We start from the raw sequence: 115,343 nt of genomic DNA on the forward strand, positions 1-115,343 counted from the left end.
TGGTCTGCACACAGCCACCTGCATCAGTTACGCTAATGGTATAGGTACCTGTTTGGGTAAGACCTGTAAATACATTGCTGGCTTGTGGGCCTAAAACATTGGAACTAGGGTCAGTTAGTTGGTATTCATATCCTCCCCAGCCGTCGGTAGCAGTAATGGTCACAGATCCATCCGCTGAACAAGTCAATGGGCTAACTGCAAAAGTAAAGTCCATCACCGAAGATGGCTCACTCACGGTAACCGTTGCCGTATCACTACAATTGGTAGTATCGTCCGTAACTGTAATAGTATAATCACCGGCAACAAGACCAGTTAAGTTAATTGTATTTGAAGACTGAGCTGCAACTGCTGTAGCCCCGTTAATAGAATAACTATAAGTACTGTTAAAATCACTTACAAAGAAATCTACTGCACCGTCTGCATTTCCTAAACAGGTTATGTTGCTAACTAAACTACCCGACACCAGAATGGGATCTATTGGAGTAATAGTATAAGTTTCTTCATAAGAACACCCTTTACTATCTGTTACTCTAAAAGTATAGGTATCTGGGGCCAAATTATTAAAGGTAGCCGTCTTTCCTGAAATAGTAGTTGCAGCAATAGTAGCTGGTGCGATGATCTCTATGTTTAAAGGATCAAATCCATTTATAGCGGTTACAGTTACATTGGATGTTTGGGTTGGACAATTTGGTGCTGTTGATGAAAAAGTTAAATCGGTAGGCTCATCTAATGGAGCTAGGACTATGGTATTAGTAACAAAAGTACAAAGTGTTGCATCCCTAATAGTAATACTATAACTACCGCTAGTTAGATTAGAGAAAGTTTCTGCCCCTGGACCAGAGACAAAATTTACACCATCTATACTATAGGAGTAGGGCGCAGTACCCCCAGTTACATTCTGAACTTCAATAATCCCGTCTTGTAGACAGGTATAATCCTGCACTAAAACAGCGTCACCAGAAACAGCGTCTACTGGTCCTCCAATAGTAAAAGTTTCTATAAAATCGCAACTGTCATTGCCTTTAGTTTGAGTAAGGGTTACTGTATAATCACCCTGTGGTAAATTTGTAAAAGTACCTGAGGAGTTACTAATTATACTGCCATCTGGATAAGTAAGGGAATAGTCAACCTTATAGCCACCCGTTGTGCCCATGTTAAAAGTAATTGCCCCATCTTCAGCTCCAAAACAAGACTCATTAGTAACTGAAGTTGTGTATTCCACAGCAGGAACCAAATCAATGTTAACGGTATTAGAAAATACGTAACAATTGTTCCTATCCACCACTATAAAGGTATAATCTCCTGGATTTAGAATGTCAAAAATTACACTAGTTTGATATTCACTTGGTGGTATTGCAGTTACATCTGGGTAGGAGATAACCGTATTACCATTATCATCTACATAGGACCAAATAGCATAGGTATGAGGTGTTCTACCCCCATTAGAATCCATTTGAATATTTCCCTCTCTACAACTAATATGTTGGGAAACCCGTGCTGTTAAACTTAAATCAGCCTCATTTAAGACAGTTACTTTTTCTTCCTTGTAACAGCCATCATCGGTACGAACACTAACTATATAATTTCCTGCATTTAAATTGGAAAAAGTAAAATTGTTATTCGGTTGAGCAGTCTCATTATCAAGAAAAGTGCCGTTACCACCGTTACTACCATCATCAATCCTAATTTCATATTCATAATTACCTTCAACATTCAATGCCTGAATGTTTATACTTCCTAGTGTACTACATGTAGTTCCTGTTGCTGTGGTATTTAATTGAAAATCTCGATCTCTAATTCCGATATCGGGGGTAGTGAATTCACAAGACCCATCAATTGGCTCTCCTGTATTGGTATCAAGTTGAGTAACTCCTATTCTATAAGCACCATTTGTGTCGATTTCAAAACTTGGTCCATTATTAGCACTGTAAGGCACTACGATAGTATTATTAGCTATATCATATAATTGATACCCATATCCTAAACCTAAATTGGTAATAGTAATATTTCCTGGCGTTGTACAGATAATATCATTTGAGGTGTACTGTATATCTAGATTGTTTTGAAATACATTAAAGTAGAAACGACTAAAACATCCGCCTTGATAGTTAATTACTAAACGGTATTTCCCTTCTTGGTTAGCCGTAAAATTTTCTCCAGTAGAAACCTGGTTCCAGGTACAGGTAGCATTCTTATTGCCACAATCGTCCCCTGAATCCGTACAGCTGCCTTCTACCAATTTTTCCCAAACCATACTCTGGGCATCGGTGATGTTCACTTCTATTAATTGTGAATCATTTACCCCGCATAGGAAAATTTTAGGTAGGGGACTTCCATCCACGGAGCAACTGACAATTTCCCCTTGAATATCGTTGGTAGGATCTGCATCATTGTTTCTATTGTTAAAGAAGTCTACAATAGGGTTCGTTTGGGTAGTCCCAAAACGCTCAACGGTCATGATTTCCTTAAAACCTTTACAGGGATCGGCAACAATCTTATCTACAATATAGGTCCCTGGATCACGAACAATAAATGTACTAGGGTCATTATCCGGATCTCCGTCTGTAATAAGAGTGTCCGAAGCGTCCAACACCCCATTACCATTTTCATCCTTATACCATTTATAATCGTCAAAACCATCTCCAGCATCTAGAATAACTTGCTCTCCACAAAGTTGTACCGTCCTGGCAAAATTACAATCATCTAAATTATCTAATAAGAAATTGGTAGCACCTGGAGAGGCAAATCCACAACCGTCAAAATCATGAGCAGAAGGATCATCGGTAATAATGTTACTATTCAGTCTTCCTTGATAGGTAGAATAGGCCAAGTTTTGAATTATATTAGAACAGGCGTCTATAAAATCAAAGCAGTTTTCTGCTACGGTTACCTGCATACGAATACTACTTGCTGAATGCCCTTTAACCACTAAATTATTTGGAATACTAAAGATTACCGTTCTTGTAGGTTCATCAAAAGTATAAGTGACCCCGGCTGGTAAGTTAAGGTTGGCCTCATTTAAGGAGACATTGACAGGAAGGATATCTTTTATCGTTAAATTTTCTGCATCATCATTCCCAACATTCTGAAATTCTAATACATAATTCAAGGTTTGTCCTAAATTAACCCCTGCACCTGTAATATCGTTCCCTGCAATATCTTCTACTGTCTTCTTAAGATTTATAATAGGTTCTATAATCTCAACATCAAAAGAGGTAAAGAAAATATCATACTTGTCTTGAGTAGAACTTGCCCGTAAAACGGCTCCAGTTTCACCGTTGGGGATAACCGTTTTAAATTGGTTAGCTATCGGAAATAAATCCACATCCCAACCCAAGGTATTTATTGAGTTAGGATTTCTATCGGTAACAATAGCATCTGCTATGGTTATATTACTATTAAAAAAGTTATTAGCTGGGTTTACGGTATTTCCTAAGGGTGTAAAACTAGCATTACTGTTCGCTTTTATCGAAAGTCCGTCTCCTCCAATTCTATTATCACCCTCAAGAGCCGCAACACCAAGTTGAGCATTTACTGGAAAAGGGTCGGGTAGGGTGGTAAAACCGTTAAAGGGAATGTCTACCGTTTCACCAGATTTTATTCCAGCGTACCCATCAAAAGTAGTAATGAATTTTCCAGGTAAACTTGGATTTTCATATACAACAACCATTTTCCATCCCCCAGAAACCCCACCAGAAACATTATCCCCAGAACTTGCCCTAATATTGGCTGCAAAATATTCCCCATTAGGATCGGCCATTCCACTAACAATAGACGTAATATCCTTATAACAAGCATATGGGCTATAGGAACCAAAATCGGCATCGCCTTCCCCATCAAATAAAATTTCATCAGCCGTTAAGTCTTGATAAGTTCCTCCTGGTGTTCTAAATTTTATCTGATCAAAACCACTTCTATTATCTTCTTTAAAAACTGCAGACCAATATAGTCCGGCATACCTTACCTTAGCACAGCTAATATCAGGTACCGTTAAAATAGCACTACTACTACTAAATGTAGATGGGTCACCATCTACATCTATATATTGCATGTTTAGGTTGTCATTGTATTCCGAAGAGTTGCCCACCTCATTATAGGGGTCATTAGGTGATACTTCTGGATAATGAATAGTTTCCCGAACCCACCGTCCATTTCTCCTCACCCATCTTCTTTCACTATAGGCATCTGCTTGCCTATTGACAATATTATTAGCAATAAAAGTAATATCACCTCTAATTTCATCTGCATACCGAACCTCAAAATCGTTTTTTACTTGAGAAAATGCACTTATAGTGCCCAATAGTAAAAAACAAGTTAAAAACAGATACTTGTAGGATATTGGTTTCATGTGAAAATAGATTTTGGTTAAATACTGGTGACGCACTTTGGTTGGTTTAATGGTTTAAGAAACAAGACTGTTTTTTATCGAGTAGGAAGCTGAAATACAATCAATTCCCAATACAATCCTATTCAAAACAAATATTGACCTTAATAAGGAGGCGATAAATTTATTGTTGTAGAGGTGGGTAATTTTGTTGTGAAACCCATGGATCGTATGGTATGGGATTTCACATTTAACCGATTAAAATTAAAAGGAGGTATAAAATAAAAATTGGGTAGATGATCACTTCCCATTATAGAAGTGATTATACACAACAACACCCTATATACAAAGGATTCTCTATTAACAAAAAATAGAGGAATACACCTTGTTTAGGGCATAAAAATAGAGCTAAGATGTAGAAATCTTTTACCTATAAAATGTATGAGAAAGTTGTTAATGAGTATCCCTAAATACAGTGACCTTATTTAGCTTATCTGGTTAGAGGCCACTTTCATAATCCACACCTTTTCGTTATAGGAATTATCTATTTTAGAATAATAAGATACCAAAGCATTATTCCAAGAATCGTATTTCTTTAAATAAACATACCGATAGTTATTTTTAGGGTTTATAAAATAGCTGGCACTATATCCCTGAGCATTTAATAATTTCACAAACTTATTCGCATTGTGAGCATTGGCGAAAACATTCGCTATTATATAATAGGCATTTCCACCATGCTTTCTGTATTCCTTAGGAGTACTAGTAGTTGTAGCCTCACCGCCTACATTGTCCTTAACCACAACATTTTTTTGTAGTTTATCCACAGCGTATTGGGAAGATGTTCCCTTAAGCTTGTTTACGTTATTCACATAAGCTTTATCCCGATCACTACGGTTATCAACATTCATAATCCACAAATCTTCCTGATAAGATCCATTAAATTTTGACTTATGAGCGGCAAGAGCTTCTTGCCATGTGTCATACCTTTCTAGATATACGTATTTTAGTCCGTTCCTTTTATTTTTAAAATGTGCTGCACTTATTCCATTATTAGCAAGTTGATCTACAAACTGATTCATATAGCGATCGCCTTTGTAAACATTAGCCACCACGTAATAACCATTATCGACCCCCTCTAAGTTTGTAAACTTTTTACTTCTGATATTTTGACGCTTAGCCATCTCGGTAAACTGGTCTTTTTCCACAACATCCTTTTTAGTGTTATTACTTAGATGCCCCTTATTTGCACTTTTTCCGACAGCAGGCTTAGGTTGTAATGCTTCTTTTATTCCAATTGGTTTTTCACTTTTCTCTTGTTGGCTAGTCTGCCGTGCTAAAGCCCCCTTTTCATTATTAGGCAGGTACATCTTCTTAGCTTTTTCTACTAGGTCCGGACGTTTCCCTTGGATCTCATTTTGCACCATTTTCATGACCATTTCAAATCTACGCTCCAAGTCTTTCTGCCGATTAGCTTCCAAAGAGTCTTGCCTAAACATTAGTTCTGCCAATACCTCATTGTTCTCTGCAAGTGCCTTTCTTAATTTTTCCAATTCCTCCTCCTGACCTAGGACTTCCTCTTTAGTATCCACTTCATTTTCTACTAATTCCTCATAATCATCTTGTAACATTACCCTGTCATCAGTAAGGGTAGGGGTAATAGAATAGGCAAAGGATATTTCATGAGTTAGTCCAAAATTATCAAAGTTGTTAGACAAACCCTTTTCCATAGTATAACCTAAAGAAAGTCGTTCATTAATATTAAATCCAATTCCAGCCGAAGCACCGTAAAAATCATCATATCCAGTTTGTACCCAACCAAGTTTTGGTAGATCTAATATTAGACTTCCCCCAAGGACTACTTCGTCCTGACCCACTTTTCTAACTCGGGCTAATGGCATCAAACGTCCCTTCTCAAAAATTCCTTTCTCATTTTCAAACTCATGGGTATATTGTAGGTGACTAGAAAAGGTCTTATCTTGAAATTCACTTACAGATTTGTTCGTTTTTAAATTGTAATCGAACAGGTTCTCTGCAAAAACACCAAAATCAAACTTACCATAAGAGAGATTAAATCCAGGTTGAAAAGACAGTAAATTGGATTCCTGAAGGCCGTTTAAGGAAGGGTCATTGGGATCTAAGGCAGATGCCCTATTTCTATCAAAGCCACTATTGTAATAGGCTAAATTTGCTCCAAATGTAAAATTACTTTTATCACTTAATTTTACCCCATAGGCATAATTTGCCATCACCCCATAATTGGTTATTAAACCCTCTCTTTGGGTATATAGACTTAATCCTATACCATTTCTATCGCTTACCCTACCGCTGTAACTTAAAAAGTAATCTTGATTATTATCATCAAATGATACCGATTGGTTTCTATGGAGTAGATTTATATATGATTTATTCTCCCTTACCGTAGAAAAGGTAGGATTTATAAGAAATCTATTAAACTTTAATAGGTTCTGTGAAGGAACATCATAAGAGATAAACGGACTATCCTCTTGGGCACTTAGAGCAGCAAATCCCAGTAGGAAAAATAGAATATATAAAAAGTTTTTCTTGTACATAGTGCGTTAACGTATTACTGTTATAGTTCCTTTCTTTAAAACTTGTTTCGCATTTTTAATGGTATAATAGAATACCATATTTTGCTTAGGAAACTTCATGCTTGCCTCCGGCCAATTGTTCTGATACTGAAATTGGTTAAGTACTTCTTCCCCTTTGTGATTATAGATAATTACATTAATCTCGGGATCTTTTGTATAGGTATTGGGAAGTATCCATTGGTCATTATATCCATCCCCGTTGGCAGTGACCACATTGGGTACATTAAAAATATCTTGATAGGATACCACAAAGGTTTTACTTACCTTACAATCGTTTACGGATGCAATTAACATATAGGTTCCTTCGGTGGTTAGAGTAATAGAGTTTGTCTCACCCAACAACACATTATTCTCATTAAACCACTGGTAACTATCTGCTCCACTGGCAGAAACTTCTTTAGTGCCCCCTTCTGGGAATACAATTTCATTACCAGAGGGGTTGATTGTAATTAAAGAATCATCAAAAGGTGCAACCACTACTTGGTTAGAAATAAGCTCGCAACCATTTTTTGCTATCGTTAAACGATAAGTTCCAGCTTCGCTAACTATTAACTCCTCTGTTGAAGTTGGCAGAATTATTCCATCCTTAAACCATTGGAAACTTTCCCCACTTAAATCGGTTGTTGTACTAATAATAGCAGTATCCCCAGAACCACAGATAAATGGAGCGGTACTTGTTATGGTAAGGCTCTCATTGGTTAGCAACTGAACTGGAAGGGTATTGGAAACCGAATTAAAACTATCTAAAACAGCGTTTATTTCATAACTGCCATTTTCAACTGTATTGGTTAAACTTAGAGTATTAGAGGTGGCACCTCCTATATTAGCTCCATCCTTGGTCCACTGATAATTAAATGAAGAAATTAAGTCCATTGTCACATTCATTTTAGAACCGTCGGAAAGTACCGCATCTATCTGTGTCACTTCTAAGGCTATACTAGTATTAATACAATTGGTATATTCTGTAGCATAGTCTATGATAAACTCAAAAGCATTAGGATTTACCACATTAGTGGTCTCTGTTACTTTGGTTGCTGTTGTACAGCTGCCTCCACTTAAGGAAACTTCTGCATAATACACCCCTGCTGAATTAGCAATTAGAGTACTTCCTGTTTCTCCGTTTAACGCCACATTGTCTTTATACCATTGATAAGTTACAGGAGAGGCATCTGAAGAAGCACTTAAATTAATGGATCCTCCGGGTAGTACAACCATATTTGCTGGATTATCCCTAGTCACTGTAAAGATACCTGCCTGAGTAATGGAGACTGGTTCGGAGGTTTCAGTACAAATTCCGTTCCCTTGCACTTTTACGGTATATTCTCCTGGAAACTGAGGGTCATTGGTATCTAGTGTATATGTAAAGGCGCCTTGTGTATTTGGCTGAATAACATTTCCATCCTTATACCAAGTATAATAAAGTTCTGGATAGTTCATGTTAGCTTCTAGTGGTGCAACGACCTCGCCAGTACACAATGCTGTTTTAGCAGGTGAATTTATATTGAGTCCCACGCTAGAGCCAACTACAACTTCTATAGATAGGGACTGAGTATTGGAAGATCCCGAACAGGTACTTCCATAATCTAACTCTACAACGTAATATCCTGCTTCGGTAACTTCAATAGAGGGTCCATAGCCAGAGCTGGTATAAGGAGACGTATTTCTGTACCAATTATACCGATAAGTTTCTGCATTCGGAACATTGTAAACTTCTAGCGTAGTTGCTCCTCCATCACACAATTCTACTTTCATCGCTGGGGTAGCGGCGGTATCTCCCACCTCTCTAATTTTAAGCGTATTATTAAAATCGATATAATACATTTCAAATGGGTCTGATACTGGACTTGTCTTTGCGGGATTGGTACTTCTAACTCGGAAACGATAGGCATCTCCTCTAGTAGTTTCTGGAAGTGCAAAACTGAAATCGAAATCGAAACTGGTATTCTTATCGGAAACCCTTGATAGTTCTGTAGCATTTGTAAACACCCCATTTGCATCAGAAAGTTCTAAGATAAATTCATTGTCAGATGCAACTGTAGGCAACCAAGTAAAATTTACAAAATACTCATTAAAACTCTCCGAGCCACAAGCAGCAGTCCACACTGAATTTCCTGATAAATTTGGATTATCAGCAGGAGTTGGCTTGTTTAATGTCTGCGCAGTACTCATGGTCATTCCCAAAGCAAAGAAGCTTAGAATAGACAATACCAATTTATTTAAGAAGTTCAGTTTCATATCTTTTTGTAGTTTAGGCTACTACCAACGTTATTTTTTTTGCCTTTTTCAACTCTATTTAGCAGTCTATTTTGTTGATAACTAGTGGGTAACTTCTCCACTTCAAGCCGTAATCACCTCATTTTCAAAGAAAGGGGATAACAAATATGTCTTATTATTGGAGTTTTTAGAATTTAAAGTTGTAAGGTTCACCAAAAGCGTTGTGAAACACACTTTCTTGTATGGTAGATCTATTTTAAAAGCTACTTTTCAGCGCAATTTCGTTACCTTTGCAGCTCAAAATTTAGACTATGAGTGAAACATCCCGTTCGTTAAATTTTATTGAGCACATCATTGAGGAAGATTTAAGTAAAGGCTTCCCTGAGAATAAGCTTAGATTTAGGTTCCCACCAGAACCAAATGGATATCTACATATAGGGCATGCAAGCTCTATTTGTTTGAATTTTGGCTTGGGTCTTAAATATGAAGCCCCGGTCAACCTAAGGTTCGATGATACCAACCCCAGCAAGGAGGAACAAGAGTATGTAGATGCTATAAAAAGGGACGTAAGTTGGTTAGGATTTGAGTGGGATACCGAATGTTATGCTTCGGACTACTTCCAACAGTTATACGATTGGGCTATTATTTTAATTAAACAAGGTAAAGCCTATGTAGATAGTCAATCTTCAGAAGATATCGCCCTTCAAAAAGGAACACCAACGGAGCCTGGTAAGGCTAGCCCGTTTAGGAATCGTTCCGTAGAAGAAAATCTTCAACTTTTTGAAGATATGAAAGATGGCAAGTTTAAAGAAGGAGAGCACGTACTTAGGGCAAAAATAGATATGGCTTCCTCTAATATGTTAATGAGGGATCCCATTATGTACCGTATTCTACATAAGCCTCACCACAGGACAAATACCGATTGGTGTATTTATCCGATGTACGACTGGACACACGGGGAGAGCGATTATATTGAACAAGTTTCCCATTCTTTTTGTACCATGGAATTTGCCATGCATAGGGAATTGTACGATTGGTTCTTAGACCAAGTTGTAAAAGAGACGAAAGTACGACCCAAACAACGCGAATTTGCAAGACGAAATTTTAGTCACACCGTTGTAAGTAAACGTAAACTATTAAAATTAGTAGAAAGTGGCGTAGTAACAGGATGGAACGATCCAAGGATGCCTACCATTTCCGGACTAAGAAGAAGAGGTTATACTCCAGAGTCTATAAAAGCCTTTGCAAATACAATAGGTATCGCTAAAAGAGATAATGTTGTAGATGTATCACTTTTAGAGTTTCATGTTAGGGAGCATCTAAATAAAATTGCTCCAAGAGTAATGGCTGTACTAAACCCTTTAAAATTGGTAATTACCAATTACCCTGAAGATCAGGAAGAATGGTTAGAAGCAGAAAACAACCCAGAAGACGAGGCAGCTGGATCTAGAAAAGTACCTTTCTCTAAGGAACTATACATTGAACAGGAAGATTTTAGGGAAGAAGCCAATAGAAAATTCTTTAGACTAAAATTAGGCGGAGAAGTACGTTTAAAAAATGGATATATTATAAAAGCGGAATCTTGTACAAAAGATACCAATGGGAATATTATTGAAGTACAATGTACCTATGATCCTAAGAGTAAGAGTGGCAGCGGTACAGAAGAAAGTTTAAGAAAAGTAAAGGGGACCCTTCATTGGGTTTCTGTTAAACATGCCATACAAGCAGAAGTACGATTGTATGACCGTCTCTTTACCGAGGAAACTCCAGATACCCATCAGGAAAAAGATTTTATGGATTTTATAAATCCAGATTCCCTAAAAGTAATTAATGCATTTCTAGAACCAAGTTTAGCTTCTGCCGAGGTTGGCGAAAAATTCCAGTTCCAACGTATGGGATATTTTAATGTTGATAAAGATAGTACACCAGAAAAATTAGTTTTTAATAGAACGGTTGGTTTACGTGATACTTGGGCCAAATTACAGGTAAAAAATTAAAATCGACATCCTTTATTAAAAAAATAATAACAATAGGTATTTTCTATTAAAAACGAAAGCCACAGCTTGTATATGCTGTGGCTTTTTATTTTATACAGGGTTTTACCTATCTCATTTTATTTTAGTGGTTAAACGAGCTTAAAACTCGTTTTTCGATCAAAAAACGGTTTCTTTTCTGTTTACGTCAAAAGTTTATGTGATTACAACCCTTAGGTGTTCCGTTTTTCGTTAATTTTATGAATTCGATGATTGGCTTAAATATTAAGCCAGAAGGATTAGAACGTTCACCTACTATTATTTGGAAATCGTTCTTTTTTATCCTACATTAATTTAATTGAATTACTAACATTTAAATAATTTAAAATTATGGCAAACGATAGTGGAAATACTTTATTGGCACTACTTACTGGTGCAGCTATAGGAGCAGCAGTAGGAATCTTATACGCTCCAGATAAAGGAACTAAAACAAGAAAAAAAATTAAGAAGAAAGCTCAACAGACAGGTGACGATATAAGTACGCGAGTTATGTATGCCAAAGAGGAACTTACCAAAACTGCAGAAGCAAAAAAGGTTGACTTTGAGCAAAAGTTGGAGGATACTATATCCACTATGAGCTATAAGGCAGACGATATCATTTCAGCATTGGAAAAAAAGCTGACAGATTTAAAAAGTAAGAACGCCCAACTCCAAAAATAAAAATATACTAAATGGCTTTGGAGGACTTTAAGGATAACCTATCGGAAGTTGACAGAAACGTACGTGCCTATATAGAAAACACGGAGGAATACTATAAACTCAGAGGGTTTAAGTTAGGAATGCGAGCTATAAGCTCATTAGTGAAACTACTTTTAATAGGTAGTATTGCCTTATTATCCCTGTTTATGTTGTCCTTTGCCCTTGCCTATGGAGTAGGACAATGGCTAAATAATATCTTCCTAGGTTTTTTAATAGTAGGGGGTATATATATACTTTTCGGAATAATATGTTACCTATTCAGAAGTAAATTAGACAAACCTTTATTAAAAAAGTTTTCGGACTATTACTTTGATTAAATTATGAACACAAAACCCGTATTTACCTCCTTTGAGGAAATAGATCATAGATTAAAGATTTTAAAACTACAGCGACAAATAGAGATGGAGCAGATAAAGTTGCATGTAAGAGGTGCAAAGAAGAACATTGTTCCTGTAGCTATGATGGGCGGAGTAGGAAAATGGTCTAAGCGACTATTAATTTCTTTTCTATCTAAAAAGATTCTAAAGAAATTTAGATAGACAAAACTTACACATAAAAAAAACCCTTTTATCCTTATAAGAATCAAGAGATAAAAGGGTTTTTCTTTGCTTTAAATAAAAGTAGGTAAATGTATATTTATAAGGTGTTTATAAGTCGTTTAATAAAGGATAAACCATTTTAAATACCAATAGGTAGTTTATCAATATAACTCGCTTAAATCGGACGATTTAAACTAATAAACGACTTTACCTATAATGTACCCAAACTATTCTCCCTACTTTCCTTTCTCATCGTCTTCTCTTTTTTTCTTCATAGATTCCCCAATCATGTTACTTGCTGTAAAAGAAGCCACCATGTTATTTAACATATCACTTCCGGCCTGGGGGGAATTAGGTAAAAGAATTAGATTAGTATTAGTCTCTTCACCAATAGATTGTAACGTATCGTAATGCTGAGTTACTACAATAAGAGCAGAGGCTTCTTGGGAATTTATTCCCACCTTGTTTAATACCTCTACGGATTCTTCCAAGCCGCGTGCAATTTCTCTTCGCTGATCTGCAATACCCTGCCCTTGTAAACGTTTACTTTCCGCTTCTGCTTTAGCTTTCTCTACAATAAGTATCCTTGCGGCATCACCTTCAAATTGAGCAGCGATTTTTTCCCTTTCGGATGCATTAATCCTATTCATAGCCTCTTTTACCTGGGCATCTGGATCAATATCTGTTACAAGGGTTTTAATGATATCGTACCCATAATCTAACATCGCATCTTGCAATTCAGTTTTAACGGCAATTGCGATATCATCTTTCTTAACAAAGACATCATCTAACTTCATTTTAGGGACTTCGGCACGAACCACGTCAAACACATAAGAGGTAATCTGTTCATGTGGATATTCTAATTGATAAAACGCCTCATATACCTTTTCCCTAATTACCACATATTGAACGGATACTTTAAGTTTCACAAAAACATCGTCTAACGTTTTGGTCTCTACAATAACATCTAATTGCTGAATTTTAAGTCCAACCCGTGCTACAATCTTATCTATTAAGGGAATTTTAAGATGTAAGCCCGAGTTCCTTATACTATGGAATTTTCCAAAGCGCTCTATTATAGCTGAAGTTTGTTGTTTTACGGTAAAAAAGGAAGAAAAAAGAATAATAAATCCGATTACTAACAACGAAATTAAGAAAAATGAATCCATAATATATAATTTTAGTTAATGAAAGCATGATATGTTCGGAAGATACGGCTAGTTTTTTAAATATTTATAATTTAATTCACTAACCGTATCCCCGATATATCTATAAAATTATGGGTACAATTTATTACAATACTGCTATTGCCTTCTTAATTCTTTCGATACTATCTTCTTTTCCTATTAACTCTAATATTTTAAACATATCCGGCCCTTTCATATCCCCAACCGTAATCAATCTCAATGGGGGCATCACTTTTCCAAAAGCTAAACCTTGTTCTCCAATCCATTCCTTTACTTTAGTTTCCACATTTTGAGCAGTAAAATCAGAAATAGTTTCTAACAAGCTTACCAATTGTTTCATAATACTAGGCGTATCTTCTTTCCATTGCTTCTTAACAGCTTTCTCATTATAGCTATCGGGAGCCACAAAGAAAAAGTTTGCTAATTCCCAGAAATCCTGAATAAAAGTAGCTCGCTCCTTAATAAGAGCAACCACCTCTTCTACATAGGGTAGTACCAATCTTTCCTCTGAAATATGAGCTTCCTTGTTTTGTAAAATTGTAGTAAAATCCTTAGCTAGTTCCTTGTTGGAATGCTGTTGCATATAATGATGATTATACCACTTGGTTTTATCCGGGTCAAATCGAGCTCCAGACTTGTTAACTCTACTGATATCAAAGGTAGTAACTAGCTCTTCAAGAGAAAATATTTCCTGTTCTGTCCCGGGATTCCAACCCAATAACGCCAAGAAATTCACCACAGCTTCTGGGAAATATCCAGATTCTTTATAACCAATAGACTCATTCCACGTTAGAGGAAAAACAGGAAATCCTAATTTTTCACCATCACGCTTACTAAGTTTACCTTTACCTACTGGTTTCATAATCAATGGCAAGTGTGCAAACTGCGGAACATCCCATCCAAAAGCTTCATACAACAATTGATGTAAAGCTAAAGAAGGGAGCCATTCTTCACCCCTAATTACATGGGATATATCCATTAGATGGTCGTCCACAATGTTGGCCAAATGATAGGTTGGCATACCATCACTTTTAAATAAAACTTTATCATCTAATACGTTAGAATCAATTTCCATTTTTCCACGTACCAGGTCGTTTAAGTGAATTTTTGTATCAGTAGGAGATTTAAATCGAATCACAAATTCATCCCCAGCTGTAATACGCTTATTAGTCTCCTCTTCACTTAGCACAAGGGAATTGGTTAACTTTAATCGGTTATGATGATTATAAATAAAGGTTTTCCCTTTTGCTTCGTGATCTTTTCTATGTGCATCCAATTCTTCACTTGTATCAAACGCATAATAAGCAGCGCCTTTTTCAAGAAGAATATCTGCATATTTTCTATAAAGTTCCTTTCGTTCACTCTGCCTATAAGGACCATGACCACCATCCTTACCCGGGCCCTCATCATAGGGCATTTTGCACCAGTTAAGTGAATCTATAATATATTCCTCTGCACCCTTAACAAAGCGTTTCTGATCGGTATCTTCAATCCTTAGGATAAAATCTCCATTATGCTTTTTAGCAAAAAGGTAGTTAAATAGGGCGGTACGTACACCACCAATATGTAGGGGCCCAGTTGGACTTGGCGCAAAACGAACGCGTACTCTCTTTGTCATTTTATAAAGTTTAACTGCAAAGATACAAATTGTGAGTATTCCCTCCCTCTGTTATAGCTTCTCTAAGCGGGGGTAGGGGCGTTTTTTTTGTATCTTGGTAATAAAATAGCACACATTGGACAATTACCACAAAATACTGAATCAACTCAATGCTTTCACCACAAAATACTACACGAAACTGTTGATTAACGGGCTGCTATTATTTTTAGCATTAGGACTATTATTTTTCCTATTAATATTAGGAATCGAATATTTTTTCTGGTTAAATTCTACAGGAAGACTACTACTTCTTTTATTATTTATATCTATAGAACTAGTTCTCTTAATTCGATTTATAATAATTCCTCTGATATATATCTTCCGAATAAAAAAAGGGTTAAGCTATAAACAAGCATCCCTATTAATTGGGAAACATTTTAAGGAAATTGATGACAAACTATACAACTTAATAGATCTAGCTGAAAATAGGGATAGGTCCGAACTCTTATTGGCAAGTATAGAACAAAGATCCAAGAACTTAACTGTAATTCCATTTGTAAAGGCTATCAACTTAAATGAAAGCATTAAGTATGCTAAATACATATTAATTCCAATTAGTATTTTCGGGATTATTTGGGTTTTTGGAGATGTAGTTTCTTTCGTTGGATCTTACAAGCGTGTTGTAAATTATGATATGGCTTATGAACCACCAGCACCATTCTCGTTTCATCTACTTACTACAGATTTAAGGGTGTTAGACAAAGAAGCTTTTACAATAAATGTCACTACAGAAGGAAAAATAAAACCAGAAGGTATAACGATATTGGTTGAAGGGAAAGAGTTTATGTTAAAGGAACAAAACGGTATATACCAATATGTTTTTTCTCCTCCTTTAAAAACCACAACGTTTTCGTTCACTGCCAATGGCATTCACTCTAAAACTTACAAATTAAATGTTGTGAATACTCCGACTATTGAAGACTTTGAAATGGAACTAACTTTTCCTGCTTATACTACAAAGTCTATTAACAAAATAAAGGGAACCGGTAATACTACCATTCCTGAAGGAACAAAAATAGAATGGAAAGTTAATGCACTTTATACCGATGAACTAGCTTTCACTACGAAAGATAGTATATACTATTTTAATAAAAACAGTAACGAATTCAATTTAAACCAAAAAGTTTATAAGGATAGTGAATACAGCATAACTGCGTCTAATTTAGCGGTAAAAGATTACGAAAAGCTAAATTATTCCCTTACAGTAATTAAGGATGCTCATCCTACAATTCGCGTAAAACAAGTTTTAGATTCCTTAAATCCTAACATCTCTTATTATAGGGGAGAAGCAACAGACGACTATGCCTTAAGCAAGATCCAATTGGTCTATTATCCATCTAAAGACAACAGCAAGATTAGGCGATTGGAACTTTCCAATCCTAACCAAAATTATCATTCGTTTTATTACACCTTTCCCTCTGGTTTAGATTTAGAAAAAGGAAAAGAGTACACTTTTTATTTTGAAGCATTAGACAATGACGCCATAAATAACTCAAAATCAGCTAAGAGCCAGATATTCACCACTGAAATATTAAAAGAAAACGAGCTTTTAGATAGAAATATTAAGGCCAAAAAGGAACTTCTATCCAATATGGATAGAAATATGGAAAAATTTAAGGAGCAAGAAAAGTCCTTAGAGCAAATAAAGAGGGAACAAAAGGAAAAAGAAAGCTTAAGCTTTAATGATAATAACAAAATTCAGGATTTTCTAAAAAAACAAGAACAGCAAGAGCAATTAATGCAACGTTTTAGAAAGGAGCTAAAAGAAAATTTGCAACAGACCGACAAGGAAGATCAGAAGAACAAACTACTTCAAGAACGATTAGAACGTCAAGAAATAGAAGCTAGAAAAAACGAAAAGCTGTTGGAGGAATTAAAGAAAATTTCCCAAAAAATAACTAAAGAAGAACTAACCAAACGGTTAGAAGAAATGGGAAAAAACCAAAAAAACAGTCAGCGTAACTTAGAACAATTATTAGAACTAACCAAACGGTATTATGTAGAAGAAAAGATAAATCAATTAGGGAACAAACTCAAAGAACTAAGTAAAGAACAAGAGACATTAGCTGAAGAAAACGAACCAAATTTAAACGCGATTGATAAACAAGAATCACTAAATAAAAAATTTGAAGAAATCTCCAAGGAACTAGAGGAAGTCCAAAAAGACAACGAAAGTTTAAAAAAGCCAATGTCATTAGAAATTGACGAGAATAAAACAGAGGCTGTTAAGAAAGACCAAGAAGATGCTTTAGAAGAATTAGAACAAAATAAAGCTGAAAAAGATAGCGAACCCAAGAAAGCAAACAAAGCAAAATCGAAACAAAAATCAGCTGCTCAAAAAATGAAAGAATTAGGCGAACAATTAGCACAATCTGCTGCAAGTTCTAGTCAGTCAGATATCATGGAAGATTCCAGGGTACTTCGTCAAATTTTAGATAATCTACTGCATTTCTCTTTTCAACAGGAGGATTTACACAGCAATTTAGGTGAAATAGATATCACCTCAAACCTATTTAGCGGTACTCTAAAAAGACAACAGGAATTACGGGAGTTATTCAACCATGTAGATGATAGTTTATTTTCTCTTTCCTTAAGACAGATAGAAATATCTGAGATAGTGAATAAGCAGATTACTGAAGTTTACTACAACATAGACAATGCATTAGAAAGCTTAGCTGAAAGTCAGTTTCAAAAAGGGGCTTCAGATCAAAAATATGTATTAACGGCAACCAATGAATTAGCCGCCCTTTTGGCTAGTATTTTAGAAAATATGCAACAGCAAATGCAATCTGGTTCCGGAGGCGGTGGAGGATCCGATGATCAGTTACCTGATATTATTTTAGGACAGCAAGAGTTACAAAAGAAGATGGAAGGCTTAGGAAAGCAGCCCAAGAAGGACGGAAAAGAAGGGGATAATGGTGAAAATGGGAAGGAAGGAGAAAGCTCCCCCGGGGAAAATGGCACCTCAGGTGAAGGAAAAAAAGGCAAGAAGAAAGGAGAAGGAGAAGGAGAAAGTGGTGGAGATGGTAATCAACCTACAGAAGCAGAGTTGCAAGAAATATATGATATCTACAAGGAGCAGCAAAGATTACGGGAACAGCTAGAAAACCAATTAAAGTCCATTCTAAGTAATGAAGAAAGGAAATTAGGGGAAAAGTTAGCTAAACAAATGGAAGAATTTCAAAATCAATTGTTAGAAAATGGAGTTACCCAGGAGACCTTAGATCTAATTAACAATATTAATTACGAATTATTAAAATTAGAAAATGCCTCAATGAAACAGGGCGAAAAAGAAGAAAGAGAAAGTCGCACTGCCGAGGATAAATTCCAAAATCCATTACTAAGCACCCCTGAGGTATTCAAGAAAACTAATAATGATGTCGAGATTTTAAATAGACAAGCCCTACCTTTGCGTCAAACTTATAAGAACAAGGTAAAGGAATATTTTAAAACCGATGATTAACTTTCACTATTTAACGGATTTTCAGATAAGCGATGAAACCGAGTACACCGATTGGATAGATAGAATAATAACTTCTGAGAACGGGGTACAAGGTGAACTTGATTTTATTTTTTGCGATGACGAATATCTACTAAAAATAAATCAAGATTTTTTACAACACGACACCTTTACAGATATAATCACTTTCCCATATGGGGACGATCAAAATATCGCTGGAGATATTTTTATTTCTGTTGATCGTGTTCGCGAAAATGCGAAGATATTTAAAGTAGAATTTGAGACTGAAATGCGTCGAGTTATATCCCATGGCATTCTTCATATGTTAGGTTTTGGCGATAAAACCGACCAAGAATCGGAATTGATGAGAGAAAAGGAAAACGAAAAATTAAAAATGTTCCACGTGGAACACTAGAAGATTATGTTTGATAAAGTATACGATGTAATAGTAGTAGGAGGTGGACACGCTGGCGCTGAAGCTGCGGCAGCTGCAGCTAATCTAGGTTCTAAAACCTTATTAGTAACCATGAGCTTACAGAATATAGCACAGATGTCTTGCAATCCGGCAATGGGCGGAATTGCAAAAGGACAAATTCTGAGAGAAATTGATGCCTTGGGAGGGTATAGCGGAATCGTAACCGACAAAACTGCTATTCAATTTAAGATGCTCAATAAAAGTAAGGGACCTGCCATGTGGAGTCCTAGAGCGCAAAGCGACAGAATGCGCTTCGCAGAGGAATGGAGATTAGCCTTAGAAAACACTACCAATGTAGATTTCTACCAGGAAATGGTCAGTGGCTTATTAATAGAAGGCAACAAAATAGTAGGTGTAAAAACTACTATGGGATTAGAAATAAAATCTAAATCTGTAGTCTTAACCAATGGAACTTTTCTCAATGGATTAATCCACATAGGAGATAAACAAATGGGCGGTGGCAGATCTGGAGAGAAGGCTTCAACCGGAATAACAGAACAACTAGTTGCTTTAGGTTTTGATAGCGGTCGAATGAAAACTGGTACCCCTCCAAGAGTTGATGGAAGATCATTAGATTATTCAGTAATGATACCACAACCCGGAGATTTAAATCCAGAAACCTTTTCCTATTTAGATACAAAACCGCTTACTACTCAAAGGGATTGTCACATGACTCACACCAGTGCTATTGTACATGATCTACTTAGAGAAGGATTCGATAGGTCACCCATGTTTAATGGAAGAATTAAAAGTATTGGTCCTAGATATTGTCCATCTATAGAAGACAAAATAAATAGATTTTCAGACAAAGATAGCCACCAACTTTTTGTAGAACCCGAGGGTTGGAATACGGTAGAGGTATATGTAAACGGATTCTCTACTTCCCTTCCAGAAGATGTACAATTTAAAGCACTACGATCCGTTAAAGGTTTTGAAAAAGTTAAATTCTTTAGACCAGGATACGCTATTGAATACGATTATTTTCCACCTACTCAATTAAAGCACACCTTAGAAACTAAGTTAATAGATAACTTATATTTCGCAGGCCAAATTAATGGTACAACAGGATATGAAGAGGCAGCTTCTCAAGGTTTAATAGCAGGAATAAATGCTCACTTAAAAATCAATGAAAAGGATCCATTTATACTAAAGAGAGATGAAGCATATATCGGTGTACTTATAGATGACTTAATCACTAAAGGAACAGAAGAACCATATAGAATGTTTACATCTAGAGCAGAATATAGAACGCTTCTACGACAAGATAATGCGGATCTAAGACTTACACCGAAAAGTTTCGACATAGGTTTAGCTTCTAAAGAAAGAATGGAAAGAATGGAATTAAAAGAAAAACAATCTAACAACTTCATTCAATTTTTTAAAGAAACCAGTTTTATTCCTGAGGAGGTAAATCCAATTTTAGATCAATTAAATTCCTCCTTAGTTAAACAACCAGGGAAAATGTTTAAAGTTTTTTCTAGACCTAAAGTAACCATGGAACACATGAAAAAATTAGAAATAGTTTCCTCTTATATTGAAGAAAATAATTTAGATAGGGAAGTACTAGAACAAACAGAAATACAGGTTAAATATTCAGGGTATATTGCTAAGGAAAAAAACAACGCCGATAAACTTCAACGTTTAGAGAATATTAAAATTCCTGAGAATTTCGATTACAGCAAGATTAAATCCCTTTCTTTTGAAGCAAGAGAAAAACTAAAATCAATTAAACCCGTAACCATTTCTCAAGCATCAAGAATAAGCGGAGTTTCTCCAAGCGATATAAGTGTCCTTTTAGTTTATATGGGCAGATAGCCTAAATAAAAGGCAACTAAAGCCTTAAAACTGAATAAATAAGTAAAAAAGCAGATGTTCCACGTGGAACATCTGCTTTTTTAATAGGTAATACATTATTATTCAAACAATTACATAAATTACAATATCAATTAACTCATTACATTCCTTACCTTTAATAGAACAACTATACATAGAAACCTAATTTAAAAAATATACCTATCTATTAATTAATTTTAAGGGTTAATGTGAAAGGAGAGGCGAGAAGCATCAGAAAAATAGGGAAGGTAAAAAGTATCATAAATAAGTTTATTCCTTTAAAATTAAACCCCAAAAAAAATACATAAACGGAAAACCATATAAATATTGGGTGTGAATCCTAATGAGAATAATCTAAAAAGAAACTTTAAAAACCATTCCAACGTGTATAAATAAAAAATTAAAATTGAATATAACAGACCCAACATAATTCAATTAAAAACAAGCAGAGAAATACAAAACGGATACAAAATTTTACTTCCACAACAGCCATCCCTTTCCCATAAATTACGAATGCAAAAATAGTTTGAGATGTATCCTTCAAGGAATAAAAGAGGTTTAATAATTTTCTTTCTAGGCAATCCCAAGATAATTCCTTTTAATTTAGATACCATTTAAAGTATCTTCGTAAAATATTAAATTCCCTTTGGAAAAAATGAACTCCAATAATTTGTTTTTAGAATGCAAGGACCATACCGTTAGTAATGAAATTTTTCAATTACATTATCAACCTGAAACGGATATGTTAATTACCCAACCACAGCCAAACGATTTAAATAGATATTACCAAAGCGAAAATTATATTTCACATACCGATTCTAATAGAACGATTTTAGAGAAACTATATCAAGCTGTAAAAACTATTAATTTAAAATCTAAAACCAATCTAATAAAGAGGTACTCTAATCATGGTAAAAATTTATTAGATGTTGGCTCAGGTACTGGTGATTTTTTAATAGCTGCTAAAAATAAAGGGTGGAATACAATAGGAGTAGAGCCCAATGAAAAAGCAAGAAGCAAAGCTAGAGAAAAGGGAGTAGAAGTATTATCTGATTTGGATTTGATTACAGATAAGAAATTTGATACAATTACCTTGTGGCATGTTTTAGAACATCTTCCAAATTTAGAGGAACAGATACAAACCTTAACAAGCCTACTAAGAGAAAATGGTACCCTTATCATTGCAGTTCCAAATTACAAATCATATGATGCTAATCATTATAAAAAGTTTTGGGCGGCATATGATGTTCCAAGACACCTATGGCATTTTTCTAGAAAAAGCATTTCCGTACTATTTTCAAAACATCATTATAAGGTAATTAAAACCAAGCCTATGTTTTTTGATGCATTTTATGTATCCCTGTTATCCGAAAAATATAAATTCAAAAAACAGAATTTTATAAAAGCCATTTTCATCGGAATGTTATCAAATATCAACGGCTGGAAAACAAAAGAGTATTCCTCCCATATTTATGTGCTTAAAAAAGCTTAAAACGTAATTTAAAAGGGTTTGCTGCAGTTTTATCGATATCTACATCCAATTACATTACCATTAACTTAAACATCTCTTAAAACAGCGCTAATAATTTAAGTTTCAATAACAATACTCTATAGATATTTATTTATTCATCATTAATACTTATAGTTATAAAACTATAAAAATCTCCTCTTTGTCAACTAACGTAAAAAAATAATAGACCAGAAATCGTGAATCCAAACCTAATTTTACATTTAATAAAAAAACCTTTTCTATTTTTACAGAAATTATAAAAACTGGAAAATGAAAAAATTAGTTTTGGCTTTGGTATTTTTAGGAGTACTTTCTTGCCAACAAGAAAAAATAGGTTTCGTAGATAACGTAAAATTAATGGATTCCTATAAAGAGAAGTTGGATGTTGAAAACAGATTTAAAACGCGTTCAGAAAGATTTACCAAAAAAAGAGATAGTATCTCACAAGCATTCCAAATAGAAGCTCAAGCTTTTCAAGCAAAAGCTCAAAAATTATCTCAGGCCAAAGCCCAAGAAGAATATGGTGCCTTACAACAACGTAGTCAATTTATTGGTCAGCAATTACAACAAGAAGAGCAGGAACTCCAGAAAAAAAGTCAAACTGAAATGGACAGTCTAGTTTCCAAGGTGAAAAAAGAAATAAAAAAGTATGGCAAAGCGAACGGATATTCATTTATCCTTAGCGGTGGAGAAGGAGGTAGTGTGCTTTATGGAACGGAGGCGCATGACATTACCGACGCCATTATAAAAATATTAAATGATAAATACGAAGAATAAAATTAACTATTCTTTTATTACTTATTAAAGCCTTGGAAAATTTTCCAAGGCTTTTTTATTTCTATTAATTGAGCAAATAATCTAGAATAAGCAAATACAACATAGTGCCTGACAGTGCAATACAATACGTGAGTAAATAAAATCTCAAGTAAAATTCTATACATCAAATAATAATTAAATAATAGGTTACAATAAAAAACTAGTAAATGAAACCAATTCTACAACACCTTTCTACACGTTTAAATTGAGCTTCAAAATAGATATCTAGCAAGCTTCACTAAATAAAAATTAATAGATGTAAGAAAATACTTAAATATATATAAGAAAGATAGTTCAGGAAAATACAATATTCTTCACTTTTATGTTAATTTTTTACAACTTAACGAATAACTTGTCCTGTTCACCGTATTTTTGCCGCCACCCCCGTTAACAAATAATTATAAATTGGTTAATCCTGATGGAATTACATTATGCAGGAAAATATAAAGCCAGGCGTCTATCCATCAGTTATATCATCAAAATCACTACACTATTATATATAAATGAGGGAATAACTCCACCAAACATCTAATGATTATGAAAACAAAAATTACACTACTATTATTAATGAATTTCTTTTTTGTAATTCATTTATCGGCGCAGTGTTCTGGGGCCGATTTTGAGGAAAAAAATGGAATCGCCATTTTAGAAATGGAAACTAGAACGGCAGGAAGTTGGAGGAAAGAATCCGTATCGGGTGCTACAGCTGGTTCTGCTATTGTCTATAGAGGAGCAAACTCTTTTAGTGGACCAAGTAGTTCTGTTATTACGTATAATGTAAAAATTAATTCTCCTGGTACCTACCGATTTATATGGCGAAATAAAATTGCCATTATAGCAAGTTCTAATGCTGCTACAGAACATAACGATTCTTGGCTTAAGATAAATGCCAATAACTTTTATGGACTAAAAGGTAGTCACCGAGTTTATCCAAAGGGATCAGGAAAATCACCTGTACCAAATGGCGCTGGAGGAGGCGGATATTTTAAAATTTTTACCAATATTATTAATTGGAGTTGGTCTACCCAAACTAGTGATCATGATGATCACTACATATATGCTACTTTTAATAACCCAGGAGTATATTCCATTCAGGTTTCAGGAAGGTCTCAAGGACATGCCATTGATAGAATGGTATTGTATAAAGAAAGTAGTTATAGCGCATCACAAGCTCAAAATTTAGCAACCTCTCAAACAAATTGTTCTGGAGGTACAACCACCCCACCAACTACACCACCTACAAATAATGTAGCTCCAACCGTGAGTTTCACTAATATTAATAATAATCAGGTTTTCCCAGTAGGAAGTAGTTTTCCTGTAGGAATAGTTGCAAAAGACACTGATGGAAGCATAACAAAACATCAGATTTATGTAAACGGTAGATTAGTAGATACAGACGGTGCTAACTATACACCGCATCAACTTAGCAACCTTACAGCAGGTAATTATACTGTAAAAGCAACAGTAACCGACAATAGTGGAGCTACAGGTTCTGCAACGGTAAACTTTTCTGTTGGCGGAAGTACAACAACTCCTCCAACAACTCCTCCAACAACACCGCCCACTACACCTCCTTCGGGAAACAATCCACCTTCTGTTTCCATTACGAACATTACAGAGGGACAAAATTTTGCAGTAGGAAGCAGTTTCCCAATACAATTAGCTGCAACTGATTCTGATGGAAGTATAACCAAACATCAGATTTATGTAAACGGTAGATTAGTAGATACAGACGGTTCTAATTATACACCACATCCGCTTCAAAATTTAAGTGCAGGTAATTATACTGTGAAAGCTACCGTAACCGATAATAAAGGGGCAACTACATCTACCACAGTAAACTTTACGGTTGGTGGTACAACCACAACTCCCCCAACAACACCGCCGACAACACCGCCAACAGGAGGAAACATTCCTCCTACAGTTAAAATTTCCACTCTAACTGATGGGCAACAAGTTACACCAGGTAGTACCGTTTCGGTAGGCTTAACAGCAAATGATGTTGATGGCAGTATTACCAAACATCAAATTTTTGTGAATGGAATATTAGTAGATACCGATGGTGCTTATTTTACCCCACATCCAATTGTCGGGATTAAAGCTGGTACCCATAATATTAAAGCAATAGTTACGGATAATAAAGGTGCAACGGCAACAACTACAATAAACATTGTTGCGGGTACAGGGGAACCAACAACTCCAACACCACCTACCACGCCACCAACGAATCCTTCTATAAACTTTGATTTAATTAAAGCGTCTACCAATGCAAAAATTACTTCAATTTCTAATGGTACTACTTTGAATTCTATAAGTGCACAAGGTGTAAACGTTAGAGCAAATACCCCAACAGGTACTAAAAGCGTTGTCTTTAGACTTACAGGTACTCAGTCTAGATATTGGGTAGAGTCCGTTGCTCCTTATGCCTTATTTGGTGATAACGGAGGTAATTACAACTCTCATAACTTTGCAAACGGTACTTATACCTTAACTGCTTCAGCTTATTCAGCTAATAGTGGAACAGGGAGTTTAATTGCAAGTAGTTCAATTTCATTCACCGTAGGTGGAACTTCTTCCTATAGCGCCTTAAGTGCTAGAAGCATTTCTAGACCTGATAGATCTAATAAAACAATTGCATTCCCTAATCCTGTTAGGAGTGATGGAAGAGTATCTCTTAGGCTAGAAGAAGGAAAATCTGGGGATCATACTTACTATGTCACCAATTCCCTTGGTATTCAAATTGATCAAGGTACATTTAAAACTCAGGAATCAAATAATCAGGTAGACTTACAACTCTCAAATGTAGGTAGACAAATTCCAGGGGTGTATTACCTTACTATCGTAAATAAAAACTCTAAGGAAACAATCTCCTTAATAAGAGAATAAAAGATAATTTAGTATAATTTAAAAAAGTCAGTTTCTAAAAAGAAGCTGACTTTTTTTTTGTGCTGACTTTACCAAAAGAATTCCTTGTAATGAACTCAATAAAAAAACGACCAATTCAGTATTGGTAAAAATTGTATGTTTACCAACTAACCACAATTAAGGACTTCATTAATGCAAAATAAAACCGCCATTTTGGTTTTTGCCAACTCTGCTAGGGAAGAAATTAAGCATAAATCTATTCCTAATGGCTATGCATTATTTAACGGATTAACAGCTCATACTTTAAAAACAGTAAAAAAAACAAATTTGCCGTTTTTCCATTGCACCGAGCAAGAACAATGGGGAAATAGTTTTGGAGAGCGCTTCCTAAATGCTATAAAATGGGTTTTTAATCAAGGATACCAAAACATCATCACCATTGGTAACGACACTCCTCAGTTAACCGCTTCTTTAATAATTAACACCCATTTACAACTTACACATAATAGAACAGTATTAGGTCCTTCTAGTGATGGTGGATTTTATCTAATGGGTTTTCATAAATCCTTAATAAAATCAATAGGAGAGAAACAATTTAAAAACCTTCCGTGGAAAAAGGCTAGTTTAAATAAAACATTAAATAACCTACTAAAACTTAAAACTAGGGAAACTGTTAGTCTACCAAATTTACATGATCTAGATACTTTAGCAGATATAAAAAAGTTAATAGAAAAGAAAACAACTCTTCCTAAAAAAATAATTAACCTCCTCAATACGCTTTTTAGAAAAGCTTTTAAAATAAGCGTATTACCTCTTCAACTAACCCAATTATATTTTTTAAAATATTACTTTAATAAGGGTTCACCAATTCAGAATATCTCTTGGATATAGTTCCAATAAAATTAATGCTGCGTTCATAGTTTAACTATTACTATTCCTTTAAGGATTAGGATAGAAAAACCTATCATCAGGCGCATAAAACATTGGGTTTATAATATAATACCTATTACAAAGTAACGTAAGTATAGGAACCTACCAATGGCACATACTAAGAGATCATACCAATTAAATAAATACAGTAAGAAGTACATTAAGGTGATAACCCTATATGGTTTTATCCTAATAACGATATATAACAAGAAATTAAACGACAATAACAATGGCAGATTCATATTACAATCCGGCAGATTTACGAAAGTTTGGAAAGATTACTGAATGGAGTGAGGAATTAGGAACTAAATTCTTTGATTACTATGGAAAGGTATTTGAAGAAGGTGCTCTAAGTGCTAGAGAAAAGTCCCTAATCGCCCTAGCAGTATCCCATGTTGTAAAATGTCCCTATTGTATAGACGCTTATACCAAAGACGGCTTGGAAAAGGGAATTACTAAAGAAGAAATGATGGAAGCCGTACATGTAGGGGCGGCCATAGAAAGTGGAGCAACCTTAGTTCACGGAGTTCAAATGATGAAAAAATACGACAAATTAAGCATGTAGTTTATCACTTATTACTGTATAATAAAGCATTATAGAGAGTTTAATAGATCGGGAAAGAAGCACATGAATAAAGTTAAAATGGCAACAAAATCATTAAAGGCAAGGCATGATGATCTTGCATTGGGAAATAAACAATTGGAAATTCTAAGTGGAGGTCCTTTTAAAGACGGGGAATTGCCCTATTTTAAGGATAAGTTAGCTAAGATTGGAAAATTTCCTTTACGTCCCAACAAATTAGAAATCCTCCAGATTAATGTAGGGTATATGTGCAACCAGGTCTGTGAACACTGCCATGTAGATGCAGGTCCAGATAGAAAGGAAATTATGACCAAAGAAACCATGTTTCTTTGTTTGGAAGTAATTAAAAATACAGGTGCCCATACATTGGACCTTACAGGAGGTGCGCCAGAGATGAATCCTAATTTTAGATGGTTTGTAGAAGAAGCATCAAAACTAGGGGTAAAGGACTTTATTGTACGTTCTAACTTAACCATTATCCGGGCAAACAAAAAGTATTATGATCTTCCTCAATTTTTTAAAGATCACAACGTACATGTAATTTCGTCTATGCCGCATTACACCAAGGGAAAAACCGATAAGCAAAGGGGAGATGGGGTATTTGATAAATCTATTCAGGCATTAAAGGATTTAAATGCGGTAGGCTATGGTATGGAAAACAGTCCGCTTAAATTAGATTTGGTCTATAACCCTTCCGGAGCATTCTTGCCCGGTAATCAGGAAGCTATGGAACGCGATTTTAAGAAGGCATTAAAAGAAGATTTTGATATCAGTTTTCATAACCTATTCGCCATTACCAACTTGCCTATTGCTCGTTACTTAGACTATCTAATAGCCTCAGGGAATTATGAAGATTATATGTATTCCCTTGTAGAAGCGTATAACCCTTCTGCAGTGGCAAATGTAATGTGTACCAATACCATTTCAGTAAGTTGGGATGGCTGGCTGTACGATTGTGATTTTAATCAGATGTTAGGATTAAAAGTTGCCAGTAGTGTAATACACATTAAAGATTATAATGAAGATATTCTTAATAATAGAGAAATCATTATTTCACAACATTGCTACGGTTGTACTGCCGGTGCAGGTAGTAGTTGCCAAGGGAGTGTTATTTAAGACCTGTACCAGCTAATTTTATAAGTTATCTACCACAGCGCCCTAATAGACTAAAAAATCTGTTAGGGCGCTTTATTTTAGGTTTACAATCTCATTTGATGCGTATAATCGAATTTATTTCAACTTTTAACATAATAATTTTACTATTTTGATAAAAGTGGAGTTAGGGTAACAGACTTATAAGTCTGTTTACCAATAACCAAACTATGAAGAACCAAATTAAACGCCTTACTACCATGAATAGAATCCAGACCACCGGAATGGAACTATTTTATCAAAATGGGTATTACAATACTAGTATAGACGATATATTAAAAGCTCTTTCCTTATCTAAAGGGGCTTTTTACTATCATTTCCAATCAAAGGAAGAGTTTTTTATAAGCATCTCACAAACGCTTTTATTTAGAAAAGTATACATAGATCTTATAGCGCCTATCGAGGGAAAAGAAGACCCATTAAATACTATTTTAGAGTGTTTGGACAATAATTTACAAATTGCGGAGAATAACTTTTTAGATTATGGTTTTATCCTAGGTAATTTTATTACAGAGTTTAATGGAAAAAATCCAGAGATTATGTCCTATCTCCAAGATATATTAACTGTATGGGAGGTTAATTTAGTAACCATTCTACAAAAGGGAAAAACAGATGGCTATATCAGTAGACATATAGACAGTGAGTCACTTGTTTCATTTATAATTTCGTCTTATATGGGAATCCGAACCATTATGGTTGAGAGTAAAAATAAGCGATTGAGGTATAATTATATACAACAATTACGTCAATATTTTAAAACAATGGATCTTAGAACTGTAGTTTAGCCTAGGAGACTTTTAATATTTCTTTTGCCTTATCTAATACCAACTCTGGTGGAATACTCCTCATAACATCCTCATAGCCCGAAGGAAATTTGTTTCCATATACCGAAGTAGGGATAAGGGGATATTTTTCTCTGTCGGAAACTAATATATGTTCTCCTTGTTTAAAGGGATAAAATCCGGCATAGGGATGCGTTACTCCCCATAGAGTAAGACTAGGTACTCCAAACATGGCCGCTAAATGAGCATTGCCACTATCCATAGCAATCATCAGCTCTAATTTGGAAATAACTGCCAATTCCTCATTAAATGGTATTTTACCTACCAAGTTAATACAGTTCTCATATTTGTTTTCCCAAGCTTCTAATTGGATACGTTCGTTTTCTCCGCCTCCAAAGAGTAAAATATGATATAAACCAGAACTATTTAAATCCGAAACCACTTTTTCCATAAGGTCTAAGGGATACATTTTACCATCAAAGGCAGCGAAAGGGGCAATCCCTATCCATTGTTTTGTATTCCCTTTAAGTACAAGTTTAGTTTCGGATAACATACTTCTTTTAGGTAGTAGATTTACTCTTTCTAAATTGAGTGGAAACCCAAGGGTTGAAAAAACATCTGCATAGCGCTGATGCGTAGTTATTAAAGGTTTAAATACTTTCTTAGAAAGGGAAGTTAAACTTCTTTTTTCTGCTCTGCCTTTATCTATTTGTACAAAGGGAGTAGCTCCCAGTGCAAAAAAAGCCCTTAGGACATTACTACGCATCACATTATGCAAATCGGCCACTACATCTATCTGCAGTGATTTTAATTCCTTATATAATCTCCAAAGGCCTAGAACACCCTTGTGCTTTCCTTTTACATCGGCTTCATAAACCGTTAGCCTAGGAAGGCCTTCAAAAATAGGTTTAAAAAATCCTTTAGTAAGAACGGTTATCCTAGTATTGGGATATTGTTCAAGTAGGGCAGAAATGACTGGAACAGTCATAGCAACATCTCCCATGGCAGACATCCTAATGACCAATATATGAACTTCCTGTGAATGTAAGTTTTTACCAGTATCCATTCCTTCGGTAGGATTTTTTATTTAAAATGTGATTATCTCTAAAGAACCTAGGGATGCCTTAGTTCTTTTTTCGAAGTACCGGATTTAACTCATCATCATTGTACATTTTCATCTGCTTATAGACTTTCATGTACTTTTTTCCAGATTCAATATCTGCTAACAACTGGTTAATAGCTGAAGATAAATCCTTTCTTTGCTCTAAAAGGATATCTAGTTTAGCCTGACATTTTTCTATATGTTCTGGAGAAGCATCGGTTCTATTTACCTCCTCCTGCATATGATAAATTTTAAGAGCTAAAATGGATAGTCGGTCTATAGCCCAAGCCGGACTTTCCGTATTTATAGTAGCATCATCTGCTTTAGTAATGGATTTATATTTATTAAGAAAATAACTATCTATATATTCCACTAAATCCGTTCTATCTTGATTACTAGCATCAATCTTACGCTTTAATTTAAGTGCTGCTACTGGATCAATATTAGGATCTCTAATAATATCTTCATAATGCCATTGAACAGTATCTATCCAATTTTTTCTATATAGTAGGTGGGCAATATCATCTTTTGGATAAGGATTAGAAAATTCTTGATCCACACTATCCTCTATGTGATATTTATCTATACTCTCATTAAATATTTTAAAAGCAAACTCACTAAACATAATCTTATCTTTTAATCACAAATATACCGTTATTTTAATTTAAAAGATACGAGACAAAAGAACAATAAATGGGAGAACAATAACAGAAATCAATACTAGCTCCTTAACTCTATCCTTTTTAATGGTTTCTAAATAGGTGGTCATAAAAACCACTGATGGAAAAAAGGTAAGTATAATTGGATGGTCTCCTGAGGAAGATTTAAAAAGAAAAATTAACAAACCAAAAAGAAATAAATACAACACCAACCGCATACTCATTAACCAATTCAATCCTATATTTCCGAATCTTATATAACTGATTATTCCACTTAATAAAACTACAAATACATACAGAAATAAATAGGCTACATTCTCAAAATCTTTAAAATAAGAGGGTTTAATAACCATATTAAAGGTATAATGATCAGATAAAAAGTAAGGATCTTTTAAAAGCACAAGAATAGCCGTCGTAATTATGTACATCGCAATTATGGCTACAAAAGGAACAAGCCAATTCCTAATGTTTTTAGACTGATAAAAATATATGGCTACAAAAACAAGAAGTAGATAAAGTAACGCCCAATCGTAAAACAAGCTAGCAATTAGAATCCATGCGGATGCGTCAAAGATTTTAAGTTTTACATTTTTAAAAGATCTTAAGCTCAATAACCTACGTACCGCTAATAATATAAAAAAGCTACAAAAAATAGCGTTCGAATCTAGTAATACCCTTGGAAAAAAAACAATTAATAGAGTATAAAGTAATATAGAAAGGGAATTAGAACCAGTAATTTTATTCCTATTGGTTATAAAATTTACTAGAAAAATACTCAACATTAAACACCCTAAAATAACCGATTGTCCAAACAGCTGATCTAATGCATAAGATTGTTGAAACATCACTAGATGCACAAACCAATAAAAAGCAAAAAGAAATACAAGAAGTATTATATAATTAATTGGCTTTGTTTTCCCAAAAATGCTTGAAATCATTCTAGTTTTTTATATTTTTGTAGGTAAATATAATTAAGATGAAAACATTTTTTCACGGTATCGAGGATTTATTTGTAAATGTGTTATTTGCACCACTTGATGCATTACGTGCTATGGATAGTTGGTGGGCAGCTAATACATTGAATTGGATTTTTATATTGATTGCTGCCGTTGCATTCGTTTACTGGATGTTGCAACTTAAAAGTTTTAACGATAGCGGGGAAGAAAATACCGATATAACGGCACATGATTACCTATAAAAAATTTCGATCCTCAAATGAAAATTAAAAAAGATTGCTTTCGCAATCTTTTTTTTATTCCCTAATGAGTTCTATTCCCTGCTCTATATTTAACTTATCCTTGGGCAGAAATCCTTTAACAATAAGCACTACTCCACAAACAATTAGAATAATACCAAGTCCTTTCTTAACCAAATAAATTCTTCTTTTAGTAAGTTTTTTCCGCAATTGTTTGGCTAATAATATTTTAAAAATATCCGTGATAAAATAAGCCCCTATCATGGCACCAAAGAATGTCCATATTCTTTTAGGATCATTATCCAAACTAGGGCCTACCACAATAATAATCCCAAGCCAAAACACTAAAACGCCAATATTGATAAAGTTCAATAAAAAGCCCTTCACAAAAAGACCAAAATAATCTCCTTTGGTAACCCTTATTTTCTCCATTGAATGTTTGGACTCCTTTTTTAAAACATTTGTAAGTCCGTACACCAATAGTATAACCCCTCCAAATACATACAGCCCCGGCTGATTGCTTAAATTTTCTAATAATTGAAAACTACTGAAATAGGCTACTGTGATAAAAATAACATCAGCAATTATTACTCCAAAATCAAAACAAAGTGCTGCTCTAAAACCTTTGATTGCACTGGTTTCTAGTAATACAAAAAACACAGGACCTATCATAAAGCTAAGTAAAAAGCCTAATGGTATTGCTGCCTGTACATCATCAATCATATAATAAATTTAATAACCTGGGAATAGGTACCCCAGTAATAGGGTTATGTGGTTATACTTACTTTTTATTCAATTAAAGAAAACAATCCTATTTCATTTTGGTGATTTTACCACCAAAGATTGTTTTTTCTTCCATTCTTGCCGGCTTGCCATAAACCAAAACTTCTCCACCTGCTTTTACACTAGCTTGAACGTAATCTGTAGCAAATATTTCGGCTCTTGAACCAGCGTTTACATTAACGGTGCTGAATTTAGTTTTAAATTCTTTCCCATTATAAATACCACCAGTGTTTATTTGAACATCTTGATTATGAGATCTACCTGATGCGGTAATCATTCCCCCCATAACGCTTTTTATTAATAGCTGTTCTACTTCAGCCTTAATAACCAACTCTCCTCCCTCTTGGGCTTTAAGCTCTAATATCTTTTGTTTTATAGCTTCTTTAGAGGTAATCCTAGCATCCTCGTTGGTATCTATTACTAACAAATCTTCTGAATAAAACAAATCTACAAAGGTTCTGTAGCCACTAAACAATTTATTAAGTTCCATCCGTATCTTAAGAACTCCTTCGTTATTAACAATAACTACATTTTTAGTGTTAGCACCGGTTATTACGGCCTTGTTTTGGTTAGATCTAATAAGGTTAACAGACAAGCCATCAAAGGCTTTAACCTCCTTAAAAGTACTAAGTTCCTGAACTAACTTTTCGTTTTGTCCCCAAGCGGGTAGTATAACGATTAGACAGAACAGTATTATGGATATTTTATGTTTCATTTGTTAAAAGCTATTGTTTTTATAGCAAGGAAAATAATACCCTCACTATAAAAACATTTGTCTTTACTCACAAAGTGAGATTAGAATGTTCCGACGCTTTAAGTCGGTTTGTTATTTATATTTTCCTCACCATGACCTTAAGCAAGCTTAAGGAATCTGACATCTAGTCTAGTATTGAATTTAGCAGCAACAATCCCTAATTTTACAATAGGGATATCCGCTCAACACAATAGTAGTTTAAACAAAATTCATTCCAAAACGCATCGCTATTTCTTTTTCCCTAATAATGAAAAATCCAAATGGCGTTTTACTAGGTCGGTACTTTTTACCATAACGATTACCTCGTCTCCTAATTGATACTTATTGTTGGTTTTTTGGCCTACAATAGCGTATTCCTTTTCATCAAATGTATAATAATCATCCTTAATATCCCTAATTCTGATCATTCCTTCACATTTGTTTTCTATAATTTCTACATAAAGGCCCCATTCAGTAACACCAGAAATAACTCCTATAAATTCACGATCCTTATGGTCTTCCATAAATTTAATCTGCATATATTTTATAGAATCCCTTTCGGCATTGGCAGCCAATCCTTCCATATTAGAAGAGTGTTTACATTTTTCCTCGTAAACCGCTTCCTTAGCAGAAGTCCCCCCATCTAAATAGTGCTGTAATAATCTGTGCACCATAATATCCGGATATCTTCTAATTGGTGAGGTAAAATGGGTATAATAATCAAATGCTAGCCCGTAATGCCCAATATTTTCTACCGTATAAATAGCCTTATTCATACTTCGAATGGCTAAGGTATCTACCAAGTTTTGCTCTTTTTTACCTTTAACGTCCTCTAAAAGTTGATTTAGGGAACTGCTAATGGTACTTTTATTCTTAAAGTTAAGTCTATGTCCAAAACGTGAAATTATTCCGTTTAAGGCCATTAATTTATCTTCATCTGGCTCTGGGTGAACTCGGTAAACAAATGTTTTTTCTGGTTTTTGTTTTCCTATAAATTGGGCTACCCTCCTATTGGCCAATAACATAAATTCTTCAATTAATTTATTGGCATCCTTAGATTCCTTAAAGTAGACTCCTTCAGGTTCATTATTTTCATTTAAGTTAAAACGAACTTCTACCTTATCAAAAGATATAGCACCTTTCTCCATTCGTTCAGAGCGCATAATTTTGGCTAGTCTATCCATGGTCAGCGTAGCCTGTACAACTTCATCATCTACCGTATAGGCTTCATCCCTAATTGATATCTCTTTACTTATATTCCCTTCTTGGGTTTCTATGATATGTTGGGCTTCTTCATAAGAAAATCTTTCGTTAGATTCAATAACCGTTCTACCAAACCATTCTTTCTTAATTTTAGCTTTATCATCCAATTCAAAAACGGCAGAAAAAGTATATTTTTCTTCGTTAGGTCTTAGAGAACAGGCATTATTAGATAAAACTTCTGGTAACATTGGAACCACTCTGTCTACCAAATAAACAGACGTTGCCCTGTTATATGCTTCATCATCTAATACGGTGTCTGGAGCTAAATAGTGGGAAACATCAGCAATATGAATTCCTATTTCATAATTTCCATTTTCTAGAACAGTAAAGGAAAGCGCGTCATCAAAATCCTTAGCATCCTTTGGATCAATAGTAAAAGTAAGGTCGTTACGCATGTCCCTTCTTTTTGCTATTTCCTCATTTTTTATAGACGTATCTAACTTATTAGCAAACATTTCTACTTCTACCGGAAATTCGTGAGGAAGTCCGTACTCCGCCAAAATGGAATGAATTTCAGTATCGTGTTCCCCTGGTTTACCTAATACTTGAATAATTTTTCCTACAGGAGAATCGGCATCATCTGGCCATTCTACAATTTCCACAATAACCTTATCCCCATCTGTAGCCGTAGACAACTTATCTTTAGGAACGTAGAAATCAGTATACATTCTATAATCTGTTGGACGAACAAAGGCAAAATCTTTTTGATTGTCTACAATTCCAACAAATGAAGTTTTAAAACGAGAGCGTACTTTTGTTATCTCCCCTTCTAATTTTTTTCCTTTTCTCTTTGGAAAAATATAAACTTCTACTTCATCCTTATGAAAGGCTTTCTTTAATTTATTAAAAGGCACAAAAACATCGTCGTCTATACCTTCCACTACTATATACGCATTACCTCTTCCAGTAATATCTACCTTCCCTATATGGTAGGTTTTAGTACTAGCAATAGCCTTATACTTCCCTTTTTCTTCTTCCTGGATCCTTCTTTTTTCCTTTAATTGTACTAAACGCTTTATAAGATCGTTTCTATCTTTAGCGTCTGTTATACCAATCTTAGCAGCTATTTGCTTATAATTAAAGGATTTCTGAGGTTCCTTTTCTAGAACCGTAAATATTCCTTTAGTTATTTCGTTTTTTCTATGATTATTAGTCTTCTTCTTACTTTTTGACATTAATACTTTAATTTTTGGAAAATTACAAATTTATATCCATCTGTATTCAATTCCATTTTATAAGTTGAAAATTGTTGTTATCAACAGTTATAATATATATATGTTTCTTTTTTTAAAAATTTAAAATAAAATGATTGTTATGATAGTGTGTTAATAGGGGAGATAAATTTTTCACTTTATACTTGCTCTGAATAGATTTAGAAGTTTATCTACAACTTATGGACTATTGATTATTGTATAAATCAATTAGTTGATGTAGTTATTAACAACTATTGATAACCTATGTGAACATGAAATTAGTGATAAGTAAAAGTAAAATTACTGTTAATTACTCCGATTTTATGTTTAATATCTTTTGATGATATTTGAAAAGTAAATTAGCAATCTTCTATAAATTGTTGTAATGTAAAATTAGATTGGATTTTGAAAATTTAAAAGTTACTTTTTGTCGGTAGTTTATCAACAATCAAGGCAATTTATTAAACCTCTAAATAACAACGCTTTTACGTTTTTTCTAAAATTATGTTGTTAACAACCTTGAAAACGTTGTGAAACCATAGGTATTTGTACATTTGTATACTTCCATATAGGTAGTAATAAACGATTTAATTATTATTTAATCTAAAATTAACTTTGAATGATGAAAATAGCCGTTGGTAATGATCATGCGGGTACGGAATATAAGTTTGCGATTGTTGAACTTTTAAAATCTATGAATCTAGAAGTCATAAATTATGGTACCGATGATTCCGAAAGTGTAGATTATGCAGATTTTATCCATCCAGTGGCCAGTGATGTGGATAACGGAAAAGCAAATCTAGGTATTATTATTTGTGGGAGTGGTAATGGTGCTTGTATGACGGCTAATAAACACCAACAAATCAGAGCTGCTTTATGTTGGAACTCAGAAATTGTAAAATTAGCTAGGGAACACAATAATGCGAATATTTTAAGTTTACCAGCGAGATATATATCCTTGCCTCAAGCTTTAGATATGGTGAAAACATTTTTAAACACCCCTTTTGAAGGTGGACGACATATAAAACGTATAGAAAAAATTCCTACTTGTTCTTAAATAATTCAATTCTTGGTCATAGAAGAGACCTTCTTCCCTTTAGGGGCAATTGGCTATTTATACCATCAGTAATGACAATAGAAGTAAGAAATTTTAATGAATTAGGAACGCAGGAATTGTATGATATTCTTCAATTACGTTCAGAGGTTTTTGTCGTAGAGCAGAATTGTGTCTACCAAGATTTGGATGGTAAAGATACCTTAGCAGTACATATATTAGGGATAAAGAATGGGAAATTAGTAGCTTACACTCGTATTTTTACTCCAGAAGTATTATACAAGGAAGCCAGTATTGGTAGAGTAATAGTAAGAAAAAAGGAACGTAAGTTTGGTTATGGAAAAGAGATAATGGAAGCTTCTATAAAGGTAATTCTTGATAGCTATGGTAATGTTCCCATTCGTATTTCTGCTCAAACCTATTTACTTAAGTTTTATAATTCTCTTGGGTTTGTACAACAGGGCAAGGAATATTTGGAAGATGGTATTCCTCATATCCTCATGATTAAAAAATGATAAGCGTTAATAAACTCGACCATAAACTAAAAAAACACCGATAATTCGGTGTTTTTTTAGTTTATATAGTTTGTGATAAATTTAAATTTTGATAGGAACTTTATCCGAAAGATTAATATCTTCTAACATATTATCGGTAAACTTATAATGTCCTTTAGTGGTAATTATTTTGAACTTATTAGATCTCATTCGGCTTAAAGTATCTAAGAACAACCATTTTGATTTAAGCATCAACGGTCTTTCGGATTTTAAACTGATTTCAAAATAATATTTTCTACCATTTTTTAAGGCAACTATATTTGGAGTAATTTTAGTATCACTACCTTTTTTAAGGTATGATTTTGGTCGATCGTAGCCTTCAATATCTGCTTTGATATTTTCAAAACCATGTGCTTCTAAATGGGAAACCGATTTTTTTATAAAGGCTTCATTTTCAGGGTTGTCGGTTTTAGGGATTTCAGAATTTTCAATTTGTGTCATGATGGAAAATTAATGTATTATTTTATATATAACAAAATTTATCTATCTGCATAGTTGTATTTAATAGATTTTTAACAAAAAACCACTTAGAATGTCAAAATATGATTCTTTTTTCAATTTTACAACCTCAAATCATACCTAAATAATTGAAACATTGTAAGTTAGTAAAATATTCTTATTTTTTTAAATATCCACAGACTTATTTAGGGCGCATTGGTAACTACAATTTTAGATAGATCCATTCCTTTTACTGGATAAAATTTTCTATTTTTCCAAGTTAAATTCAAAACATAGATAAATTGGGATTTGTTCTGATGCAGAATTAGTTATCAGGACCTAGCATTAATACAGATCCCTACTTAAAACAAAATTTTATGCGACGGTATTGGAAAGGATTTATAGCAGTATGTTGTTTAGCATTGGTAACTTCTTGTCTTAGTGAAGAAAATAAGGGTAATGAGGTTTTAAATAAACTTGTAGAGGAAACAAAACAGGAATTTGCCCCAGATAAACGAGTAGCCTTGTTAGATTTAGATTTGGTTTCTGAGGGTTCTAAAACGGTAATTAAGGGAGAAAGTAACCTTCCTGATGCTGTTAATGCATTAAAGGAAAAATTAAACCAAAATAATATTTCCTACACCGATAGTATCACCTTATTACCTTCTACTGAATTAGAGGGGAAGACTTATGGGCTTATAAAAATTTCTGTGGCTAATTTACGAGGAAAACCTTCTCATTCTTCAGAATTGGTTACCCAAGCCACTTTAGGAACTCCTGTAGAAATCCTTAAGGCTGATGGGACTTGGTATTTAATACAAACTCCAGATCGTTATCTGTCTTGGGTAGACGCTGGGGGAATATCTAGTTTTTCTAAAGAAGATTTTTTAAAGTGGAAAGCGACCAATAAAGTGATTTTCACAAAAACTATGGGTCAGGCTTTTTCTACTCCAGATCAAAATTCACAAGTGGTTTCTGATATGGTAGCCGGTGGAATATTGGAAGTATTAGGGGAAGAAAGTAATTTTTATAAGGTTAGATTTCCAGATGGAAGAATGGCTTTTATACATAAAGATGAAGCACAGGATTACGATGCTTGGTTAGCCGCATTAGATCCTTCCCAAGAGTCTTTAGTGAACACCTCTATGACCTTAATGGGCGTACCTTATCTTTGGGGTGGAACCTCAACTAAAGGGGTAGATTGTAGTGGTTTTACAAAAACCATCTATTTCTTAAATGGAATGGTGTTACCTAGAGATGCATCTCAGCAGATACATACGGGGGTTACGGTAGATAAGGATAAGGATTTTGATCAACTACAACCAGGTGATTTACTATTTTTTGGAAAGCCGGCAACGGAGACTTCAAAAGAAAGAGTTGTTCATGTGGGGATGTGGATTGGGAATAATGAATTTATACATTCAGCAGGCAGGGTTCATATTAGTAGTGTGGATAAAGAGGCCGACAATTTTGATGAATATAACCTTAACCGATATTTACGCTCTAATAGGTATCTTAAAGAACCTATGGACGGATTGATAGAATTAGCAAAAACACCAGTCTTTAAAGATTAGTCCATTAGAGTAAAATTAAGGCCTCATTACATTCTTTTTATCAGAAATGTAATGAGGCCTTTTTTATTCGCAAAAATCACAGGATTTATTTAGAATCCCTTAGATTGTAAAAGGAGTGCAGAAGTACGCTGTCCTACAAAAGAACGGTTTTTCCTGTACGCACCGATTCGTCCGCTGCCAATACAATTTTTAAACTGTTTACGGCATCGTTTAAATGATCTGTAAGGTCTAAATCTTCTTTAATAGCTTTTAATAAATACTCTTGTTCCAAAAGACATAAGCCATCATGATCGGGCTCGTCTTCGGTGGGTATCCTTTCATCTTTCTTTGAAAATTTACCTGCAGCATCTAATTCGCTATAATGTAATTTTAGACTATTAGTTTTGCTATGCCCATCTATATCTTGGGACTCCCCTTTATCTTCATCTATAATAGAAACAGCTCCTTTTGGGCCAATAACATCTTTTACAAAGAATGCGGTTTCACTCATCATAGGACCCCATCCTGCCTCGTACCAGCCTATAGAGCCATCCTGAAACCGTACTTGTAGTTGACCATAATTATACATTTCAGAATCTATTTCCTCGCTTAAACGAGCTCCTATGGCGCTTACGCTAATAGGCTTAGATTGGGTCATAAGACACATAATATCTACATAATGGACACCACAGTCTACTATGGGCGACATGGAGTTCATTAACTGCTTATGCGTATACCAATGGTCTCCGGAACTTTGTTGATTAAGGTTCATTCTCATAACCAAAGGTTTTCCTAAACCACGTGCAACATCTACAAACTTGGTCCAGGAAGGGTGTACTCTAAGAATATATCCAACTACCATTTTTCTTTTTTTCTCAATTGCTAAATCTACCAGTTCCTGAGCTTCTTCTACGGTTAATGCCAACGGTTTTTCTACAAAGACATGGGCACCTGCTTCTAAACTCATTTTTGCATATTGCGCATGGGTATCAGGATAAGTGTTTATAGATACCACATCTGGTTTGGTTTGCTCCAGAGCAGATTTAAATTCCGCAAATGTAGGATATCCGCCCAATTCCTTGGATAGCTTTTCCCTGCTTTCGGGACTTCTACTTACAAGGCCCACTATTTCAAAATCCGGCAGTTTATGGTAAGCCCTAGCATGGGAAATTCCCATATTACCACAGCCTACTACCAATGTTTTTAATTTTTTCATTCTTCAGTTTTAGTTGTTCCTTATTAATATCAATTGTTACATCAACCCAATTGATCATTGTTATATTTCCACATTTCCAAATCAGCAAATCTTCAAATTAACATTGCTACATTTTCACATTACCAAATCAGCTAATCTTCAAATTAACCATTGTTACATTAACACATTTCCAAATCAACAAATCTTCAAATTAACATTGTTACATCTCCACATTACCCAATTGCTACATTAATCCAATTGCCAATTGCTACATTAACATATTTCCAAATCAGCCAATCTTCAAATCGATCATTGTTACATTTCCAAATCAGCCAATCTTCAAATTAACATTGTTACATTTCCACATTACCCAATTCTTACATTAACAAATTGACTCATCTTCCTGCAAATTAAGAAAAGTAAGTCTATTTAAGAAAGTTTCATCAAACTAGTGCTTTATCTTTGGATAGGGTCTATTTGGTACTGCACTTATAATTACTAAATTGTATATTTTTTTCCATGTCTATAGACAGCTACGGAGATTGTTTTATTAACCAAACCTAGATTTTATACTATTTCTCATAAGATAGTATAGCAAACCAACTTTATCACCTTAAAATGAGCAAAACCGTACCTTCTGTTACCCAACGTTTATTTTCTTTAGACGTATTTCGTGGACTTATTATGTTTTTATTGATTGCTGAAGCAGCTGGCTTTCATGGGAGTTTTGTAGAATTGGTATCAGGTAATAAATTTTTAGACCCTCTTGCTCAACAGCTGCATCACCATCCATGGAATGGACTTCGTTTCTGGGATTTAATTCAACCTTACTTTATGTTTATAGTTGGGGTTGCCATGCCTTTTTCCTTAAGAAAACGACTGGCAACACAATCAAAAAAAGAGGTAAATACGCATATTATTAAGCGATGTTTACTGTTGTTTACATTTGGGGTTCTATTGCATTGTGTATATAGTCGCGCCTTAGTTTGGGAACTGTGGAATGTATTGGTACAATTAGCATTTACTATTGCCATTGCTTATTCCATTATGTCCTTGCCCCACCGGACTCAGATTTTTATTTGCTTTGGAATTTTACTACTTACCGAAATAGTATACAGAGCTTATAATCCACAAGACCCCTATGTAATGGGTAGCAATTTTGGATCGTGGGTAGATATGTTATTGATGGGTAAATTAAGTGGTGGTGGCTGGGTAACTATTAATTTTCTTCCTACTGCGGTACATACTATTATGGGGGTACTTTGTGGGCAATTATTGCTTTCTGGAAAACCGATTAAAGAGAAATTAAATCCACTATTATTATGGGGAGGTATTCTATTGGTTTTAGGTTATGGTTTAGATATAACGGGAGTTACCCCAATTATTAAACGTATAGCTACTAATTCCTTTACCTTGGCTTCGGGCGGATGGGCATTACTTACCCTGGCCCTATTCTATTGGTGGATAGATATTAAGGGGCATAACCATAAATGGCTACGCATATTTTCCGTAGTAGGGACCAATTCTATATTTATCTATTTGTTTGCAGAAACAGTAGGTTCCCAATGGTTTAGGGATTTTGGACTTATTTTTACTAAAGGTATTTTAGCTCCAATGGGTGTAGATACCGTTTTAATATTAGTTATTAATTCCCTCTTCGTCTTATTTATGTTTTGGTATATCACCTATTTTCTGGATAAGAAAAAGGTGTATTTTAAAATATAGATCAGCCTATAATTATATAAAGTTTAGTACCCTAATATTTCCTTGTATTTTGAATCATCCTTTAATAATGCCGTTGCAGTTAGGATTGCTTCATCATTGAGTAAGTGATATTCATAAAGTCCGTTTCTATAGAAGTATCTTTTAAGGATTTCGTCTTCTAAATTCTTTTGTATCTCCTTTTTATACTTTTCTAATGCAGCGGTCTTATCCTTGTTCATAGCCATTAAAAGAGATTTATAATTATCGGTTACCTGCGAGCTATACAAACTGCTTTCTTCGCTCGCCATCACTTCCTTTAGTGCCTTCTCTGCCTTGGTTTCAAACTCAAAATTACTATTGCCAACATAGGTTTTAAAATTTGCATATTCACTTTCATCAAAATTAAAATTGGAGACTTTCTCAAAATTATTTTTGTAAAAATAATCCGTTGCAAAATCAAAAATCAGATGATTGTTAATCAGGGATTGGGTAAGGGCATTTGTTTTGGAGGTGGCAATTTCTATATCTGGTAAAACCCCTCCACCATCCTGAACCTTTCTTCCGTTTTTGGTGGTAAAATCCTGAAATTTTGTGTTTTTTAGTGCATTACCATCTTCATCTCTGTTCCAATAATCCAAAGCTTGGATACATCTTCCCGAGGCCGTATAATATCTAGAAATGGTAACTTTTAATTGGGTACCATAGGTTAGTTTTAAAGGACGTTGTACTAAGCCTTTTCCAAAACTCCTAGCACCAACGATTACTGCTCGGTCTAAATCTTGTAAACTTCCCGATACTATTTCACTAGCAGAGGCACTTCTCCCATTTACTAAAACTACTAAGGGTATTTCTGTATCAACGGGCTGATTAGTGGTTTTGTATTCCCTATTAAATTTTTTCACCTTGGATTTGGTGGTTACCACAAGTTCTCCTTTAGGAATAAATAGGTTGGTTATATTAATAGCTTCGGTTAACAACCCTCCAGGATTATCCCGTAAATCCAAAACTATATTGTTAGCTCCCTTGTTCTTAAGGTCTAATAGTGCTTCCTTGGTTTGTTTTGTTGCTTTTTGATTGAATTTAGACAAGACAATATACCCAGTATTCTCATTAATCATCTTATAAAAAGGTACGGCATCTACCTCAATAGCTTCCCTATTAATGGTGGTAGTCTTGGTCTGCCCTTGTCTTAGATAGGTAACCTCTACAGTGGTGTTGTTAGCTCCCTTTAGCAGCTCATCTGCGTTATCCTGAATTTGGGAAACAGTAATATCCCCAATCTTAATAATTTCATCTCCCGCCTTTAGGCCCGCTTTATCTGCTGGGTAATTTTCATAAGGTTCTACAATAAGTATTTTATCCTTAAAACTACGGACCACGGCTCCTATTCCAGAATATTTACCTTGATTATTTATTTTAAAGGTTTCTACATCTTGTTCGTTAAGGAATTTGGTATAAGGATCTAATTCTTCTAGCATGTTCTTAATGGCGGTATCCATTAACTCTGCTGGATTGGTTTCATCCACATAATTCATATTCAATTCTTTGAATAGTGTGGTGAAAATTTCGATCTGTTTAGCAATTTCAAAGAAATCGCCTTTAAAACTACTTCCTGCAATTAAAAAAGCAATGGCAATTACGGGAATAAGCACTCGCTTTAATAATGTCCTTTTCATAGGTAGCTATTTAATGTTTTTAATTGGAATACTTCCTAAATGGTATTTAGGATTGTATATCTTTATACACTCTTTAAAACCCTAATCGGTAATGTATAGTATTTCTACTTTATTCTTTTATATCTCTATTACTATTTTCCGTTGCAAACTTTTTCATCAACCGGATCATAGTGGTTGATATTTTTGGTTGAGTAGGCATCTCTTTTCCAAGATATAAAAACATAAACGCAAATTGGTTTTCGTTGTTGTTAAATATGAGGTGTTTATTTAGTCTATATCCTTCTCGCATCAATCTTTTTATACGATTTCTTTTTACTGCACTCTTAAAATTTCTTTTAGAAGCGGTTACCCCTACCTTACATTTTGTATCATCTTCAAATTTAATTTGTAGGTAGACTAATCTTATAGGATATTGGGTAATGGATCTACCCTCGGCAAATAACTTATCAATTAGTTTTTTGCTCTTTAGCTTTTCTTTTGTTGGGAATTTATATGACATACTGCCGTAAAAGTAGAAATAAAATCGACAGATAATGGATATGACAATCATCATAGTTAAAAAATCCCTTAGCATTTATCTTAGTTAATATTTTTTAAACTAATTATAGATAAGGTGTTATGGGACAATTGCAGGTAGAAAAATTGAGAAATAATCCTAATAAAACAAAGTATGTTAAACAGTTGTTAGCAGACATAACAGCCTTGCAACATATATTGGATAAGAAGATGTTTGAGCAGAGTCCGATTAGGATTGGTGCCGAACAGGAGTTTTGTTTGGTTGATGAATTATGGCAACCTTCCAATAAAGCAATGGAAATTCTTGCAAGTATAAATGACCCTCATTTTACTAGTGAATTGGCTCTTTATAATCTAGAGATTAATTTGGATCCAATCCCATTATCGGGAAATTGTTTTTCAAATATGCACTCGCAGCTAGATGATTTATTGGCAATAGCAAAAGATGCTTCAGAGAAATATGCTACTAAGATTATTCTATGCGGAATATTACCGACCATTACAAAGAGGCATCTAGATATTGAATATATGACTCCACTTTCTCGTTACAAGATTTTGAATGAGATTGTTAAGGAAACAAGAAATATTGATTTGGAGTTTCACATTAAAGGGGTAGATGAGTTAAATATTCGCCACGATTCTGTTTTGTATGAAGGCTGTAATACCAGTTTTCAAACCCACCTACAAATAGACCCATACGATTTTGAAGATGCTTATAATTGGTCCCAGGCCATAGCAGGGCCTATTCTATCTATTTGTACTAACTCCCCCATGCTTTTTGGAAGGGAATTGTGGGAAGAAACAAGAATAGCTCTATTTACCCAAAGTATGGATACAAGAGCTAGTAATTTCTTATTGAATGAAAGTGAATCTAGGGTAAATTTTGGAAATAAATGGGCAAATGGTACCGTGGTAGATTACTTTAAAGATTCTATATCCGGTTTTAGAAGTCTTCTCTTTACCAATGTAGCAACAGATAGTGTAAAGGAATTAAAACAGGTAAAAACACCTAAGCTAAAGGCATTGTCTCTTCATAATGGTACAGTGTATACATGGAACCGAATCTGTTATGGCATTACCAATGGAAAACCTCATATTAGAATTGAAAACAGGTATCTTCCATCAGGTCCTACTACGGAGGATGAAATTGCTAATATGATGCTTTGGGTAGGTATAATGATGGGAAGACCTAAAGAATATAATGCCATTCATACCAAGATGGATTTTAAGGATGCAAAGAGTAATTTTTTTAATGCAGCTAGGTACGGGATGGCTACACAATTTTATTGGGATGGAAAACTTATTCCCAGCCAGAAATTGCTATTAGACTACTTATTACCAATGGCCTTTAAAGGATTGTATAGTATGGGGGTATTAGCAAAAGATGTTGAGCATTATTTAAAGATTATTGAAAAAAGGATTGCCTCTTCCAATGGTTCAAGATGGACTATTCTAAGTTATAGAAAACTAAGAAAAGATTTTAAAATTCCAGATGCCCTAACCCTTTTAACAGCGAAAATGCATGAGGGTCAACAAAAAGGGTATTCTATAGATGCATGGCAATTACCACGAGGAGATGCGTCCTTAATAGATAAAGATAATAGGAAGGTTTACCATAGTATGAGTGTACGAACCATTACCGCACAGGATAGTGATAGTGTAGAGTTAGTTTTTAAGATGATGCAGTGGAAAAACATTCATCATGTACCGATATTAAATGACGAATTGGATTTAGTGGGCTTACTAACTTGGACCGATCTTAAAGCGTATTTAAAGAATCCCGACAAATTTGAGGGACAGCTATTAGACTATATGAAAACCGAACTTATTACCATAACCGAATTCGATAGTATAGACCTTGCAAGAGAATTAATGAGGGTAGAAGGAATAAATTGTTTACCTGTGGTTCATGGAAAAAAATTGGTTGGTATTATTACATCTAAAGACTTATGACCTTAATGGAGGATAGCCGGATTATAGGACATTTAAAAGGAAGTAAAAATGGTCCCACTATGGTTTTCTTTGGAGGCATTCACGGTAATGAGCCTTCTGGAGAAAATGCAATAGAGGAGGTTATCCATATCATTAAGGAAAAAGAAATTTCCGTAAATGGTAACATTTATGGAATACGAGGTAATGTTTTGGCACTTTTAGCGGGGAAAAGATTTCTAGATTATGATCTTAATCGATTATGGACCGTTGATAAGATTGAAAAAATTAAAGGGAAGAAAGAAGAACAACTATATAACGAAGACAAGGAGTTGTTGTCATTATACCAACTGTTAAATACTATCCTTGAAACCCAATCAGGACCTTTTTATTTTATTGATTTTCATACTACTTCTAGTAAAACATTGCCTTTTATTACTATAAACGATGCTATGATTAATAGGAAATTTGCTAGGCTTTTTCCTGTCCCTATAATTTTAGGAATAGAAGAGTATCTAGAGGGGCCCCTACTTAGTTATATGAATCAACTAGGCTTTCTTTCTATTGGTTTTGAATCTGGTCAGCATACAGAAAAAGAAGCTGTAGAGAATAGTATTGCTTTTATGTGGATAGCCCTTGTTTATGGAGAAGTTCTTAAAAGAGTTGAGGTTACTAGTTTTAAAGATTATTATTTTCGTCTTAAAAATTCTGGTAAGAATTATAATCGCTTTTTTGATATTATTTACAGGCATCCCATTGGTTCTAGAGATCAATTTGCTATGGCACCCGGATTTAAGAGTTTTGACATTGTAAAAAAAGGCAAAGCTTTGGCTGATCATAATAATGAACCAATTTTGGCACAAAAAAAATCTAGGATTTTTATGCCATTATACCAAAATCAGGGAGAGGATGGTTTTTTTCTGATTCGTAAAATTCCCCTGCCGGTATTATGGTTATCCGCTTTATTACGAAAAATAAAAATGCCTGCCTTACTCCCAATTTTACCCGGACTTTCATGGGCAGATAGAAAAAAGGGAACCATATTAGTAAATAAGAGAACTGCAAGATTTTTAGCAAAGCCTATTTTTCATCTGTTGGGATATCGGAATAGAATTATCAATAAAAATCTAATTTTAATGACCAGTAGAGAAGTCACCGCGAATAATAAGATGTACCAAAGAACATGGTGGTATCAAAATAAAAAATCCGTTTAAAAAGGCCTTTTAAGACCACTTTAAACGGATTCATCCCAATGTAAGTGATGGGTACTAGTTATAATTCTATTCAGCTTCTTGTGTAGCCTGCCAGAAATTATTTTCAAAATTGATGTCTGCCATTAACTGGGACGGATCTATAACAATCGCTTTAATGCTATCTAAAGGCTTGTTAAGCTCAAAACTATAGTTTGGGTATGCCCAAGGCCAGTTTGGCAATACAGTCCTTTTAAGGCTAGGATATGGATTCTCCTTCTCGCCATACATCATCCTAAGTGGTGCGTACAACGTTTCTTGGGTACCATCATTATAGATTACAAAAAGGTCTATAGGCATAGGCATAGATCCTATACGCTCTAAACTGATTTTCGTTTTATCTCCTACTGCTACTACTTCCGTAATACCATAATCTATGGTGTTTGTGGTCTGCGTCCAATCGGTTAGGTACCAGTTTAATTGCATGTTGGATACCTTTTCTGCTGTCCTAATGAAATCGTTTGGAGTAGGATGAGTAAATTTAAAATCCTCATAGTATTTACGCAGGGTTTCCATAAGCTTATCCTGTCCAATTATATATCCCAATTGAGATAAGAAAATTGCACCTTTACTATAGGCAGCTACACTATAGGAAAAATTAAGATCGTACCTATCGGCATGTGTAGTCTGTGGTAGCTCTTTACCAGCATCTATTAATCTATAATAGCTATTATAAGATCCTTCAAATGGATTTTCCTTTTTCTGATCCATTATTAAGTTCATACACAAGCTAGAAATAAATGAAGTAAATCCTTCATCCATCCACTCGTGTTTGGTCTCGTTAGTGGCCAATACGTGCTGAAACCAAGAGTGTGCCAACTCGTGAACCATTACCCCTACTAGGCTTCCAAAAGATCTTTCTCCCGTAATAAGAGTTCCCATGGCATATTCCATACCACCATCTCCACCTTGGATAACAGAGTATTGATCATAAGGATATTCCCCTAGGTTATTATTAAAAAACTCCATCGCATCCACTGTTTTGGGCTGAAGGTTTTTCCAGTTTTCTTTAATCTCCTTGTTATCTTTATATAGGAAATGTAAGGTAGGACCGTTTTCCATTTCCACGATATCGTGAATATATTCTGGATCAGCTGCCCACATAAAATCATGTACTTTCGGGGCTACAAAATGCCAGGTTAGGGTTTTTCCTTTTACTCTTTTCACCTTAGATCCAGGAGTTTCATAACCATGTCCTACTTCTTGTGCATTTTGTAGGTAACCGGTACCTCCAACAGTATACTTTTTGTCTATGGTAATCTTTACGTCATAATCTCCCCAAACCCCATGAAACTCACGTCCTATATAGGGAGTAGCATGCCAACCTTCAAAATCGTATTCTGCCATTTTAGGGTACCATTGGCTCATAGAGAGTGCAACACCTTCACTACTATTTCTACCGCTTCTTCTAATTTGTAATGGTACTTGTCCAGTGAATGTCATATCAAAAGTAGCCTTTCCTCCTGCTGGGATAGGCTCATTTAGATCTACTACCAAAATAGTTCCCTCTTCTTTATAGTTAACTGCTTGTCCGTCTTGACTAAGTTGGGATACGCGTAAGTATCCAATCTCGTCTTGACTAAGGGTAGCGATTCTACTCTTTCCTTCGTGCATCATCCTACGGTCTGGATCTGGAATACTTTGTAATCGTACATCCATTTCACTCCCTGGTTGAAAGGCGTTAAAATAGAGATGGTAGTATACTCGCCTTAATTCATCCGGAGAGTTATTGGTATAAACCAATTTTTGAGTTCCAGTAAATTGATAATTTTTTACATCCATGGATACGTCCATGGTATAATCTACATGTTGTTGCCAATAGGAGGTATTTCCTTGCGCTTCTAATGAGGAGGTTAGTCCACAGAGCGCAACGATTAAACCTACTAAAAGTCCTTTACTATACTTCATCATTCTTATAATTTTAATTTGCCTTTAGATACAGCCTCAGCCATAATAAGGGCGTTGTATGCATTTACCATTTTTCCGGATTTGGAAATATCTTTAAAGTCCATAGACTTATCAGCATCTCCTCCTACTATTACTTTCGATTTAGAAGAAAGACCAGACTGCATAATTATTTTCTTAACCTGTGCTGCGGATAAATCTGGATAGTAAGACATAATAAGTGCTGCTACCCCTGCTACAGCAGGAGCTGCCATGGAAGTACCTCCTTGAAAATCATATTCACTTCCTGGCATAGTAGAATAAATAGCACTACCAGGAGCAAAAACATCTACATTTATTGCACCATAGTTAGAAAATGAAGCTACCATTTCCGACCCGTATTTGCTGGTTAACGCTCCTACAGTAATAACGTTATCTGCTATTTCTGGACCGTTGTTAATTTGGTCGTTAGGAAAGTTAGGATTTTTTGGGTCGTCTAGGTCTTGACTAGAATTTCCTGCGGCATGTACAAAAAGCACATCGTTTTCCGCAGCGTATTTAATAGCATCGTAAACCCATTCTGCATTTGGAGAAAATGCCTTTCCAAAACTACCATTGATAATTCTGGCACCGTTATCTACAGCATATCTAATACCTAAGGCAATATCCTTATCGTATTCATCTCCGTTAGGTACGGCACGGATACTCATTAACTTTACATTGTTAGCAACACCGTTAGCGCCTTTACCGTTATTTCTTTCTGCTCCAATAATTCCGGCTACGTGGGTACCGTGACTTTCATCTTCTAGTCTGCTTTGTGGATTTCCGTCTCCGTAGTTGGTATCGGTAATATCATAAGGATCGTCACCTACTATTTCTCTTCCGTTAAAATCTACGTTTAGATTATAATTCAATTGGTCTGAGAAATAAGTTATACCGTTGTTTAAATCTTTTAGTACTTCAGAAATAGAGCTCTTAATTGTCAACATTTGAGTCAATATTCCCACGTTGCCCATCATCGCTTCGTTTTCAGGCTTTATTGCAGCAAGGTCTTCTTTGGTATAAGTATCCTTACCTAATAATTCTTTTACTTCAGAATCTGCATTTTTAACAGCCTGATAGATTTGCTCATATCGCTGTTTGTTCTGTAATGCCTTGTTGTAATCTTTTTCCAAGTTCTCTTTTGCTCTTGCCTGTAGTGCTGCATCACCTAGGTTAAGGGCAACAATTCTGGCCATCTCTAACTGCTCATTATAGGATTCCCCTAAAAAGTTATAGCCGTGAATGTCGTCTACATAACCATTATTGTCGTCGTCAATATTATTACCAGGAATTTCTTTTTCGTTTACCCATAATACATTTTTAAGATCCTCATGAGTTAAATCCATCCCTGCATCTAATACGGCTACAACTACTGTTTTTCCTTTTCTATCTTTAATAATTTCGGTATACGCCTTATCTACGCTCATTCCTGGGATAGTGTCTGTAAGCAGATCTAAATGTCCCCAGTTCTTTTTCTCGGCCTCCGTTAGTTCGGCGGTTTTTAGAGGTAGGGTATCTATATTTTCAATTGGGGTTGAAACAAGGGCGGTTCCACCGCAACCAAAAAGGAGAAAGGAGGCCATTATGGCCAACATAGATTTGTTAAATGTCATCGTCATCTGTTGTTAAGTTAATTTATAAGTTTTTATTGAAGGATCTACCAGGATATTCCGCTCTAAAAGTTTCTATACTACCACGGTCTGCCATGGTTACAAAGCAGGTTTTACCGTCTTTGCCACCAAAAGCAATATTGGAAGGTTTTTTTCCTTTCAGTTGAATTTCCGATATTATTTTTCCGCTTTTATCTACTACTACCACGGTTCCTTTATCGTATCGGGTGATGTATAAATTCCCCTTAATATCGCATCGCATCCCATCCATACCAAAATCATCAAAAGAAATAAACTCCTTTTTTTGGTCTATGGTGCCATCTTCTTTAATATTATATTCCCAGACTTTACGCTGTATGGATTCGTTCACGTATAGTTTACGACCATCGGGACTCACCTCAATTCCGTTGGTAGTTCCCATTTTATCTTCTAAAAGTTGTATTTTTCTATTCTGATCTATCATCCATATCCTACCACTTCCTTCTTTCCAATTAGGATCGCTAAGGTAAATGGTGTTATTTGGGGCTATTGCTAAATCGTTAGGCTGATTAAGTGTAGAATCTTGTGCCCAAACTTCAGGTATTTTGCTTCCCTTTTTTACCCGGTATACTTTATGCCCTTTATAATCTGCAATAAACATATTTCCGTGTGTGTCAAAACGTATACCGTTTCCTATGCTCCCCTCAGGTAAGCTTAGGTATATTTTTCCCTTTCCATTTTGGTCTACGATTCCTATAGTACCTTCTTCCTCAAAATTAACTGCAAAGAGATCTCCATTAGCATTTACTGCAGGACCTTCTATCCCTTTGGTAAATACATATTCTGCTGTAAAATCAGTACTGTGTTTTTGTATTGGATTACAATTAGTAAGTACAAAAAGGCAAGTAATGGTAAAAATGGTTAGGCGGATCATATTATTCAAAAATATGGTCAAAGTTATGTGTTTCTTTTAAACGGACTCCTTTTTCTGTGTTCTGTAGCGTACAGATTTCATTATGGGCGTCGTGTTCCATAAAAAGGTAGTAGTCATTTTTTACGGCGGTTTCCAAAAAACGAGCTTTTTCGGAAAGCGTTAAAAGGGGGCGGGTGTCGTATCCCATAACATAGGGAAGAGGAATATGACCAACGGTAGGGAGCAGGTCTGCAACAAAAACTAGGGTTTTACCTTGGTAGGTTATATGGGGTAGCATCTGTTTCTCGGTATGTCCGTCTACAAATAGAATTCCAAAATCGAGTTCAGATTTTTTAATAAAATCGGTTTCATTTCTACTAACAAAACGCAACTGCCCACTTTCTTGCATAGGCAACAGGTTTTCGGTTAAAAACGATGCTTTTTCTCTGAAATTAGGTTTGGTTGCCCAATTCCAATGTGCTTCATTGGTCCAAAAAGTAGCATTTTTAAAAGCGGGTTCATAAGCTGTTCTATCCTTGTTCCATTGCACGCTTCCCCCACAATGGTCAAAATGAAGGTGGGTCATAAAAACATCGGTAATATCATCTCTGTGAAAGCCGTATTTTTTAAGTGATCGGTCTAAGGAATGATCGCCCCATTGGTAATAGTAACTAAAGAATTTTTCGGATTGCTTATTACCCATTCCGTTATCAATCAGAATTAATCGATCGCCATTTTCAATTAAAAGGCATCGGGCAGTAAGATCAATCATGTTATTGGCGTCGGCCGGATTCGTTCTGTTCCATATTGATTTTGGAACTACCCCGAACATGGCCCCACCATCCAACTTAAAATTTCCTGTTTCTATGGGGTATAGTTTCATCGAAAAAGCTTATTCCGTGCAAATTAACAAAAGGAGTAAGGATATTGTTGAAAACCCCATTTTATTAGTGGTTTTTTAACATTTTATAACAATAAATTTCCGGTAAAATCTACTATTCCAGGTAAATAATCTTTTCATTAGCACTGATACTATCCTTAAAGTGGAAGGGTCGTTTATGACCGTTTTCATCTACAATTAATATGGGAAGTATATCTTTATTTTTACCTTGTTCCTTTACCCATTCCCTAGTGGTGCAATCGCTTTCCACGGTTTCTATCTTCTCCTTAAATTCCTTGGCCGATATTTTATATGCCCATGGGGCCATATCGGTTTTATTGGCAAATAGAGAAGAAGCGTCCATAGGATCTAGAAGGTTTACGCCTGCTGCGTTTTCATCTGGTGACATCAACACAATTTTATTGGGGATATAAAAGGAATTATTTGCTAGTTGGGTGGCAAGTAGATTGATCTCACTATTCCCAGTAAGCGCAATAAAGGTGTTTTTATCAATGGCATTGGCCATTTCAAAAGTATCTTCCTTTAGGGCATTTCCGTGTATTGCTGTTACGCCCTGCTCCTTGGCTTCATGAATTAGCTCTTTATTAGAATCTATTAAGACTACCTCATGATGTTCCTTAAGTTGTTTGGCGATATAAAGCCCTAAGGGGTTGGCCCCAAGGATTAAGTATCCTTTTCTTGTGTCTTGTTTTACCAATTCCCCTCTTTTTCGCAACCAATTAGTAGTCCATGTTAAGAATAAGGGAACTGTTAGTGTAGTAGAAATGGCCATGAATACCAATATGGAGAATATTTCTGTAGTGATAATTCCCATTTGGAGGCCTATACCTGCTATGATAATTTCTACTGCTCCTCTTCCATTCATACCTGTTCCTATGGTGATGCCCTCTCGCCATCCATAGCCACTAGGAAGATAAAATAAGGCGGTCCCTACAATCTTTCCAATCACCGCTCCTGCAATAATCAATATTAAAAGAGCAAGATCTGTTTGGAAAACCTCTAAGCTAACGTGAAATCCAGCGGTAACAAAGAAAATAGGAGCCAAAAATCCAATGGACATGTCATGGAACACATGGGTTACATCTTTCAAAACATTTCTAGAAAACACCCCTTCCCTAATAAAGAGACCCGCCATAAAGGCCCCTAGAATACCATGGAGACCAGCAAGCTCTGCTAGTTCTGAAAAGGCCAAAACTATGATAACCATTATAGTGAAATGGAAAGTACGGTTAATATTTTTTGCTTTAGACAGCAATTTACCTAGGAGTGGAAAACCATAGATACCGATAAGGGTTGCAGCAGCAAAAAATAGAATAGCTTTTCCTGCTACCCAAGTTAATCCGGCAGCGTCTACACTTCCCACATCTACAAAACCTATAATACCAGCAAAAATTACTAAGGCTAGGGTGTCGGATATCAATGCTCCTGCCATAAGCACATAGGCTATCCTAGTATCGAGCAATTTTAAATCTACTAAAATTCTACTTTTTGTAGCTAAAGAAGTAACCCCTACGGCAATACCTACAAAAAGGGCAGCAATCTGGGTGCCTTCAAAAATTATTATAGTATAGTAACCTAGCGCAAACGGAACTACAAAGCCACCAATGGCAGCTAGTAACCCTGCCCAAGAGGCTTTTCCTAAATCTTTAAAATTAATTTCCATCCCTATATAGGCCATCAAGAAGAGGATACCTATTTCTGCTAAGGTATTGAGGGCTTCCGAGGTTTCTAAAATGCCCAATAAGGCTGGACCAAGTAAAATACCAATTAACAATTCACCTAGAATAGGAGGAAAACCTATACGTTTTGCCGCCATTCCACCTACCCAGGCTGCAATTAAAACAAGTAAAAGATTTAAGATTTGTAATTCTGCCATAAGATAGTAGATAAGAAAAAAATTGGTTGGGAAAATACCTAAATAATGCTAATTCACAAAGTAACCATACAAAATAATAGGCTAGATATGCATAATCTACCCTTATTATTTGTTAGAAATTAAGGAGTTTTTTATAAAATTATTAGCATTACCCAATGTTTTTTCCATTTAGACTAATATTTTTACCGTTTTTAAACTTATATTGATCCAAACTGACTTATGGTAGAGCTTGCAGGTATTGTTGTTCTTGGAATTATCGCACAGTGGGTAGCATGGCGTTTTAAATTGCCCGCTATCTTACCCCTAATCCTTATAGGCCTTTTGGTAGGCCCAATTGCCACATTGTTTACTGAAGATGGAACCAAACTAATTAGACCTATCTGGAATGAGAAAGAGGGACTATTTTTAGGGGAAAGCCTATATCATTTTGTTTCGTTGGCTATTGGGGTTATTCTTTTTGAAGGCGGACTTACTCTTAAACGATCGGAGGTATCTAGAGTAGGACCTGTTATTACTAAGTTAATAACAGTAGGAGCTGCAGTTACTTTTTTCTTAGCGGGAGCCGCGGCACATTTTGTATTTAATCTTTCTTGGCAAATTTCCTTTTTATTTTCTGCGTTGATTATTGTTACGGGACCTACAGTTATTACCCCTATTCTTAGGAATATTCCGTTGAAAAAAGATTTATCAGCAGTATTGAAATGGGAAGGAATCTTGATAGATCCTATAGGAGCTTTAGTGGCGGTTTTGGTATTTGAGTTTATAAGTATTGGAGAAGGACAGGGTTATACCCAAACAGGTTTGTTGGAGTTTGTTAAGGTTTTATTGTTAGGGTTCACCTTTGGTTTCACTTTTGCTCACGCCTTAACGCAGGTTATTAAGCGAAATTATGTGCCTCATTATTTATTAAATGTGGTATCCCTATCCGTAGTACTTTCGGTTTTTGTGATCGCTGAGCTTTTTGCGCATGAATCTGGACTTCTTGCCGTGGTGGTCATGGGGATGGTAATGGGAAACACCCAATTACCCAATATAAAAGAGTTGCTCTATTTTAAGGAGTCCCTTAGTATACTCTTAATTTCCATGTTGTTTATTCTTCTTTCAGCAAGTATGAATTTATCGGAATTGGAGTTATTATATACCCCTCAAACATTGATACTTTTCGCCATTGTAGTTTTCGCAATTAGGCCTTTGGGAGTGTTTTTAAGTACTATGGGATCTAACCTTAAACTGAAGGAAAAGTTATTTATTAGTTGGGTGGGGCCAAGGGGAATTGTGGCTGCAGGTATTGCTTCATTATTTGGTTCTAAATTAATTTTAAGGGGAGAACCTGGAGCAGAATATATAACACCACTTGTATTTATGATTGTGTTAGGAACAGTACTGCTGAACGCCTCTACTGCCCGGATTATGGCTAAGTTACTAGGGGTCTATCTAGAGAAGTCTGAAGGAATTTTATTGGTTGGTGCCTCGCACGTATCAAGGTTAATTGCTACTTATCTTAAAAAGAATAATAGACATGTGGTATTAATTGATAATAATAAATCCAATATTGATGAAGCTAAAAGCCTAGGGTTAGATGCATTTGTAGCTAGTATTTACTCTGATGCTCTTACAGATAACTTAGAATTAACCGAAGTTGGATATCTCATGGCGCTTACCGGAAACTCAGATATAAATAATTATGCTGTGAATACTTTCCAAAAACAATTTGGGGAAAACGGTGCATTTAGATTAATTAATTCTGAGGAAATGAGCAATCCGGAAAATAACCCAAAAGAAGGATTATTTTCCCATACAGATGATTATGTAAAGTTAACGGAAACAGCTAGGCGATATCCAGTAATAAATGAAATTGAGTTAAAAGATAAAGAGCATTATGAGGCTTTGATTGAAATCACTAAAGCTGATAGGGATATTGTTCCTTTATTTTTTAAAGGACTAGATGGTGATCTGAAAATTATTTCTTCCTTCAGCACCAATTTTAAGGATATAGCGGAAGGAAGTAGATTGGTATATCTTGGAAAAAAATTAGAGGTGGATATGGAGCCAGAAAAGGTTAAACTTGACACTGAAGAGAACTAAGAAAACATCTAGTAATTATTTGATATTTTTGTACGTATGACCTTAAAGATAAGGTGTTTATGATAGTAGATTGATAAGAAAAACAAATTAATTTTATAAGGACAAGGTATAAAAGCCTATCAGTGTTTACTGATATACTTTAACCCAATCTATAATCATTTGCACAGGTAAATCTTTAGGGTCTACTTCCCCTACCCAAGAACCTCCTAATTGCATATCTAGCATAAAGTAAAAGGGTTGGTCAAAAGGCCATTGACTAGGGTCTACACCCTCTAGTTTGGGATAGGTAAAAGTTTCTTCTCCATTAAGGGTAAAGACTAATTTATCTGGGAACCATTCCATACCATAAACATTGTATTTCTCTGGGTTTACAGCTACCGTATTAGAATGTGGTGGGTTAGATTTTTCTTTAAGTTCTAGGGTGTAGTAGGAGTGAACAGTTTGATATATTTTATGTTCAAAACTTAAGCGCTCCATAAGATCAATCTCCCCATTTCTTGGATAGGGTCCATATTTTGGTTCGTCTGCTAACATCCATAATGCTGGCCAGGCGCCTTGGGCACTTTCTAACTTAGCTTTAATTTCTATTTTACCGTATTGATAGGCAAATTTACCTTTGGTAGATACTCCCCCTGTTAAATAAGGTACCGTATCTATACTACGATCTGGATTAACAATACCGCGGAGATAGAGTTTTCCGTCCTTTATATGGATGCAATCCTCATGTGAGGACATATAGTTACCCCAATCGGCAGAATTCCTTTCTATGACGTTCCATTTATCTGGATCTAAGTAATCATCTTTTTCAAAATGTTCTTCCCAGATTAGATTCCAACCTTCTTGGTCTTCTATGGATTTCTTGGATCCACCACAACTTAAAATTAAAAATAGTCCAATTAGTAGTAAACAATAATTTTTCCAAGTTGTGGTGGCCATAGTTATTAGTCGTTTAGTTTAAGTACGGCCATAAATGCTTCTTGTGGAATTTCTACATTACCGACCTGTCTCATTCGTTTCTTACCTTTTTTCTGCTTTTCTAATAACTTTCTTTTTCTGGAAATATCCCCACCATAACACTTGGCAGTTACATCTTTTCTTAAGGCTTTTACTGTTTCCCTAGAAATAATCTTGGCTCCAATAGCAGCTTGTATAGGAATATCAAACTGTTGTCTTGGTATCAATTCTTTAAGTTTTTCACACATTTTCTTACCAATATGTGCGGCACTATCGGCATGTATTAATGCGGATAGGGCATCTACTGGCTGTGCATTTAATAAGATATCTACCTTTACTAGTTTGGAAGTCTTCATTCCAATTGGGGCATAATCAAAGGAGGCATATCCTTTTGAAACTGTTTTTAATCGATCGTAAAAATCGAATACAATTTCTGCCAAAGGCATATCAAAATTAAGCTCTACTCTATCTGTGGTTAAATAGGTCTGATTGGTAATCTGACCTCTTTTGTCTATACATAGTGACATTACGTTACCTACATAGTCGGACTTAGTAATAATAGTAGCTTTAATATACGGTTCTTCTACACGATCTAAAGTAGAAGGATCTGGAAGATCGGATGGGTTATTTACAATAATGGCTGATTCAGGGTCTTTACGGGTATAAGCATAATAACTAACGTTAGGAACCGTGGTAATTACGGTCATGTTAAACTCCCTTTCCAGTCTTTCTTGGATAATTTCCATATGTAGCATTCCTAAGAATCCACATCTAAATCCAAAACCTAGGGCAGCACTACTTTCTGGCATAAAGACTAAGGAAGCATCATTAAGTTGTAGCTTTTCCATGGAAGACCTTAAATCTTCATAGTCTTCTGTGTCTACAGGGTAGATACCGGCAAAAACCATTGGTTTTACATCCTCAAATCCTTCGATAGGATTTTTGGTAGGGCTTGCAGCATCGGTTATAGTGTCTCCTACCTTTACTTCTCTAGCCTCTTTTATTCCGGTGATAAGATAACCAACATCACCAGCTTTTATACTTTGTTTAGGATGTTGAATCAATTTTAAGGTACCTACTTCATCAGCATAATAATCCTTGTTTGTTGCAACAAATTTTATTTTTTGACCTTTTTTAATTTCACCATTAATTACCCTAAAGTACGTTTCTACACCTCTAAAGGGGTTATAAACAGAATCGAATACCAACGCTTGAAGGGATTCGTCTACATTTCCTTTAGGAGCTGGAATGCGTTCTATTATAGCAGATAATATTTCTTCTATTCCCAAGCCAGATTTAGCAGATGCGGGGATAACCTCTTCTGGCTTACAACCCAAAAGATCTACTATATCATCTGTAACTTCCTCTACATTAGCACTAGGAAGATCTACCTTGTTTAATACTGGGATAATTTCTAAGTCGTTCTCCAACGCTAAATATAGATTGGAAATGGTTTGTGCTTGTATACTTTGCGCAGCATCTACCACTAACAAAGCTCCTTCACAGGCCGCAATGGAACGGGACACTTCATAAGAAAAATCCACATGCCCAGGAGTATCAATTAAATTAAGGACATATTTTTCCCCCTTATAAATATAATCCATCTGAATAGCATGGCTTTTAATGGTAATCCCGCGTTCCCGCTCAAGATCCATACTATCCAAAAGTTGATTTTGTTTTTCACGTTCAGTAACAGAACCAGTAAAGTCTAATAACCTATCTGCTAGTGTACTTTTTCCGTGATCAATATGTGCAATAATGCAAAAGTTCCTTATGTTTTTCATCTATGCCTAATTTACATTGGCTGAATTTATCTCAGCGTTTCATCGTCCAATTTCCCTTGTTCTGCCATTAAGATGGTGCCCGAGACTGGAAGTCAGGACAAAGATAGACTTTATCAACGATTTTTAAATTAAAAATACTACAGGTCTTTAGGAGTTTGTAAGTTCTGAATATATTTTTGTTCCATATATTTAAATTAGCATAGGGGCTGCTATTGACTTTTACTCACCTAATAAGATTGAGATATTCCTGGGCTTGTCTGTAGGTTTGGTTTGGGTGGAGATTCATTAGTAATTGGTATTTATTATTCGATGTTTTGTGGATTTACCCTGATGTATTTTACTACAAAAATTATGACTTTGCCTTGTGGCATGTGAATTTAAAGTTAACTTTATTTTTTTTCTTTAATACGGCATACTTTTTTGTGAAAAACTATAGGCTCTATTTTCTCTTCATTCTATTATTAAATAGCTCTCTTTTTGCTCAGGAGTTTAAGATATCTGGTATTGTAACTCATACTGAGGATTCTGAAATTTCATTTGCCAATATGCTATTATATGCGGCGGTAGATACTAGCTTTGTTAAAGGTTCGGTATCCGATGAAAATGGTTTCTTTTATATAGATAAAGTTCCTCCCGCAGCCTACCTTTTAAAAGCCAGTTATATGGGGAATCATTCTCCATTTATAAAGGTAGACGTAGAATCGGACGTAGATATAGGACAGATTTCAGTTGATAGTAAGGCGCAAGCCCTTAGTGAGGTGGTGGTAGTTCTCCAAAAACCTACCTTGGAAAAAAAGGTAGACCGACTTGTTTTTAATATTGAGAATACGGCCCTTTCAGAAGGGAACATTTGGGAGGTCTTAAAAAGCACACCCAGCGTATTTGTTATGAATAATGAAATCACGGTAAAAGGAGAAAAAGGAGTTCAGATACTCATTAACGATAAGAAAGTAAATCTACCGTCAGAAGATATCTTAAATCTATTAAATGGTACCTCTGCAAATGGAATTCGGGCAATCGAGGTAATTACTACTCCCCCAGCAAAGTACGATGCAGAAGGAGGTACCATGATTAATATAAAAATGAGTAAAAACCTAATTGCGGGTTATAATGGTGCAATTTTTAACAGGTATACCCAAGGCACTTTTCCACAGCATACCCTAGGAACCAATCATTACTTTAAGGGAGAGAAATTAGAAACTTCTTTTAATTACAGTTATAGCCAAAGAAAGGAACTAACTAATTATACGGATATCACAAATTTTATGGAAAATGGGGCTATAACCGATATTTGGACCTCAGATTTGGAAGTTATAGATCGTGCTAATAGGCATAATGCAAGTATATTTTTGGATTACAATTTCAATACCAACAATAGGCTTAGCTTTTCTACCATCACAAGTTTTACTCCAAAATTTATTGGAAGAGACTATTCAGAAACTGTAATCAAGGAGCCTAATAAACCGGATAGCAGGAGTTTTTTCACTAAAAACGACTCCCAACTATCTTCAGTTAATACCGCGTTTTATTTAGATTATGAGAACAGGTTAAATGATAAGGGGGCACATCTCTCTTTAAATACTCACTATACTTATTACAATTACGATAAAAATCAGGAGTTAGAAACTGATTATTACGATGAAACGAAAACAATTGTAAATGAAAATGCTTTTAGTACTATAAATCTACAACGTACAGATTTGTATAGTATACAGGCAGATTATAGTACCCCATTGGGAGAAAGCTTCAATTTGGAATCGGGCTTTAAATATGCGCTTACGAGTTCTAAAAGTGATATTTCACAACAAGGATTTAATCGGGAACAACCAGGAATTGACCCTACGGAATATGGGCAGTTTTTATATGATGAAAATATATATGCTGCCTATGCTAGTGTAGATACTAAATGGGAGAATTGGTCTTTTAAATCGGGTTTAAGGGCAGAATTAACTAAAACTAAGGGCGATTTTAGCCTGGATAATAATGATATAGGGAAAGATTATTTAGAACTGTTCCCTACTATTTACTTTCAATATACGCCTAATGAAAAGCATCAATTGGGGCTAAATTTTAAAAGAAGTATTATTAGGCCTAATTTTAGTTCAATTAATCCTTTTCAGATTTTTCAGAGTAGTAATTCGGTTGTAGAAGGGAATGTGAACTTGCGACCGTCCTTTAAAAATTCGGCTATATTTAGTTATACCTATAATAAGGATTACACCTTTGAGTTGTTTTATCGATATCATAAAAATGCAATCAGCCTATTTACTTTTCAGGATAATGAGAGCAAATTATTACGCTTTGTAACGGACAATTTAGATCGTGAAATGGCTTATGGTCTGGATTTCACCTACAGAAAGGAGATACTTAAATCGTGGGATACGTATTTGCTGTCTTCTTATTTCTATGCTTCTGAGCGTTTTAACGATAGGAATACTGCTATAAGAATAGATAATAATTTATGGACGTTATTGGTACAGTTTAAAAACAACTTAACCTTTTTAGAAGATAAATCACTTTCGGCATCCTTAAACTTCACTTATGTTTCCCCTATTATTGTGGGGAATTCCAAGCAGAGGGAATATACCGATTGGGAAATTGCGCTAAAAAAGAATTTATGGGGTAAAAAAGCAACTATTAGCCTCACCCTAAGCGACGTATTTAATCAGTTTAAACTACATAATACCCGTAATTATGCAGATCAGTATAATATCTCATATTACAGACCAGACAGTCGTGCTTTTACCTTAGGCTTTAGGTATAATTTTGGAAATATGGGAATTAGGGACAATTACAAATACAAAGACATAGAAGAGAGGGATAGGTTATAACATTTTATGGACTTAAAATAACGCTCCTAATTTCCCTTACTTTAATTACTTTCTTTATTGTGATATATAGCGATTTTTTGCTGAGGTTAATCCTACTACTAATAATACTATAGCAGAGGTCACTAGTAAGGCCAATGGTACGTACCAATTACCTGAAAGACTAAAGAGCGCACCAAATACAGGAGGGCCACATGCAGCAATAATATAGCCAACAGTTTGCGACATACCGGATAACTCTGCGGATTCTGTGGTGGTCTTGGTTCGTAATACCATAAACATCATAGCGAGAGTAAAGGCTAAACCTAGGGAAATTCCAATACTGATTACTGAAGGGATAACAAAACAAGTTCCTCCAAAAATAATACCGGCTAATCCTAAGACTAGTAAAATAAAGGTGACCCAAACCAATGTAATTTGGTCTTTCATTTTGGCTGCTAGGATAGGGCCAATAAGCATAATAGGTAGTTGGGCCATTTGTATAAAAGAGAGCATCCACCCAGATCGATCTGCAGACATCCCCCAACTTTGTAAAATTGTGGGTAGCCATGCAGCTAAGCAATAGAATAATAGAGACTGAAGTCCCATAAATATGGCAATATTCCATGCCAAGGTAGATTTCCAAATGCCTTTAGAGGAGGTCCGTTTACTTTGTGCAGTAACTACGGGAGATTTTTTAACCTGAGGATACCAAATAAATAAAGATATAATGGCTAATATTCCCCATATACCTATGGATCCTTGCCATCCCATACCACTTGCTTGCCCAATACGAATACTAAAACCAGCAGCTAAGGCCGAGGTTAAATTCATAGATACCAAGTACATCCCAGTAACGATACCCACTTTGTTGGGAAACATTTTTTTAATGTAGGCAGGCATTAATACGTTTCCTACAGTAATGGCAGCACCAATAAGGGCGGCTCCAATAAAGAGTAAAGGAACATTACCAACCGAACGGGTAAATAATCCTAGGGCTAAAACTAATAAAGAATAAAGAAGTAATCTCTCTAATCCTGTTTTTCTAGCTACCCTAGGGGCAAAGGCCGATAATAGGGCAAAAGAAATTAAAGGTATAGCAGTAAGAAGGCCTACAAAGGCAGGCGAAAGGCTTAAGGAATCTGATATTTCATTAATTACAGGACCAACCGAAGTGATAGGTGCCCGTAAATTGGCAGCGATAAATAGGATGCCTAGTAAAATTAAAACGAGTTCTAGATTTAATCTATCACCCCATTTATTAGCTGATCTAGCCTTGGTTTCCCCTTTCATGGTCTAAATGATCATTATTTTTTAGATCCTGCAAAGGTACCCCTTATATATGCGCCTATAAGTTAATGCTTCCTTAAAGCAGTTTGTTATTTTACTATTTATTAGGACCAAGGCTAAAATATTTAATTGCTAACATCTTATCCCTCATCAGATCTGGCTACTATCCACAGTATCTGTTAATTGTCTCTGTTTGCTGATTTTCAGTCCCCTAGTGTTAGAGAAGCGTTTTTTTTCTGTAATTTTGCAGTCCAAAATTTAATAGACAGTTATTTTGCCGAAAATAGGAGACATACAATTACCAGATTTTCCTTTGTTGTTAGCACCAATGGAGGACGTTAGCGATCCCCCATTCCGTGCATTGTGCAAGGAACATGGTGCCGATGTGGTGTACACAGAATTCATCTCTTCGGAAGGACTTATTCGTGATGCTGCTAAAAGTGTGATGAAGTTAGATATCTATGAAAAGGAGCGTCCCGTTGGGATACAAATTTTTGGTGCTAACTTAGATTCCATGCTACAATCGGTAGAAATTGTAGAAAAGTCGGGTCCAGATATTATAGATATCAATTTTGGATGTCCTGTTAAAAAAGTGGTAAGTAAAGGCGCTGGAGCTGGTATTTTAAAGGATATAGATTTAATGGTTTCCTTAACCAAGGCCATGGTAGAGCATACCAAACTACCAATAACCGTAAAAACGCGTTTGGGTTGGGATCACGATTCAATAAAGATTGTTGAGGTTGCGGAAAGGTTACAAGATGTAGGCTGTAAAGCTATTTCCATTCACGGGCGAACTAGAGTCCAGATGTATAAAGGAGAAGCCGATTGGGGCCCCATTGCGGAGGTAAAGAACAACCAAAGAATGCATATACCTGTTTTTGGTAATGGTGATGTGAATACCCCAGAAATGGCCATGAAAATGAGGGACCAATATGGATTGGATGGTGCTATGATAGGTAGAGCTAGTATTGGATATCCTTGGTTTTTTAATGAAGTAAAACACTATTTTAAAACGGGAACGCACGCTGCACCTCCAACTATGGCAGAGCGTGTAGATGCTGCTAGGCGTCATTTACAAATGGCTATTGATTGGAAAGGTGAGCAGTTAGGAGTATTTGAAACCCGTAGGCATTACACCAATTATTTTAAGGGGATACCTAATTTTAAGGAATATCGAATGAAAATGGTGACCAGTGATCACTCAGAAGATGTTTTTGCTGCTTTTGATGAGGTTCTGGAAGTTTTCGGGGATTATGAATTTGCTACTCCATAGCCCTATTTAGCGGTTATTATTGTGCTATTAGTTTCTTATTGATTCTGCTACTGGCGATCAATGAGGCAATGATTCCCAATACAAAGATAGTTCCAAGCACTACCAGTACATTCATAAAGTCGTACTCAACAGGATAGGCAAGGGTTGGTGTAATTTTTAACCATCCCCACAGCAATTGAGAGGCAATTAATAAAGAACCTAGGAATACTCCAATTAGTCCGCCCATACCCGTTACCAATAAGCCCTGAAAGAAGTATACTTGCCTTAATGATTTTATGGTAGCCCCCAAATTATATAGGGTTCTAGAGTTTTGTTGCTTGTCTAAAATCATCATAATAATTGCTCCTACTACATTAAAAAGGGCAATTATAAGTACTAAAGTAAATATGAGATAGGTAGCCAAATTCTCCGTATTCAGCATTCGGTGCAAGGTACTATTAAGTTCTATTCGGTCTTTTACAACTACTTTATTAGAGAATATAGCAGTGATTTTATTACGCAGCGCGGAAATATTGGCACTTTCTTGTAGCTTAAAATTGATGCCTGATAGTTGAGTACTATCTTTCTCTAGTAATGCTTGCACCATGGGAAGTTCGGCAAAAATATATTTCCTATCTAGTTCCTCTTCTATTTGATAGATCCCACTAATCACCAAAGAGGCTTCGTTATAGGAATCCCTTAGCTGACGTTGACCTAATAATCCAGCGCCAGGTTTTGGTACACGAATTAGTAAAGGGTTTCTAAAATTGTTAATACTTAGCCCTAGAAGATTTGCAATCCCCTGTCCGGCAACGCCCTGGAGCGAATTAACTTCCCAATCTCCATAAAAGTAGGCACTACTGTCTATAGGAGTGGTTTTTAGGTAGGTAGCGTCTATTCCTTTAATATAGGCAATATGCGATTTATGATCATGGGTAAGATATACTTTCTCCTCTAATTCTTTGGAATAGGCAATTACTCCAGGAAGATCTTGTAAGGCCTTATTCTGTTCTTCTGAGATGTTGAAAAACTTTCCGGTTGCTGGTAAGGCTTTTAAGTCCGGATCTACCATATTGGTATAGGAAAGACTAAAAGTTTTTAGTCCAGCAAATCCCGATAAAACAATGAATAGGGCTGCCGAACCAATAACGATAACCAAAAAGGTTATAAAATTGATAATATTCACCGCATTTTGGCTACTCTTAGAACGCAGATACCGCTTTGCGATGTATAAAGGGAAATTCAATCTTAAGACTTTTTCCTTTTCTCCAATAAATCGGGATTCTTAACCGGATTTTCTTCTCCTTTTAAGGACTTTTCAATACCATCTATATATTCTAGCGAATCGTCCAAAAAGAACAATAATTCTGGTACCCGTCTCAATTGATGTTTGGTACGCTGTGCTAGTTCATGCTTTATTATTGGTTGATTGGATTTCATTCCTTCCAACAATTCCTTGCCTTTATCGGCAGGAAAAATACTGACATATACTTTGGCAATAGAAAGGTCTGTGGTAACCGATACTTTGGATACTGAAATAAGGATGCCCTTTAAACCTCCATCGGTAGCGGCACGCTGTAGAATATCAGCAATGTCCTTTTGAATAACGCCGGCTATTTTCTTTTGTCGTTGTGTTTCCATACTGCAAAAATACGATATAAATAAATAGATTGGAATACTATATTTAGAATAGCTAGTGTTGTGGGGCTATGTTTTTATAATGCCAGATAGGTATGTTAAATAGTCTACAAAGCGTGGGACTGTATTATCTATTTAGATGCAGTTGTTTTAATAATACACGCGCTAAGGTAAGATCAGGATGTTAGAATGGAATATTGTATTTTTGTTAGAGGGAGAAAGAAACAACAGCTAAGTGCGATAAAGTACTTAGAGAGAGTGAACGGTATTAGTTAGCTAAATATAAAGAAAGATGAAGAAAATTGAACATTTGGGAATAGCTGTCCATAACTTGGAGGCTTCTAATATATTGTTCAAAAAGCTGTTGGGTGTTTCTCATTATAAGATAGAAGAAGTGGAATCTGAAGGGGTAAGAACATCATTCTTTAAATCGGGTCCCAATAAGATAGAATTACTTGAAGCGACGAATTCCGAGAGTCCCATTGCTAAGTTTTTGGAGAAAAAGGGGGAAGGAATCCACCATATAGCTTTTGCAGTAGATGATATAGAAGCAGAAATAACTCGATTAACAGAAGAGGGATTTACTGTGCTTAATAAAACGCCAAAAAAGGGAGCCGATAACAAATTAGTAGCTTTTTTACATCCAAAAAGCACAAATGGAGTACTTATTGAGCTTTGTCAAGAAGCTCCCTCATCTCCCGAAGGGTGGGGGATGGAATGATTTTAAGGATACTTTAATAAAAAAAAGTATTTAGTCTTTAAAGATTTTGTTGCAGTCTAGAAAAATAAATAGTAATATTGCATCCGCAAATTGCGGTTCCTTATCGGGCCATTAGGAGATCAGCATCCTAGTGGAGAAACAAGAAAGGAAATGGTCCTATAACTCAGCTGGTTAGAGTATCTGACTCATAATCAGAAAGTCCCTGGTTCGAGCCCAGGTGGGACCACAGAAAACCCCCTAAATAAGGGGGTTTTTTTGTTTATAGGAGTTACGTTTGGTTTGTAGTCTATTACCAACCTTCAGATGAACATTACTCAAAAGGAATAATTTTTACCCAATCGATATACATATAATCAATATCGAAATTACTCTTGCCTATCCACCACGGAAACCAGATGCCTATAGAAAATTCGGCGGCATGTTCTGGGATATGTTCAAAGGATTGATGGATCAGCTTGTCGTCATAATACCATTCAATTCTAGGTTGTTCGGTTTCTGATTCGGCATACCAGTCAAATCGATAAAGGTGAAATTCACCATCAGTTTGGTCGCCTATATAAATGTCTTCAGTGTTTTGGTGTTCATCGGAAACTCCACGCCAATTAGACAATAAGCCCCAATCTAAATTGGAATCCTCAGGTTTATAAGGATGTTGGTTACGACCAGGGAATTCAAAATCTATCTCGTGATTGTACTCCTCATTTTCATAATAATAGGTCCAGAAAGCAGATAAAGCTCCTGGTTGGGGACAGATCTTAGCCCTGACCTCATAGCTTCCGGAAGTAAATTTTTTCTTAGTACTAATGGCACCTCCTACTTTAGTATTTTGTCCATGGCCTTTAATATCCCCTTCGTAATAGTCTCCCAAAGCCCTAATTACAAGATTCCCATCCTGGATAAACACATTTTCTGGTACAACCCCACCATGGGATCCTTTAGAGATATTTTCGCCCCATTTAAGATTAAGAATATTCCATTTGTCAGTATCTATTTCCGAGTCCTTAAAATCCTCAAAAAAAACTTGGGCACCTAAAGGCGAAGAAAGCTGACTTTGTAAAATGATCATACAAATGATGAAAAATGGTTTGGACATTTATTTAATTAATTGACTGTAAATATACCAAGTACTAAACGCTTTGGTGTTTCTTTTTTACCCCTTAAAAGTACATGCTTTTGTTGGAATGATAGTACAAAGCAGTATTTCCTCTCCGTTTATTTTATTAGAAGCGTTGTTTTAAAGTATCTGCAACCTACTTATAGCTAGTTATACGCTTTCCTTCCCTAAATTTTTACTTATATTTATTGGTAATGAGATGGTTAGTAATTGTAATCTCGCTTCATAGGGATGCTTATGAGCAGTTTTGCATTATACCTATTTTTAAAGATTTCCCTTTACAGTGAACTAGGAGGAGGTGATAAACAGATATCCAATTAACCAAAAACCACATTAATATGGCGACTCTATCAATAAGGAATTTAAGGTTTAGCCTATTTTTTCTATACCTTTTATTTGTTGATGGTGTGTTAAACGCTCAAACTCCAGTAGAGTCGGTTTTTCATATAAATAGAGGGAAAACTGCAGATTGGATTTCATATAAACCTAATGACGATGCCTTACAACGGATAATCAATAATGAGGCATTTCTACATTTAGAAAGGAGGCAAGAAAGAATTGACGGGTTAAAGTCAAAATCGGATTGGATATCTTATCGGGATAGCATAAAAGAGATATTAATTGCACCTCTTTCCAAATTCGAAAAAACACCGCTTAATCCTCAAGTTACGGGAACTATAGAACGTGACGATTTTAGGGTTGAGAACATTATCTTTGAGTCCCATCCAGGGTTTTTTGTAACAGCCTCCCTGTTTCTTCCTAACCATAGACAGGACCCTGCACCTGCTATTATTTATACTTCCGGACATACTAGCCTTGGCTATAGAAGTGAAGGCTACCAACATGTTATTCTAAACTTGGTTTCTAAAGGTTTTATTGTTCTGGCCTATGATCCTATTGGGCAAGGGGAAAGGTTACAATACCTAGATGTAAAAACAGGTAAATCTAAGATAGGAGGCCCTACACAGGAGCATTCCTATGCGGGTGCACAAACGCTGTTATGGGGAGCCTCACTATCCGATTATTTTATATGGGATGGGATAAGAGTAGTGGATTACCTTTATACTAGACCTGAGGTTGATATTTCCCGGATCGGAATTACAGGAAGGTCCGGTGGAGGTACGCAAACAGCTATGATCGCCGCCTGTGACGAACGCATTTATGCAGCAGCACCCGAAGCTTTTATTACCAACTATAAGCGGCTGTTGCAGTCTATTGGAGTTCAAGATGCCGAGCAGAATTTGTATAATGGAATTTCTAAAGGAATTGACCACCCAGATTTCTTGCATGCTAGAATGCCTAAACCAAGCCTGATTATCACTACTATTAATGACTTTTTTAGTATTCACGGTGCACGTGAAACCTTTGCTGAAGTAAAAAATTCATATTCAGCACTAGGAAAAGGAGATAATATTGAAATGGTGGAGGATATGGTGAGGCATGAATCTACCAAATTAAACAGGATGGCCATGTACAGTTTTTTTCAGAAGCACTTATCCCTGCCAGGAGATAATAGTGATATTGAAATAGAACCCTTCCTAGCTGAAGAGCTATGGTCAACAACAACTGGTCAAATTTCCTCATCATTAAAGGGCAAAACAGTGTACACTCTAAACCAAGAGTATGTTAGCAGGAAAAGCATTTCAGAATCTTCAGAATCTGAGCATCTTTTAAAATTATCGGGAATTAACTTGGATCGCAATGTAACATCGGCAGTATTTACAGGGAAAATGGTTAAAGATGGGATAGAAGTAGAGAAGTATTTTTTGGAGAATTCAAAGGGGGATTATGTCTTGCCGGTGTATGTTGCTACAAAAGGTGATTCCGATGCTGATAAAGTGCTTTTGTGGCTGCATCCAAAAGGAAAGGAAGTAATATTTGAGAGTATAATTATAAAAGAATTTATGAGTCAGGGGTATAGGGTAGTTTCTGCAGATCTTCCGGGTATAGGAGAACTTAATAATCCCGACTTTGCAGGAGATGGTATTATCCAAGAAGTTCCATTAAATTACCTTTTTGGTGCTAATTTAGTAGGTAAAAGCATAGCTGGAATTCAGGCAGAAGCTATAGATTTACTTGTGCAGTTTATCCATAGTGACCCCCGTATTAAAAACAGGAAATTACATGCTTTAATAGAAAATTCAACCAGTTCTAGCTTTCTTCATTATATAGCAATTAAGAATCCTTTTAACAAGGCAGTAGTAGTAAATAAATACGTATCTGGTTCTAACAATGTAACGCAGGAATATTACAATCCTGAGGAAACTTTCTATAGTGTTCCTGGAAGCTTGCCCTATTACAACTTACACAGCCTTGTAGCACTACATCCTAAACGGGTATTGAAAGTGATTAATCACCCTTTAACTGAATCCAAAGTAAAAGAACTATTAGATTTTCTAACTTATTAAGAGCGATTTTAATGTTCTGCCCTTGAAGTGGAATTACAATCGGGTATATCCGTCCACTATCTCAAAGGCTTTTATTTTGATAAATAAGGTTTTAAATATGTGGGATAATAAAAAGCCGCCTCAGACTGTGAGACGGCTTATTTGTGAGAACTAATTTTTTGGAGGTTTAAATAGTACGCTTAGGCACTTTGTTAGACGATGAAATTATTATATGTTTTTCTATTTTTAAGTATAAGCTTACTACACTGGGCGATCCCCCTCTTTATTATCTTTAGACTTATTTGCAGGTAATTGTGAGCTGGTTTTATCGCGCATTTTATCAATAATTTCCTTAAAATGTTCTCCAGCAGCAGCTCTTCCTCCAAGTCCATAACTTAAGGCAACTGCCACCGCAATAGCTCCCAAAATAAGACCAAATGCCAACTCAACAATCTCATTGGCAATTCCCATTGTACGTAATGCAATGGCAATGAATAAGGCCAATGATGCCGCACGTACAACACCGGCAATAAAATTATTGTTATTGGACTCCTTCATAGTGTTGTAAATGATCATCGAAATGTAATTACCGATGGCTATTATGACTAATCCAAATAGAATTTGTCCTGTAACTGCAAGAATTTCATTTAAAATGTAAGTTAATTGATCCAGGCCTAAAATGGCAACGGCAGTAATTACACCGAAAAATACTATAAAGAAATAAATAAGATTTGCTAAAAGAGTAGATAAGGACTGATTTGCCCCTATCATATTCTGAATTTTAATTTTTTCAGCCGCTTTATCAAGTCCTAGGCTTTTGAAAAGATCGCTTAAAAAGGACGCTAAGTATTTTCCACCCCAAATAAAGATGATAAGGATAAGGGCTGCAATAATTATTTCTCCAATTAAGTCAGTAAATTTATAGAGTATTTCATTTGCTGGTTCAGATATTGCATTCATTTGCAAAGCATTAAATGCTTGTATCAGAAATGGAATAAATATAATTATGAAGACTACTTTTTGAAGGATGTTCACGAGCATGTCTGTATCCTTAAACCCCGTTTTATCTATCAATTTGTCAATAAAATTGCCACCCATAGAGATAAGGCTAGAAACAAATTTCGCCAATAAATACCCAATAAATCCTATTAATACGGCGCCAATTAAATTTGGAATGAAAGCCAAAAATTTATTCAACATATTTTTTAGGGGATCCAAAACGGCACTTACTTCCAATATTTCTAGCGTCATTAGTAGTACAATTACCATAATAAGGTAATACACTATTTTTCCAAAAAAATGGCTGGTGCTTTTGGAATGTTCTTCATCCATAACCTTATTACCTAATTTGGTACGGTCTAGTAATTTTGTAATTAGTTTCTGAAAAAATTTAGCAATTATCCAACCTATTAGTAAAACTAAAATAGCACCCAAAAGGTTTGGTAGATAGTCTGTAACAGTATCTGCAAATCGTTGTAGTTGTGTTTCCATAAAAAGATATTATGAGTTAAAAATGTATATCCTTTAAGATACAAATAAAATGTTAAATATCTAGTTATGAGGGTTCTATTACTTCAGGAACCATAGGTGTAGTAAGGGTTGGGCCGAACCGTATTATAAAAGATAAACCTAAAAATAAGGTCATCATTTAGTATCGTCTATTGTATAAATTTTTAAAGGTTTTATAGTAAAAAAGTGAATTGTTAAACATAAAACAGCATGCGGTCGTTAACCAGTTTTACATTTTATGTCGCTGACGTATAGTATGTTAATATGCTTTTATAATTGCTTTAGAAACGGAAAAGGTGAATCTAAGACATTATAGCAAAAGGAAATTCAAGAAATAGAACCCTACAATTATCCTAAGGGATTTACATTATTCTTATCGCTATACCATCTTTTCAGCCATCTTGAAATCCCTTCTAAACCAGGGTAAATAATTCGCTCAGTTATATTGGCTTGATCTAGTTTATCTCGTATTTCCCACTTCAATTCTGCAGGGATAATTACCTTTTTCAAATATTGGGGATGATTTTTAAGCCATTCTAGTGGACTGGAATCCGGATCTAACATAAACGAAAAAAGGGCAAATTGGTTAATGATGCGATCATCAAGGGAGGGCGGCTCAAAGAATATCATGGTATTCGTATTCCTACTAGAAAAATCATATAGTTCTTCTAGGGAATTGCCAATGTTTTGTTTCAATTCCATCGAGCTAAAATAAAACATATCCTTACTCAGAATAGGCGTTTTAAGCTCTTCTGGAAGATACTCTCTAAGAGCTACATAGTTTACCATCCAGATGGCACCGTCCATATGATAGGTGCTCATATCCTCCGTTAAAAAATGAAGTGCAACGTTTGGGGAATGTGTCCAGTCTATAAGTCTTGTAGGAAGTCCGTGGTGTTGCCCTAAGGAGATCCAATTCCAGAGGTTGTTGTAGTCATCGATAAGGGTGTTTATTGGCGAGTACTTTTTGAAGTTTCTAATCATTGTACCTTCTACCTTAGAGGGTATTCTTCCCAATCTTTGCAGACTTGTCTCTAATCCAAAATGGGCATTATAGACGCCTCTGTAGGCATACGGAGATCGAAACCTATCTATTTTTTCGTCTTTTTCTTTGAATAAATATGCTTGTAGTTCTAACCAGTTTTTAGGTTCAAATAACTCAAAATCTGCCATTTATATGAATAATTTTTATGTGGACTAATGCTCTGTCCTATTTAAGTCAACAATTCTGAAAACCATTTAATTTGTACGGGGTTATTAATAGAGCTAGTGCATATTAGGTCTTCCGATGAATCCCGTATGTCTTCTGTTGTTGATTCCCGTTACTAAGATACAACGGAAATAAGAAAGTTTATTAGACCCTATTAGAATTAAGTCCATATTCTAGCTGCAAACCCTTATGATTTTGGTCATTATAAGCCCATTTACTTTCCTGTATCTTTGAGAGAACAGCTAAGAACAGATCTAGAAATGAATACCATGTAATGCATGATTAACCGCATAAAACAATTCTTCATAGAGACTGGCGATCTCTCCTATTTTGCAGCTCGATTTTTAAGGGAGGCCTTAAAACCCCCTTTTGAATTTAAAGAGCTGTTACGACAATGTTATCAGATGGGGAACCGATCCTTGTTCTTGGTAGGCATAACTGGATTTATAATTGGCTTGGTTCTCACCTTGCAGTCTAGGCCTACTTTAATTCAATTTGGTGCTGTGTCATGGATGCCCAATATGGTAGGAATCTCTATAGTAAGGGAAGTAGGACCTGTGATTACGGCTTTGATCTGTGCAGGGAGAATTTCATCGGGGATAGGGGCAGAGTTGGGATCTATGCGGGTAACAGAACAGATAGATGCTATGGAAGTCTCTGGCACCAATCCCTTTAAATATTTGGTAGTGACACGGATATTAGCCACTACCCTAATGTTACCCCTCTTAGTTGTTTTTGGAGATTTGTTGGCATTATTCGGTTCTGCCCTGTTAGAAAATTTAAAAGGAGGAGTTTCTTTTCAGCTCTATTTTAATACTGTCTTTAATGCATTAAGCTTTTCAGACTTAGTACCCGCAACCATTAAATCCTTCTTTTTTGGCTTTATAATCGGATTGGTAGGCTGTTATAAGGGATATTATTGTAAAAAGGGAACTGCAGGTGTTGGAGTAGCGGCCAATACAGCTGTGGTTATGGCATCCTTGCTGTTGTTTCTGGTCGATTTTATCGCGGTGATTATTGCCGATATTTTTTATGAATTATAACATATATATATGGAAAATCAGGATCAGATGAGACCCTTAATAGAGGAATTGGATGCTAGAAAATTGGTTATAGAAATTAGAGACTTACGGAAAAGTTTTGGAGATAACCATGTGTTAAATGGATTTAACCTGACTTTAGAAGAAGGTGGTAATTTGGTGATCATGGGGAAATCTGGTTCCGGTAAATCCGTAATGATTAAATGTATTGTTGGCTTGATAGCACCCGATAGCGGCTCGGTAAAAATATTAGGGCAGGAAATAAATAATTTGGACCGTAAGGCAATGGATGAATTACGGTTAGATATCGGATTTCTTTTTCAAGGCAGTGCACTATACGATTCTATGACGGTACGGGAAAATCTAGAATTTCCTATGCGTAGGCATAAAAAGAAGTTAGGCGTAAACAAGGATACAGACCCCTTAGTATTAGAAGCCTTAGAAAATGTTGGGTTGGCCCATACTATTGATTTAATGCCGTCTGAACTGTCTGGAGGTATGAAAAGAAGGGTGGCCTTGGCACGTACCCTAATCTTAAAACCTAAGGTAATCCTCTATGATGAGCCTACTAGTGGTTTAGATCCTATAACATCTAAAGAGATTATAGAATTAATGCATAGCATACAGCAAAAATATGGTACTTCTTCCCTAATTATTACTCATGATGTGGATTGTGCAAGGGTTATTTCGGATAGAATGATTCTACTTGTCGATGGCATTAATTATGCTGAGGGGACCTATTCCGAATTATCTAAATCCACTGATCCTAAAGTGGAAGCATTTTTTAAAAAATAAGATTATGGCAAAAACAAAATTGGAGAATTTAAAACTTGGAATATTTGTGGTCTTTGGGACCGTATTGTTGGTTGTTGCCGCTTACTTAATTGGGAATAAGCAGAATATGTTTGGAAAAACTATTCCTATTAGCGCCATTTTTAAAAATGCTAATGGAGTTCAAACTGGTAACAATGTCCGTTTTTCGGGTATTAACGTGGGTACCGTTAAAAGAATAGAAATGATAAATGATACGGTCATTAGAATCCACATGATTATAGAGGAAAAAATGCAGAATCATATTAAGAAAGATGCGGTTGCAACCATTGGTTCTGATGGATTGGTGGGGAGTATGCTTATTAACATTGTGCCTGGGGAAGGAACGGCGACGCATATTGGTCCTGGTGATGAGTTACAGTCCTTGAGTAAAGTGGCTACCCAGGATATGCTTAATACGCTAAGCCTCACCAACGAAAATGCCGCTTTGTTAACGGAAGACCTGCTAAAAGTATCCCGATCCTTAACCCAAGGAAAAGGTACGTTTGGGAGGTTGCTTAATGACACCCTAATGGCCGAGGACCTACATCAAACTATTAGTAATCTAAAAAATACCAGTAGGCAGGCTAATATTATGATAATGGAAATGAACCAGCTTATAAAACAAGTGGACCTGGAGAAAAGTACTGCTGGGGTACTCTTAAAAGATTCTATTTCTGGCGAAAAGATGCGAAATATAATAGTCCACCTAGAAAATTCGAGCCATGAGATTCAAAAAATGTCCGAAAACCTTAATTCAGTAATAGGGGAGTTGAAAGAGGGGAAGGGCGCAATTAATTATTTGGCTTCAGATACAACTTTGGTTGATCAATTAGAAAACACCATGGAGAATGTTACTAAAGGAGTTCAAAATTTTAATGAGGTAACCGAGGCGCTAAAACACAATTTCCTAACCAGAAGGTATTTTAGAAAATTAGAAAGAGAACAGCGAAAAGAGGCTAAGAAAGCGGAGAACTAAAAAGGGATTTACATTATTGGTGGTCTACTCCAACAAAATGAATAAATGGTCAATCCTAGTCGTTAGCCCAATGATAATAACTATAATAAATGGAATATTGCGATAATTGTATGCCATTTTATTCCAGCATCCTCTTTAAGTAGAACAGTCCAATTAATCATCTTAAACATATAAATAAGGGAGAATTTAAATTCTCCTTCAAACCTAGGTTGAATAAGAATTAATTATCGAATTTAGTAACATCCTAATTAAAAAGAGAAGCCTTCATTATTTCAAGAAAGATATTTTTTACTGATTTAAATATTCAAAATTATATGGGAATCAAAGAGGAATTCTTAACTTTTAAACGTCATAGTCGATTCTATAAAAATTCGCACTATGTTTTTTTTTAATAAGGAAGGATAATTTTAGTCTATAAAAAAACATAATAACGTGTATGAATGAAAAACTATTGAATAAGTAAAAACTAATAACTAAACCTTGAATTTATGAAAATACCATCCTTTAAAAGGCCTAGAGTCAGTTACCTGACTATAGCGTCTATTATCTTTTTCTTGCTTTTTTTTACAAATGTTAATGCCTTTAATACACATGATGAAAATGAACCTCTAAATAAGGTTTTAATAAAAGAACAGAACACACTTAGTGGAACTGTTTTGGACGAATCCGGAATGCCTTTACCTGGTGCCAGTGTACAAGCCAAAGGGACTACGGTAGGTGTTGTCTCTGATTTTGATGGTAATTTCGAAATTGAACTTCCTTCTGCTGTTAATGAGGTAGTTGTTTCTTATATAGGGTATAAAACGCAACAAATTAATATTGAAGGTAAGACAACCATAACTGTTAACATGGTGCCAGATGCCGCAGCGTTAGACGAGATTATTGTTGTTGGTTATGGTACACTATCTAAGAAAAGAGTTACAGGTGCTGTTGCATCCATCTCTCCAGAAACAATCGCAGATATACCTGTAATAAGTGCAGAAAATGCAATAGTAGGTCAGGTTGCAGGGGTACAGGTTCAAGAAACTTCTGGGGAGCCAGGGTCTAGTCCAAACATAAGAGTACGTGGTTCTGGTTCCATATCTGCAGGTAATGACCCCTTGTTTGTTGTAGACGGTATTCCTATCTCAAAAAACCTAACTACTTTGGGGATACAAGGCGACTTAGAAAGAAGAGGTGGATCCTTTCAAGCTCCTCCAGTAAACCCATTAGCAACTATAAATCCAAATGATATAGCTTCTATTGAAATTTTAAAAGACGCTTCTGCAGCTGCAATTTATGGCTCTAGAGGAGGTAATGGTGTTGTTTTAATTACTACCAAAAGAGGGGTGACTTCCGATGAAGGTGTTTTCTCATTTGATTCTTTTTACAGTCTGCAAGATGTTGCTAATAGAGTGGACTTAATGAATGCTAGTGAATTAATAGATTATACTAGAGATGCTAGGAATAATGCTTATTTGCAGGATGTTCCAGGAGCTTCAATAAATGATCCTATTGGATTGGGCGACAGGGGAAATACGAGTTATGAAATGCCTAATTCTTTTATTAATTGGGACGGAACTGACACAGATTGGCAAGATTTAATTTTTAAAACAGGATATACACAGAGCTATAATCTTTCCTACAGCTCTCCTTTAAAGAATAAGACTAGTTACCATGCATCTGGAGGGTATTTTAAGCAAGAAGGAGTAATCCCTCAATCAAGTTTTGAAAGGTATAATTTAATGTTGAATTTAAATTCTCAAGTAAGCGAAAAGCTTAATTTGGATTTAAAGATTGCTCCAACTATAACAGAAAATCAAAGGCAGCCAGCTTCTGCCCCCTATTTTGCAAGACCCCCAGGGATAGTTTATTCTGCCTTGGTTCATTCACCAACCGTAAAACCATATAATGTGGATGGTACCTATAACCAAACAGATAATCAATCTCATTTAGGAGGAAATACTACTTCTGCAAGTAACCCATTAGCAATAATAGATGCTGTAGATGACAAATTATTTCAGTTTCAGACAAGAGCATCTTTAGGATTATCTTACGAAATACATCCGGATTTTACTTTTAAAACTTTTGGAGGCACCTATATAAACCTCTACAATAGAGATTTTTATAGAGCCAATACGCTTCTTTTTAGAGAAGCTACAGAAGGGGAGTCTTACGCACAGGCCTCTTCATCTACAGAAATAAATTGGCTTTGGGAAAACACGCTAAATTGGGAAAAAGAGCTTGGAGTACATTATTTTAATGCTATTGCAGGTTATACCGCTCAAAAAGATAATATCAGTATTAAGCAGGTACAAGCAGATAATTTTCCAGACGATTTGGTAACGACTATTAGTGGAGGACAAGTATTTGCTGGAAATTCGGTGAGAGAGCAATGGTCCTTGGTTTCTGCCTTGTTTAGGTTGAATTATAGTTATGATGATAAGTATTTGTTTACAGGAACCTTACGTTCAGATAAGTCGTCCCGTTTTGGGAAGAATAATCAAACGGGGTATTTTCCATCATTCTCTTTAGGATGGAGAGTAAACGAGGAAGAGTTTTTAAAATCTGTTGATGCTATTTCAGAATTGAAATTGAGGTTTAGTTGGGGAGAAACAGGGAATTTCGAAATCCCTAATTATGGTGCAATTGGTCTGCTTTCACCAAATAACTACAACTATAGTGGAAATGAAGCAAATGGGTTAATACAATCAACTATTCCAAACCCAGAATTAACTTGGGAGAAATCTGTACAAACAAACGTAGGGTTAGAACTTGGTTTTATTGATAATAGAATATTCCTTTTGGCTGATTATTATAGAACAATTACTTCAGATTTACTTTTAAATGTAGGAATTTCTTCAGTTTCTGGTTTCGAAACTACGCTACAGAATATTGGGGAAGTGAAAAACGAAGGATTTGAATTAGCGCTGAAAAGTAGAAATCTTGTAGGTGATTTTACCTGGGAAACTGATGTTAATTTCTCTACTAATAAAAACGAGGTGCTATCTCTAAACCAAAAAGGGGAGCCTATATTCTCCTCGGGTAGTGCAGGAATTAGACATATCACTAGGATAGGTGACCCAATTGGAAGTTATTACGGGTATGTTGTTGATGGAATTTATCAAAACGAACAAGATATTGCTAGTGCTCCAGAGGATACACAGGCACCTAATCCTGCGCCAGGAGATTTTAAGTTTAAAGACATAGATGGTGATGGAAAAATTACCCCTAATGATAGAACGGTAACGGGAAGTTACTTCCCTGATTTCACTTGGGGTATCACCAATAGGTTTGGATATAAAGGATTCGATTTTAGTTTTTTAATACAAGGAGTAGAAGGTAACGAAATCTTAAACCTTACCTCAAGACACTTAAAAAACGGAGAAGCGAATTTTAATTCGTATGCTGTTTTTAATAACAGATGGAGATCGGAGGCCGAACCTGGTAATGGAAGTGTTCCACGGGCAGATAGACTTTCTGGAAACCATGGTAACAATAATAGGCCCTCATCTTTTCAGGTAGAAGATGGTTCGTTTATTAGGTTGCGAAACATGACCCTTGGTTACACCTTCCCAGCTAAAGAGGCTTTTGGCTCTTCTATTAAAAAATTAAGATTTTATATTACGGGAACTAATCTATTTACTAATACGGATTATCTAGGGTTTAACCCCGAGGTAAGTAATAGGCCAAATAGTAGTTTAACTCCTGGCGAAGATTATGGAGCTTATCCTTTGACAACGTCATATACATTAGGTGTAAATCTTTCTTTCTAATTTAAAAACAAATCAAAATGAAAAATATATTTATACTGTTAATAACAATTGTCGTATTAAGCTCTTGTAGTGATGATTTTACCGATTTAGCACCTATTTCTAATAGAAACGAAGCTGATTTTTATACTACAGAAAATGACTTTGTTTCGGCGATAAACGCAAGTTATGCGGGCTTACAAAAAAATGGTGTATATGGTCGCGGCTATTGGACCATGTTTGAAATGAGAGGCGACAACACGGATCAAGGACCAGATGCAACTGGTTTAGCAAGACAATTTGCCGAGATTAATGCGTTTACAGAAGATCCTCTAAACGAGCAGATAACTTCTGCATGGACAGACTCCTACGCTGTGATTGCTAATTGCAATGTCATTTTAGAAAGAATAGAGGGAGTAGAAATGAATGCCGATATTAAAAACAGGATTATTGGTGAAGCGCTATTTTTAAGGTCATTAATGTATTACCACCTAGCTGTGGCTTTTGGGAACATTCCATTACAAGTAACTCCATTTACACCAGGAGAAGAATTAACCCAAGTAGATGCCAATGTGGTTTTTACACAGTTAGTCTCAGATTTGGAAATGGCGGAAAGTAATTTAGCCGTCTCTTATGCTGCTGGGGATAAAGGTAGAGCTACTAAAGGTGCAGCGGCAACTTTACTAGCAAAGGTTTTATTGACTATGGATAAAAAACCTGATGCAGAAACTGTACTGCGAAGAATTATAGGCAGTTATGGATATGAATTACTTGATAATTATTCAGCACTATGGGGTGCCGCAAATGAAAATAATAAAGAATCTATTTTTGAAGTAGAATTTATAAGCGGTGGTATTGGCCAAGGAAGTGCCTTTACTAATGATTTTTCTCCTAGTGCATTTCTACAGACAGGACAGGGTTTTGGTAGAAATAGGCCCACTGCAGAAATGGAAAATTCTTATGTGGATGGGGATTTAAGGTTTGCTCCTTCTATGGGAACAAGTTGGGTGAATTCTGTTGGGGAAACAATTATTCAAAATTATATTACAAAATTTGAAAGTGATCCTCCAACCGAAAATGATTCCGATATAAACTTTGTTGTTTTTAGATATGCTGATGTTCTTTTAATGCTAGCAGAAGCTATAGGCGAGTCTAGTGAAGCCTATGATTTAATAAACGAAGTAAGAGATAGAGCGGGTTTAGACGGTATTGACGCAACTACACCTGGCACTTTCGAAGAGAAATTACTAGAAGAGAGACAGGTGGAATTAGCTTTCGAAAACCATAGGTGGGCAGACCTAAGAAGATTTGGAGTTGCTGCCCAAAAGGTGAACGAAGCAGAACCATTTATTTCAGCAGCATCGGTAAGAGAATTATTTTATATACCACAGAGAGAAATGGATATCAATAAGAACTTTGTTCAAAACTCAAATTAATATCAACTTAATTGGTCGCCACTAGTAATATGTGGCGACCAATTTTATTTTTCTCCGATCACAATCACATTTATCATACCAGTTTATGAAAAATTAAGCGGTGATGGAATGGTATAATGTTAAATGATAACAGTGCGCACCAAGAATTGTTAACACTTATAAATTGAACGGTTTTGCTGGGAGATGTGCCTATATTTCTTATAGATTGTAGGGTCTAGAATCGAGAAAAATAATTAAAAAACTACATATAATTAGAATAAAACGGATTGGTCATGTCCTATATCATGACAGGATTATAACTGAGAGTCCGTACTTTTATTCTTTTCTCGATAATCGAGATTTAAATGCTCCGAGGCTTGCCTCGAAATCAATATGTTTTTTTTCTTTTAATGCCTTGTGGGCTTGCCCCGAGGTAGTTTACTTTTAAATTGCTTACAAGATAGATAAAATGACCAATCCCAAAAAAACCTTGGCCTTGATCTTAGGCCCCTTATCTTTTTTTGCCTTAACCTTTTTAGATACCCCAAAAGGAATGTCCGAAAGTGCATTTTTAATGATGGGAGTAACTATATGGATGGCTATATGGTGGGTTACAGAAGCCGTTCCTATTGCGGTAACAGCACTATTACCCTTAGTTCTATTTCCCATTTCTGGCATAATGAAGGTAGAAGATACTACGGCTGTTTATGGTGATAAATATGTGTTTCTATATCTGGGAGGATTTTTTATAGCGATCGCTATAGAGAAGTGGAACCTCCATAGACGTATGGCGTTACATATAATTAAAATGATTGGCACCAATATATATCGGGTAATCCTCGGTTTTATGATCGCTACTGCCTTTTTATCTATGTGGATATCCAATACCGCTACATCGGTTATGATGTTGCCTATAGGGATGTCTATTGTGTCTCAATTAAAGGATAACCCTACGACTGTTGAAAATGAGAATGCTATTTTCGGAAAAGCGTTAATGCTAGGAATAGCCTATTCGGCATCTATTGGCGGAATTGCAACTTTAATTGGTACTCCCCCTAACTTAGTGATGGCGGGATTTGTTGAGAAAACATACGGCGTTGAAATTACTTTTTTCCAATGGTTTAAGTTTGGATTGCCTGTTTCGATACTATTATTGGTTATTGCATGGCTCTATTTAACTCGCGTAGCCTTTAAGTTTAAACAAAAGGAATTTCCTGGGGGTAAACAAGAAATTAACCGACTTATAAAGGAGTTGGGACCAATGCAATTTGAAGAGAAGATTGTACTAGTGGTATTTGTACTTACTGCCTTTTGCTGGATTACCCGCTCTTTTATTTTACAAGCATTAATTCCAGGAATAGATGATACAATCATTGCTATGAGTGCAGCAATCATTTTATTTATCTTACCTACAAAAAACAAACGAAATAGAATAATCACTTGGGAAGATGCTGTTAAAATACCATGGGGAATTATATTGTTGTTTGGTGGAGGACTAGCTTTGGCGGCAGGTTTTCAAATAACGGGATTAGCAGTATGGCTTGGTAGTCAAATAGATTTGTTAATAGGAGTTTCTCTTTTCTTACTGGTCTTTATAATAATAATATCCGTTAACTTTTTAACTGAAGTAACTTCTAACCTCGCTACAACAGCTATGTTATTACCTATTTTAGCTCCAATAGCATTAACCTTAAATGTAGATCCATTTATATTGATCATAGCGACCACAACTGCTGCATCCTGTGCTTTTATGCTCCCTGTTGCAACGCCACCAAATGCAGTTGTTTTTGGTTCTGGCTATTTACGAATAATTGATATGATAAGGGCTGGGTTTTGGATGAATGTAATCTCCATAATAATTCTAAGTTTTATGGTTTACTATATACTCCCTTTAGTTTAGAAAGTAGCAATCCCATAATTAATTATAGCAGACAAAACCACCTAGGATAATATAATATATAGGGCATTTCCTATGCTATAAGGCTGATACTTGTGATAGCCTCTATAAAAAGAGAAATGGACCAATTCTAATTAAACCTAATTTTCACTGCTAGGTTAAATCAGTAATTGGCCCTTATCTTATCCTTGTTTTTTTAATTTCAATTTAATTTTGATCTGTAACGCAATTAGAATCGCTATAAAACAGACTAAGGCGATCATAAAAAGCCATTTTATTTCTGGCATAATCGCATCTATACCGCCGCCATAAACAGCTGCTTTTCTAAATCCGCTTAAGAATTGAGTTAAAGGAATGTATTGCGCTATATGGGCAATTGCGTCTGGCATCGCCATGGTAGGCCATGTAAATCCACTCAATACAAAAGCCGGGGTAGAAATTACCATTAATAGCTCCGTAGCTTTTAATTGATTGGGGATCATCACTGAAAATAACATCCCAATCATCATAGAAGCGATACTTAGTAGTGCTACCAATATAAACATTGCAGGGTTGTATATATCCGCATCTATATTAAAGAATGGGATAAACCGACTAACAATAAGCCACATCACGGGTATAAATAATAGAAATGGGGTCGATTTTACGGCTACATGGTAAATGGATAACCGATTTACATCTATAAGCTTAGAGAAATATCCGTCTTCAAAATCCCTAGCAAAGACTAGGGCCATAGCTAAGAAAATAACCTGCTGCATGATACCGCCCAAAAGGCCTGGAAGCATAAAACTCACATAGTTTCCTGTAGAGTTATAAAGCTTATTAAAATTGATCTTAAATGGCTCATAGGATTTGGCTGCAACTTCTGGTGCTAGTCCTTGCTTTTGTAGGCCAGATATTTCAATACCCGCATTTAAGGTCAATAGTACGGATTGGATATTTACACTAGCCGTATTTGCGTTCAATATATTCCCCATATTTAGGTCTACCCTAATTTCTGGATATCGTTTTTGAAGTAGATCCGCTTCAAAATTAGAAGGGATAGTAATAACGGCCGCATAACCCATATGAGGCATCTCCTGGGCAATATTCCCAGCAAGGGGTCTAATATCGCTGACCAATAACACTTCATTATCGTCAAAGGCATCTATCACCATGTCCGAAGCAGGACTGTTGTCCTGATCGATGATTACAATAGGAAGGTCCAACACTTTTGCCTGCTGATAAACAAACCCAAACATAAGTCCGTATAAAATAGGCGCACCAAAGAATATGGCCATAACCACATCATTAGAAAATATGCGTCGGAACTCCTCTTTTACCAAATGGATAAATTGCTTCATGGGTAGGGTTTATTTAAGAAGTACAGTTGCATTAATAAAGAACTGCTGTTCCTGTGATGTGTTTTCGGGAACCAATTTTAGTTCGTATATGGCCTCATCTAATTTATATAAGGGAGAGGTGCTGGTAATATCTGCATACCTAGGCAACTGCTTAATGGCTGTAATTTTAGAAGGACTCTCTTCATTGGTATATGGATTCACTACGGTAAGGGTTTGCCCAACTTTATAATCATATATCTTAGATTCGCTAACGGTAAACCTGTAATAAACCGTATTAGTCTGGTAGCCATTAAAAAGGGTATACCCAGGGCTTGCCAGCTCACCTGGATTTAAAGTAATGGTCTCTATAGACATATCTGTAGGTGCAATGATATATTTCTCATCGGCAGCTATCAGTACTTCTTTTTTAGCACCTTCTGCTCTATCTAACTGCCCCTTGGCTTGTGCCAAAAGCTCTTGGCGCGTCCCTACAGTAACTTCTTGTTGCTTAGCTTCTACAGCCTTTAATTGTGCCCTGGCCATGTCTACCTTCATCTGTGTTTCTTCAAACGCTTGGGCGGTAACCAAAGAATCTTTATACATAGCAGTTATTCGTTTTAAAGATTCCTCTGCAAACTTCAATTGAGCCTTACTAGCTTCAACCTGACTCTTTATCTGCTCCAATTGTTCTGTAGTAGCTCCGTTATTGGCCATGTTCAATTGTCCTTGAGCGGCGAGGACGGCTCCATCTGCCTGAAACAGCTTTGCACCTATTTCGGGTACGTCTATGAGCGCTAAGGTGTCCCCTTTCTTTACTTTTTGTCCTTCGGAAACATATACTTCAGCTATACGCCCCGCCAACTTACTACTTATGGAGAGCGTCTCAAACTTTACTTTTCCCCTTAGGTCGGTAATTTCTTTGTTACTGTTGCAACCGATTAAAAGTAAAGCGGCAAAACATCCTATGAATATTGATTTATGCATAATTTTTTTATTTGATATTGTTGTCAGTAATATTAAAAAGTTAGTTGTCCCTTGGCGTATAATAACTCAATGGCTGCCTTTCGCTCATTATAATACGACTTTTGTAGATTGAACTTTGCTTTTTCTACCTCTGTAAGGGCATCCAATACTTCATTAACCGTGGTAAGTCCGTTTTTGTACTGCTTATTGGTAAGCTCGTAATTGGCTTCGGCTAAATCTACTTCCTGTTGGGACATAAGGCTGGTTTCCTTGGCGGATTGTAAGGATAGTTGAGCTATGGTAATGCTTAACTGAATCAACTCCTCGGCCTCATTAATCTGTTCCCTATATTTTAGTCCTTCTATCTTGGTTTGGTCACTTTTCAGTTTAGAAACAAATCCATCAAAAACATTCCATTTAGCTCCAACACCAACATACCATTTTGGCTCTAAAAGGGAGAGGTCGTCCTCTATAAATTCGTAATGTCCTTTTAAGGCAATCTTGGGAATAAAATTATTCCTTTCCATTTTAGATTTATAGGAAGTGGCCAGTTCTGCCTCCTCTAAGGCATTAATTTCCTTACGTTTTTTACTTTCCATTGTTTCGTTGATAGGAAATGGCAGTAAATCTGGCTGTAGATTGCTTAAAAACTCTTGAGACGCACCCGTGTATTGTTGTAATACCGCGATAACCAATTTTTGTTGGTTTTGGGCATCCAATTTCTTTGTCGCTAATTTTTGCTTGGCAAGATTTAGTTTTTGTCGGTCAATAGGGGTTGCCAGACCATTTTTTATGGCTGTGGACACAAACTTATCCTGCTTTTCTAAATACTGGTCCATGCTTTTTAAAACCTCTTCCGATCTTATGGCCAACCCCAATTTATCATATAGGTCTATAGTCTTAAGAACTATTTTATCTTCCTCTATTTTATTGGTGATTTCCAAAGATTTATATTTGTGCTTACTTGCCTTTACAGCGTTGCTAACCTGAAACCCACTAAAAAGAATCCAATCTACGTCTACAGAAGATTTTAAGATATTCTTCTTCTGAAGTGGAGGAATGTCGGTCAGGGGAATTCCCTCAGGAAAGGGAGCATTAAACGGAACTCCAATAGCTTCTTTAATAAGCAGTTTTTGAGTACCCACTAGTAGCGATTCCATATCCTCATTAAACGTAATATCATCGTTTAAACGGGTATAGCTACCGTTGAGGTAGATTTTTGGGAGCAACGTATTTCTAGCCGTTTTAGTTTCTAAACGAGCTTGCTCCATATTTAGGTTATTTACCTTAATGGTACTGTTCTTGGCTTTCGCCTCAGTAATCAAAAGCTGTAATTCTTCACTAAGATTTTGAGCGTAAAGACTGCCTCCTAGGGTAAATGTAAATACAAATAGCAGGGTAAGTAAACGTATTGCCTTATTCATAAAAGTGAGTGGTTTATAAATTACCTTACAAAATTAACACGTTTAACTAGTACTTCCTTTGATATAGGTCAAAAAACGGGGTTAAACAACTTATCTAAAGCTCTCTGAACCTTATTTAGTTTTTTGCCCTTATCCTACTTAGGGTTTCTTGGGTTATGCCAAGATAGGAGGCAATATGTCCCAAGGGTACACGATAGTAGAGGTCCGGATATTCGTTAATCATAAAAAGATAACGTTCCTTGGCGGTTTGAAACTGGATGGCATTTAGCTTGCCCATCATATCTCCTAATAGTTTTATCACCAATTTTCTGCCGAAACGTTCCATTAGCGGGAAATTTAGAAACAATTGATCCAAATCATCTTTAGAAATAGCGTATAAGAGGCTATCCTCTAGAAGTTCTAGATGGTATGCGCTGTTCTTTTTATGGAAAAAACTTTCCATACTGGTCATAAAATTTCCTTCATTAAAGAACCAGGCAGTGATATCCTTACCCTCCGCATTGTTGTAATAACTGCGTGCCAACCCTTTTTCCATATAGTAAAGCGTATTGCAAACTAATCCGGCTTTGGCAACAATGGTGTTTTTTTTTAGGACTTGCTGCTTAAAACTAGATAAGATTTGGTCTAGTTCCTCCTCGGGAAAATCTTCTACAGAAAGCAAATAGTCTTTTAATTTCATTTGGTGGTATTAAAAGAGAAATGTAGCAATAAATTTTTTAAAAAGCATTGAAATAAAGGCTACATATACCCGGTTTTAGTCAAATTATAGGATGTTAGCTGATATATCTCATATTTCTAAAATAGGGTGAATCTTATTTTTGCAGTCGATTAAGGATACCTAAGAATTATTAAACAATTAATATTTTGGAATGCCCTTCAATCTTGTAACTTTATTGAATTTTAAAAGAGGAATACATGAGCAAAGCCGTTTACATCGCTACTACTGGTCCTGATAGTGGCAAATCTATCATTTCCTTAGGACTAATGCAGATGTTATTGGGGAAGACCGCGAAGGTGGGATATTTTAGACCAATTATAGACGATTTTAAACCGGGAGGAATAGACAATCATATCAATACTATGATAAGTCATTTCGACTTAAATTTAAGCTTCAATGAATCCTACGCCTATACCCGAAGTGAAGTAATTTTAAAGAAAAATCAGGATAAGGACGACGAAATTATTACTACGATCATCACTAAATTCAAAGCGTTAGAAGAGCGATTCGATTTTGTGTTGGTAGAAGGTACTAGCTATACTAGGGAAGAAGCGATAATAGAGTGGGATATAAATGTCCTTATCGCTAAAAACCTTGGCATTCCGGCCATTATCATTAGTAGTGGAGTAGGAAAAACTTTGGAAGACTTTGTGGGCACCATGCATATGGCCTACGATTCTTTTAAAGAAAAGGGTGTAGAGGTACTGTCCATTATAGCAAACAAGGTACAGGAAAAGAATATTGACTTAGCTATTAACGGTTTAAAAAGAGACCTACCTTCACATGTTCTTATCCATGCTATTCCTTTAAACCCAGTATTGGCAAACCCTTCCATAAAAGAAATAGTAGAGACCTTGGATGGTAAAGTGTTATTTGGAAAGGATTTCATCAATAATCAGGCAGGAGCTTTTAGTGTTGGGGCCATGCAATTGCGTAACTACCTTACTTTTTTAAAGGAAGATAGTTTGGTGATTACCCCAGGAGATAGAGCAGATATTATTTTAGGGGCTTTACAAGCTAATTTATCGGCCAATTACCCCAGCATTTCTGGGATTGTACTTACTGGAGGCGTAATTCCTGAAGATTCTATAATTAAACTAATTGAAGGACTTTCAGAGGTGGTACCTATTATTTCCGTGAAAGGCGGAACATTTGCCATTACCAATGAGATTGGAGCCATAAAATCGCAGATTTATGCCGAAAACAAGCAGAAAATAACAACCTCTATTCAGGATTTTGAAAAATATGTGGATGTAGAGACCTTGGGTGAAAGATTGATTACTTTCAGAGCTGATGGGATTACTCCTAGAATGTTTCAACATCAGTTGTTGAAAAAGGCGCAGTTAAATAAAAAACATATTGTGTTGCCAGAAGGGACTGATGAGCGCATTCTTAGAGCTGCAAGTAAGATATTGGCTTCCAATGCGGCTTATATTACCCTATTGGGGAATCCAGAGCAGATTCAAGAGATAATTGTAAAATCGGATATCGAATTAGATTTAGGAAAATTGGCTGTTATAGATCCAAAATCCTCTCCGATGTTCGAGGATTATGCAACTACCTTGTACGAATTGCGAAAACATAAGAATGTAAATCTTGCCATGGCAAAAGACCTTATGGAAGATGTGTCTTATTTTGGCACTATGATGGTTCATAAGGGACATGCAGACGGGATGGTTTCTGGAGCAGTAAATACTACGCAACATACAATATTACCCGCATTACAGTTTATTAAGACCGCCCCTGGGGTTTCTGTAGTTTCGTCTATATTTTTTATGTGCTTGGATGATAGAGTGACCATTTTTGGTGATTGTGCTATTAATCCAAATCCTACCGCAGAGCAGTTGGCAGAAATTGCTATTTCTTCCGCAACTAGTAGTCATTCTTTTGGGATAGAACCAAGGGTAGCTATGCTCTCTTATTCCTCTGGAAGTTCTGGGCAAGGTGAGGACGTGGAAAGAGTAAGGAAGGCTACTAATATTGTAAAAGAGCTTAGACCAGATCTTAAGGTAGAAGGACCTATTCAATATGATGCCGCGGTAGATCTAGAAGTGGCAAAAAGTAAACTTCCCGACTCTAAGGTGGCAGGGAAGGCTACTGTCTTTATATTCCCAGATTTAAATACAGGAAATAATACCTATAAGGCGGTACAAAGAGAAACTGGTGCTTTGGCCATAGGCCCTATGTTACAAGGCCTTAATAAACCGGTAAACGACCTTAGTAGGGGCTGTACCGTAAACGATATTTTTAATACTGTTATTATTACCGCTATACAGGCACAAGGGTTATAAGAGTTTTTAACTGAGTAAATAACCGAACAACTGCATAGATTTTGAAGCAATTATTACAATATGAAAGTACTGATCATTAATTCCGGAAGTTCTTCAATAAAATATCAATTAATGTTGATGCCTGCTGAACAAATTGTCTGTCAGGGTATTGTTGAGCGGATTGGATCCCAAGAGGCCATTTTTACTTATAAAACAGATAAAGATGAAGTAAATAATACCCTACCGGTGATGAACCATAAGGCTGGTTTGAAGCTTATAACTAATTTGCTGGTAGATCCTAAAATAGGAGTTATAAAAAATGCATCGGAAATTGATGCAGTTGGGCATAGGGTGGTCCACGGAGGGAATACCCTATATAAAGCTACCATTGTTGATAAGCAGGTAAAAGACAAGATTAATGAACTTTCGGCCTTAGCACCCCTTCATAATCCGCATAATCTAGAAGGTATTGTTTTGGCTGAGAAATTTTTTGGTAATGCCAAGCAGATTACGGTATTCGACACTGCTTTTCACCATACCATTCCAGAAAAGGCTAGCAAATATGCTATGCCCAATGAATTTTTTGATGAGCACGGAATTCAGGTGTATGGATTTCATGGGATAAGTCATAAATACGTAACTGCTAAGGCGATTGACTACCTCAATAAACAAGAGTCAAAAATAGTCAGTATCCACTTGGGAAATGGTTGTAGTATGACTGCCGTCCATAATGGAATAAGTGTAGACCATAGTTTAGGCTTTACACCTTCTAACGGACTCATTATGGGTACCCGTAGTGGTGATATAGACCATGCCGTTATTTTTTACCTAGTAGATACCCTAGGTTATAATCTAGATGAGGTGAAAACCTTACTTACAAGAAAAAGTGGGATGTTGGGGCTAACAGGATTTACAGACCTTAGGGACATCCAAGCAGAAGCAGAGAAAGGGAATAAAAACTGTTTGTTGGCTTTAGAAATGAATGCCTATCGTATTAAAAAATATATTGGAGCCTATGCCGCAGCAATGAACGGTCTAGATGCTGTTCTGTTTACTGCAGGGATTGGAGAAAATTCTAGCCTGTTAAGAGAAATGGTATGTCGCAATATGGACTTTCTAGGAATGCAACTAGATTCTGGGCTAAATGTAATTCGGAACTCGGATATTAGGGAAATTAGCACTACTACTTCTAAAGTAAAGATTTTGGTGGTACCCACTAATGAAGAGCTGGAGATAGCTAAGGAAGCTTATAGTAAGGTCGCTCTATCACAAAAGGTAAAGTAAACTGACTTAAGGCTAGAGGTGCTTACTAAATATTACAAAGCATACTCAAAATTTATAAACGGGGTTTTTATATTAGTTTAAACTTTAGATAATCTAATATCTGGTTTAGATGCTATAAAAGACTAGAGATTTACTTCATGTTTAATATTGTTGTTTGGGATGATTTGTGATTAAAAAGTGAATTTTGAGCTTTATCAATATTACGTTAATTAGCTATTATCCAAATCCTCATTTTTGTGTAATTGAACAATAAATTTAGTTAGTATTAGTTTAAAATACTACTAAGCATAGATGATGGCATTTATCCGTCTGTGTTGGAAAATTCAAAAACATGAAAAATATATCACACGAGGTATCCCACCTAACCTATAAAAGATACAATATTACTAGAATAGCACAAGCGCTTTTAAAGAAAGGATATACACCTGATGAGATACAAAAAGCATTAGAAAATAGTAATATAAATAATAATAACAAAAACAGAATTATTGCGGTTTTACTGTTAGTTGTAGGAATCTTGGCTAACCTCTATACCAAATCTACCTATATAAACAATTTCTTTCGATTTGATTTTTTTTCTCAAGCAGACTTTATGCTTTTTAATGAAAGAATTTTAAAACCAACTATAACCCTATCAATGATATATTTAGGAATTAATCTTCTAATAAATAGAAATAATATCAGCAAGGTTTTAAAGGTGTTTTTATTAGTTTTTTTAACTGTGTTCCTATTTACTATAACGTCGTATTATTCCTTATTGGCCTTTATATTTAGCGCCGTAGCACTGCTTTTAATAGCTTTTATTGAATTGCCCCAAAAGATTGAAAATCCTGAAATGGTTCAAATTTTTCCCCACTTGAACAAAGAATGGAAAGGTACATCGGGTTTTGTATTTCTACTGCTAGGAATTGTCTTGGTGTATTCATCACATATTAGAATTGAATATGTGAGCACGGAAGAAGGTGCGTCTACAGGTATATTAAGTTTCTTAGACTATTTTTTAATATACTTAAAACCGGTTTACTGTTTTATTGGGGTTATAGCAAGTTTATTAGTCAGTATTAATTTTAATAAGTTTAAGATTTCTTTTTACATTCTAGGGGCATTCTCCACTATATTCTTGGTAGTAGGTTTAATTCATCCCGTTTTTCAAAACATTATCTATGGCTCTTCCATAATCTTAATTTCTTGGATCTTTATTTTTTTAAATAACGACAAGAAATATGGACTTGTTAAAAAGTAGGACACGTTATCCCATGCGCTACAATTCCTGTTTAATTATTTTCACAGTTTATCTCATAATTAATGCATTGCAAACTTATCTCGTTCTTTAGTCCAATTAAATTAGAAAGGATACCCGATGGCAAAATTCAAAATTGGCTGCGAGAATTCTAATTCAAAACGCTTTCCTTTTGGTAGGTAGGGTTTCTGTAGTGGTGTAGCAAGATCAAACCGTAGTACAAAGCTTTGTATGTCTATACGGAGACCTGCGCCCACGCCAATCCCCAATTCATCCATAAAATTGGAAGTAAATTTCCCTCCTGGTAGCGCGTCATTTTCATTGATTAACCAGACATTTCCAGCATCGGCAAATACAGCTCCTTTTAAGAAAGAATAGATGGGAAATCTATACTCTAGATTGGCTTCTAGCCTTATATCCCCAGATTGATCAAAAAAAGCTCCAGAATCATCTGATTCAGGATTATAAGTTCCAGGTCCTAAGGATCGTATTCTAAACGCTCGCACACTGTATGGCCCACCAGAAAAGAACTGTTTGGAAAAAGGTAAGGTGTTAGAATTTCCATAAGGAACGCCTATTCCCCCAAAAATTCTTCCAATCAGTTTTTGGGAACTGCCAACACTTAAATGATACCTTAGGTCTATATCCGTTTTGGCATACTGTGCGTAGGCTAACCCTAAAAAAGTTTTATCCTCACCTGGGTTGGCTCTCTTACCAAACAAGTTTAAGGTATTTCCTGCAAGATCTATATTGGCATTAAAGAAAAGGGTATTCCGCTTTCTGCTAACCGCCACTTCATTATAGGTAAAGGAATAGGTGAGTCCAGCTATAAATTGCTGTTCAAAACTACTTCTCAAAAATGGATTGTTGTCCAAGATGGTCTCAAATTCTTCTGTAGTCTTAGAAAGGTTAACATAGTTGATGCTAAGAGGATTCAGCTCGTGATAAACATACTTATTTTCATTCCAGCCATATCCAAATATAGAGCTGAACGAGGTTAAACTATACAATTTACTCCTATTTAAATGTTCCATTCCCAAGCTTATTTTGGTTTTGGGAACCGCATATTTAAAGCGCTCGGAGATATTAAAAAACGAAAGTAACCTAGGAAATATCAGATCGGTTTTAAATCCAAGTTGAGTACTACTTAATCCGGTACTTTTATTTCCATCTAATTGGGTTTCATATCCTACATTTCCTGTGATATTGAGGGTTTCTCCGCCCTTAAAAAAGTTTCTATTGCTATAGGTAAGCGATAGTGTTGGCCCTGCAAAGTTGTTAGATTTTGTAACAGCCTGCAATTCTGCTCGGAGAGAGCGTTTGTTCAATGGAGATAAATAGATAAAGGCATCCAATTTAGAAAAACCATCGGTTTCCATATCCGTATTGTCCTCCTTATACTGGATGTTGATATATTTATACGTCCCAATAGATGCTAGTCTATTACTAGTGAGCTTGGATTTAAGGGGGTCATAGGTTTCCCCTTCATCTAGTAAAATATACGGTGCCAATCTTTTGGGCTTAAAAAAGTCGTTGTGCTGAATATAATCTACCCCAGCTATCTGTACGGTATCCATCTTTAAACTATCGGTAGCTACAGAATAATTTGGAAATACCTTGATATTGTTAATACGATAGGGGACTAATGATTTTTTAGGTACATCCTTTTTTAACCTTAAAAACAAGTCGAATCGCTTATTTTTATACTGATTGGTATCAGCTTCAAAAATCAGGAAATCGGCGTTAAAATTATAATACCCTTTAGCTTTCAGATTTTGATCTATACGTTCTCTTTCCATTTTAAAACGCTGAAGGTCGTATCGTATTCCAGGAGCAAGAGTCGTCTTTCCTAGATTTTCTTTAATATCTGCTAAAATAGGTAGTGAATCGCCCTCTAATTGATAGGACGCTAACGTATAGGGTTTTTTTACCCCAACTTGATAATCAATGGAGGCGGTTTTCGCCTTCTTATTAACGGTAGAAGTGATATTGTTTCTAAAGAACCCCCTGTTTTCTAGTCGATTATTGATTAGATCTTCGGTTTTTTCTAAATCGATATTAGAGAGGTACACGGGTTCTTCCCCAATTTTCTTATTCAAAAACCTATTTATAAATCCAGGTTTTTCTTTTTGAGCTTTATAGTGGGCCCATAACCTAATGTATGCTCCCAAAAATTTGGTATTGGGCTCTGGTTTCAACAAGTTTTGCAACTCTTGATTTATTTTTCCTAGATCCCTAATAGTAGTATCTGCTTCTAATTGAATATTACCATCGGTATAAAGCAATTCGTCCTGGGGAATATATTTCTTCACACTACAAGACTGCAAGGCCCATAGGAATATGAGCGTATAAAGACATCTTATTTTTGTTTTGGTTTTCAAAGAGATCTTATTTTTTTTCTTTTTCCACTTCCTCTTTAACCGCTTTGGCAAAAAGTTCTTTAAATTGGTTAAATTCCCTATTAAAAATAAGGCCAATACCGGTAACGATTAGCTGTCCGTCTATAACACTTTCAAATTCGTTTCTTCGGAATCCTTTAATCCTAAACCTACCATTTTCGGTCAATAAATATTCTATGCTTACATTTCCAATAACGGGAGTACTTTCTGCCCCCTGGTTACTACCTTCAATATCCACTTCGCTTCCCACCTGAACAATTAATCTGTTGTTAAAGAGTCGCTTACTAGCACTTACGTCTAATTGGGTTCTTTCTTGGGGAGTATCGCCTTGGTAGTCGGTAAAGCTATCCAGACCAAAATCGAGCTCCACTCCGGTGCTCCCAATCAGCTTATCTGAAAACTGATTCAATTGCCCAGAAAGCACCTTGTTTACATTATCCCGGGCAATGGATGCCGCACCTCCAGAACTCCCGTCACTAGTAGAGCCTGGGAAGAATCGGTTAAGAACCAAAAGAGAGAACACCTGTTTATTTAGCTCTTCTTCACGCTCATTTAGTTGTTGTACTCGCCCATAAACTTCACCCCCTAAAGCCCCTTGTTCCTCTTCAGGAATATCTAGATTAAAAGATATTTCTGGTTTTAATAAAACGCCATCCACATTAAGATATACTAAAAACGGTAATTTTTGTCGGTATTTATTGGCAATTCCTGCACTGGCCGCTGAGGTTTGGGTGGCCATAATAGGGGCCGCTGAGGTTTCTAGTTTATAAATAGCCCTTAGCTTTACTTGGGCATTAAAAGGATCGCCGCTCCATATAAGTGTACTGCCAGGGGAAATATCAAATCTTCGCTTTACAAGATTGTAGAGACTAGCCTCATAATGTCCACTGCTTACCTCATATCTTCCCGCCAAACTAGTAAGTCCGGTTGGCGTAATACCAAAATTAAACTCACCTTCTCCCGTGACCTGAAAATTATCGCCAGAACGTTCGTCTATCACTATAGTAAAGGTAGAGTTGTCATCTACTTTTAGGATTGCTGCAACATCCAAACCTTTCAGAATTGCAGATTGAGCCTTATTATCATTGTTTTTGGTAATAATGGCATCTGGATTTTCTTTGTTTACAAAGAGCACTACCCCTTCGCGCTCCATTACTTCTAGTTGGGATTCGGGAACTACAAAAGTTAAATTAGACCCTTCTATAATTTTCAAGGTTCCAGATATTTTTGGAACTGCCAAGTTTCCCTTCACTTCCATATCGGCGTCCAATTTCATCATTCCATAATAAAGGTCATTATCTTCCTTAGTGGCGTTGAGGGCTTGGAATTCCTTGGCTTTAATTTTCAGATCGAATGAGGGATTGCTAAACTCTTCTGTAAAAATGCTACCATCTAGGTGAAAAAGGTTGTTATTGGCATCTGCAATATCAAATTTATTAAAATAGACCCCTTTGTTATCTATTTTAATTTCCTCGTCTGCTAAAGTGAATTTTGTATTTAGCGTATTTACTAAGAACCCTGTCTCATTAAATTGGAGAGTTCCTTGATATTCGGGTTCAGCTAGGGTACCGGTCACTTTAAATTCTCCTGATAGAGTACCAGTAGGGTCAGAAATATTTTCGGGCACCAACTCTTGTATAGCCTTCATTTTTATTTCGTTGATGAGCAGGTTTAGGTTAAGTTGCGCACCACTTTCGGCAGCTAAATAGTCCCCATTAATAGCTAAATCTACATCTCCGCCAGATAGAGCGAGATCAAAATCGTAGGTGTTGCTACTTTTAGAATTGGCATTTAAGTTTAAACTACCTAGAGCCATTTGCATGGCCGTAAGATTGTCGATTTCCATCTTTGCTACCAATCCAGTATCTCCATAGGGATCCTTAAAAGTAAGGTCGCCATTTAAAACTCCGGTTAATAAAGATTCATCTGGATTTAAGAAACTGGTAAAAGTGCCCAATCTAAAATTATTGAAATTCAAGGACAGGTCTTGTTCAGATTCGGAGTAGTGTTTACTACTAACCGTCATCTTTTGTTGATTCCTTTGAAAGAAAACATCCTTAATCTCTATATACTTCTCCGCAATAGCTATGTTGTTGGTTTTAGGAATTTCCCAGTTTTGTTTACTAATGAGTAGCCCGGAAGGCTGTATATGAATATTCAGGGTGTCTTGGCGTGCCGTTAATTTGGAACCTAAATGAGTCAGTAATTCGTCCCCGTCATAAGCATCAAAATTAAGCTGTAGTTCTTTGTTTTCTAGTGTCCCATTTATAGAAGTTCTAGGAATGGCGATAGGGTCAGAATTTATTGCCTTCCATCCAAATTCAAAATCTAGCGTTTTCCCTGTTCCTTTTAAGTCTAAACGTAGGCTATCTAAAGTACTACCATCATAATCAATAAATGGAGCCCTTAAATTTGCTGTTAAGTTTTGTTCTGCCTCGTTAAAATCCATCTGTAGGTATACAGAATCTATTTTCTTTAATCCGCCTACGAAAACATCTTCTAACAAGGGGTCTTGTTTCATAGTCAATTTCATCTTCATGGTGACAGGCACCCGACCCTGACCTATGGCAGTAGAATCTAAAAAATAATTTTTAAAGTGGCCTATCAAGGCTTTGTTAAGGGAGCCTATATCAGTATTAGAAAGAAACTCACCTTGTATTAACTTACTATGAATATCCGCAGTTGTGCCCTTTTCATTTATAGCGGCATTAAACATTAGGTCCTCTACTGGGTAAGGTGTGTTTTCATAAACTACCAAAGCATCTTTCAGCTGGGAAGCTAAGGAGAAATCCTGCGCATTCCCCTTAAATTTACTTTCTAATAGAAATTTTACTTTAATATCGTTTTGTGTAATTCCTAAGGAAGATAGGTCTGCTCCAATTACATTAAGGGCCATATCTATCTGTGGGGAAATGGAGTCTAATACGAGATGAGCATGCATTTGCATGTTTAAATTATCATCTTTAAATTTTAGATTGATATCCCCTTCGCCATTTTTAATTTCACCATTTAAGTCGAGTTTGGAAAAATCATACCCTTGATATTTCAAATCGGTAAAATCGGAATCTAGCTTGGCATTTATCGTATTTAAGGAATTGCCACTACCCGAGGTTTTTAGTGTGAATGAAACGGGGGATAACTGTTCGTTATTAAGGAGTTTTTGTAGTTGTAATTGTACTACTTCTACCTCAGCATCAAATTGAATTTTGTCCTTATTGACGAAGTTTCCGGCCAACATAATGTCTCCGTCGGGACTACCTACTTTGGCTTCTCCTTTTAAATCCGATAAAGTTCCCAATAAGGATGCGTTTATTAGAATGGAATCTGGTAGAGAGATTCCTAATTCTTCTTCATTTATAAACTGAGCAACATCTGTTTTAACTGTGGTGAAATTTAAATTTGGGAGATCTACATGCAGCGAATCGGGTTGCATTAGATTTGCCAAGGACCCCTCTAGCTGTATCCTAGTGGATTTCCCCCATTGTAGGGCCGAGTTTTTTACTTGTAGTTTTTCCAATGTGCCTTCAGCAAATAGCTTTCCCGAAACCTCTTTTTTTGTCAAGTTTTGGAACTGTATGTTTTCTTTTAAGGAAGGTTGTAAAGCATATAGCTCCTCCAAGGAAAGATTAAAGGAGGGCATGGCCATGGAAATTATAGATGTTTCTGGGTGATTTAAAAATGAATTAATGGATCCATATTCAATTTTCACTTCTCCGTTGAGATTGCTTTTTTGGGTTGCAGCATTTAAATCGGTCAGAGAAATACCCTCGTCGTTTGCTTTAATGTTAAACCCTAAATTGTTTAGGAGGAAACCATTCTTTTCGAAAAAGGATAAGTGAGTGAGGGATATTTCTGCAGCGTCATTTGCTAATAGGGCCTTCGGCAATGCTAACTCTAACTTATTTAGTTCTAAGCTTGAGGTGCTGAAGGTTGCATTAGTAGGATTGTATTCTTTGGAAATATAGGTGATGGTATTGTTTTCTAAAGTGATAGAACCCGACTCAATATCCCAACCTGGCCATTCAAAATTTATGGGTTCTTTAATTGATGTAGAATCTATTGGGAGGCTTTTCTCTTCTTTTAGGTCGCTGTAAAAAATTTCGGAATTAGCGAGTTGTAACTGTTCTAATCTAATTTTTTCCTTAGCTATATCAGCCTCGGGTAGGGCTAGTAAAAAAGAGCCTATTTTAAATTTGCCTACTACTTTGTCGGGAATGGATCTATAATTAGCCTCCGTATTTTCTATAGTAAGTCGCTCTACAATAAGTATGGGCATTGCGGATTCTTCCGAAGACTCCGGATCTGATGTGATCGCTTTATTCTGGGTATAGAAAATTTGAGTGTTGATGATAGAGGCATCTGCTATATGAAACTTCATTAGGTCTAGATCCAGCTCATTCATTTTTAGATGAAGTTCACCTAATTCAAGGGAGGCATCTAGGCCATCTACTTCATCTAGATAGGCAATTTTAAAATCTTTGAATGCAATAGGGCCTAATTCTAATTTAGGTATACTGGATGAAGTAGAATCCGAAGGAGTAGAATCCGCAGCAAAAGCATCGATTAAGAAATCAAAATTATAAGCTCCGCTCTTCTCCGTGCGATTAATATTGGCCACCACTCCGTTCCAATCTATGGAATTTACTTTTATTTTATCACCCTTAATTAAAGGAGCCACGGCTACAGAAGCTTCTAAAGAGTGGGAATAGAGGAGAGTGTCTCCCTTTTTATCTTCCAAATAAAGCCCTTCTATATAGGCATTTCCAGAAAAGGTAATAAATAGACGTTGGATCTCTACTTTTGTATTGGTTTTCTCCGATACATAGGCTATAGCCTTATTAATAATGATATTTTGTCCCCATGGACTTCGGATAAAAAGGAGGAGCAAAAAAACGAGTAAGACCAAAGCAAGCAATAACCAGCCAAATATCTTTAGCGGCCTTCTTTTCTTTTTAGGGTCTTTCTTTTCAATCGGAGAACTCATGTCCTATTTAACTACGCATTTTTAGCAAAGCTAAGGGCAAAATGGCAGTTTATTGAACAATATTGATCAAAATTAAAGTTAAATGCCATTTATAAATCATTGAAGAGGATTCTTGGGCAAAACGGCTATGTTTGATATCCCTAAGTTTTGTAATTTAAAACAAAGGCCGAAATAATAATTATGGCCAGAATAATCAACATCATAAGGTTATAAAACCTTCTCTTTTTTCTTTTTCTTTTAGCTAATTCGGTCATAGGTTGTGGTGAATATAAGAATTTTGGATTAAATAAGACTTCCGTAATCGCTATTGAAATTGACTTAAATGAAAAAAGGAAGTTGAGGTGGTATTATATTACCTGGGGTAGAAATTGCTTAACCTTTAATCTTAACGATGATTATTGTTTGGAAGCCATGATTAGAATTTGTAATTTAGGGGATTGATCGTTTAATATAATTTATTTTAAAACTGCCGGGAACTTTGTGTAAATTCTTGGCAGTTTTTAATTTTGATGTGTATGGAGCAGGATACTAAAAGTAGTTTAGAGGGAATAAATTTTTCGGTCTTAGACCTAGTGCCGGTCGCAGAAGGTGCAACCCACCAACAATCGATGGCAAGAAGCCTGGAGCTTGCACAACATGTAGAGCGATTGGGATTTGGTAGATTTTGGATTTCCGAACATCATAATATGGATACCTTGGTAAGTTCTGCCACACCAATTTTAATTGGATATATTGCTCAGGGAACAAAAACTATTAGGGTAGGATCTGGAGGTGTAATGCTTCCTAACCATGCCCCTTTAATTGTTGCAGAACAGTTTGGAACCTTGGAGACCTTGTATCCTGGTAGGATAGACCTTGGATTAGGGCGAGCTCCGGGGACCGATCAGCTGACAGCAAAAGCGTTGAGGAGAGATAGACCCGAAACAGTGCACGATTTTCCTCGTGATATTGGAGAACTTCAGACCTTTTTTTCTGCAGACAATAAAAATGCTGCGGTAAGAGCCATTCCTGGAGAAGGTTTAGATATTCCCATTTATCTCTTAGGGTCTAGTACATTTAGTGCTCAATTAGCAGGAATAAAAGGGCTTCCCTATGCATTTGCCAGTCATTTTGCACCAACCCATCTTCACGATGCATTGAGTTTATACCATCAGAATTTTCAGCCTTCCAAACAATCTGCTAAACCATACACAATAGCTTGTGTAAACGTAATTGCAGCAGAAACGGACGAAAAAGCCAAGTTTTTGGAGACTAGTCTGCAACAATTGGCTTTGGGAATAATTAGGAATACAAGAAAGCCGTTGCCGCCCCCAGTGAAAAGTATGGACGGATTGTGGCACGAGTTAGAACAGGCGCAAATTCAGAAAATGATGTACTATAGCTTTGTAGGAGCAAAAGAAACTGTCCAAAAACAGCTAGAAGGGTTTGTAGAAGCAACCAGAGTAGATGAGGTTATGGTGGTTTCGCACATTTATAATCATGAAGACCGACTAAGGTCTTATGAGATTTTAAGTGAGATTTTTAAGGGGTAGTACTTTTAGCGCTATTAGAGTGGAACTTAATTGTTTGTTAATAAAGTGACAGGATTTTAAATTTCAGTATTTTTGTACCATTCATGAAGAATATTTTTCAAAATATAGCATCTTTAACCCTAGCGCTTTTAGTGCTTTTCTCTACCATGTCTTTTACATTGGATATGCATTATTGTGGGAAAACACTAATAGATTATTCCGTCTTTAACAAGGTAGATACCTGTGGGATGGAGACAATGCAGCCAACTGAAAATGACAGTTGTTCTATAGTGGTAGACAATTGCTGTAATGAAGAGAATATTACCATAGAAGGACAAGATATCCTTAAAAATTCATTTGATAAGTTTTCGTTTCATCAACTAGTGTTTGTGGCTACTTATGCCTACAGCCTAAACTATTTGTATGAAGGGGAAATTGAGAATATTGTTCCGTTTGTGGACTATTCTCCTCCTTTTCTCATACGGGACATCCATGTTTTGTATGAAACTTTCCTAATTTGATTTTTTCACTTAGAAAATAAAGTCCTACCAGGTTAACGGTATTTGGACCAACTATGCCGTTCGTTCAATTAGAAGAATCTAATGGGCGGTAAATCCATATTTTTATTGCTATTGGTGGCCAAACCCTTAGTGTGCGGCACTATTTTATGGGGCAATAAAAGTCATTGAGCTTTATAAAAAGCAGAAGTTTAGGAGTTTAAATTTATACCATAAATAAAACCGTAGGAAGTAAGCGGATAATTTACTTTAATATTATTATCAATAATTACTTATAAATTAAATTAAAATGAAAGTAGCAAAATTTAAAATCGGAGTTTTAGCATTAGCAGTTTTTAGCTTAGGAATGATGTCTTGTAAAGATGCCAAAAAAGAATCCGCTAAAGAAGAGGTGAGTGGAGTTTCCCAAGAAATATCTACCGGACAGGATTCTAATGGAGTGGAAATAATTATCGATAATTACATGGAGCTCAAAGACGCTTTGGTAGGTGACAATCAGGAATTGGCAGCTAAAGCAGGTGATAAATTGGCAAGTACTTTATCAAATTTTGATATAAAAACCTTAGAGGTGTCTAATGATTCCGAGGTGAAGTCAATTTTAGCTGCTGCCAAAGAAAGTGCAGATCAGATAGGCAAGAGTAAAATCACCCAACAAAGAGAACACTTCGAAGGCTTAAGTGATAACCTAGTTAGTTTAGTAGCGATTACCGGAGCTCCTATGCCATTGTACCAGCAGTTTTGTCCTATGTATAAGGATGATAAAGGTGGTATGTGGGTGAGTACAGTAAAGGCAGTAAAGAACCCATACTTTGGTAGTCAGATGTTGAACTGTGGTTTTGTTCAAAAGGAATTAAACTAATCAGAGATAATAACTTTGGACAGGGACGATAGGATTTGTGTAATATTCTTATCTTCAAGGAAGTTTGGCTATTTTATAAGGAAGCATGAAGAAAAAAATCCTCGTTAAAAATATGGTTTGCAATAGGTGTATAACCCTTTTGGAACAAGAGTTCAAAAAGGTTGGCATTGTTGTGGAATCTATTGTCTTGGGCGAGATCGTTTATGTGGAAAAAGAAGGAGTAGATCAGTATTTTTTTGAAAATATGCTTCGGGAAAACGGTTTTGAACTGGTAAAAGATGCTGGGGAAATGCTTACTGAACATATAAAGATAGCACTGATTGAAGCCGTAGACCAAATTGAAGCTTCTTCGGAAGAAAACCTATCGTCCTACTTGTCCAAAAAACTGAATAGGGATTATTCAGTAATGAGCAAAATGTTCAGTAAACAAGAGGGAGTAACTATTGAGCGGTATTATATCCATCTAAAAATAGAAAAGGTTAAGGAATTGATCCAACTACAACATCTTAATTTTTCTGAAATAGCCTATAGCCTTAACTACAAAAGCAGTAGCCATTTGGCATCACAGTTTAAAACAATAACTGGAATGTCTATGAGCGATTATAAGAATTTACAGCAGTGGGGAAGGAAGCCACTAGACCAAATAGTATAAACATCCTCCATAATTGTGAAAATGAAATCCCTAGGGATAGGCTAATTTTAGGTAAATATTTAAAGACGTAAACAATGACACATACCTATAAAATTTTTGGGATGACCTGTAATGGTTGCAGGAGCCATGTAGAAGAAACTCTAAAAAAGGTAGAGGGTGTTTCCAATGCTTCTGTAGACTTGGCAAAAGCGGAGGCTACAATAGAAATGAAGGAGCATATTGCGATAGATACTTTTAAAAAAGCCTTGGAGCAAGATGGTGGGAGTTATACTATTGCCATGCCTGGGGAAGAAGAACCAGAACACTTTAAAGCTCCTAAAAAAGCTCCTCAAGGATCGGGAACAGGGACGTTTTACTGTCCTATGCATTGCGAGGGAGATAAGACTTATGACAAACCAGGAGATTGCCCAGTTTGTGGAATGGACTTGGTAGAAGAAGTGAAAATGGATGCCTTTGGCGCTACCCAATACACCTGTCCAATGCATCCAGAGATAATAAAGGATGAACCTGGGGATTGTCCTATTTGCGGAATGGATCTAGTACCTGTAAAAGCTGATATCTCTGCCGAAGAAAAGAATTATAAGAAGCTATTGAAAAAGTTTTGGATAGCAGGGATCTTTACCCTGCCAATTTTTATAATTGCCATGTCCGAAATGATTCCTAATAATCCATTGTATGACCTGCTTCCAATGAAATATTGGAACTGGATACAATTTGCACTTTCTATTCCCGTAGTATTCTACGCTACATGGATGTTTTTTGAACGTGCCTATCGTTCCATAAAAACCTGGAACCTAAATATGTTTACCCTCATCGGTATCGGTGCAGGTGTTGCGTGGTTGTTCAGTGTTTTTGGATTGCTATTTCCAGATTTTTTCCCAGAACAGTTTAAGACGCATCACGGAACTGTGCATGTGTATTTTGAAGCGGCTACCGTTATCCTAACCTTAGTATTAATGGGGCAACTGTTAGAGGCCCGTGCCCATAGTAAAACTAATAACGCCGTAAAGGAATTATTGAAGTTGGCACCCAATAAAGCTGTCAGAATAGTTAATGGGAAGGAAGAAACTATTGCTATCGATAAAATAAAAATAGGCGACTTGCTTAGGGTTAAGCCAGGAGAAAAAATTCCAGTAGACGGAAAAATCCGTGAAGGAAATACTTCCATAGACGAATCTATGATTACTGGGGAGCCTATACCAGTGGATAAGGAAGAGGGCGATTCCGTTAATTCGGGTACCATTAATGGGAAACAAACCTTTGTTATGGAAGCCCAAAAAGTAGGGTCAGATACCTTATTGGCTCAAATAATAGACATGGTAAATAAAGCTAGTAGGAGTCAGGCTCCCATACAAAAACTAGCCGATAAGATATCTGCCTATTTTGTGCCAGTGGTGGTATTAATTTCGGTCATTACCTTTATTGTATGGGCTGTTGTGGGGCCAGAACCCGCCTATGTGTACGCTTTGGTAAATGCCATTGCAGTGCTGATTATCGCCTGTCCCTGTGCCCTTGGTTTGGCTACCCCTATGTCTGTTATGGTAGGTGTTGGTAAAGGGGCGCAATCTGGAGTGCTTATCAAAAATGCAGAAGCATTAGAGCGGATGGATAAAATAGATACGCTTATTATTGATAAGACAGGAACTATTACGGAGGGGAAACCATCCGTGGAAAGTATTAATAGTGTTTCTCCCGATTATAGTGAAGAGGAAATTCTCCAATTTATCTACTCTCTTAATAATCTTAGTGAGCATCCTTTGGCGGAAGCTACGGTGAATTTTGCAAAAGAAAAGAAGGTTTCTCTTTTAACCGCTACCAATTTTATGTCTGTAACCGGTAAGGGAGTTACAGGAACGGTAGACGGTAAGAAAGTGGCTTTGGGAAATAAAAAAATGATGGAAGAAGCCCAGGTTAAACTGTCTGATAAATTACAGAATGAGGTTCTAGAAGAGCAGAAAATGGGCAAGACAGTACCTTTATTAGCAGTTGATAATGTAGGTATTGGCTATGTGGTGATTAGTGATATGATAAAGAAAAATAGTAAGGCTGCTATTACGGAATTGCAAAAGAGTGGTATAGAGGTAATTATGCTAACCGGAGATAACCACGATACTGCAAAGGCCGTTGCAGAAACATTGGGTCTAGCTAATTTTAAAGCCGAAATGTTACCTCAAGATAAATTAAATGTGGTAGAGCAGTTGCAGAAAGAAGGTAAAAAGGTGGCCATGGCCGGAGACGGTATTAACGACGCTCCAGCTTTAGCAAAGTCCGATGTAGGTATTGCTATGGGTACCGGTACCGATGTTGCCATAGAAAGCGCGGGTATTACTTTGGTAAAAGGTGATTTACAAGGCATAGTAAAAGCGAGGCACCTTAGTGAAAAAGTGATGGGGAACATAAAACAGAATTTATTCTTCGCCCTTATTTATAATACACTTGGTGTGCCTATTGCGGCAGGAGTGCTCTTCCCTGTGTTTGGATTACTGTTGTCTCCTATGATTGCTGCTTTAGCTATGAGCTTCAGCTCGGTATCAGTAATCGCGAATGCGTTGAGGTTGCGAGCCACAAAAATATAAGCTTGGTCCAGAAACTAGGAATAGTTTAAAAAAGACCTTACTCATTAAATGATTTAAGATTTTGTAGAAGATATTCACTATAAAACGAGTTTTGATCGTAAAAAATCAAAGCTCGTTTTTTTATGTCTTATTTAGAAAATTTACGATTGTGCTTTAGACCTCTTTCCTTTCCTATTGAGCACTAAATTTTATTTACCACTATATTTCTCTTCACAATCTAAAATGCTCAAGTCCAGAATTATTAATCTTATGGACAAAGCCTCCTGAGAATCTTAACCTAAGTGATAATAAGTATCACTAAATTCTAGCATAACCTTTAGCTAACAAACCGAGCGATATCATTACAATCACTTAATATAAAAGGTAGGCGTGGTTAACGTGGCACAAGCATCTTTGCGGCACATTAATAAACCACTAAAAGAATCTTTAAAAAACATGATTAAATTGAAACTAATTATAACAATTGCTTTGTTGGCATTTGTTTCTGGCCACTCCCAAACAATACTTGAGGGGACGGTTTTGGATGAAAATAATCTTCCTTTGCCGGGAGCTTCTATCGTTATAAAGGGAAGTGTAACTGGGGTAGCTACAGATTTTGATGGGTTTTTTCAAATAGAACTACCAACGGGAAATGAAACCTTAGTAATATCTTATATAGGATATATCACATCTGAATTTGAGGCAGCTAATAAGGATAGGGCCTTAATTCAATTATTACCAGATTCACAAAAACTTGATGAGGTAGTAGTAACCGCCTTAGGAATTAGCCGTGCGGAAAAGAAAATAGGCTATGCCACCCAAAACATCGATACTGAAATAATTGAGGAGGTAAGTGCACCTAATGTGGGGAGTTTGTTTTCTGGACAGGTAGCCGGACTTACAGTCAGTAACCCTACGGGGCTATTTCAAAAGCCGTCTTTTTCTCTTAGGGGAAAAACACCTTTGATTGTTATTGATGGAATTGCGGTAGAAACAGATTTTTACGACGTTTCCGCTAATGATATTGCGAATATTAATGTGTTAAAAGGAACTACGGCATCGGCACTATACGGGTCTAGAGGTAGAGATGGTGCAATATTGATTACTACAAAAAATGCTAAAACGGATGGTTTAGAAATAACTGTATCTCATAATACGATGGTTTCGGCTGGATTTACGGTATTTCCTGAAACTCAGAACGAATACGGTAACGGTTCTAATGGAAAATATGAGTTTTGGGATGGGAAAGATGGTGGCGTATCCGATGGAGACATGATATGGGGGCCTAAATTTGAGCCTGGAGTTTTGGTATCACAATGGAATAGCCCTATTTATGATAATGTAACGAAGGAAACTATTCCATGGTGGGGCGATGTTTCTGGAACACAGTATAACGATAAGTCGCGCTACTCTAGAGTTCCTACCCCTTGGAAATACCACAATAACCTAAAAGACTTTTTGGAGCCAGGGTATATTAGTTCAACAGATTTTGCGATAGCTAACAAAACGGAAAAAGGAGCCTTTAGGCTATCAGGAAATTTTTCTAGTCAAAAAGATAGGGTCCCCAATGCAAGCCTTAAAACCGGAGGGTTAAGTTTTAAGTCGACCAATAACCTATCCGAAGGGCTTACATTAGATAGTAAATTATCTTATAATAAAGTCTACTCGCCCAACTATCCTAGACACGGATATGGTCCTAAAAACCATATGTATACTATTCTCATTTGGATGGGGGATGATGTTAATGGAAAAGAATTGAACGAACATCGTTATATTCCAGGGCAAGAGGGGTATAGGCAAGCAAACTATAATTATGCTTGGTATAACAATGTGTATTTTGCTGCTCATGAGCTAAATCAAAAGTACGATGCCGACCTTATTAATGCACAATTGGCATTGACCTATGAAATAACCGACAACCTTAAAGTACAGGCAAAAGGGTCTGCCGTAATCCAAGATATTTTTGAAGATCGCCAAAGCCCTAAAAGCTATTTAAATTATGGCGATGCTAGGGAAGGAGATTATAAAACCTGGAACAGTAATAAGCTCACTGTAGATTACGATATCCTAGCGTCTTACAACAAAGATATGAGCGATAACGTTTCTTTTGATATTAATGCCGGTGCAGCTTCTTTTTATAGAAAATACCAACAAGAGTATAATTCTACTGATGGATTGGTGGTTCCTTTTATATATAGTTTAAATAATACCAAGGGTGCTGTGGCAGCTAAAACCCATTTAGAGGAAAAGGCCACCAATAGTGTGTATGCTACTTTTGGATTAGATCTTTATAATTCGGTGTTCCTAAACTTGGCAGCTAGAAACGATTGGTCTTCTACTTTACCAAAAGAAAACAGGTCCTATTTTTATCCTTCCGCTTCTTTAAGTACCGTTATTTCAAATTATGTAAACTTACCTGTAGGGATAGACTATTTAAAAGCATTTGGTTCTTGGGCAAAGGTTTCTAGTGATCTTGGTCCTTACAGTACCGAATCTTTTTATACTAATAATGGCGTATTTGGAGGGAATGTTAAATTGGAATACCCTAATGGTTTGGTCAATGCTAATATTCAGCCAGAAAGCTCTACTTCTTTTGAATTAGGACTAAGTTCTGCGTTTTTACAAAATAAATTGCGTTTAGACCTTACCTACTACAATGTGGTAGATACCAATCAGATTATAGATTTGCCAATTTCTAATACTAGCGGATTTCAAAGTAGAAAGGTAAATGGCAATGAGTATACTACTAAAGGCGTTGAACTTGTCTTAGGTACAACGCCAATTCGTACCGATAACTTTAGATGGGATGCAACGGCTAATTGGAGTAGAAAGGTAAGGCGTATCACAGAAATTTATGGGGGGAATTCCACTTATAACAATTTAAGACTTAATGACCGTGCCGATAGTTATTACGCTACTGTTTGGCAAAAATCTGATGCCGGGGATTTAATATTAAACGATTCGGGAATGCCTATAAGAGATAATTTCCAACAACGATTGGGACATACAGATCCTAGTTGGACTTTGGGACTTCAAAACACCTTAAAATTCAATAAACTTTCCGTAAATATCGGTATTGATGGGGTTTGGGGCGGATTAATGAGGTCGCTAACCGTAGAGAAAATGTGGTGGGGTGGTAAGCATCCTAACTCTACAGAATATAGAGATGCGGAATATGCAGCTGGGAAGCCCGTTTATGTTCCCCAAGGTGTTGTGGTTACCGGAGGAGAATTGGTCCAAGATGTAGAAGGTACCGTAATTTCTGATACTAGAACCTATCAAGAAAATACTACTGCGGTAAGCTGGCAGTCTTGGTCGCAGAATTACCCATATCGGGCCGCTGTAACTCAAAACGAAAATAAAAAATTCGCTAATATTTTTGACCGTAGCTTTTTTAAACTGCGTACCCTTTCCTTTAAATATGATCTTACGGAATTGGCCAATTTAAAGGGGGTAAAGAGCCTAGAGGCTAGCTTAAGTGGTTACAACCTTTTTGTTTGGAAGAAGGCAGATCTTATTGATCCAGATTTTGGTGATGACAACAACCTTCAAGACCCCTCTTCAAGATATATTGGTATGGGTGTTAATGTTAAATTTTAGTAATAAAAAGTACAATGAAAAAAATAAAAATTTTATACCATTTAATTATCCTGCTGACCTTAACAGCATGCCACGATTTATCAGATATTAACGAGAATCCTAATAATGTAAGTCAGACTCATCCGCAATTATTATTAACCAATATTGCTAGCAATGCGTTTACGGTGCAAGGAACTTCTGCCTTATATGCCTCTAGAATGCTAGTGCAAACAGATGGAGAAAGTAATAACCAATATTATAATTGGAGTCGTGCTAGTTTTGAGGACTATAATATGTTGGGGGAAGTAACTAAGATGATGCAAGAAGCAGAACGTATCAATAGTGACGCCTATGTTGCCCTGTCCAAGTTCTTTAGAGCCTATTATTTTTATAATTTAACCTTAACTTTTGGGGATGTTCCTTATGGTGAGGCCCTGAAAGGTGAAACAGGGGAAAATTATGCCCCTAAATACGATTCTCAAAAAGAGGTGTTTATAGGGATTTTAAAAGAACTAGAAGAGGCAAATCTACTTTTAAAAGACAATACCGAAGTAATTGCAGGTGATATTATCTTTGGCGGTAATGCCTTAAAATGGAGAAAGTTGGTAAATTCTTTTAGGCTAAAGGTATTAATGACCCTTTCTAAAAAAGAAAGTGACTCCCATTTAGGGGTTAAAGATGCATTTGCTTCTATTTATGCCAATGAGCCAATTATGGTCTCTAATGAAGACAATGGTCAATTGGTGTACTCCGATGAAGAAGGCAGTAGATATGGAGAGTTTAACTCTAGTAGCTATGGATCTGGTATGTATATGTCTGCCACTTTTGTAGATAGGTTAAAGGATAGGCAAGATCCTAGGTTGTTTATCTTTTGTGGAAGGACAAAAAACGCCAAGGAGGCAGGATTAGCAATAGATGATTTTAATGCCTATGAAGGTGGTGACCCTTTAGCTCCTTATGCCGAAATAAATGATAAAGCCGCTGCAGGTGACGTTTCTAAAGTGAATCTGAGATATACTACAGACCCAACTACAGAGCCGCATAATTTAATGGGGTATTGGGAATTAGAATTTATTTTGGCGGAAGCGTCCGTAAGGGGTTGGATAGGCACCTCTGCCAAAACTCATTACGAAAACGGAGTAAAAGCATCTTTTAGCTTTTATAACGATTATGCTAAAAATTTTGAAACTTATGTAGATGCTTTGGATGCCGAAACTTATTTAAACGGTCCTTTAGTAGCATTTGAAGAGATGATGCCATCCGAAACAAAATTAGAGCTAATACTTACCCAAAAATATTTCACCTCCTTTTTACAATCAGATTGGAGGATGTATTTTGATCACTTAAGAACCGGATACCCTAATTTTTCGCAACTACCTGGGAAAACACCTCCAACTAGATGGATGTATCCACAGTCTGAATACAATAACAATACCGAGAATGTTTCCAAGGCAATTGAAGTCCAGTTTGGAGCAGGAAATGATAAAATAAGAGAAATTAGCTGGTGGTTACAATAGCTGAATAAGGGTCAATTATAACTCAAATTAGCCCAGAACTCTTTTTGTTGGAATTAGTTTAACTAAAAAATGGTTGTAATTTTAATTGGGATTATGACATCTATAACCAAGAAAGAATGATTATTTTGGTGTATTAATCTAGTGGTATAGTAGCTATTAGGCCTAACTAATTCTTGAACCTTTAACATCCCTGTTTTCTAAAACGGAAAACTGGGTTAAATTTAAAGTCATACTGAAAAGTGAATGATCTTACTTGTGAATAAAAATAATGCTAATAGCTTAATTCTTCCTATTTCTTGTGGAACTGTTTTTACATAGGGAAACTTAAAATGAAGCTATTGGCGTAATACTTTAACTTTAAACACTATAAATTAAATAATAAGATGAAAAGAAATGTAGTAATTTTAATGATGGTTCTTTTGGCGGGAATTTCCTCCAAAACCATCGCACAAACAGAAAAGCAACCCAATGTAATTCTTATCACCTTGGATGGGCTCCGTTGGCAAGAGCTGTTTTCGGGAGCTGATCCTTTATTAGTGGCCAACAAGAAATATGTAGGTGATACTACCGGTCTTAAAGCTAAATTTTGGCGAGATACCCCTGAGGAAAGAAGGACTGTTTTAATGCCATTTTTTTGGAATAAGGTGCAAAAAATGGGGCAATTGCACGGAAATAGGAATGCAGGTAGTAAAGTGGACCTTACCAATAAGATGTGGTTTTCATACCCTGGATATAATGAGATTCTAACTGGAGAGGCAGATGATGAGAGAATCAATAGCAATAGAAAAGAAAACAATCCTAATAAGACTATCTTAGAGCGAGTGAACAATTTACCAGCCTATAAAGGTAAAGTGGCTGCTTTTGGTAGTTGGGACGTATTCCCTTTTATTGTAAACGAAGCACGTTCTGGAGTCCCAGTTAATGCAGGGTTTAAAATTGCAGAAGGGAATGACTTAACAGAAAGGGAAATATTCTTAAACCAACTTCAATCGGAAATTCCTAGTCCATGGGGGTCTGTTCGTCTAGATGCATTTACCCAACATTATGCTTTGGAGTATATGAAAAGAAAGCATCCTAAATTAGTGTTTATCTCCTATGGAGAAACTGATGATTTTGCTCACGATGGCGATTATGACTCCTATTTAAAGTCGGCCCAAAATACGGATGGTTTAATAGAGGAATTATGGAAATTTACCCAGCAAGATCCTTTTTATAAAGACAACACTACATTTATTATCACTACTGATCATGGGCGAGGAACAGACCCATTAGATACTTGGAGAGGTCATGGCAGTAGTATAAATGGTGCAGGAAGTGTATGGGTAGTCGCTTTTGGAAAAGGAGTAAGCGCTTTGGGAGAAATTACCAAGGAAGAGCAGTTATACACCAATCAAATTGCCCCTACAGTGATAAAGAATTTAGGGGTGACTCTGGAAGGCCCTAGCTTTAAGGGAAAACCCTTGAGTTTAGATAAGAAATAACGTTTTGCAGGTTTTAAATCTGTGTTATAGCTAACGCTAGATATTTAGCAAAATTAGTTCTACCCTGTTTAGATAACCTTATCATGAAGTTATGGTAACCTAAAGGTGGTTTGAATATGCGATTTTTGCTAAAAGAAGTTTAGTTTAGTTTGAGTTAGTTTAATTAAAAAAGCTGGTGCGTGGCACCAGCTTTTTTTGTGTGTACTTTAATGGGTTTGTGGGTTATCTAAAGAGGATAAGAAAAGCCCCAATTGCAGTTAAGATCAGAATCATTTTTCTGTAAAACTGATCTTTTATAATTTTCACCAAGCGCACTCCAATAAAAAGTCCCAAAATGATTCCAGGGACTAATTTTAGATTTATCAAAAGTGTATCAGGGGTTATAGTCTTCCAGATAAAGATATGGAAGGGGAGTTTAAAGATATTCACAATAAAAAACAACCAAGCTGCAGTACCAATAAACTCGTTCTTAGGAAGCCTCATAGCTAAAAAGTATATGTTGGAAAAAGCTCCAGCTAGATTTCCTATCATGGTCGTTATTCCTGCAATGGTTCCTATAAAGCCTGCAAAAGCCCAGTGAGTGGGAACATGCTTAGACTTTTTCCTATCCCACCAATACATTATTAACACAGTAACTAATATAATAACAGACATGCCAATTTTAAAGGTGTTTCCTGGTAAATCCTTTCCCACAGCTGTTCCTATAAGTATGCCTAATATCATCCAGGGTAGAAATGCGAGTACATATTTCCATTGGGCGTGTCTATTGTAATAGATTACCGCGAAGGTGTCGCCTACTACTAATAAGGGGACAAGTACACCTGTAGACTCCTTTGCTCCAAAGGCAAGGGCCATTAAAGTAACAATGATTATAGCGATACCTTTAATACCGGCTTTAGAAATCCCTAGGATAAAAACTGCAGTAAAAGCAAGTACCCATGCCGTAAAAGTGATATCAATTGTTGTTGAGAGAATCATTTATAACATTTGACGAACATTAAGCAAAAGTATCCCAAAAAAATATATCTTTATCGTTTTTCAATTACCAAAATCAAATAAATGGAATTAAGTACGCTTGATTATAGTTTTATAATTGTTTTCTTCTCGATCGTATTATTTATTGGGATTTATGTCTCTAAAAAGTCAGGGGCAAGTTCTTCAGAATATTTCCTTTCCGGTAGAACTATGCCATGGTGGTTATTAGGACTATCTATGGTAGCTACTACATTCTCTACCGATACACCTAATTTGGTTACTGATATTGTTCGTACCAATGGTGTTTCAGGAAACTGGGTATGGTGGGCATTCTTATTAACGGGTTTACTAACGGTATTCGTTTATGCTAAGCTGTGGAGGAAATCCAATGTGAATACGGATTTGGAATTCTATGAGCTTCGGTATGGAGGTAAGCCAGCTGAGTTTTTAAGAAAATTTAGAGCAGTTTATCTTGGAGTTATCTTTAACGTAATTACCATGTCTGCCGTTACTTTGGCAGCAATTAAGATTGGTGGTATAATGTTGGGCTTAGAGCCATGGGTGACAGTGGTAAGTGCAGGATTAATTACGGTGACGTTCAGTGCCTTAGGTGGATTTAAAGGGGTTGTATACACAGATTTCCTTTTATTCTTTGTCGCTATGGGAGGTGCTATTGGAGCAGCCTATTATTTGGTGAATATTCCAGAAGTTGGTGGTATTGAGGCGCTTATGGCGAATGAAAACGTTGCAGACAAGCTTTCTATATTACCTGATTTTACAAATACACAGGCGGTGA

Annotated in this window: 78 protein-coding genes, 1 tRNA gene and 1 pseudogene (1 of these 80 running past the window's edge); 45 read left to right on the forward strand and 35 right to left on the reverse strand. The window is 35.9% G+C overall.

All coding sequences use genetic code 11. The features are described 5' to 3' along the window. The 3 genes and pseudogenes from H344_RS0101765 to H344_RS0101775 form a co-directional block, all read right to left on the reverse strand. Positions 1-4,348 (reverse strand): annotated as a pseudogene (locus H344_RS0101765) (DUF11 domain-containing protein); the annotation flags it as partial. A gap of 461 nt (positions 4,349-4,809) precedes the next feature. Continuing rightward, on the reverse strand, positions 4,810-6,897 hold the full coding sequence (locus H344_RS0101770) for a PorP/SprF family type IX secretion system membrane protein (RefSeq protein ID WP_026808711.1): 2,088 nt from the start codon (positions 6,895-6,897) through the stop codon (positions 4,810-4,812). Between the two features lie 6 nt (positions 6,898-6,903). Further along, complete coding sequence (locus tag H344_RS0101775; protein ID WP_026808712.1) at positions 6,904-9,171, reverse strand: T9SS type B sorting domain-containing protein; 2,268 nt, start codon at positions 9,169-9,171, stop codon at positions 6,904-6,906. Between the two features lie 290 nt (positions 9,172-9,461). Between H344_RS0101775 and H344_RS0101785 the strand changes: the two genes are divergently transcribed. The 4 genes from H344_RS0101785 to H344_RS0101800 all read left to right on the forward strand — a co-directional run bounded on the left by H344_RS0101785 (position 9,462) and on the right by H344_RS0101800 (position 12,421). After that, entirely contained in the window at positions 9,462-11,147 is a 1,686-nt protein-coding gene (locus tag H344_RS0101785; protein ID WP_026808713.1) for a glutamine--tRNA ligase/YqeY domain fusion protein, read from the forward strand. 366 nt (positions 11,148-11,513) lie between these two features. Continuing rightward, positions 11,514-11,843 carry a YtxH domain-containing protein gene (locus H344_RS0101790; protein WP_026808714.1) on the forward strand — a complete coding sequence of 110 codons (330 nt, stop codon included), beginning with the start codon at positions 11,514-11,516 and terminating at the stop codon, positions 11,841-11,843. An 11-nt stretch (positions 11,844-11,854) separates the two neighbouring features. Continuing rightward, a complete protein-coding gene (locus H344_RS0101795) occupies positions 11,855-12,199 on the forward strand; it encodes a phage holin family protein (RefSeq protein ID WP_026808715.1) in 345 nt (114 codons plus the stop codon). A 3-nt stretch (positions 12,200-12,202) separates the two neighbouring features. Beyond that, positions 12,203-12,421: a DUF6327 family protein gene (locus H344_RS0101800; protein ID WP_034256015.1), complete on the forward strand. Its 219-nt coding sequence runs from the start codon at positions 12,203-12,205 to the stop codon at positions 12,419-12,421. A 236-nt stretch (positions 12,422-12,657) separates the two neighbouring features. Here the strand turns inward: H344_RS0101800 and H344_RS0101805 are convergent, their stop codons facing one another. Next, a complete protein-coding gene (locus H344_RS0101805; RefSeq protein ID WP_026808717.1) occupies positions 12,658-13,590 on the reverse strand; it encodes an SPFH domain-containing protein in 933 nt (310 codons plus the stop codon). A 124-nt stretch (positions 13,591-13,714) separates the two neighbouring features. Further along, positions 13,715-15,226 (reverse strand): glutamate--tRNA ligase, encoded by a 1,512-nt coding sequence (gene gltX / locus H344_RS0101810; RefSeq protein ID WP_026808718.1) that lies wholly within the window; start codon positions 15,224-15,226, stop codon positions 13,715-13,717. A 115-nt stretch (positions 15,227-15,341) separates the two neighbouring features. On the opposite strand from gltX, the gene H344_RS0101815 reads away from it, so the two are divergent. The 10 genes from H344_RS0101815 (at position 15,342) to H344_RS0101860 (ending at position 29,674) form a co-directional block, all read left to right on the forward strand. Continuing rightward, the gene (locus H344_RS0101815) at positions 15,342-18,728 is read left to right on the forward strand and encodes a DUF4175 family protein (protein ID WP_026808719.1); all 3,387 of its coding nucleotides are present in this window, start codon (positions 15,342-15,344) and stop codon (positions 18,726-18,728) included. After that, positions 18,721-19,140: an rRNA maturation RNase YbeY gene (gene ybeY / locus H344_RS0101820; protein ID WP_026808720.1), complete on the forward strand. Its 420-nt coding sequence runs from the start codon at positions 18,721-18,723 to the stop codon at positions 19,138-19,140. Before H344_RS0101815 ends, ybeY begins: the two co-directional genes overlap by 8 nt. Positions 19,141-19,146: 6 nt before the next feature. Further along, positions 19,147-21,015 (forward strand): tRNA uridine-5-carboxymethylaminomethyl(34) synthesis enzyme MnmG, encoded by a 1,869-nt coding sequence (mnmG, locus tag H344_RS0101825; protein ID WP_026808721.1) that lies wholly within the window; start codon positions 19,147-19,149, stop codon positions 21,013-21,015. Positions 21,016-21,775: 760 nt separating this feature from the next. Then, entirely contained in the window at positions 21,776-22,525 is a 750-nt protein-coding gene (locus H344_RS0101830; protein WP_316929554.1) for a class I SAM-dependent methyltransferase, read from the forward strand. A gap of 288 nt (positions 22,526-22,813) precedes the next feature. Next, a complete protein-coding gene (locus tag H344_RS0101835; protein ID WP_026808723.1) occupies positions 22,814-23,320 on the forward strand; it encodes an OmpH family outer membrane protein in 507 nt (168 codons plus the stop codon). Between the two features lie 576 nt (positions 23,321-23,896). Beyond that, positions 23,897-26,245: an Ig-like domain-containing protein gene (locus H344_RS0101840; RefSeq protein WP_169514943.1), complete on the forward strand. Its 2,349-nt coding sequence runs from the start codon at positions 23,897-23,899 to the stop codon at positions 26,243-26,245. A gap of 171 nt (positions 26,246-26,416) precedes the next feature. Further along, complete coding sequence (locus tag H344_RS19565) at positions 26,417-27,115, forward strand: TIGR04282 family arsenosugar biosynthesis glycosyltransferase (protein WP_034256018.1); 699 nt, start codon at positions 26,417-26,419, stop codon at positions 27,113-27,115. Positions 27,116-27,383: 268 nt separating this feature from the next. Next, positions 27,384-27,719, forward strand: coding sequence for an arsenosugar biosynthesis-associated peroxidase-like protein (locus H344_RS0101850; RefSeq protein ID WP_026808725.1), 336 nt, complete (start codon positions 27,384-27,386; stop codon positions 27,717-27,719). 78 nt (positions 27,720-27,797) lie between these two features. After that, complete coding sequence (gene arsS, locus H344_RS0101855) at positions 27,798-28,853, forward strand: arsenosugar biosynthesis radical SAM (seleno)protein ArsS (RefSeq protein WP_026808726.1); 1,056 nt, start codon at positions 27,798-27,800, stop codon at positions 28,851-28,853. Between the two features lie 206 nt (positions 28,854-29,059). Further along, the gene (locus H344_RS0101860) at positions 29,060-29,674 is read left to right on the forward strand and encodes a TetR/AcrR family transcriptional regulator (protein ID WP_026808727.1); all 615 of its coding nucleotides are present in this window, start codon (positions 29,060-29,062) and stop codon (positions 29,672-29,674) included. Position 29,675: 1 nt separating this feature from the next. Here the strand turns inward: H344_RS0101860 and H344_RS0101865 are convergent, their stop codons facing one another. Genes H344_RS0101865 through H344_RS0101875 form a run of 3 tightly spaced genes read right to left on the reverse strand, consistent with a single transcriptional unit; the run spans position 29,676 to position 32,370 of the window. Continuing rightward, a complete protein-coding gene (locus H344_RS0101865) occupies positions 29,676-30,737 on the reverse strand; it encodes a glycosyltransferase family 9 protein (protein WP_240484930.1) in 1,062 nt (353 codons plus the stop codon). Positions 30,738-30,795: 58 nt separating this feature from the next. Next, positions 30,796-31,398 (reverse strand): DUF4254 domain-containing protein, encoded by a 603-nt coding sequence (locus tag H344_RS0101870; protein ID WP_026808729.1) that lies wholly within the window; start codon positions 31,396-31,398, stop codon positions 30,796-30,798. A 39-nt stretch (positions 31,399-31,437) separates the two neighbouring features. Then, on the reverse strand, positions 31,438-32,370 hold the full coding sequence (locus H344_RS0101875) for a DUF6427 family protein (protein ID WP_026808730.1): 933 nt from the start codon (positions 32,368-32,370) through the stop codon (positions 31,438-31,440). Between the two features lie 38 nt (positions 32,371-32,408). On the opposite strand from H344_RS0101875, the gene H344_RS0101880 reads away from it, so the two are divergent. Then, positions 32,409-32,630, forward strand: coding sequence for a DUF6341 family protein (locus H344_RS0101880; RefSeq protein WP_026808731.1), 222 nt, complete (start codon positions 32,409-32,411; stop codon positions 32,628-32,630). Positions 32,631-32,684: 54 nt separating this feature from the next. On the opposite strand, the gene H344_RS0101885 is transcribed toward H344_RS0101880, so the two are convergent. The 3 genes from H344_RS0101885 to rnr form a co-directional block, all read right to left on the reverse strand. Next, complete coding sequence (locus H344_RS0101885; RefSeq protein WP_026808732.1) at positions 32,685-33,350, reverse strand: LysE family translocator; 666 nt, start codon at positions 33,348-33,350, stop codon at positions 32,685-32,687. An 88-nt stretch (positions 33,351-33,438) separates the two neighbouring features. After that, positions 33,439-34,125: a head GIN domain-containing protein gene (locus H344_RS0101890; protein WP_026808733.1), complete on the reverse strand. Its 687-nt coding sequence runs from the start codon at positions 34,123-34,125 to the stop codon at positions 33,439-33,441. A 266-nt stretch (positions 34,126-34,391) separates the two neighbouring features. Then, complete coding sequence (gene rnr / locus H344_RS0101895) at positions 34,392-36,581, reverse strand: ribonuclease R (RefSeq protein ID WP_026808734.1); 2,190 nt, start codon at positions 36,579-36,581, stop codon at positions 34,392-34,394. 640 nt (positions 36,582-37,221) lie between these two features. On the opposite strand from rnr, the gene rpiB reads away from it, so the two are divergent. Together rpiB and H344_RS0101905 are read left to right on the forward strand one after the other, a co-directional pair. Continuing rightward, the gene (rpiB, locus tag H344_RS0101900; RefSeq protein ID WP_026808735.1) at positions 37,222-37,656 is read left to right on the forward strand and encodes a ribose 5-phosphate isomerase B; all 435 of its coding nucleotides are present in this window, start codon (positions 37,222-37,224) and stop codon (positions 37,654-37,656) included. A gap of 71 nt (positions 37,657-37,727) precedes the next feature. Beyond that, a complete protein-coding gene (locus tag H344_RS0101905) occupies positions 37,728-38,168 on the forward strand; it encodes a GNAT family N-acetyltransferase (RefSeq protein ID WP_026808736.1) in 441 nt (146 codons plus the stop codon). An 81-nt stretch (positions 38,169-38,249) separates the two neighbouring features. Here H344_RS0101905 and H344_RS0101910 read toward each other — a convergent pair whose 3' ends face one another. After that, positions 38,250-38,648, reverse strand: a complete 399-nt coding sequence (locus H344_RS0101910) for a hypothetical protein (RefSeq protein WP_051254021.1) — start codon at positions 38,646-38,648, stop codon at positions 38,250-38,252. Positions 38,649-39,022: 374 nt separating this feature from the next. On the opposite strand from H344_RS0101910, the gene H344_RS0101915 reads away from it, so the two are divergent. After that, positions 39,023-40,219 (forward strand): SH3 domain-containing C40 family peptidase, encoded by a 1,197-nt coding sequence (locus tag H344_RS0101915; protein ID WP_034256020.1) that lies wholly within the window; start codon positions 39,023-39,025, stop codon positions 40,217-40,219. A 133-nt stretch (positions 40,220-40,352) separates the two neighbouring features. Here H344_RS0101915 and H344_RS0101920 read toward each other — a convergent pair whose 3' ends face one another. Continuing rightward, on the reverse strand, positions 40,353-41,414 hold the full coding sequence (locus H344_RS0101920) for a Gfo/Idh/MocA family protein (RefSeq protein ID WP_026808739.1): 1,062 nt from the start codon (positions 41,412-41,414) through the stop codon (positions 40,353-40,355). A gap of 597 nt (positions 41,415-42,011) precedes the next feature. Between H344_RS0101920 and H344_RS0101925 the strand changes: the two genes are divergently transcribed. Continuing rightward, positions 42,012-43,118, forward strand: a complete 1,107-nt coding sequence (locus tag H344_RS0101925) for an acyltransferase family protein (RefSeq protein WP_026808740.1) — start codon at positions 42,012-42,014, stop codon at positions 43,116-43,118. Positions 43,119-43,141: 23 nt separating this feature from the next. Here the strand turns inward: H344_RS0101925 and H344_RS0101930 are convergent, their stop codons facing one another. Both H344_RS0101930 and rnpA read right to left on the reverse strand, forming a co-directional pair. Continuing rightward, positions 43,142-44,773, reverse strand: coding sequence for a S41 family peptidase (locus tag H344_RS0101930; RefSeq protein ID WP_026808741.1), 1,632 nt, complete (start codon positions 44,771-44,773; stop codon positions 43,142-43,144). 109 nt (positions 44,774-44,882) lie between these two features. Beyond that, positions 44,883-45,272, reverse strand: a complete 390-nt coding sequence (gene rnpA, locus H344_RS0101935; RefSeq protein WP_026808742.1) for a ribonuclease P protein component — start codon at positions 45,270-45,272, stop codon at positions 44,883-44,885. 119 nt (positions 45,273-45,391) lie between these two features. On the opposite strand from rnpA, the gene H344_RS0101940 reads away from it, so the two are divergent. Beyond that, positions 45,392-47,242 (forward strand): CBS domain-containing protein, encoded by a 1,851-nt coding sequence (locus H344_RS0101940; protein WP_026808743.1) that lies wholly within the window; start codon positions 45,392-45,394, stop codon positions 47,240-47,242. 5 nt (positions 47,243-47,247) lie between these two features. Then, a complete protein-coding gene (locus H344_RS0101945) occupies positions 47,248-48,432 on the forward strand; it encodes a succinylglutamate desuccinylase/aspartoacylase family protein (protein WP_240484931.1) in 1,185 nt (394 codons plus the stop codon). A gap of 66 nt (positions 48,433-48,498) precedes the next feature. Here the strand turns inward: H344_RS0101945 and H344_RS0101950 are convergent, their stop codons facing one another. The 5 genes from H344_RS0101950 to H344_RS19570 all read right to left on the reverse strand — a co-directional run bounded on the left by H344_RS0101950 (position 48,499) and on the right by H344_RS19570 (position 55,673). Beyond that, on the reverse strand, positions 48,499-50,379 hold the full coding sequence (locus H344_RS0101950) for a M1 family metallopeptidase (RefSeq protein WP_026808745.1): 1,881 nt from the start codon (positions 50,377-50,379) through the stop codon (positions 48,499-48,501). Positions 50,380-50,381: 2 nt separating this feature from the next. After that, on the reverse strand, positions 50,382-52,013 hold the full coding sequence (locus tag H344_RS0101955) for a S8 family peptidase (protein ID WP_026808746.1): 1,632 nt from the start codon (positions 52,011-52,013) through the stop codon (positions 50,382-50,384). A 16-nt stretch (positions 52,014-52,029) separates the two neighbouring features. Further along, positions 52,030-52,938, reverse strand: coding sequence for an SMP-30/gluconolactonase/LRE family protein (locus tag H344_RS0101960; protein WP_240484932.1), 909 nt, complete (start codon positions 52,936-52,938; stop codon positions 52,030-52,032). Further along, positions 52,919-53,779: an MBL fold metallo-hydrolase gene (locus H344_RS0101965; protein ID WP_026808748.1), complete on the reverse strand. Its 861-nt coding sequence runs from the start codon at positions 53,777-53,779 to the stop codon at positions 52,919-52,921. The genes H344_RS0101960 and H344_RS0101965 overlap by 20 nt, the downstream gene beginning before the upstream one ends. Before the next feature lie 112 nt (positions 53,780-53,891). Continuing rightward, entirely contained in the window at positions 53,892-55,673 is a 1,782-nt protein-coding gene (locus H344_RS19570; RefSeq protein ID WP_051254023.1) for a monovalent cation:proton antiporter family protein, read from the reverse strand. A 219-nt stretch (positions 55,674-55,892) separates the two neighbouring features. Here H344_RS19570 and H344_RS0101975 point away from each other — a divergent pair, with 219 nt between their 5' ends. Beyond that, positions 55,893-57,758 (forward strand): cation:proton antiporter, encoded by a 1,866-nt coding sequence (locus H344_RS0101975; protein ID WP_026808749.1) that lies wholly within the window; start codon positions 55,893-55,895, stop codon positions 57,756-57,758. 126 nt (positions 57,759-57,884) lie between these two features. On the opposite strand, the gene H344_RS0101980 is transcribed toward H344_RS0101975, so the two are convergent. Then, complete coding sequence (locus H344_RS0101980; protein WP_034256023.1) at positions 57,885-58,694, reverse strand: glycoside hydrolase family 16 protein; 810 nt, start codon at positions 58,692-58,694, stop codon at positions 57,885-57,887. Positions 58,695-58,699: 5 nt separating this feature from the next. Then, positions 58,700-60,496, reverse strand: a complete 1,797-nt coding sequence (lepA, locus tag H344_RS0101985; RefSeq protein ID WP_026808751.1) for a translation elongation factor 4 — start codon at positions 60,494-60,496, stop codon at positions 58,700-58,702. 422 nt (positions 60,497-60,918) lie between these two features. Between lepA and H344_RS0101990 the strand changes: the two genes are divergently transcribed. Beyond that, on the forward strand, positions 60,919-63,327 hold the full coding sequence (locus tag H344_RS0101990) for an outer membrane beta-barrel family protein (RefSeq protein WP_157378109.1): 2,409 nt from the start codon (positions 60,919-60,921) through the stop codon (positions 63,325-63,327). A gap of 54 nt (positions 63,328-63,381) precedes the next feature. Here H344_RS0101990 and H344_RS0101995 read toward each other — a convergent pair whose 3' ends face one another. After that, positions 63,382-64,596, reverse strand: coding sequence for a CynX/NimT family MFS transporter (locus H344_RS0101995; RefSeq protein WP_026808753.1), 1,215 nt, complete (start codon positions 64,594-64,596; stop codon positions 63,382-63,384). Positions 64,597-64,867: 271 nt separating this feature from the next. Here H344_RS0101995 and dusB point away from each other — a divergent pair, with 271 nt between their 5' ends. Continuing rightward, positions 64,868-65,866, forward strand: a complete 999-nt coding sequence (dusB, locus tag H344_RS0102000; RefSeq protein ID WP_026808754.1) for a tRNA dihydrouridine synthase DusB — start codon at positions 64,868-64,870, stop codon at positions 65,864-65,866. A gap of 16 nt (positions 65,867-65,882) precedes the next feature. Here dusB and H344_RS0102005 read toward each other — a convergent pair whose 3' ends face one another. Together H344_RS0102005 and rbfA are read right to left on the reverse strand one after the other, a co-directional pair. Continuing rightward, on the reverse strand, positions 65,883-67,091 hold the full coding sequence (locus H344_RS0102005) for an ABC transporter permease (RefSeq protein ID WP_026808755.1): 1,209 nt from the start codon (positions 67,089-67,091) through the stop codon (positions 65,883-65,885). A gap of 2 nt (positions 67,092-67,093) precedes the next feature. Beyond that, a complete protein-coding gene (gene rbfA, locus H344_RS0102010) occupies positions 67,094-67,486 on the reverse strand; it encodes a 30S ribosome-binding factor RbfA (RefSeq protein WP_026808756.1) in 393 nt (130 codons plus the stop codon). A gap of 289 nt (positions 67,487-67,775) precedes the next feature. Between rbfA and mce the strand changes: the two genes are divergently transcribed. Further along, a complete protein-coding gene (gene mce, locus H344_RS0102015) occupies positions 67,776-68,204 on the forward strand; it encodes a methylmalonyl-CoA epimerase (protein ID WP_026808757.1) in 429 nt (142 codons plus the stop codon). 152 nt (positions 68,205-68,356) lie between these two features. Beyond that, positions 68,357-68,430 (forward strand) — tRNA-Ile (locus tag H344_RS0102020). An 84-nt stretch (positions 68,431-68,514) separates the two neighbouring features. On the opposite strand, the gene H344_RS0102025 is transcribed toward H344_RS0102020, so the two are convergent. Then, the gene (locus H344_RS0102025) at positions 68,515-69,297 is read right to left on the reverse strand and encodes a glycoside hydrolase family 16 protein (protein ID WP_084148718.1); all 783 of its coding nucleotides are present in this window, start codon (positions 69,295-69,297) and stop codon (positions 68,515-68,517) included. Between the two features lie 359 nt (positions 69,298-69,656). On the opposite strand from H344_RS0102025, the gene H344_RS20950 reads away from it, so the two are divergent. Then, complete coding sequence (locus tag H344_RS20950) at positions 69,657-71,726, forward strand: alpha/beta hydrolase family protein (protein WP_051254026.1); 2,070 nt, start codon at positions 69,657-69,659, stop codon at positions 71,724-71,726. Between the two features lie 240 nt (positions 71,727-71,966). On the opposite strand, the gene H344_RS0102035 is transcribed toward H344_RS20950, so the two are convergent. After that, complete coding sequence (locus H344_RS0102035) at positions 71,967-73,196, reverse strand: mechanosensitive ion channel (RefSeq protein WP_026808759.1); 1,230 nt, start codon at positions 73,194-73,196, stop codon at positions 71,967-71,969. 366 nt (positions 73,197-73,562) lie between these two features. Further along, on the reverse strand, positions 73,563-74,387 hold the full coding sequence (locus H344_RS0102040; protein WP_026808760.1) for an FRG domain-containing protein: 825 nt from the start codon (positions 74,385-74,387) through the stop codon (positions 73,563-73,565). 315 nt (positions 74,388-74,702) lie between these two features. On the opposite strand from H344_RS0102040, the gene H344_RS0102045 reads away from it, so the two are divergent. From H344_RS0102045 to H344_RS0102075, 6 genes are all read left to right on the forward strand, one after another. Then, positions 74,703-75,467, forward strand: coding sequence for an MlaE family ABC transporter permease (locus H344_RS0102045; protein WP_026808761.1), 765 nt, complete (start codon positions 74,703-74,705; stop codon positions 75,465-75,467). 27 nt (positions 75,468-75,494) lie between these two features. Next, complete coding sequence (locus H344_RS0102050; protein WP_034256045.1) at positions 75,495-76,259, forward strand: ABC transporter ATP-binding protein; 765 nt, start codon at positions 75,495-75,497, stop codon at positions 76,257-76,259. A 4-nt stretch (positions 76,260-76,263) separates the two neighbouring features. Next, entirely contained in the window at positions 76,264-77,253 is a 990-nt protein-coding gene (locus H344_RS0102055) for an MlaD family protein (RefSeq protein WP_026808763.1), read from the forward strand. Between the two features lie 488 nt (positions 77,254-77,741). Continuing rightward, complete coding sequence (locus H344_RS19580; RefSeq protein ID WP_084148720.1) at positions 77,742-81,008, forward strand: SusC/RagA family TonB-linked outer membrane protein; 3,267 nt, start codon at positions 77,742-77,744, stop codon at positions 81,006-81,008. Positions 81,009-81,025: 17 nt separating this feature from the next. Next, positions 81,026-82,420 carry a RagB/SusD family nutrient uptake outer membrane protein gene (locus H344_RS0102070; RefSeq protein WP_026808764.1) on the forward strand — a complete coding sequence of 465 codons (1,395 nt, stop codon included), beginning with the start codon at positions 81,026-81,028 and terminating at the stop codon, positions 82,418-82,420. A gap of 448 nt (positions 82,421-82,868) precedes the next feature. Continuing rightward, positions 82,869-84,299: an SLC13 family permease gene (locus H344_RS0102075; protein ID WP_026808765.1), complete on the forward strand. Its 1,431-nt coding sequence runs from the start codon at positions 82,869-82,871 to the stop codon at positions 84,297-84,299. A 179-nt stretch (positions 84,300-84,478) separates the two neighbouring features. Here the strand turns inward: H344_RS0102075 and H344_RS0102080 are convergent, their stop codons facing one another. The 4 genes from H344_RS0102080 to H344_RS0102095 all read right to left on the reverse strand — a co-directional run bounded on the left by H344_RS0102080 (position 84,479) and on the right by H344_RS0102095 (position 88,684). Beyond that, entirely contained in the window at positions 84,479-85,639 is a 1,161-nt protein-coding gene (locus H344_RS0102080; protein ID WP_026808766.1) for an ABC transporter permease, read from the reverse strand. A 9-nt stretch (positions 85,640-85,648) separates the two neighbouring features. After that, positions 85,649-86,602 carry an HlyD family secretion protein gene (locus tag H344_RS0102085; RefSeq protein ID WP_026808767.1) on the reverse strand — a complete coding sequence of 318 codons (954 nt, stop codon included), beginning with the start codon at positions 86,600-86,602 and terminating at the stop codon, positions 85,649-85,651. Between the two features lie 32 nt (positions 86,603-86,634). Then, positions 86,635-88,005 carry a TolC family protein gene (locus H344_RS0102090; protein ID WP_026808768.1) on the reverse strand — a complete coding sequence of 457 codons (1,371 nt, stop codon included), beginning with the start codon at positions 88,003-88,005 and terminating at the stop codon, positions 86,635-86,637. Between the two features lie 115 nt (positions 88,006-88,120). Continuing rightward, on the reverse strand, positions 88,121-88,684 hold the full coding sequence (locus tag H344_RS0102095; protein ID WP_026808769.1) for a Crp/Fnr family transcriptional regulator: 564 nt from the start codon (positions 88,682-88,684) through the stop codon (positions 88,121-88,123). Positions 88,685-88,920: 236 nt separating this feature from the next. Here H344_RS0102095 and pta point away from each other — a divergent pair, with 236 nt between their 5' ends. The 3 genes from pta to H344_RS0102110 all read left to right on the forward strand — a co-directional run bounded on the left by pta (position 88,921) and on the right by H344_RS0102110 (position 93,520). Further along, positions 88,921-91,014 carry a phosphate acetyltransferase gene (gene pta, locus H344_RS0102100; protein ID WP_026808770.1) on the forward strand — a complete coding sequence of 698 codons (2,094 nt, stop codon included), beginning with the start codon at positions 88,921-88,923 and terminating at the stop codon, positions 91,012-91,014. 60 nt (positions 91,015-91,074) lie between these two features. After that, positions 91,075-92,277 carry an acetate/propionate family kinase gene (locus H344_RS0102105; protein WP_026808771.1) on the forward strand — a complete coding sequence of 401 codons (1,203 nt, stop codon included), beginning with the start codon at positions 91,075-91,077 and terminating at the stop codon, positions 92,275-92,277. A 331-nt stretch (positions 92,278-92,608) separates the two neighbouring features. Next, positions 92,609-93,520, forward strand: coding sequence for a hypothetical protein (locus tag H344_RS0102110; RefSeq protein ID WP_026808772.1), 912 nt, complete (start codon positions 92,609-92,611; stop codon positions 93,518-93,520). A gap of 101 nt (positions 93,521-93,621) precedes the next feature. Here the strand turns inward: H344_RS0102110 and tamL are convergent, their stop codons facing one another. Then, complete coding sequence (tamL, locus tag H344_RS0102115; protein WP_026808773.1) at positions 93,622-95,898, reverse strand: translocation and assembly module lipoprotein TamL; 2,277 nt, start codon at positions 95,896-95,898, stop codon at positions 93,622-93,624. Positions 95,899-95,905: 7 nt separating this feature from the next. After that, positions 95,906-100,900: a translocation/assembly module TamB domain-containing protein gene (locus H344_RS0102120; protein ID WP_026808774.1), complete on the reverse strand. Its 4,995-nt coding sequence runs from the start codon at positions 100,898-100,900 to the stop codon at positions 95,906-95,908. A 515-nt stretch (positions 100,901-101,415) separates the two neighbouring features. Here H344_RS0102120 and H344_RS0102130 point away from each other — a divergent pair. The 8 genes from H344_RS0102130 (at position 101,416) to H344_RS19585 (ending at position 113,572) form a co-directional block, all read left to right on the forward strand. Next, the gene (locus H344_RS0102130; protein ID WP_034256026.1) at positions 101,416-102,432 is read left to right on the forward strand and encodes an LLM class flavin-dependent oxidoreductase; all 1,017 of its coding nucleotides are present in this window, start codon (positions 101,416-101,418) and stop codon (positions 102,430-102,432) included. Positions 102,433-102,515: 83 nt separating this feature from the next. Next, positions 102,516-102,932 carry an HYC_CC_PP family protein gene (locus tag H344_RS0102135; RefSeq protein WP_026808776.1) on the forward strand — a complete coding sequence of 139 codons (417 nt, stop codon included), beginning with the start codon at positions 102,516-102,518 and terminating at the stop codon, positions 102,930-102,932. A 286-nt stretch (positions 102,933-103,218) separates the two neighbouring features. Then, positions 103,219-103,788, forward strand: a complete 570-nt coding sequence (locus tag H344_RS0102140; protein WP_026808777.1) for a DUF3347 domain-containing protein — start codon at positions 103,219-103,221, stop codon at positions 103,786-103,788. Between the two features lie 85 nt (positions 103,789-103,873). Further along, entirely contained in the window at positions 103,874-104,440 is a 567-nt protein-coding gene (locus H344_RS0102145) for a helix-turn-helix domain-containing protein (protein WP_026808778.1), read from the forward strand. Positions 104,441-104,514: 74 nt separating this feature from the next. Further along, positions 104,515-107,016: a heavy metal translocating P-type ATPase gene (locus H344_RS0102150; protein WP_026808779.1), complete on the forward strand. Its 2,502-nt coding sequence runs from the start codon at positions 104,515-104,517 to the stop codon at positions 107,014-107,016. Positions 107,017-107,451: 435 nt separating this feature from the next. After that, a complete protein-coding gene (locus H344_RS0102155) occupies positions 107,452-110,595 on the forward strand; it encodes a SusC/RagA family TonB-linked outer membrane protein (protein ID WP_157378111.1) in 3,144 nt (1,047 codons plus the stop codon). A 14-nt stretch (positions 110,596-110,609) separates the two neighbouring features. Continuing rightward, on the forward strand, positions 110,610-112,091 hold the full coding sequence (locus H344_RS0102160; RefSeq protein ID WP_026808781.1) for a SusD/RagB family nutrient-binding outer membrane lipoprotein: 1,482 nt from the start codon (positions 110,610-110,612) through the stop codon (positions 112,089-112,091). Between the two features lie 383 nt (positions 112,092-112,474). After that, positions 112,475-113,572 carry an alkaline phosphatase family protein gene (locus H344_RS19585; protein ID WP_034256028.1) on the forward strand — a complete coding sequence of 366 codons (1,098 nt, stop codon included), beginning with the start codon at positions 112,475-112,477 and terminating at the stop codon, positions 113,570-113,572. A 222-nt stretch (positions 113,573-113,794) separates the two neighbouring features. Here the strand turns inward: H344_RS19585 and H344_RS0102175 are convergent, their stop codons facing one another. After that, the gene (locus H344_RS0102175) at positions 113,795-114,550 is read right to left on the reverse strand and encodes a sulfite exporter TauE/SafE family protein (RefSeq protein WP_026808782.1); all 756 of its coding nucleotides are present in this window, start codon (positions 114,548-114,550) and stop codon (positions 113,795-113,797) included. A gap of 81 nt (positions 114,551-114,631) precedes the next feature. On the opposite strand from H344_RS0102175, the gene H344_RS0102180 reads away from it, so the two are divergent. Next, positions 114,632-115,343, forward strand: partial view of a sodium:solute symporter family protein gene (locus H344_RS0102180; RefSeq protein ID WP_026808783.1) — the start only. The gene runs 1,100 nt beyond the window's last position; only the first 712 of its 1,812 coding nucleotides appear in the window; its start codon is at positions 114,632-114,634; its stop codon lies off the right edge, out of view.

Origin of the sequence: Arenibacter latericius DSM 15913, assembly GCF_000424985.1 — a bacterium.
In the GTDB taxonomy this organism is placed as follows: domain Bacteria; phylum Bacteroidota; class Bacteroidia; order Flavobacteriales; family Flavobacteriaceae; genus Arenibacter; species Arenibacter latericius.

What these genes read in the sequence shown, in the direction of transcription:
- H344_RS0101865 (WP_240484930.1), bottom strand. Translation starts at nt 30,737, where the DNA reads ATGGATACTGGTAAAAACTTACATTCACAGGAAGTTCATATATTGGTC.
- H344_RS0102080 (WP_026808766.1), bottom strand. Translation starts at nt 85,639, where the DNA reads ATGAAGCAATTTATCCATTTGGTAAAAGAGGAGTTCCGACGCATATTT.
- H344_RS0102095 (WP_026808769.1), bottom strand. Translation starts at nt 88,684, where the DNA reads ATGAAATTAAAAGACTATTTGCTTTCTGTAGAAGATTTTCCCGAGGAG.
- H344_RS0102120 (WP_026808774.1), bottom strand. Translation starts at nt 100,900, where the DNA reads ATGAGTTCTCCGATTGAAAAGAAAGACCCTAAAAAGAAAAGAAGGCCG.
- H344_RS0102160 (WP_026808781.1), top strand. Translation starts at nt 110,610, where the DNA reads ATGAAAAAAATAAAAATTTTATACCATTTAATTATCCTGCTGACCTTA.
- H344_RS0101775 (WP_026808712.1), bottom strand. Translation starts at nt 9,171, where the DNA reads ATGAAACTGAACTTCTTAAATAAATTGGTATTGTCTATTCTAAGCTTC.
- rnr (WP_026808734.1), bottom strand. Translation starts at nt 36,581, where the DNA reads ATGTCAAAAAGTAAGAAGAAGACTAATAATCATAGAAAAAACGAAATA.
- H344_RS0102155 (WP_157378111.1), top strand. Translation starts at nt 107,452, where the DNA reads ATGATTAAATTGAAACTAATTATAACAATTGCTTTGTTGGCATTTGTT.
- H344_RS0101830 (WP_316929554.1), top strand. Translation starts at nt 21,776, where the DNA reads ATGTTAATTACCCAACCACAGCCAAACGATTTAAATAGATATTACCAA.
- mce (WP_026808757.1), top strand. Translation starts at nt 67,776, where the DNA reads ATGAAGAAAATTGAACATTTGGGAATAGCTGTCCATAACTTGGAGGCT.
- mnmG (WP_026808721.1), top strand. Translation starts at nt 19,147, where the DNA reads ATGTTTGATAAAGTATACGATGTAATAGTAGTAGGAGGTGGACACGCT.
- H344_RS0101915 (WP_034256020.1), top strand. Translation starts at nt 39,023, where the DNA reads ATGCGACGGTATTGGAAAGGATTTATAGCAGTATGTTGTTTAGCATTG.
- H344_RS0102140 (WP_026808777.1), top strand. Translation starts at nt 103,219, where the DNA reads ATGAAAGTAGCAAAATTTAAAATCGGAGTTTTAGCATTAGCAGTTTTT.
- H344_RS0102040 (WP_026808760.1), bottom strand. Translation starts at nt 74,387, where the DNA reads ATGGCAGATTTTGAGTTATTTGAACCTAAAAACTGGTTAGAACTACAA.
- H344_RS0102105 (WP_026808771.1), top strand. Translation starts at nt 91,075, where the DNA reads ATGAAAGTACTGATCATTAATTCCGGAAGTTCTTCAATAAAATATCAA.
- H344_RS0101785 (WP_026808713.1), top strand. Translation starts at nt 9,462, where the DNA reads ATGAGTGAAACATCCCGTTCGTTAAATTTTATTGAGCACATCATTGAG.
- H344_RS0102145 (WP_026808778.1), top strand. Translation starts at nt 103,874, where the DNA reads ATGAAGAAAAAAATCCTCGTTAAAAATATGGTTTGCAATAGGTGTATA.
- H344_RS19585 (WP_034256028.1), top strand. Translation starts at nt 112,475, where the DNA reads ATGAAAAGAAATGTAGTAATTTTAATGATGGTTCTTTTGGCGGGAATT.
- H344_RS0101920 (WP_026808739.1), bottom strand. Translation starts at nt 41,414, where the DNA reads ATGAAAAAATTAAAAACATTGGTAGTAGGCTGTGGTAATATGGGAATT.
- H344_RS0101875 (WP_026808730.1), bottom strand. Translation starts at nt 32,370, where the DNA reads ATGATTTCAAGCATTTTTGGGAAAACAAAGCCAATTAATTATATAATA.
- H344_RS0101870 (WP_026808729.1), bottom strand. Translation starts at nt 31,398, where the DNA reads ATGTTTAGTGAGTTTGCTTTTAAAATATTTAATGAGAGTATAGATAAA.
- H344_RS0102035 (WP_026808759.1), bottom strand. Translation starts at nt 73,196, where the DNA reads ATGGAAACACAACTACAACGATTTGCAGATACTGTTACAGACTATCTA.
- H344_RS0101965 (WP_026808748.1), bottom strand. Translation starts at nt 53,779, where the DNA reads ATGAAACTATACCCCATAGAAACAGGAAATTTTAAGTTGGATGGTGGG.
- H344_RS0101930 (WP_026808741.1), bottom strand. Translation starts at nt 44,773, where the DNA reads ATGAAAAGGACATTATTAAAGCGAGTGCTTATTCCCGTAATTGCCATT.
- H344_RS0101905 (WP_026808736.1), top strand. Translation starts at nt 37,728, where the DNA reads ATGACAATAGAAGTAAGAAATTTTAATGAATTAGGAACGCAGGAATTG.
- ybeY (WP_026808720.1), top strand. Translation starts at nt 18,721, where the DNA reads ATGATTAACTTTCACTATTTAACGGATTTTCAGATAAGCGATGAAACC.
- H344_RS0102070 (WP_026808764.1), top strand. Translation starts at nt 81,026, where the DNA reads ATGAAAAATATATTTATACTGTTAATAACAATTGTCGTATTAAGCTCT.
- H344_RS0101995 (WP_026808753.1), bottom strand. Translation starts at nt 64,596, where the DNA reads ATGAAAGGGGAAACCAAGGCTAGATCAGCTAATAAATGGGGTGATAGA.
- H344_RS0102055 (WP_026808763.1), top strand. Translation starts at nt 76,264, where the DNA reads ATGGCAAAAACAAAATTGGAGAATTTAAAACTTGGAATATTTGTGGTC.
- lepA (WP_026808751.1), bottom strand. Translation starts at nt 60,496, where the DNA reads ATGAAAAACATAAGGAACTTTTGCATTATTGCACATATTGATCACGGA.
- H344_RS0101835 (WP_026808723.1), top strand. Translation starts at nt 22,814, where the DNA reads ATGAAAAAATTAGTTTTGGCTTTGGTATTTTTAGGAGTACTTTCTTGC.
- H344_RS0102130 (WP_034256026.1), top strand. Translation starts at nt 101,416, where the DNA reads ATGGAGCAGGATACTAAAAGTAGTTTAGAGGGAATAAATTTTTCGGTC.
- H344_RS0101790 (WP_026808714.1), top strand. Translation starts at nt 11,514, where the DNA reads ATGGCAAACGATAGTGGAAATACTTTATTGGCACTACTTACTGGTGCA.
- H344_RS0102050 (WP_034256045.1), top strand. Translation starts at nt 75,495, where the DNA reads ATGAGACCCTTAATAGAGGAATTGGATGCTAGAAAATTGGTTATAGAA.
- H344_RS0101945 (WP_240484931.1), top strand. Translation starts at nt 47,248, where the DNA reads ATGGAGGATAGCCGGATTATAGGACATTTAAAAGGAAGTAAAAATGGT.
- H344_RS0101850 (WP_026808725.1), top strand. Translation starts at nt 27,384, where the DNA reads ATGGCAGATTCATATTACAATCCGGCAGATTTACGAAAGTTTGGAAAG.
- H344_RS0102110 (WP_026808772.1), top strand. Translation starts at nt 92,609, where the DNA reads ATGAAAAATATATCACACGAGGTATCCCACCTAACCTATAAAAGATAC.
- H344_RS19570 (WP_051254023.1), bottom strand. Translation starts at nt 55,673, where the DNA reads ATGGCAGAATTACAAATCTTAAATCTTTTACTTGTTTTAATTGCAGCC.
- H344_RS0101940 (WP_026808743.1), top strand. Translation starts at nt 45,392, where the DNA reads ATGGGACAATTGCAGGTAGAAAAATTGAGAAATAATCCTAATAAAACA.
- H344_RS0101975 (WP_026808749.1), top strand. Translation starts at nt 55,893, where the DNA reads ATGGTAGAGCTTGCAGGTATTGTTGTTCTTGGAATTATCGCACAGTGG.
- H344_RS0102090 (WP_026808768.1), bottom strand. Translation starts at nt 88,005, where the DNA reads ATGAATAAGGCAATACGTTTACTTACCCTGCTATTTGTATTTACATTT.
- H344_RS0101885 (WP_026808732.1), bottom strand. Translation starts at nt 33,350, where the DNA reads ATGATTGATGATGTACAGGCAGCAATACCATTAGGCTTTTTACTTAGC.
- H344_RS0102075 (WP_026808765.1), top strand. Translation starts at nt 82,869, where the DNA reads ATGACCAATCCCAAAAAAACCTTGGCCTTGATCTTAGGCCCCTTATCT.
- H344_RS0101955 (WP_026808746.1), bottom strand. Translation starts at nt 52,013, where the DNA reads ATGACGATGACATTTAACAAATCTATGTTGGCCATAATGGCCTCCTTT.
- H344_RS0102175 (WP_026808782.1), bottom strand. Translation starts at nt 114,550, where the DNA reads ATGATTCTCTCAACAACAATTGATATCACTTTTACGGCATGGGTACTT.
- arsS (WP_026808726.1), top strand. Translation starts at nt 27,798, where the DNA reads ATGGCAACAAAATCATTAAAGGCAAGGCATGATGATCTTGCATTGGGA.
- H344_RS0101860 (WP_026808727.1), top strand. Translation starts at nt 29,060, where the DNA reads ATGAAGAACCAAATTAAACGCCTTACTACCATGAATAGAATCCAGACC.
- H344_RS20950 (WP_051254026.1), top strand. Translation starts at nt 69,657, where the DNA reads ATGGCGACTCTATCAATAAGGAATTTAAGGTTTAGCCTATTTTTTCTA.
- H344_RS0101890 (WP_026808733.1), bottom strand. Translation starts at nt 34,125, where the DNA reads ATGAAACATAAAATATCCATAATACTGTTCTGTCTAATCGTTATACTA.
- rnpA (WP_026808742.1), bottom strand. Translation starts at nt 45,272, where the DNA reads ATGTCATATAAATTCCCAACAAAAGAAAAGCTAAAGAGCAAAAAACTA.
- H344_RS0102025 (WP_084148718.1), bottom strand. Translation starts at nt 69,297, where the DNA reads ATGTCCAAACCATTTTTCATCATTTGTATGATCATTTTACAAAGTCAG.
- H344_RS0101805 (WP_026808717.1), bottom strand. Translation starts at nt 13,590, where the DNA reads ATGGATTCATTTTTCTTAATTTCGTTGTTAGTAATCGGATTTATTATT.
- rbfA (WP_026808756.1), bottom strand. Translation starts at nt 67,486, where the DNA reads ATGGAAACACAACGACAAAAGAAAATAGCCGGCGTTATTCAAAAGGAC.
- H344_RS0102150 (WP_026808779.1), top strand. Translation starts at nt 104,515, where the DNA reads ATGACACATACCTATAAAATTTTTGGGATGACCTGTAATGGTTGCAGG.
- rpiB (WP_026808735.1), top strand. Translation starts at nt 37,222, where the DNA reads ATGAAAATAGCCGTTGGTAATGATCATGCGGGTACGGAATATAAGTTT.
- H344_RS0101980 (WP_034256023.1), bottom strand. Translation starts at nt 58,694, where the DNA reads ATGGCCACCACAACTTGGAAAAATTATTGTTTACTACTAATTGGACTA.
- H344_RS0102045 (WP_026808761.1), top strand. Translation starts at nt 74,703, where the DNA reads ATGATTAACCGCATAAAACAATTCTTCATAGAGACTGGCGATCTCTCC.
- H344_RS0101770 (WP_026808711.1), bottom strand. Translation starts at nt 6,897, where the DNA reads ATGTACAAGAAAAACTTTTTATATATTCTATTTTTCCTACTGGGATTT.
- H344_RS0102135 (WP_026808776.1), top strand. Translation starts at nt 102,516, where the DNA reads ATGAAGAATATTTTTCAAAATATAGCATCTTTAACCCTAGCGCTTTTA.
- H344_RS0101795 (WP_026808715.1), top strand. Translation starts at nt 11,855, where the DNA reads ATGGCTTTGGAGGACTTTAAGGATAACCTATCGGAAGTTGACAGAAAC.
- H344_RS19580 (WP_084148720.1), top strand. Translation starts at nt 77,742, where the DNA reads ATGAAAATACCATCCTTTAAAAGGCCTAGAGTCAGTTACCTGACTATA.
- H344_RS0101840 (WP_169514943.1), top strand. Translation starts at nt 23,897, where the DNA reads ATGAAAACAAAAATTACACTACTATTATTAATGAATTTCTTTTTTGTA.
- pta (WP_026808770.1), top strand. Translation starts at nt 88,921, where the DNA reads ATGAGCAAAGCCGTTTACATCGCTACTACTGGTCCTGATAGTGGCAAA.
- H344_RS0101800 (WP_034256015.1), top strand. Translation starts at nt 12,203, where the DNA reads ATGAACACAAAACCCGTATTTACCTCCTTTGAGGAAATAGATCATAGA.
- H344_RS0101880 (WP_026808731.1), top strand. Translation starts at nt 32,409, where the DNA reads ATGAAAACATTTTTTCACGGTATCGAGGATTTATTTGTAAATGTGTTA.
- H344_RS0102085 (WP_026808767.1), bottom strand. Translation starts at nt 86,602, where the DNA reads ATGCATAAATCAATATTCATAGGATGTTTTGCCGCTTTACTTTTAATC.
- H344_RS0101925 (WP_026808740.1), top strand. Translation starts at nt 42,012, where the DNA reads ATGAGCAAAACCGTACCTTCTGTTACCCAACGTTTATTTTCTTTAGAC.
- H344_RS0101910 (WP_051254021.1), bottom strand. Translation starts at nt 38,648, where the DNA reads ATGACACAAATTGAAAATTCTGAAATCCCTAAAACCGACAACCCTGAA.
- H344_RS0101950 (WP_026808745.1), bottom strand. Translation starts at nt 50,379, where the DNA reads ATGATGAAGTATAGTAAAGGACTTTTAGTAGGTTTAATCGTTGCGCTC.
- gltX (WP_026808718.1), bottom strand. Translation starts at nt 15,226, where the DNA reads ATGACAAAGAGAGTACGCGTTCGTTTTGCGCCAAGTCCAACTGGGCCC.
- H344_RS19565 (WP_034256018.1), top strand. Translation starts at nt 26,417, where the DNA reads ATGCAAAATAAAACCGCCATTTTGGTTTTTGCCAACTCTGCTAGGGAA.